Source organism: Elioraea thermophila (ex Habib et al. 2022) (genome assembly GCF_003336755.1).
GTDB lineage: Bacteria > Pseudomonadota > Alphaproteobacteria > Acetobacterales > Acetobacteraceae > Elioraea > Elioraea thermophila.
Genome location: NZ_QMDI01000005.1, coordinates 227313 through 326872 on the forward strand (window position 1 = coordinate 227313; position 99560 = coordinate 326872).

Genomic DNA, 99560 nt, shown 5'->3' on the forward strand with positions numbered 1-99560 from the left:
CGTCTATTCCGAGGTCGATCGCGACTCGCTCCACGTCACAGCGGCCGACGAGGCGCACCCGATCGGGCCCGCCCCGCCCGCCGACAGCTATCTGCGGATCGAGCGCATCGTCGAGGTGGCGCGACGGGCGGGCGCGGAGGCGATCCACCCCGGTTACGGGTTCCTCGCCGAGAATGCGGCCTTCGCCGAAGCCTGCGCCGCGGCGGGCATCGTCTTCGTCGGCCCGCCGGCGGCGGCGATCCGGGCCATGGGCGACAAGGCGCGCGCGAAGGCGCTGATGCGCGAGGCCGGTGTGCCCGTCGTGCCGGGCTACGACGGCGAGGACCAGTCGGACGCGCGCCTGGCCGAGGAGGCGATGCGGATCGGCTTCCCCGTGCTGATCAAGGCGGCAGCCGGCGGTGGCGGGCGGGGCATGCACGTCGTCGAGCGGGCGGAGGATTTCGCCGAGGCGCTCGCCGCCGCACGGCGCATCGCGCGCTCCGCCTTCGGCGACGATCGCGTGCTGCTCGAGCGCTACCTCGCCAAGCCGCGACACATCGAGGTGCAGGTGCTGGCCGATGCGCACGGCACCGTCATCGACCTCGGCACGCGCGACTGTTCGGTGCAGCGTCGCTACCAGAAGATCATCGAGGAAGCCCCCGCCCCCGCCCTGGCGGAGAGCCGCCGGCGCACGATCGCCGATGCCGCCGTTGCCGCCGCGCGCGCCGTCTCCTACCGCAACGCCGGCACGGTGGAGTTCATCGCCGAAGGTGATGCGTTCTTCTTCATGGAGATGAACACGCGCCTGCAGGTGGAACATCCCGTCACCGAGATGATCGCGGGGCTCGATCTCGTCGCCTGCCAGCTCCGCCTCGCCGCCGGCGAGCGCCTGCCTTTCGCCGCCTGCCCGCCGCTCGCCGGCCATGCGATCGAGGCGCGGCTCTGTGCCGAGGATCCGGCCGCCGATTGGCGCCCGGCGACGGGACGCATCGTTCGCCTCGCCTTCCCCGACCACGAGGGCGTGCGGATCGACAGTGGGGTGCGCGAGGGCGACACCGTGACACCGTTCTACGATTCGCTGCTCGCCAAGATCATCGCGCACGGGCCCGACCGCGCGACCGCGCTGCGCCGGCTTGCCGGCGCCCTCGAGGCGACGGTCATCGACGGAGTGGCGACCAATCTTCTCTTGCTGCGGCGTATCGTCGCGCACGAGGCCTTCCGGTGCGCCGAGCTCTCGACGCGTTTCCTCGCCGACCATGCGGAGGACCTACTCGCGGCCTCCCGCACCGCGCCCGATCGCGTGCTGATCGCTGCCGCAGCCGCGGTGCTGGTCGACGAGATCGAGCGGGCGGAGCGCACGGCCCGAACCTCGGCCGACCCCCACTCACCCTGGGTCGCCTTGCGCGGCTGGCGCCTGCACGGCACGGCGGTGTCGGAGACCGCGTTCGATCAGGACGGCCGAGTGCGGTGGGTGCGCGCGGAATGGCACGACGGGTACTGGCGGCTGCGTTTCGGCGACGAAAACGAGGCGGACACCGAGGTCGTGCTGCGCGCACGGCGCGAGGCGGAGCACGACCTGCTGCGCCTCGAGGTCGATGGCGTGGTCGGCCGGGCGCGCGTCCGTCGTTACGGCGACGAGATCGTGGTGACGCTCGCCGACGGCACCACGGGAACGGTGCGGATCCGCCACCCCCTGGGCGGAACGGGGGGGGCGGCGGCTGCGACGGGCTCCGTCACCGCACCCATCCCGGGCCGGGTGGTGCGCGTGCTCGTCTCGCCCGGCCAGGTGGTGGCACGCGGCGAGACCTTGCTCGTGCTCGAGGCGATGAAGACCGAACTCCGCCTCGCAGCACCCTGCGACGGCGTGGTGCAGCGGCTCAGCGCCTCGGTGGGCGACCTCGTGGCGGAAGGAACGGAGCTCGCCTTCGTCGCCGCCGGCGAGGGGGACTGATCGCGCCCGCGCCCGCGCCCGCTCAGTGCACCGAAACGATCCGGAAGACGAGGCTTTCGCCGTTCGTCTCGCGCACCGTCACGTACTCGCCCGGCCGGAACACATGGCCCTCGAGACGATAGAGCGGCTCGTCGTCGGCCTCGCCCGGTTCGTACGAGAAGGCCCAGCCATGCCGGCCATGGATCAGCTCGCCCACCTTGTCCGGCTCGTTCTTCCAGAACCGGCGCACCGTGCAGTCGTGCCGGCGCTGGCGCCAGGTCTCGACGTCGAGATGCCCATCCGGCGTCAGCGGGACGTGCAGCTCGTAGCCGCGCTCGTTCGACCCCTCCGGGAAGCCGGGGTTGCGGGCCAGCAGCATGCGCACCGTGTAGAGGCGGGACATCGCGGTCTCCTCCCAAGCTTGCTTGCCGCCCGGCACGCGAGCCCGTCAAGGGGACCGGGGCTCAGATCGCCACCCGCACGCCGAGTTCGACCACGCGGTCGGAGGGAATGCGGAAGAATTCGGTGGCCGGCACGGCGTTGCGCGCCATCACCAGGAACAGCCAGTGCCGCCAAAGCGGCATCTTCGGCACCTGCGCCGGCACCACCGTCTCGCGGCCGAGGAAGAAGCTCACCTGCATCGCGTCGAACGGCTCGCCGAAGGGGCGGAGTTCGGCGAGCGCGCGCGGGATGTTGGGCTGCTCCATGAAACCGTAGTGCAGGATGATGCGCAGGATCCCCGGCGCGAGTTCCGTCACCTCGGCCCGCCGCTCGGCCGGCACGGTCGGCACGTCCTCGGTGACGACGGTGATGAACAGCACCCGCTCGTGCAGCACGCGGTTGTGCTTGAGGTTGTGCAGGAGCGCGTTCGGCACGTAGTCCGGGTTGCCGGTCATGAAGGCGGCGATGCCGGGAACGCGGATGATGTGCCGGCTCTCCGGCAGGCGGGCGAGGAAGGAGGCAAGCGGCAGGCTGTCGCTGCGCCAGCGCTCGAACATCAGGTCGCGCCCGCGCTTCCACGACGTCATCAGCGCGAACAGGGCGAGCCCGAGCAGGAGCGGGAACCACGCCCCGTCGGGGATCTTGAGCAAGGTGGAGGCGAGGAAGGAGAGGTCGACGAGCAGGAACGGGCCGAACGCAGCCGCGACCAGCGGCACGGGCCAGCCCCAGAGCCGAAGCGCGACCGCAGCACCGAGCAGCGTGCCGCAGACGAAGGTCCCCGTCACCGCCAGCCCATAGGCGGCGGCGAGACGATCGGCGGAGCGGAAGGAGAGCACCAGCAGCACCACCGCGACGAACAGGGCGGCGTTCACCTGCGGCATGTAGATCTGCCCGCGCTCGTCCGACGAGGTGTGGCGGACGGTGAGGCGCGGGGAGAAGCCGAGCAGCATGGTCTGCCGCGCGATCGAGAACGCCCCCGAGATCACCGCCTGGCTCGCGATGATGGTGGCGGCGGTGGCGAGGAAGACGAGCGGCAAGCGCAGCCACTCCGGGGCCAGCAGGTAGAACGGATTGGCGATCGCCTCCGGGTCGTCGAGCAGGAGCGCGCCCTGGCCGAAGTAGTTGAGGAGAAGGGCGGGCAGCACGACCAGGAGCCAGGCGAGGCGGATCGGGCGTCGGCCGAAGTGCCCCATGTCGGCGAACAGCGCCTCCGCCCCCGTCACCACCAGCACCACCGCGCCCAGCACGGCGAAGGCGGCGAAACCGTGCTCCCAGGCGAAGCGGGCGGCATGGTGCGGGCTCAGCGCGAACAGGATGTCGGGGCGCACCGCGATCTCGACCGCACCGAGGGCGGCGATGGTGAGGAACCAGACGAGGGTGATCGGCCCGAACACCGCCCCCACCTGGCCCGTGCCGCGGCGCTGGACCCCGAACAGGGCGGCGAGCACGAGCAAGGAGAGCGGCACCACCGCCTGCTCGAAGGTCTCGTCCACCACGGCGAGTCCCTCGATCGCCGACAACACGGAAATGGCCGGGGTGATCGTGCACTCGCCGAAGAAGAGGCTCGCCCCGAAGATTCCGACCAAGGCCGCCCAGCGCTTCAGCCTGCCGTCGGGTAGGGCGCGCTGCGCGAGCGCCATCAGGGCGAGGATGCCGCCTTCGCCGCGGTTGTCGGCGCGCAGCAGCACGACGACGTACTTCAACGTGACGACCAGGATCAGCGCCCAGGTGACGAGGCTGAGCACGCCGAGGATGTCGCCGGGGACGGGGCCGACGCCGGGGGTCTGGGTCAGCGCCGCGCGCAGGGCGTAAAGCGGGCTGGTGCCGATGTCGCCGAACACCACGCCGAGGGCGGCGAGGGCGAGGGCGAACAGGGGAGAGCCCGATCCGGTCGCGGCAACGGCGGGCAGAGCCGTGCTTTGTGCGGGCGCGTTCACGGCGCGGCCCTATACACCCGGAGCCCCCCGGGGAGGAAAGTCCCTCGCCGCGGGGGCAGACCTGCGCGGGCGGCGCGAGCCTCGGTCCCCCGCCGGCGCGGAGGGTGCTACAAGCCCGCCCGACCACCCCAGGACCGGAGACGATGAGCCTCGGATTGCGCGAAGCCCGCCGGGCGGAACGGCGCCGACGTCGGCAACGCAACCTGCTGATCCTGCTGGTGCTCGGCGCCCTGATCGGCCTGGGCGCGCTCGCCTACGAGACCGGCAGTCGACTCGCCCAACTGGAGACGGATGCCCTGCGCGGCGAGATCGAGGGCTTGCGTCGCACCATCGCCGGGCTCGAGCAGGCCCGCGCCGCGACGGAGGCTCGTCTGCGCGAGACGGAGGCGCGGCTGGCCGAGCGCGAAGCGGCCTACGCGCGCGACGTGCCCTCGGGGGCGGGGCGGGAGCTCTATGCCCTGATCCAGCAGAGGCTCGGCGAGGGGCTCAGCCCCGACCGGCTCGCGCTCGTGCTGCGCAACGCCACCGCCGGCACGCGCTGCGAGCCGGAGATCGAGACCCGGCGCTTCCTGCTCGCCACCCCGATCGCGCGTGGTGGGGCCAACGCGGTGACGATGAGTGGCGGCATCGTGATCACCGGCGAGGGGGTGTCGGCCCGCGCGGCGGACGGCTCACCGCACGCTTGGTTCGACCCGGCCCAGCCGGTAACCATCGCCGCCATCCAGCCGGGCGGGGCGCGCACCGAGGCACAGGGCGTGCTGCCGGTCGCCTTCTCGGTCGTGCGCGGCGCAACCGAGCATCGCTTCGTCGTGTCGGCGAGCGACCTCAGGGGGTTCGTGCAGGTGGCGGCGGAGCGCTGCGCCTATCCCTGAGGCGCCCGCTCCGACCGTTCGCGCTGCCCCCTCACCCCGTGCCCGCCCCGCCCGCCGGCGGCTCGGGCGCGCGGCCGCGCTCTCACTCCTTGGTCTCGCCGGCGAGCTGCTGGTTCCGCCGCCGGATCGCCGCGCCGAGGATGTCGCCGAGCGAAGCCCCCGAATCGGCGGAGCCGAACTCGGCCATCGCCTGCTTCTCCTCCTCGACCTCCTTGGCCTTGATGGAGAGCTGCACGCGGCGGGCGGCACGCTCGACGGCGATGACCTTGGCATCCACCTTGTCGCCCACGCCGAAGCGGTCGGGCCGCTGGTCCTGGCGATCCTTGGCGAGATCCGCCTTGCGGATGAAGCCGGTGACGGCGTCGTCGATCTTCACTTCGATGCCGTTCGGCTGCACGGCGGTGACGACGCAGGTGACCACCTGCCCCTTCTGCAGGCGATCGAGCACGGCGGCGGCGGGGTCGTTGGTGAGCTGCTTGATGCCGAGGCTGATGCGCTCCTTCTCGACATCGACGTCGAGCACCTTCGCCTCGACGATGTCGCCCTTGGCATAGCGCTGGATCGCCACCTCGCCGGGCACGTCCCAGGCGAGGTCGGAGAGGTGCACCATGCCGTCGATGTCGCCGGGAAGCCCGATGAAGAGGCCGAACTCGGTGATGTTCTTCACCTCGCCCTTCACGGTGGAGCCGACGGGGTGCTTCTCCAGGAACTCCTCCCACGGGTTGCGCATGCACTGCTTCAGCCCGAGCGAGATGCGACGCTTGGCGGCATCCACGTCGAGGATCATCACCTCCACCTCCTGCGAGGTGGAGACGATCTTGCCCGGGTGCACGTTCTTCTTGGTCCAGGACATCTCGGAGACGTGCACCAGGCCCTCGACCCCGGGTTCGAGTTCGACGAAGGCGCCGTAGTCGGTGATGTTGGTGACCCGGCCGGTGAACTTCGCGCCCACCGGATACTTGGCGGCGACCCCGTCCCACGGATCGGCCATCAGCTGCTTCATGCCGAGGCTGATGCGCTGCGTCTCGGGGTTGAAGCGGATCACCTGCACCTTCACCGTCTGGCCGACCTGCAGCGCCTCGGAGGGATGGTTGATGCGGCGCCAGGCGATGTCGGTGACGTGCAGCAGGCCGTCCACGCCGCCCAGGTCGACGAAGGCGCCGTAGTCGGTGATGTTCTTCACCACGCCCTCGAGCACCTGGCCTTCCTTCAGCCCCTGCACGAGTTCGGCGCGCTGTTCGGCGCGGGTTTCCTCGAGCACCGCGCGGCGCGAGACGACGATGTTGCCGCGCGCGCGGTCCATCTTGAGGATCATGAACGGCTGCGGCGTGCCCATCAGCGGGCCCACGTCGCGCACGGGGCGGATGTCGACCTGGCTTCCCGGCAGGAAGGCGACCGCGCCGCCGAGATCGACCGTGAAGCCGCCCTTGACGCGGCCGAAGATCACGCCCGTCACGCGCTGCTGGTTCTGGTAGGCCTTCTCCAGCGTGGTCCAGGCCTCCTCGCGGCGGGCCTTCTCGCGCGAGAGGATGATCGAGCCGTCGCGGTCCTCGTAGCGCTCGACATAGACGTCGACGAGATCGCCCGGCTTCACCTCCGGCTTCTGGCCCGGGGCGGCGAACTCCTTCAGCGGCACCCGGCCCTCGGACTTCAGCCCGACATCGATGACGACCATGTCGCCGTCGATCCGCACCACCCGACCGGTGATGACGCTGCCGTCGAAGCCCGTGTCGCTGCCGAGGGTGGCATCGAGCAGGGCGGCGAAATCCTCGGTCTCTGCCGGGGCGGTGGCGGTACGGGCCATGCGGTGTCTGAGGTCCTTCGTCTTCGGGGTCGCGCATGCGACCGGGGTTTGCGCCCCTGCCCCCTCGGGGCAGACACGACTTCCCGGCCGTGCGTCGCGCGGGCCGGGCGGGGGTTGAGGCTCTCGGGTCGTCCGGAAACGACCAACGGCGGGCGCCCGCGGGCAGCCCGCTCGTTCCTTCCCTCTCTCGCAGCCTGAAGCCACGAAGTCAAGCGCGGCCGAGCCTGTCGCGCACGATGGCCAGGGCTCGGGCGAAGGCGGCGTCGGCGTCGAGGTCGGTGGTGTCGAGCACGATCGCGTCGGCGGCAGGGCGGAGAGGGGCGACGTCGCGGCTCGCGTCGCGGGCATCGCGGGCGCGCAGATCGGCGAGCACGGTCTCGAACGGGACCTCGACGCCTCGGCCCTTCAGTTCGAGCCAACGCCGCCGCGCCCGCTCCTCGTCCGAGGCGCTGACGAACAGCTTCAGGTCGGCGTCGGGGAAGACGACCGTGCCGATGTCCCGCCCGTCCAGCACGGCGCCGCGGGGTTCGGCGAACCGGCGCTGGAAGGCGAGCAAGGCGCGGCGCACGGCGGGGACGGCGGCGACCAGCGAAGCGGCACGATCGACCTCGGGCGCGCGCAGGTCGGCACGGCCGAGGTCCTGCGGAGCGAGCGCCTCCGCCTCCCGCGCCGCCACCGCCGGATCGGCCGGGTCCCCTCCGGCGTCGAGCACGCGCCGGCCCACAGCGCGATAGAGAAGCCCCGTGTCCAGATGGGGCAGATCGAGGGCGGCGGCGAGGCGGCGCGCCAGTGTGCCCTTGCCGGCGGCGGCCGGGCCGTCGACCGCGATCACCGGCCCACCGCGCCGGCCATCCTCGCTCATGCCGGAGCGATGGCGGCGCCGAGCGACCGCATCAGGTCGGCGAAGCCGGGAAAGGAGGTGTCGATGAAAGATCCGTCGTCGATCTCCACCGGCTCACGGGTCACCTGGCCGAGCACGAGGAAACTCATCGCGATGCGATGGTCCATCCTGGTTGCGATCCTCGCCCCGCCGGGCGGCGGGTGGCCACGGCCGCGCACGATGAGGTCATCGCCCTCGATCGCGACCTCGGCCCCGCAGGCGGCGAGCCCCTCGGCGATGGCGGCGAGCCGGTCGGACTCCTTCACCCGCAGTTCCGCCAAGCCCCGCATGCGCGTCTCGCCGGCCGCACAGGCGGCGGCGACGGCGAGGATGGGGTATTCGTCGATCATCGTCGGCGCGCGCTCGGGCGGCACCTCGACCCCGCGCAACGGCGAGGAGGAGACGGTGAGGTCGGCGACCCGCTCGCCCGCCTCCTCGCGTTCGTTCGCGATCTCGATGTCGGCCCCCATCTCGCGCAGCGTCTCGTAGAGGCCGGCGCGCAGCGGGTTCATCCCCACCCCCTCGAGCGTGACCGCGGAGCCCGGCACGAGCAGGGCGGCGACGGCGGGAAAGGCGGCCGAGGACGGATCGGCCGGAACGAGCACCGGGCGGGCCTCGAGCTCGGGCTGGCCGAGGAGACGGATCTCCCGGCCCCCGCCCGGCAGGACGGCGACGGAGACCTCGGCGCCGAAGCCCCTGAGCATGGTCTCGGTATGGTCGCGCGTGGGTTGGGGTTCCACCACCCGCGTCTCGCCGCGCGCACAGAGCCCGGCGAGCAGGATGGCAGACTTCACCTGGGCGGAGGCGACGGGGAGGGTGTAGTCGATCGGGCGGGGGTCGGCCGCACCGCGCACCGCCATCGGCAACCGCCCGCCCGAGCGGGTGTGGAAGGCGGCGCCGCACTGGGTGAGAGGCTCGATCACCCGCCGCATCGGGCGGCGGCGCAGGCTCGCATCCCCCGTCATCACCGCGAACAGGTCGTGCCCGGCGAGAATGCCGGCGATCAGCCGGGCCGAGGTGCCGGAGTTGCCGAGGTCGAGCACGTCGTCGGGTTCGGCGAGCCCGCCCACGCCGCGCCCGAACACGGACCACGCGCCCTCCCCGTGCCGCACCACCTCCGCCCCCAACGCCCGCATGGCGGCCGCGGTGCGGCGCACGTCCTCGCCCTCGAGCAGGCCCTCGATGCGCGTCTCGCCGACCGCGAGGGCGCCGACCATCAGCGCGCGATGGCTGATCGACTTGTCGCCGGGCACGCGCGCCACGCCGGAGAGGGGGCCGAGCGGGCGGGTGGCGCGAAGCGGGATCGGAGCATTCGACGTGTCGGTCATGGTCGGTCCGCGGCGGAGGGAGGCCGGGCCTGTAGCACGCCGGGCCGGGTTTGACAGGGCCGGGGCTTTGCGGGAGAAGCCCGCCTCTCGCGCCAGCGGAGCGGGGAACCATGGTCAAGCCCGAACTCGGAACGAAGCGGATCTGCGTCGCCTGCGGGGCGAAATTCTACGACCTTCGCCGCACGCCGGTGACCTGCCCGAAATGCGGCGCCGAACAGCCGGCCGAACAACCGAAGCTTCGCCGCGGCGGCGGTACGGCGGAGGACAAGGTGAAACTCAAGCGTGCCGCCGCGCTCGAGCCCGCGCTGGAGGACGCCGACCTCGAGGTGGTGGTCGAGGACGCGGACGACGCGGTGCTGGAGGACGCCGAGGACCTGGAGGGCGAGGAGGATCTCGGCGCCGAGATCGAGGTCGAACCCGGGGCGGACGACGAGGAGCGCTGAGCGCCGCTGCCACGCCGCCCGCGCCGGGTGCGCACGCGGCCGCCCTGCGCTAGGGTCTCGGGCGATAAGCCGTAGCGGGGAGCCGCCCATGTTCATCGCCACCAACCGCTTCCGCGTCATTCCCTCCGAGACGGAAGCCTTCGAACGTGCCTGGCTGACGCGCGAGAGTCACCTGAAGTCGGTTCCCGGGTTCGTCGTGTTCCACCTCCTGCGCGGGCCCGCGGCGGAGGATCACGTGCTCTATTCCTCGTTCTCCGTGTGGGAGAGCCGGGAGGCCTTCGAGGCCTGGACGCGCTCAGAGGCCTTTCGCCGCGCGCATGCCGGGGCGGGCCAGACCAAGCCGACGACGCTCGGGCCCCCGCAGTTCGAGGGTTTCGAGGTGCTGCAAACCATCCGCGCGCGCGAGGACGCGCCTCTCGCCTGACGCGGGCACGCCGCGTCCGGCGACAGGGTCACGCGGCGGCGATCAGTTCGACCTCGATCGCGCAGCGCGGATCGGCGAGCCCGGCGACGATCACCTGGGTCGAGGCGGGTGGGACGCGGCCGGCGAGCCACGCATCGCGCGCCGCCTGCCAGGGCGCGCGGGCCTCGCGCGTGGTGAGGTACGTGGTGAGCTTGACGATGTTCCCCTCGTCCATGCCGCCGTGCGCGAGCGCGGCGCGAAGATGGGCGATGACGAGCGCGGCCTGGTCGGCGAGGCTGTCGGGAACCGACCCGTCGGGCGCGACGGGCAGCTGGCCGGAGACGAACAGCCAACGCGCGGCACCCGCGACCTCGGCGGTCATCGAATAGTGGGCGGCCGGCCGCGGCAGGGCGGGCGGATCGCTGAAGCGGATCGTCGCGGTCATTCCCTCTCCGTTTCGTTGCGGATGCGCAGCCGAATCACCCCCCTCGCCTCAGTCGGCGAAATGGGCCTTCCCTTGCGCAGCACCTCGATCCGCCCCGCATCGGCGAGCCGGAAGGCCTCGCGCCGCACCGGATGCATCAGGAGGCGCCAGACCCGCTCGTCGGGCCCGGCAAGGGCACGCGCCACTTCCGAGGGGCAGATGGACTTGGCGGGGCCGCGTTCGGCGCAAAGCCGGAGGATGGTCTCGGCGATCGCGGCGGGATCGACGGCGGGGCCGCTCATGCCTCGAGATCGAGCACCGGCTGATCGACCGTCGGGCGGCGCGGCCGGCGCGCACCCACCTGCCTGAGGCCGGAGCGGCGTGAGCCGTGCCGTTCCTGGATCTCATCCGCCACCGCGCGGTAGGCGGCACCGCGGCGCACACCCCACAGGCGCTCGCGCGCACGAGCGGCGAGCGCGTTGGCGTCGCCGATGGGGGGCGGATAGCCGCGCACGCCGATGAGCCAAGGGCGGTGGATGGCGGGCGCCGCGATGTCCGCCAGTTCCGGCACCCAGCGACGGATGAACCGCCCCTCCGGATCCTGGTCCTCGCTCTGCTTGATCGGCGAGTACATGCGGATGGTGTTCACCCCCGTCGTTGCGGACTGCATCTGCACCTGGCTCCAGTGGATGCCCGGTTCGTAGTCGGCGAACAGGCGGGCCAGATGCAGCCCCACCGCGCGCCAATCGAGCCAGAGATGCATGCTGGCCACAGAGACGAGCATGGCGCGGGCGCGGAAGTTGAGCCAGCCCGTCTCGCTCAGGCAGCGCATGCAGGCATCGAGGAAGGGCCAACCGGTCTCACCCTTCGCCCAGCGCTCGAACCGTTCCGTGCCCGCACCGTCGCTGCGCAGGCCCTCGTAGGCCGGGTGCAGCGCACGATGCTCGAGCGCGGGCTCGGTCTCCAGCTTCTGGATGAAATGCGAGTGCCAGGCGAGGCGCGTGAGGAAGCTGTCGATGCCTTCGCGCAACGGCTTCGCCGCCGTGTTGCGGGCGGCCTGCGCGGCCTGCCAGGCCTCGCGGATGGAGAGGGCACCGGTGGCGAAATGCTGCGACAGGCGCGAGCAGGCCTCCCAGCCGGCGAGCGGAGAGGACATCGCGCAGCGATAGGTCTCCGCCCGGCCGGAGAGGAAGGAGGCGAGCAGCGCCAGCGCCGCCCGCCGCCCACCGCGGGTCCGCCCGGGGCAGGGGTCGGGAGCGAGGCCGAGGTCGCGTTCGTCCGGGATCGCGCCCGGCTCGAGGCCGAGGGGGGCAAGCGCGCGCGGGAGCTGCACGATGGGAGCGCGCACGAACGCCTCGAACCGCCTCGCCCAGCCATCGCGCGAGGCAAGCGCGCGGACCGCCCCGTTCTGGCGGGGTTCGGCGAAGGGAATGCCGTGCGCGCGGGCCCAGGCGCGCACGCGGCGATCGCGCGCATATCCCCAGGCCCCCGTGGTCTCCTGATGCGCCCACAGGCCCGCGATGCCGAAGCGGGCGCGGATCTCCTCCAGCACCTCCACCGCATCGCCGACCCGCACCACCAGCGGCTGGCCGAGCGCGGCGAGATCGACGCGCAACTCGGCCGCCGCCTCGGCGAAGACACGATACTGGCGCGCCGACGCGTCAGGCTGCCGCCACAGCTCGGGCTCGACGATCCAGAGCGGCAGCACGGGCCCGCGTGCCGCGGCTTCGGCCAGCGGCGCGTGGTCGGCCGGCCGCAGATCGCGCTTGAACCACACGACGTGGAAAGGCCCGTTTCGCACGTCCACTCAGGTAGGCCGCCGCGCCCGTCGGTCCAGGCCGGCGTCGGCTCAGGCGGGCGACGGCAGGACGTCGGCGGGTTCCGGACCGAACACCTCGTCGGGGGTTCCGTCGGCGACGATGCGGCCGCCATCGAGGCGAAGCACGCGGGTGCACCAGCGGCGGATCAGGGTCCGGTCGTGGCTCGCGAAGACCAGGATCTCCGCCTCGCTCACCAGCTTCTCGAGCCGGGCATTCGCGCGGGCGAGGAAGGTCTCGTCGCCGGCTGCGATCCACTCGTCCATCAGCAGGATATCGGGCTCGATCGCGGTCGCCATGGCGAAGGCGAGCCGGATCGACATGCCGGCGGAGTAGGAGTGGATGGGTACGTCGAGGAAGTCGCCGAGATCGGCGAAGGCCGCGACCTCGGCCTCGAAGGCAGCCGTTTCGGACGGGGAAAGGCCGAGGTAGAGCGCGCGCAGGCGGATGTTCTCCCGCCCCGTCGACAGGATGTCCATGCCGGCGGCGGTATCGATGAGCGTGCCGACGCGGCCTTCGACCAGCAGCGACCCCCGCACCGGCTCGTAGATGCCGGCGAGCGTGCGCAAGAGAGTCGTCTTGCCCGCCCCGTTGTGGCCGACCAGGCCGACGCGTTCGCCGCGTTCGATGGTGAACGAGAGATCCTGCAGCGCGGCGATGACGAGGCGGTTGCGCGAGTCCTGCTGCAACCGCCGGCTCACCGAGCCCAACAGGCGTTTCTTCAGGCTGCGCGACTCGTAATGATAGAGCGGGAACTCGATGCGCAGCCCGCGCGCGACGATCCGGCTCATCCCGCCCGCCCCGGTCAAACCCAGAACGCGATGCGCCGTCGCAGACGCACGAACAGCGCGAAGGCGAGCGCGGACGCCACCCCCGCGTAGCCCAAGGCAGCGAGCCAGATCGCGACGTCGGGCATGTACCCCAGCATGGGGGCCCGCACGCTCTCCAGCAAGGGAAAGACGGGGTTGAGCAGGAGCCAGTCGCGATGCTCGCCGAGCTGTTCCGCCTTCCACAGGATGGGCGTCACGAAGAAGGCAAGCTGCAGCACACTCGCCACCACGGGCGGAACGTCACGGAACCGTGCCGACACCATGCCCAGGAAGAAGGCAGCCGCGCACAGCGCGACGGCCATGACGGCGAGCCCAAGCGGCAGGAACAACGTCCCCACCCCGGGAGCCACTCCGAAGATCACTGCCACGACGACGAACACGGGCAGCGTGAGCGCAGCGTTCAGCGCGCTGCGGAAGAGGTTGCGCAGGACGTGCACCGTGTAGGGAAGTCGCACTTGGCGAATGATCGGCTCGGCGGCGATGAAGGTCTGGCAGGCATCCGTCAGCGCCTGCTGAACCCATGACCACACGATGAGCCCTGCGGCGAGATGCGGCACGTAACGTTCCGTCTGCACCCGGAACAGCAGTGGATAGAGGGTCCCCAAGGCGCCGACCGTCACGGCGAGCGAGAGCGTGATCCAGATCGGGCCCAGGACGGAACCGCGGAAGCGATTGCGCAGATCAAGCAAGGCAAGCCGAGCCGCGAGCCGCCACTGCGCGGTGCCCCGGCGCAGATCGTCGAGCGCGCGTTCGAGGTCACGGCCATCGGCCGCGTCGTAGACGTAGCGGGGAGCGGTCCTGATCGACATCGATGCCCTTGGCTGCACGCCGCAGCCTTAGGGGCAAGGTGCGGCTGAGACAAGCCCAAGCGCCGGGAGGACGGGGTCGTCAGGCGAGATCGATCGCGCAGGCCTTGAGGTCCTCGAGCCGGCAGACGGCGAGCGCGGCCTCGTGGCTTGCGGCGAGCACCACGCGCGGCGCGCAGCCGGCCTCGAACGCCTCCTGCCAGCGCGCGGCGCAGAGGCACCAGCGGTCGCCCGGCTTCAGCCCCGGGAAGCCCCACTCGGGGCGGGGCGTCACCAGGTCGTTGCCGCGGCTGCGGGAGAAGGCGAGAAACTCGGCGGTCATCACCGCGCACACCGTGTGCAGCCCGACATCCCGCGAATCCGTGTTGCAGCACCCGTCGCGAAACCAACCCGTGAGCGGGTCGTAGGAACAGGGGGCGAGCGGCCCGCCGAGCACGTTCCTCGCTCCCTTCTCGCCGCCGTCGCGTGGCATCGGCCTCTCCTTGTCTCCGCGGGAGGTGGGGCGAAGGGCGGCAGCCGCCAAGCCCCGGGGCTCACGGCTCCGTGCAGAGCAGGCGCGCGCGCGCCCTGCTAGCGCTAGGCGGCCGAAACGCTCTGGGAGAGGAACGATGTCGCTCGACCGCCGCGACCTGCTGGTCGCCTCCACCGCCGCCCTCGCCGCCCCGACCCTGGTTGCCGCCGCGGCGGCACCGGCCGCGGCCGCCGTCCCGTTCTCCGGCCGCCAGGCGCCCGGGTTCTACCGGTTCCGCCTCGGCGAATTCGAGGTCACCATCATCAACGACGGCTACAATCGCCGCCACAATCCCGGCGAGGGCTTCGTGCGCAACGCCGACCGCTCGGCGGTCGAGGCCGCCCTCGCCCGCGCCTTCCTGCCCACCGGGCATCTCGACATCACCTACAACATCCCGGTCGTGAACACCGGCCGCGAGGTGATCCTGTTCGATGCCGGCACGGGCGGGCTGCTCGCCGCGACCGCCGGCACGATGTGGGACAACCTCGCCGCCGCCGGCATCGCACCCGAGGCGGTGACCAAGATCGTGTTCACCCACTTCCACGGCGACCACGTTTCGGGGCTCGTCACGCGCGAAGGCACGGCGCGTTTTGCGAACGCCGAACTCATCGTGCCGCAGGCGGAGTGGGCCTTCTGGATGGGCGATCGCGCGCCGCAGCAGCCGGCGGCGATGGCGAAGAGCCGCTTCGCGCCGTATCCCCCGGAGCGGATCCGCCGTGTGGCTTCCGACGCCGAGGTCCTTCCCGGCGTGCGCGGCGTGCCGACGCCCGGCCACACCCCGGGCCACACCTCCTGGCTCGTCACCTCCGCCGACGCATCCCTGCTCGTGCTCGGCGACGTCACCAACCACCCGGCGATCAACGTGCGCAACCCGGGCTGGCACATCGTGTTCGACATGGACCCCGTCGCCGCCGAGGCGACGCGGCGTCGGCTGTTCGACCGCCTGGCCGCCGACCGCACGCTGATCGCCGGCTACCACTGGCCGTTCCCCGGCCTCGGTCACGTCCGCAAGGAGGGCGAGGGCTACGAGATGGTGCCGCGCGAGTGGTCGTCCGCCGTCTGAACCGGCGCGACCCGCACGGAGGTGGTGCGGGCGGTGGGAGTCGAACCCACAGCTCCCCGGAGGGACGCGGATTTTAAGTCCGCCGCGTCTGCCAGTTCCGCCACGCCCGCGTGTGGCGGGATCGGATAGCACCGGCCGCGCTCGTGCGCACGAGCCCCGCTTGACCCTGCTCGCGGCGCGGCTGACGGTCACCGCGGCACGAGAGAGAGGGGCAAGGCATGCGGGTCGGGATCGCCGGGGCGCGCGGCCGGATGGGTCGGCTGTTGGTGCGGGCCGTCGTCGAGCACCCTGAGGCCGTGTTGGCCGCGGGCAGCGTGCGGGCGGGAAGTGCCGCCGTGGGGGCGGATCTCGGCACGCTCGCCGGGCTCGGGCCGATCGGGCTTGCCGCCACCGACGACCCCGCCGCGCTCTTCGCCGCCGCCGAGGTGGTGATCGACTTCACTCAGCCCGAGGCGTTGGGGCGCCACCTCGACGAGGCGATCGCCCAGCGCAAGCGGCTGGTGATCGGTACCACCGGGCTCACCCCCGACCAGGAGCGGGCGATCGCCGAGGCGGCCCGCACCGTGCCGATCGTGTTCGCCGCCAACTTTTCCATGGGGGTGACGCTGCTCGCCGCGCTCGTGCGCCGGGCGGCGGCCACGCTCGGGCCCGAGTTCGACATCGAGATCCTGGAGATGCACCACCGACAGAAGATCGACGCTCCCTCGGGCACCGCGCTTGCCCTCGGCCGTGCGGCGGCGGCGGGGCGCGGCATCGTGCTCGAGGAGAACATGGAGGCCGCCCGGCACGGCCACACCGGGCGGCGGCGCGACGGCGCGATCGGCTTCGCGGTGCTGCGCGGCGGCCAGGTGGTGGGGGAACACACGGTGCTGTTCGCCGGCGCCTCGGAACACCTCGTGCTCGGCCATCGCAGCTTCGACCGCCGCGTCTACGCCGACGGCGCGGTGCGCGCGGCCCTGTGGCTCGCCGGCAAACCGCCCGGGCTCTACGGCATGGAGGACGTGCTCGGCTTGGCATGAGCGCGGACTTCGCCGCGCGCTTCCCGATCCTCTTCCACGCCGCCCCCGCCGCGGCGTTGCCCTCGATCCGCCGCCACGGTCTCCTCTCCGCCGAGGCGCTGTGCCGCCTGTTCGACCTCCCCGAGGCCGAGCGGAACCTCCTGCTGCGGCGGAACCGACGGACCTGGGTCGAGCTTCGCCACGCCGAGTTCGGGCGGGCCTGGCTTCGCCGCCAGCTCATGCCGGATCGCGCCCTCGCGGCGCGCCTGGTCCCTGGCCTCACGCCGGAGGCGTGGCGCGGCTTCATCAACCGGCATGTGTTCCTTTGGCGCGCCCGCCGCGACGCGGATCGCCTCGCCGCCGCCGACCCCGACATGCCCCAGGTCGTGCTCCGCCTCGCCACCGCCGTGCTGATCGGCGAGGGGCTTTCGCTCGCCGCCGCGCCGGTGAACGGCGGCGCGATCGACCGCCGGCCGGCCGGCCGCGGTCCGCACCGCGGCCCCGACCTCTACGTGCCGATCGCCCTGCTTCCGCCACGCGCCCCCATGCGCGAAGTCGTCGTGCCCGACACCATTCCGCCGGCAATCCTCGCCCGCGCCCTTCTCCCTTGACCCCGCACGGCTTTGCTGCGATTGGCCCCCGCCGCCGGCCGCGGCAATCCCCCAAGCGAGGACCACCCGACAAATGCGTGCGAAGGGCGAGTATTTATTCACCTCCGAATCGGTCTCCGAAGGCCACCCAGACAAGGTGGCCGACCGCATCTCGGACGCCGTGGTCGACGCCTACCTCACCGCCGACCCCTATGCGCGCGTCGCCTGCGAAACCCTCGTCACCACCAACCGCATCGTCATCGCGGGCGAGGTGCGCGGGCCGGAGGCGATCACCCACGAATACCTGATGCACCTCGCGCGCGTCGCGGTGCACGACATCGGCTACGACCAGGCTGGCTTCTCCTGGCGAAAGGCGCAGATTTCCTGCCATCTGCACGCCCAGTCGGCCGACATCGCGCAAGGCGTGGACGCCGCCGGCAACAAGGACGAGGGGGCGGGTGATCAGGGCATCATGTTCGGCTACGCCTGCACCGAGACCGAGGTGCTGATGCCGGCGCCGATCTACTACGCGCACCTGATCCTGCGCCGGATCAGCGAACTCCGCCGCAACAAGGATCCCCTCGTCGCCGGGCTCCTGCCCGACGCGAAGAGCCAGGTGACCTTGCTCTACGTCGACGGCAAACCGGTGAAGGCGACCTCGATCGTCGTCTCCACCCAACACGAGGAGGGGCTGGAGCAGGCGGAGATCAAGCGCATGCTGTGGCCGATCGTGGAATCCTCGCTGCCCAAGGGCTGGATGTGCCCTGAGGCCGAGTTCTACGTGAACCCCACCGGCAAGTTCGTCATCGGCGGGCCCGACGGCGACACGGGGCTGACGGGTCGCAAGATCATCGTCGACACCTATGGCGGGGCCTGCCCGCACGGCGGCGGCGCCTTCTCCGGCAAGGACCCGACCAAGGTCGACCGCTCGGCCGCCTACATGGCGCGTTACCTGGCGAAGAACGTGGTCGCGGCGGGGCTCGCCGAGCGCTGCACCATCCAGCTCGCCTACGCGATCGGCGTGTCCAAGCCGCTCTCGCTCTATGTCGACCTGCACGGCACCGGGCGCGACGTGAACGAGGAGAAGCTCTCCGAGGTGTTCCTGAAGAACGTCGACCTTTCGCCGCGTGGCATCCGCGAGCACCTGCAGCTCAATCGGCCGATCTACGTGCCGACGTCGGCCTACGGCCATTTCGGTCGCACACCGGACGAGGAGAAGGGCACCTTCACCTGGGAGAAGACCGACCTCGTGCCGATGCTGAAACAGGCCTTCGGCCGCTGAGGGTGCCCGCGACCGAGGCCTCGCCCCGCTCGCGGAAGCTCGACCGCCCGCCGGTCGAGCGTCTTTACGGGCGGCGTCGCGGCCACGCCCTGCGCCCCCGCCAGGCGCGGCTGCTCGCCCACACCTTGCCGCGCGTGCGGCTGTCCGAAACCGCCGCGCAATCGCCCTTCGCCGCCTTCCCCTGCCCCGTGCGCGAGCTCTGGCTGGAGGTCGGGTTCGGCTCGGGCGAGCACACGGCCGAACTCGTCGCGCGTCACCCGGAGGTGGGGATCATCGCCGCGGAGGTGTTCGAGAACGGGATCGTCTCGTTCCTGGCGCGTTATGTGCCGGAAGGCGAGGAGGAGACGGCTGCCCTACCGCCCAATCTCGTCCTCTGGCCCGACGATGCGCGCGCGCTGTTGCGCCTCTTGCCCGAGGCCTCGATAAGCCGCCTGTTCCTGCTGTTCCCCGACCCCTGGCCGAAGGCGCGCCATGCGCGGCGGCGCTTCGTTCACCCCGCACTCATTCCTCTGATCGCGCGCGTCATGGCGCCGCGCGGGGAATGGCGCATCGCTTCCGACGACCCGACCTACCAGGCCTGGGTGGAGGAGACGCTCGCGGGGCAGGATCGGTTCGACATCGTTTCGGTCTCCGCCATCCGGCCCGAGGGATGGCCCGGCACGCGCTACGAGGCGAAGGCGCTGCGCGAGGGGCGAACCCCGCGCTACTGGACGCTGCGTCGGCGCTGAGCCGTTTCCCGCTCGACACGGCTCTCGGGCTCGGGCAGGCTCGCGCGATGGAGGGGGAGCGAGCCGCCGGTCCGGCGTCGGCAAACGGTGCGGCCGAGGCGCATGACCGGCTCGATTCCTTGCTCGAGGCCGAGGTCGCGCCGCAGTTCGGTGCCCTTGCGCGAACGCAAACGCGGTTTCGCCTGCTGGCCGCCGCCGCCCTCGCCGCCCCCGTGTTGCTCGCGGTCCTCACGTGGCTCGCCTGGGACAGCGACGATTTCGAGACCTTCCTCGTCGCCACGGTGATCGCCGCCATGCTCGGGCCCGGGGCGGCGGTTCACCTGTCGCGATCGTTCCGCGGCCGGCTGCGCGACGCGCTCATGCCGCCCGTGTGCCGGGCGATCGGCGGCATCCGCCATCAGGTCGGAGAGGGCGCGTCGATCGATCGCCTGCCCCGCCTCGCCATGGTGGCACCGTTCAACGGGCGCGAGATCGACGACGTGTTCCAGGGCGAGCACGCCGGCATCGCCTTCACCATGGCCGAGATCGCGTTGCGCCGAATCGTCGTCCGCCAGCGCGGCCACAAGACCGAACGCAGGACGCGCAGCGTGTTCAAGGGCCTGCTGTTCGCGATCGCCACCCCGCAGCCCATCGCGGTGCCGATCCTGCTGCGCGGGCCTGACTGGTTTCTCCTCACGCCGTGGCGCAACAACAATCCTCGCAACGCCGGCCTCGTCCGGGTCACGGTGCCGGATCGGGCCTTCGCCCGCCGCTTCGGCCTGTGGACGACGGACGGGGAGGCGGCGCTCGCCGTCGTCACCCCCGATTTTGCCGCGCTGATGGTGTCGCTGTCGCGCGCGGCGGGCTGGCGCGGCATCGACGCCGGGTTCGACCGCGATCGGTTCCTGCTCCTGCTGCCTCGTGTGCGCGGCCAATTCGAGGCGGGCGGGCTGCTGCCAAGCCTGAACCGCCTGCCGCGCGACGCGCACCGATTGCTGGATCAGGTGCTGGTCGTGCACCGTCTGATCGACAGCCTGCGCGGCGCGCCCGCCTGAACCCGCCCGCCGCACCGCCCCGGCCGCTCAGGCGACGTTGTGCAGCCCGCCGTCGACATAGATCGTGTCGCCCGTCATCCCCGAGGCGGCGGGGCTGACCAGGAAGGCGACGACGCGGCCGACCTCGGCGATGTCGACCAGCCGCCCGGCCGGCGCGCGCGCCCGCGCCATCTCGATCAGCTCGTCGAACTGCGCGATGCCCGAGGCCGCGCGCGTCTTCAGGGGCCCCGGTGAGACGGCAAAGACGCGGATGCCTTTCGGGCCCAGCTCCGCCGCCGCATAGCGCACGGCGGCTTCCAGCGCCGCCTTCACCGGGCCCATGACGTTGTAGTTGTTCACCACCTTGTCGGCCCCGTAGTAGCTCATCGTCACCAGCGCCCCGCCCTGGCTCATCAGCGGCTCAGCCAAGTGGGCCATACGCAGGAAGCTCCAGCAGGAGACGTGCATCGCCTGCAGGAAGCCCGGAAGCGAGCAGTCGATCACCCGCCCGTGGAGGTCCTCCTTCGGACAGTAGGCGATGGAGTGGATGACGAAGTCGAGCCGGCCCCAGGCGTCGCGGATGCGCTCGAACACCGCCTCGAGCTGGCCTTCGACCTGCACGTCGAGCGGCATCATCAGGTCGGCCTCGAGCGCCTCGGCGAGGGGGCGGACGAACCGCTCGGCCTTCTCGTTCAGCCAAGTGACGGCGAGGTCGGCACCGAAGGCCCGCAGCTTCGCGGCACAGCCGTAGGCGATGGAGTGCTCGTTGGCGATGCCGACGACGAGGCCGCGCTTGCCCTTCAGCATCTCGCCCAGGCGGATGTTCGGGTCCCAGACCTTGGGCAGGGGGTCGATCGCGGTCGTCATCCGCACACCTCCACGGTGATGTCGGGGTCGACTGTGCCGGCCCGGTGCGGGCGGCGTCCATCGCAACGCCGCGACAGTGTGGGCCGCGAGACCGTCACTCGAGATTGGCGAAGAGCGGGGTCGCCAGGTAGCGCTCGGCATAGGAGGGGCAGATCGCGACCACGCGCCTGCCGGCGAGCCCCGGGTCGCGCGCCACCTTGAGTGCGGCCGCCACCGCCGCGCCGGAGGAGATTCCGACCGCGATGCCTTCCGTGCGCGCCACCCGGCGGGCGGTGGCGATCGCCTCCGCCTCGGCGATGCGGATCACGCCGTCGAGGCGTTCGAGGTCGAGCACGCGCGGTCGGAACCCCGCGCCGATGCCCTGGATGCCGTGCCGGCCCGGCGCGTCACCCGACAGCACCGCGCTTTCGTCCGGTTCGACGGCGAAGACGCGCAAGGTGGGCCGGCGCGGCTTCAGCGCGTGCGCGATGCCCGTGACGGTGCCGCCGGTGCCCACCCCGCCGACGATCGCATCCACCTCGCCGCCCGTGTCGGCCCAGATCTCCTCGGCGGTGGTGCGCGCGTGGATCTCCGGGTTGGCCGGGTTGTCGAACTGGCGGGGCATGAAGCTGTTCGGGGTTTCGGCGAGGATGCGCTCAGCCTCGGCGATGGCGCCGCGCATGCCCTGTTCGGCGGGGGTGAGCACGACCTCGGCGCCGAGGAGGCGGAGCATGCGCCGGCGGCTTTCCGATGCCCCCTCCGGCATGGTGACGACGAGCCGGTAGCCGCGCGCCGCGGCGACGATGGCGAGCGCGATGCCGGTGTTGCCCGAGGTCGGCTCGATCAGCGTCGCGCCGGGAGAGAGGCGGCCTTCGGCCTCCGCCGCCCGCACCATGGCGAGGCCGATGCGGTCCTTCACCGAAGCGCCCGGATTGAAGAACTCGAGCTTGAGGCAGAGTTCGGCGGCGAGCCCCTCCTCGGCGGCGAGGCGGGCGGCGCGCACGAGCGGGGTGGCACCGATGGTGTCGAGGATGCTGTCGCGGATGCGCGGCGAGGCCTGGGTCATGAGGCTGGAATATCACGCTCTCAATGCGTAGTTTAGGGGCATGGCCGATCCTTCGACGTCCGACTTGCCGCAAGCCAGCCTGCCCGAGCTCTCCCTTTCCGCCGACGGCCGCGTGGCGCTCGCCCTCGCCGTCGTGGTGGATGTGGCGCTGAACGGGGTGGCGGGGCCGGTCGGGGCGGCGGCGATCGCCGATCGGCTCGGGCAGAGCCCGCGCGGTATCGAGCCCCTGCTACAGACCCTGTCGCGCGCGGGCATCCTCGCCTCGGCCCGCGGCCGCGGCGGCGGTTATCGCCTCGCACGGGCGAGGCGCGAGATCACCGCGGGCGAGGTGGCGCGCGCGGTGCAGACGGAGGCTGCCGCTGGGGCGCCCGCGCTGATCGCGGCGGTGGTCACGCCCGCTCTTGCCGAGGCGGCGGAGGCGGCCCTCGGCCGGCTCGACGGCATCACGGTGGAGGCGCTGTGCCGGCGTGCCGTGGCGGCCGGGCTGGCACCCGAGCCGCCGGCGGCGCTGACCTGGACGATCTGACGGGCGGCGGAGCGGCGAGCAAAACTACGTCGGAAAATCGTATTGATTTTTGAAGGGCCGCGTGTTGAAGTTCTCCCGTGATCAACGCGGAGGCCCTCGCCGTGACCGCCCTTCAACCCGCCCTCCCCGCCGCCGCACCGCACCCCACCCCTGCCACCGCGAGCCGAGCTTGGCCACGCGCCGCCCTCGGCACCGCCGGCGTGCTCCTGCTCGCCCTCGGTGCCACTTGGCTCAACGCCCTGCACGGCTGGCGCATCGCCGCGCTGTGGCTGGTGGGGGCAGGGCTCGGTTTCGCGCTGCATCGCGCGGCCTTCACCTTCGCGGGCGGCTTTCGCGCCCTCCTCGTCGAGCGGCGGACGCGCGCGATGCGGGCCCAGCTGCTGCTGCTCGGCCTCGGTGCGGTGCTGTTCCTGCCCACCTTCGCGCTCGCCCCCGGCTGGGGTCTTCAGGTAGGGGGCATCATCGCACCGGCCGGCGTCGCCACCGTGGTCGGCGCGTTCCTGTTCGGCATCGGCATGCACTGGGCGGGGGCGTGCGTGTCGGGCACGCTGTTCTGCGCCGGGGCGGGCAGCCCTCCGGCTTGGCTCACCATCCCCTTCGCCGTGGTCGGTGCGACTCTCGCCGCCGCCACCGGCGCCTACTGGTCGGGCTTGCCGGCGCTGCCCACCGTCAGCCTGCAGGGGTTGTTCGGCACCATGCCCGCGCTCGGCCTGATCCTCGGAGCGCTTGCGACGGCCTGGGGCGTCCTGGTCCTGCTCGAACGCCGCCGCACCGGCGCGGTGGAGCCGCTGTTCGCCGTGCGCGAGGGCCTTGCGCCGCTCGCCTGGGGCGCTGCGGCCCTCGCCCTGCTCAATCTCGCCACCCTGCTGCTCGCCGGCCGGCCGTGGGGCATCGTCGCCGCCTTCCCGCTCTGGGGCAGCCGGCTGATCGGCGATCTCGGCCTCGATGATCCGCTGTTCTGGGCATGGTGGGCGGAGCAGGGGCGGGGGGCCCGTCTGCTCGCGCCGCTGACGGCGGACCGGTTCGGGGTGATGGCGGTGGCCGTGGTGATCGGCGCGGGGCTGTCGGCCGCGCTGACGGGGCGAATGCTGCTGGGCCGCCGGCTCACCCTGCGCGCCGCGGCCGGGGCGGCCTTCGGCGGCACGCTGCTCGGCTTCGGCGCCATCCTCGCCGGGGGCTGCAACATCTCGGCCTACGTGTCGGGCATCGCCTCGGGCAGCCTGCACGGCTGGGCGTGGATCGCGGCCGCCCTCGCCGGCTACGCCAGCGCTCTCGGCCTAGCCCGACGCCTCGGCTGAGGGGTCGGCGGAGAGGTCGGCGAGCGCCTCCTCCTCCGCCGCAAGGTGGAGGCTGAGCAAGGCCTCCAGCGCGTGCAGGGTGCGGCGGAGTTCGGGCGCCGCCGCCTCCCACGCATCTTGCCGCTCGGCGAGGTCGAGCAGGGCCGAGAGGCGTCGGGTGAGCGCTTCGATCTCGCCGTGCATGCGGATCAGGCTGCCCAGAGGGTCACGCCCGCCCAAGCGGCGCGCCGCCTCCGGATAGAGACGAGCCTCTTCCGCCGCCTGGTGCGGCAGCACCGCCTCGCGCAGTTCGCGTTCGGCCGAAGCGACGAGGGGGCGCGAACCCGGCCCGTCTCCCACCGCCTCCGCCGCCTCGCGCAGCCGGCCGGCGAGGCGACGGAAGGCGGCGTGCTCGGCCACCCGTTCGGCAAGCCCCGCGCCATCGGAGAGCGGTTCCGTCACCCCCTCCTCGCGTCCCGGCCGCAGGGCGGTGAGCGCGTAGAGGATGGCGGCGACGTCGATCCCTTCCTGCACCAGAGCCCCGGCCAGCGGGGGAAGGAAGCCGAAGGCGGCCACCGCCATCGCAACCGCCGACAGCCCCATGCCGAGCGCGATCGCCTCCAGCGCGATGCGGCGGGACCGGCGCGCGATCGCCACCGCCTCGGCCACCCGGTCCACCCGATCCACCAGCAGCACCACATCCGCCGCCTCGGCCGCCGCCGCCGTGCCGTGCGCGCCGAGCGCGATGCCGAGATCCGCCGCCGCCAAAGCGGGGGCGTCGTTCACCCCGTCGCCGACCATGGCGACCGGCCCCACCGCCCGCTCGGCCCGCAGCGCCGCAATCTTGCCCTCGGGCGAAAGTCCGGCATGGACGGCATCGAGCCTGAGCACGAGCCCGATCGGCTCCGCCGCCTCGGCGCGGTCCCCAGTCACCAGGGCAAGGCGCGCGATGCCGAGCTCCCGCAGCCGTCGCACCGTGCGCCGCGCCTCGGGGCGAAGACGGTCGGCCAGCACGAAGGCGGCGACCGCGCGGCCCTCCACCGCCAGCCAGGCGATGCTGCCGGCGACGACGAGGGCGGCGGCCAACGCGACGCGGCCCTCGACCCGCACCCCGTGCGCGGCGAGGAACCCCTCGGAGCCGAGGAGGCACGGCTTGCCTTCGACCCGCCCGGCGATGCCGCCGCCGGCGCTCTCCGCCACGCCTTCGGGCACGGCGAGTGCCACTCCCTCCTCGCGCGCGGCGGCGAGCAGGGCGGCGGAGACCGGGTGGGTCGAGGCTTGCGCCAGCGAGGCGGCGAGCCGCAGCGCCTCCTCGCGCGCGAGCGGGGGTTCGGTCTCGATCGCGGCGAGCCGCGGCCGGCCGGGGGTCAAGGTGCCGGTCTTGTCGAACAGCACGACCCGGATCCCCGCCAGTCGCTCGATCACCCCCGCCCCCTTGACCACGATTCCGCGCGACGCCGCCCGCCCGACGCCGGACACCAGGGCGACGGGGGCGGCGAGGATCAGCGGACAGGGGGTGGCGACGACGAGCACCGCAAGCGCCCGCCCCGGGTCGCCGGCGAGAAGCCAGGCCGCCCCCGCCACCACGGCGGTGACGACGAGGAACAGCACCGCGAAGCGATCGGCCAGCCGGGTGAGCGGGGCGCGGGCGGAGGCGGCCGCCTCGGCGAGCCGCACCACCGCGGCGTAGGTCGAGGCCTCGGCGGTCGCCTCGGCCCGCAGGCGGAAGGGGGGCCCGGCGTTCACCGTGCCGGAGGGAACGCGTTCGCCCGCCCGAACGCTGCGCGGCAGGGGCTCGCCGGTCAGCGCGCTCTCGTCCACCGAGCAGGGCTCGAGCGCGGTGCCGTCCGCCGCCACGGTTTCGCCTGTGCGCACCAGCAGCACGTCGCCCGGGCGGATGGCGGAGGCGGCGATCTCCTCCACCGCCTCGCCCGCCAGCCGCGCCGCCCGTCGCGGCGTACGCTCGGCGAGGGCGGTGAGCGACCGACGCGCCTTGCCCTGCGCCCAGTCCTCCAACGCTTCGCCGCCCGCCACCATCAGCGCGATCACCGCCGCCGCGGCCGCTTCGTCGAGCACGAGGGCGAACACGATGGCGGCGAGCGCGATCGCATCGACGCCGACCCGCCCGCCGAGAACGGCGCGCAGGCTCTGCGCGGCGACATGCAGCGCGACGGGGGCGGCGGCGGCCGACCAGAGGAGCCGCGCGAGGCCAGGCACCTCGGCGACCGCCGCCGCCGTGCCGGCGGCCAGCCCCGCCAGCACCCAGCCCAGCAGCACGCTCCGCCCGTGATCCTCCGCCCAGGCGGTGAGCCGCGCGGCGAGCCCCGCGCCCGCGGCACGCTCCGTTCCCATGCGCGGCACCATGGCCGGCCGCGCCCCGGCCCGCCTTGACCCGGCGCAAGCGCTGTGGCCGCCTGCCGCGGCCAACGGGGAGAACGGGATGGACGGCGGGATCACCACGATGACCGGCGCCGAGGCGCTGGTGCGCACCCTGGTCGCCTGCGGGATGGAGGCCTGTTTCGCCAACCCGGGCACCTCGGAGATGCACTTCGTCTCCGCCCTGGATCGGGTCGGGGGCTTGCGCTGCGTGCTCGGGCTCGCCGAGGGCGTGGTCAGCGGGGCGGCGGATGGCTATGCGCGCATGGCGGGCAAACCGGCGGCGATCTTGCTGCACTGCGGGCCGGGGCTGGCCAATGCGCTGTCCAACCTGCACAACGCCCGCCGCGCACGCTCGCCCGTCGTCGCCATCGTCGGCGACCACGCGACCCACCATCGGGCGTGGGACGCGCCGCTGACGGCCGACGTGGAGGGCACAGCCAGGCCGTACTCCGACTGGGTGCGCACCGCGCAGTCGGCGCGCACGGTGGCGGCGGACGGGGCGGCGGCGGTGCAGGCCGCGCGCACCCCGCCCGGGCAGATCGCCACCCTCATCCTGCCCGCCGACACGGCGTGGACCGAGGCCCCAGGCCCGGCGGAACCGCTGCCCATCCCGTCGGCGCTCCCGCCCGCGCCGGCGCAGGTGGAGACCGCCGCCCGCATCCTTCGCCGCGGCGGGGCGGAGGTGCTGCTGCTGCTCGGCGGTGCGGCGCTGTCGGAAGCCGGGCAACGCGATGCCTTCCGCATCGCCGCCGCCACCGGGGCGGGCGTGCTCGCCCAGATGTCGAACGCGCGCATCCCGCGCGGGCGCGGGCGCTTCCCGATCGAGCGCGTGCCCTATCCGGTCGATCTCGCGCTCGAGCGGCTGTCCCGCTTCCGTGCCTCGATCCTGGTCGGCGCGAAGCACCCCGTGGCCTTCTTCGCCTATCCGGGCAAACCGTCCTCGCTGTTGCCGGAAGGCTGCGCGGTGCATGTGCTCGCCCGGCCCGACCAGGACGCCGTGGCGGCCCTCGCCGCGCTCGCCGACGAGGTGGCGACGGGGGTCCCTCCGCCAGCCGCCAACGACGGCAGGCCCGCCGACCCGCCGCGCGGCGCGGTCACCTCCGAGGGGATCGCCGCCGTACTGGCCGCCCTTCTGCCGGAAGGCGCGATCGTGGTCGACGAGGGGGTGACGACGGGGCGCGGCTTCTTCCCCGCCACCCACGCGGCCGCCCCGCACGATTGGCTGCAGCTGACGGGAGGGTCGATCGGCGAAGGGATCCCGCTCGCCCTCGGCGCCGCCATCGCCTGTCCGGGGCGGCGTGTGGTCGGGCTGCAGGCGGACGGCTCTGCCCTCTACACCGTGCAGGGGCTGTGGAGCCTCGCTCGCGAGCGCGCCGATGCGACCATCATCATCTTCGCCAATCGCCGCTACGCGATCCTGCGCCACGAACTGGCGAACGTGGGGGCGAACCCGGGCCGCACAGCGCTCGACCTGCTCGACCTCGGAAACCCCGACCTCGACTGGGTGCGGATCGCCCAGGGCTTCGGCGTGGAGGCAGCCGCGGCGGCCGATCTCGCCACGCTCGCCGACCTGTTGCGCGCGTCCTTCGCGCGGCGCGGGCCCTTCCTGATCGAGCTCGCCGTGCCCTGAGCCCTGCGCGCGGTTGTCCCGCGTCACGTCCCTGCGCGCGAAACGGGAAATCCTTTGTCGGGCGGACGAAAATACGGGAAGATTAACGAGTGTGGTGTACGAGCCGCCCGCCATGACGAACCGAGAGACGCCTTCCCGTGCGACGGGGCATGCCGCTGCGGGCCGAGACCTTCTCCTGTTGGAGGACAATCCGGCGCTCGCCCGGGTGGTGGCGAGCGTGGCACAGGCCGAAGGTTGGCAGGTGCATGCCTGCGTCGACGCCGAGCAGGCGGTCGAGACGCTCGGCCAACTGCGGCCGATGGCGGCGATCGTCGACTGCATGCTGGCGGAAGGTTCGGGTTTGGACGTGCTCGGGCGTCTCGCCTCGGCGGGGCGGGAAATCCCGGTTCTCATCGTCTCCGGCTATGGAGACACGTTGCTTCGGCTCGCCGAACAGACCGCGGAACGGTGCGGTCTGACGCGCGTCGCGACCCAGTCGAAGCCGTTCTCGGCGGCGGCGCTGCGCGGCTTCCTGCAGCAGGCGGCCTCGGAGACCGGCGGGTCGTGAGCGGGTCGTGAACGGATGACCCTGCGCCCGGCGCGTCGCCTCGCCGTCCTGCTTCCTTGGGCGGCGGCGGCGCTCGGTGGTGCCATCGTCGCCGCCGTCGCCGTGGCCCTACTGCTGGAGCTGCGCGCCGCCCTGCACCGGACACAGGCCGAAGTCTCCGCCCTGGCGGAAAGCGCGGCGGAAGCGGTGTCCCGACGCCTGGAGGCCCTCGAGTACGGGCTCTCCGCCATCGCCGGGGCGGTCAGGCCGGAGCGGCTCGACGATCCGGAGCATCGCGAGCACCTCCATCGCCTGGCACGGCGGACGCTCGCGGTCAGCGACGGTGCCCTCGTCTTCTCGGTGTTCGATGCCGTCGGCACCCTGGTCGCCACCTCGCGCGTGCCGCCGGAGCGGATGGAACACGTCTCTTTCGCCGACAGCCCGGCCTTCCTGACGGTTGTGCGCGACTGGCGTCCGTCGCTCAGCGTCAGCGAGCGCTATACCGGGCGGCTGGGGCTGGCGGCCGGCCGGCCCGTGATCGCCGTCGGTCTGCCGGTCCTCGATCCGAACGGCGCCATCGGCGCCGTCGTCTCCGCGATCTTGCCGGCGGAGGGCCCGGGCTCCCTCCTGCCGGAGTTCACCGTTCCCGAGGGGGTGTCGGTGCTGCTGGTCCTGACGGACGGCACGCCCATCGGTCGCCTGCCAGTGTGGACGGAGAGGTCGTCTCCCGTCGCGAGGATCGATGCCGCACCCGACGACCTCGTCGCCGCCCGCGCTGTCCGCGGCGGCACCTCGGCCGTCGTCGTCCTCCGCTCGCACGGCGGCGTCCTGCGGGATTGGGCACGGTTGGCGGTGCCGGTCGGAGCGGCTGCCCTCTTCTTCGCCGTCGCCCTTGTCGTCCTCGCGCAGCGCCTTGCGCGAACCCTGGCCAAGCTCGATCGCGCGGCGGGAGAGCTCGCGGCACGGGAAGCCGAGATGCGGCGCGTGGCCGACAGTCTCGGCATCGGCCTTTGGGTCAGGCGAAGCCCGCAGTCACGCACGGAATATTTCGGCGACTTCGTCGAACGCCTGACCGGCAAGCCGCGCACGCTCCTCGAATCGCGACCGAACATCTGGCGCCACGAGGTCGTGGTGCCGGAGGATCGGGACGAGCTGAAACGCTCGTACCGCTCGGCCGACCTTACGCGCGGCTGGCAGATGACCTACCGCATCTTCGGCGCCGACGGCACGGTGCGCTGGGTCGAGGACAAGGCGATCCAGCTCCCCGGCCCCGACGGCAGGCCGGGGCCCGTCTATGGTGCGGTGACGGACATCACCGAAATCCGCGAAGCGCGTGAAACGATCGCCCGCCAGTCGCGGCAGCTCGAGGACGCGAAACGGCTCGCCGGCCTCTGCTTCTGGCGCCTGAAGCCCGGCGGCGACCGCTACGAGTGGGACGAGCAGTCCTATCGGCAGTTCGGCGTCGACCCCGCGACCTTCGTCCCCACCACGGCGGCGACGTGGTCGCTGGTCGAGGACGCCGACCGCCCCCGTCTGCTCGCCACCTTGGCCCGGGTGGCGGAGACGGGGGAAACCGAGAGCGTGGTGTTCCGCTTCCGCAGGGTCTCGGACGGAGCGCTCCGCGTCCGCTGGTCGCTGATCTCCGCCGAACGCGACGAGACGGGGCGCGTGGTCTATCTCAACGGCGTCAGCCAGGACATCACCGACCGCGAGGCACTGCACGAGGCGCTGATCCGGCGCGACCTGCAGATCGCGGAGGCCGGGCGCTTGGCGGGCCTCGGCTTCTGGCGCCGCCCCCTCGACGGCTCAGGCCGGCTCGAGTGGTCGCCCGAGATGTTTCGCCACGTCGGCGAGACGCCGGAGACCTTCACCCCGACCCTCGACGCGCTTCGCGACCGTGTGGTTCCGGCTGACCGGCAGGCTCTGGAACGGCTGCCTGAACGGGTGCTCGAAACGGGGGCTCCCGGCCAGATCACATACCGGGTCGTCGACCGCCAGGGGCGGGTGCGCCACCTCTGGGTCTCGATGGCGGTCGAGCGCGACGGCGACGGACAACCGATCGCGCTCTACGGGGTTGCGCTCGACATCTCGGACGAGATCGAGGCGGAACGGCGCCTCGCGCGGCAGGAGAAGCAGATCGCCGAGGTCGGCCGAGTGGCCGGTATCGGCTTCTACTCGCGGGCGCTCGACGGCTCGCGTTTCGAGACCACGGCCGTGTTCCGCCGCCAGCACGGCTTCCCGGAGGACTACGCACCGAGCTTCGCGGAGGCGCGCAGCCGCGTCCATCCCGACGACCTGTCCGCGCTGCAGGCGCTCACCGCCCGGCTCGAGGCCGGCGAGGAGACGGCCTCGCTCACCTTCCGCCTCGTCCTGCCCGGGGGCAACGTGCGCCGCATCCGGCTGCACGCGAGCCTGGAGCGCGACGAGACCGGCGCCGCCGTCGCGATCAACGGGTTGACGCAGGACGTCACCGAAGAGGTCGAGGCGCGCGAGCGGCTCGAGCGGCAGCAGGGCTTCCTGGAAGCGGCGCGCAAGGCCGGCCGCATCGGCTTCTACCGCCGCAACCTCGACACCGACCTCTACGAGTGGACGCCGGACATCTATGAGGACTACGGGGTCGACCCCACGACGTTCGTACCGACACGTGACAAGGTTTTTGCATTCATCCACCCCGACGACCGCGCCGAGGCGGAGGCCGCGCGACAGCGGCTGATGGCCATCGGGGAAAGCGGAACGTTGCGATTCAGGATCATCCGACCGGACGGAACCGTGCGCTGGCGCGAGGCCGTCGCCAAGCTGCAACGCGACGAGACCGGCCGGCCGGTCGCAGTGGTCGGCGTGACCCGCGACATCACCGAGGAGGTCGAGGCGAGGGCCCAGCTCGTCGAACAGGCGGAGCGGCTGCGCAAAGTGGAGCGTGTCGCCAAGGTCGGCTTCTACCGCCGCGCCCTCGACGGCTCGATCATGGTCGCCTCCGAGGAGAAGCTGCGCCAGTTCGGCTTCCCGCCCGACGCCGGCCCGCTCGACATCGCGGCCTTCCGTGCCCGCTTCCACCCCGACGACCTTCCGATCATGGAGGAGGCCGGCCGCAGGATCGTCGAGGAGGGGGTGACCGAGACCGCCACGGTGCGCGTCGTCCGCCCTGACGGCACCACCCGGTGGATCCGTATCGTCGCCGGTCTGGAACGCGACGCCGCGGGCCGCCCGCTCGCTGTCACCGGGCTCTCGCAGGACGTCACCGAAGAGGTCGAAGCGGAAGAGAGGCTCCGGCGCCAGGAACGGCTGCTCGCCGACGCCGGCCGGGTGGCGCGACTGGGCTTCTGGCGCCGCCGCCTCGACGAGGAGACCATGGAATGGTCGGACGAGGTGTATCGCCATTGGGGCTTCGTTCCCCGCAGCGTCACGCCCACGCTCGGCCTGATCCGTTCCCGCCTGGTCGCCGAAGATCTCTCGCGTTGGGAGGAAACACGGGCGAAGCTCGCCGCCAGCGGCGAGACGCAGATGGTCGAGTGCCGCGTGCGTCACGACGACGGCACGATCCGTTGGCTGCGCATCACCGCCGGTCTCGAGCGCGACCGCGAGGGACGACCGACGGTCTACGGCACGACGCAGGACGTGACGGAGGCCGTGACGGCGAACGAGCGGATCGCGCGCGCGCAGCTGCAACTGGCCGAGGCGGCGCGTCTCGCCGGCTTGGGCTTCTGGCGACTGCCCGTCGGTTCCGATCGCTTCGAGGTCACCGACATCATCCCGGAACAACTGGGTCGCGATCCGACCTCCTTCACCGGCTCGATCGAGACCTACCGGCGGGAGATCTGGCTGGAGGAGGACGCCGAGCTCCTGCTCGCCACCCTCGAGAAGGTGCGGCAGTCCGGCGAGCCGGCCTTCGTCACCTACCGGGTCCGCCGCCCCGACGGGGCGATCCGCGTGCGCAGCTCGACCGTCGCCCTCGAACGCGCCGCCGACGGCACCCCGCTCGCGCTTGTCGGCGTCAGCCAGGACGTCACGGAACGGATCGAGCAGCAGCAGCGCCTTGAACGTTCGCAGCGCCTCTCCGCCCTCGGCGAACTGACGGGCGGCATCGCGCATGACGTCAACAACCTCCTCTCCGTCATCGGTCTCAATCTGGAACTCGTGCGCGAACAGCTGCGCGAGGGCGAGGCGCAGGAACTCGCGACCGCCGCCCTCGCCGCGGTGGAGAAGGGCGCCAAACTGACCCGCGGCCTGCTCGCTTTCGCCCAACGTCAGCCGTTGCGTCCGACCGCCGTCCCGCTCGCGCCGCTGCTCGGTGGGCTGGAGACGCTGTTGCGTCGCGCCCTGGGCGGCAGGGTGGAACTGCGGATCTCCCTCGCTCCCGCCACCCCGCCTGCTCTCGCCGATGCCGCCCAGCTCGAGAGCGCGCTGGTCAATCTCGTCCTCAACGCACGCGATGCCATGCCGAACGGCGGCACGGTCAGCATTTCCGCCGCCGTCGCCACCGAGGCGGAACTCGCTGCCCTCGGCGTCGCCGCGCCGGCGGTGAGGATCGCCGTCGCCGACGATGGCGTCGGCATGACGGCCGAGGTGCTGGCCCGGGCCTTCGAGCCGTTCTTCACCACCAAGGGTTCGGGCAAGGGCACGGGGCTCGGGCTCGCCATGGTCTATGGCTTCGCCCGCCAATCAGGCGGGGAGGTGCGCATCGACAGTGCGCCCGGCAAGGGAACCACGGTCACGCTGTGGCTGCCCGCCGCGGCGTCGCCGCCGGAACGGCAAGACCGCGGGCAGGCCGACCTCGCCGCCCTCGCTGGCGCCACGGTGCTGATCGTCGAGGACGAACCGCCGCTGCGCGCCGCGATCGAACGCCTGTGCGCCGAGGCCGGACTGCGTACCCATGCCGTGGGCGACGGCGACGCCGCGCTCGCGTTGCTGCGCTACGGCGTGACGGTCGATCTCGTGCTGACGGATGTGCGCATGCCCGGCCGGCTCGACGGCCATGCACTCGCCGCCGAGATCCGCGCCCTCCGGCCGAACCTCCCGATCCTGCTCATGACGGGTTACGACGACACGGGACTCGCCGACACCGTCGTGCCCATCCTGCGCAAACCCTTCTCGCGCGACGACCTGCTCGACGCGCTCGCCCGCCTCCTTCGCGAGGCGCGGACACCTGCCTTCTGACCCCGTGCCTCTCGGGGGAAATCGCTCCTTGACCTTGCTCAATGCACCGGGCGTGACGTCGGGTCGACACTGCGTCCCGCCATGGTCGACGACGCCACCCTCATCGCCCGGTGGGACGGCAGGCTGCCGCGCTACACGTCCTATCCGACGGCGGTGCAGTTCCACCCCGGCATCACCGAGGCGACCGTCCGCGGTTGGCTCGCCGCCCTGCCGGCCGACGAGCCCCTCTCCCTCTACCTCCATGTGCCGTTCTGCCGGCGCATGTGCTGGTATTGCGGCTGCACGACCGTGGTGGCGAACGGCTCCGCCCCCGTCGAAACCTACGTCGAGGATCTGATCACCGAGATCGCGCTCTGGCGGGAGGCGATCGGGCGGGCGCAGCGGGTGACCCGCATTCACTGGGGCGGCGGCACGCCGTCGATTGTCGGCCCCGTGGGATGGCGCAAGGTCAACGCCGCCCTGCGCTCCGCCTTCGCCGTCGATCCGGACGCCGAGATCGCGGTCGAACTCGACCCGCGCACCCTGACCAACGCGATGATCCGCGCGCTCGCCGAGACGGGAGTGACGCGAGCCTCGCTCGGCGTGCAGGACTTCGACCCCGTGGTGCAGAAGGCGGTGAACCGGGTGCAGCCGTTCGAGCTCGTCGCCGACTGCGTCGCGCGGCTGCGCGGGGCGCGCATCGAGCGAATCAATTTCGACCTGATGTACGGCCTGCCGCACCAGACCGAGCTCTCCGTCGCGCGCACCGCCCGCCAGGCGCTGTCGCTGAACCCCAATCGGGTGGCGATTTTCGGCTACGCACATGTACCGTGGATGCGCCGCCACCAGCGTCTGATCCACGAGGAGGACCTGCCCGACGCGCCGGAGCGCCTTGCGCAGTTCCGCGCCGCGCTGGCCGTATTTACCGCCGCCGGCTACGTCGCGATCGGGCTCGATCATGCCGCCCGGCCCGACGATCCGCTCGCTGTCGCGCTCGCCGAACGTCGCCTTAGGCGCAACTTCCAGGGCTACACGGACGATACCGCCCCCACGCTGATCGGCATCGGGGCGTCGGCGATCTCCTCCTTCGCCCAGGGCCACGCGCAGAACGCGGCGAGCGTGCCGCCGTGGCGAGAGGCGATCCGATCGGGGCGGCTCGCCATCGTGCGCGGCATCGAGCCCGATGCAGACGATCGGCTGCGCGCGCTGCTGATCGAGCGGCTGATGTGTTCGCTTGCGCTCGACATCGGGGCCGCCTGCCGCGAGCACGGCGTCGATCCGCGGCGGTTCGCCGACGTGTTGCCGCGCTTCGATGCCATGGCGGCAGACGGGCTCGTCGAGCGCGAAGGGTGGCGGGTCGCCGTCACCCCGCACGGGCGGCCCTTCCTGCGCGCCGTCGCCGCGGTGTTCGATCGCCATCTGGACCCCTCCGCCGGCCGACACGCCCGCGCGGTGTGAGGCGATCCACGTCGCGCGATTGCGCGCCGGTCTGCTGCCCGGCTAGGCGTGACGCATGCGTCGCGCCGTCCTTTTCGCCCTCGGCGGCCTCCTACTCGCCCTCGCCCTCGTTGCGGCCTGGGCCTGGCAGCCCGATCGCGACCGCGCCGTGCTCGAGGCGCGCCACGCCCGCGGGCCGGAGGATTTCGTCGCCGTCGCGGGCTTGCGTCTTCACCTGCGCGACGAAGGTCCGCGCGACGCACAAGCGGTGATCCTGCTGCACGGCTTCGGCGCGTCGCTGCACACCTGGGACGGCTGGGCCGGCCTGCTCGCGGATCGATTCCGCATCATCCGCTTCGACCTGCCGGGCTTCGGGCTCACCGGCCCCGATCCGACCGGCGACTACGGCGATGCGCGCGCACATGCGGTTCTCGTTGCGGTAATGGATCGTCTCGGCATCGGCCGCGCCTCGCTGATCGGCTCCTCGATGGGTGGGCGGATCGCCTGGTCCTTCGCCGCCGCCCATCCCGAACGGGTCGATCGTCTCGTGCTTGTCGCGCCGGACGGGTTCGAGAGCCCGGGCCGCACCTATGGCGTGCCGACTCGCGTGCCCCCGTTCGCGCGGCTGCTGCCGTACTTCATGCCGGAGGCGCAGGTGCGCTGGTCGCTGGCCGGTGCGTATGGCGACGCGTCGCGCATGACCGAGGAGGTGGTGCGACGCACGCACGAGATGCTGATCGCGCCGGGCGTGCGGCGAGCGATCCTCGATCGCATCGCGGGCCATGTGCTGCATCCGCCGGAGGAGCGGCTGCGGTCGATCACCGCACCCGTGCTCGTGCTGTGGGGGGAGAAGGACCGCGCGATTCCGGCCGCGCGGGCGGAGGACTATCGCGCCAATTTGCGCGACGTCCGGGTGGTGGTGTTTCCGGGCCTCGGCCATCTGCCGTTCGAGGAAGATCCCTCAGGCACGGTCGCGCTGGTGCGGTCGTTCCTCGACGGCAACTGAGGCGCGATCCCGTCCTTGTTCCTCGCGTGCTCAGACGCGGCGGCGGCGCAGCAAGAGGTGCACAGCCCCGACATTGCCGCCCTGCGGATGCGCAAGCGCCAGGATCAGCCCGCGAAGTTCCGGTGCGTTGAGCCAGTGTGGGAGTTCGCGCCGCAGCACCCCGCCCGCCTCGCCGGCCCCCTTGCCGGTGACGATGGCGATGCAGCGCAGGCCCGCCGCGTGGGCGGCGAGCACGAAGGCGCGCACCTCGGCATGCGCTTCCGCCGCCCTCTTGCCGTGCAGGTCGAGCGTACGCTCGGGCCGAAGCCGGCCGCGGCGCAAATCCTCCCACCTGCGGCGATCGAGCCCCGCCGGCATGACGGTCGGCGAGAGGTCGGGCAGCGGCGGGGGGAGGGGCGGGACCGCCCGTTGGGGTGGCGGCGATGCAGCCGGTGCCGGTTCACCTACCCGTTCCGTGGTCGGATCGGTCGCCGCGGCCTCCTCGGGGCGGATGGGCACGATCCCCGCCCGGGCGACGAAGGCGCGCCAGAGCGCCTCCTCTTCCGCCGTCACCGCGCGGCGGCGACGCGCAGGCGGAATGCGCCCGCGCGGCGGGCGACTCATCCCTCGTCCTCGAGCAGGATCACGTGCAGGCTGCGGGGCCCGTGCGCGCCGAGCTCCAAGGTCTGCTCGATGTCGGCGGAGCGGGAAGGCCCCGTCACCAGCATCACCGTGCGCGGCATCACGCGGCGCCCCGCGGGCAGCGCCTCGTCCACCCGTCCCCGCTCAGCCCGCAGCAGGTCCCAGGCCTCCTCGAAGGCACCGACGATGCGGCTCGCGCGCAGCAGCACGAGATGCGCCTCGGGCAGCAGGTTGAGCGTCGTCGGGTGGTCGGGACCCGACGTCAGCACGAGGGTTCCGGTTTCCGCCACGGCGGCGAAACAGGCGGTGAGCGAGGCGGCATCATCGGGCTCGGCGCGGCCGAACCGGACGGCGAGCGAGGGGCGGTCGGCCCAGGGCAGCGCCAGCAGATCCGGGTGCGGGGCGGCGGCAAGCCGGGCGGGCAGATTGCGGGCGGCAAGCCAGGCGGCGACGTGGCCAGGCACCGCCGCGGCGTCGGCGAGCCGCGCCACAGTGCCGAACTCCTGCTCGAGATTGGCGACGAAACGATCGATCAGCGCCGCACGTTCGCCCTTCGCGCGTTCCGGGATCAGCCCGCGCGGGGGATTGGCGAGTCGCGCCCGCACGGCTTCGGCGCGCGCGCCATCGTCGCGATCCCGCGGCAGCCCGGCGCGAATTCGGCCGAGGATGCGCGCCCGTGCCTCGGCAGCGGTGCTCATCGCCCTCAAACCTGCCCGCCGCGGCGTGCGTAGCGCGCCTGGAACGTTTCGCCCTCGGGGGCGGGAAAGTCCCGCCCCCCCGTCCAGCCGCCGGCGAGCGGAAGAGCGGCGAAACGTCCCTTCCGCCGGCCGAAGGCACCAAGCACGCCGACCGCAAGCCGGGTGGCGAGGCGATAGAGGGCGGGGCGGCGAGCAAAGAACGCCCAGGCGGCGAGCCCGGCCCGTTCCGCACGCGGAGGGAGGTGGCGTTCGAAGGCGCGTTCGCGCCAATGCCGCATCATCTTGGTCAGCGGGATCTTCATCGGACAGACGGTTTCGCAGCGCCCGCAGAAGGTGGAGGCGTTGGGCAGATGGCGGGCCTGATCGACCCCGATCAGCGACGGCGTCAGCACCGCGCCCATCGGTCCGGGATAGACCCACCCGTAGGCGTGGCCGCCGACCGAACCGTAGACCGGGCAGTGGTTCATGCAGGCCGCGCAACGGATGCAGCGGAGCATGTCCTGGAACTCGGTGCCGATCATGGCGGACCGCCCGTTGTCGAGCAGCACGACGTGATACTCGGCCGGTCCGTCGGCGTCCTCCGCCCGCCGCGGGCCGGTGGAGAACGTGGTGTACACCGACATGTCCTGACCGGTGGCGGAGCGGGCGAGCAGGCGGAGAATGGTGCAGGCGTCCTCCAGCGTGGGGACGAGCTTCTCGATCGAGGCAAGCACGACGTGCACGCGGGGCAAGGTTTGCGTCAGGTCGCCGTTGCCCTCGTTCGTCACGATGACGGAACTGCCGGTCTCGGCGATCAGCAGGTTCGCCCCCGTGATGCCGACATCGGCGGCGAGGAAGCGGCCGCGCAACACGGTGCGCGCCTCGGCGAGCAGGTCGCGCCGTTCGGCAAGCGGGCGATCCGCCGGCAGGCCGGCGTGCTTCTCGCGGAAGGCCGCGATCCAGTCCTCGCGATTGAGATGGAAGGCAGGCGCGATGATGTGCGAAGGGGGTTCCCGCCGCAGCTGGATGATGTATTCGCCGAGATCGGTCTCGACGGGGGTGATGCCATTCGCTTCGAGGTGATCGTTCAGCGCGATCTCCTCGGCGATCATCGACTTGCCCTTGGTCACCGTGCGCGCGCCGACGCGGCGGCAAATCTCGAGCACGATCCGCCGTGCGTCCTCCGCCGTCTCGGCCCAGTGCACCTGCCCTCCTTGCGCCTCGACCGCCTGGGCGTAGGCCTCGAGGTAAAGGTCGAGATGGGCCAAGGTATGGTTCTTGATGTCGCGGGCGGCGTCGCGCAGCGCCTCGAACTCGGGCAGGCCCGCATAGGCCTTGGCCCGCTTGCCCTGAAAGCGCGGGCGCGTGGCGGCAAGCGCCTTCTGCAGCCCGGCATCGGCCAGCGCGCGGGCGGCGTTTTCCGTGAAGGCGGGGCTGGTGGCGAGCATGCCGGCGAACCTCCCTCGACGCCCGCAATGTAGCCGTTCGCGCGGGAAATGCAGCCCCACCGCCGGGCGCGACCGTCCGTCGCGTGCCCGCCGAACGCGCTCAGCTCTCCAGCATGCGGCGCAGCAGCTCGACGTCCTCGGCGAGCGAGGGGTCCTTCTGCATCAGCTCGGCAATCCGCGCACAGGCATGCATCACCGTGGTGTGGTCGCGATTGCCGAACTTGCGCCCGATTTCGGGCAGGGAGCGCGCGGTGAGCTGCTTGGCGAGATACATCGCGATCTGCCGCGGCCGGGCGACCGCGCGCGCCCGACGGGCGGAGAACATGTCGGTGAGGCGGATGTTGTAGTGCTCCGCCACCCGCTTCTGGATCTCCTCGATGGTCACGCGCCTCTCATGCGCGCGCAGGAGGTCGCGCAGCACCTCCTGCGTGCTTTCGAGGGTGATGGGGCGGCCCACCAGTTGCGCGTGCGCAACGACGCGGTTCAGCGCGCCCTCGAGGTCGCGCACGTTGGTGGTGATCTTGTGCGCCATGAACTCCATCACCTTCTGCGGCACGGCAACCCCCTGCAGGGCGGCCTTCGCCTGCAGGATGCCGATGCGGAGTTCGTAGGTGGTGGCGTGGATGTCGGCGACCATGCCGCAGCCGAGACGGGTGCGCAGTCGCTCCTCGATCCCCGACAGGTCGGAGGGCGACTTGTCGGCCGAGACGACGATCTGCTTGCCGGCATCGACCAGCGCGTTGAAGGTGTGGAAGAACTCCTCCTGCGTGGAATCCTTGCCGATCAGGAACTGCAGATCGTCCACCATCAGCACGTCGACCGCGCGCAGGGTTTCCTTGAACTCGACCGAGGATTGGCTGCGGATGGCGGCGATGAAGCGGTACATGAACTTCTCGGCCGACATGTAGGCGACGGCGCGCTGCGGGGTGCGTTCGCGGATCGCCCAGGCGATGGCGTGCATCAGGTGAGTCTTGCCGAGGCCCACGCCGCCATAGAGGAAAAGCGGATTGAACCCTGGCGTGGGCCCGCTCTCCGCCACCCGGCGCGCGCAGGCATAGGCGAACTCGTTCGGCTTGCCGACGACGAAGGTGCCGAAGGTGAAGCGCGGGTCGAGCGGACCGGAAAGGTCGCTGCGCGCATCGCTGCGCAGGTCGTTGCGCACCGTCTCGGCCGTCGTATAGGGGGCTGAGGGCTCGGCCGAGGGAGGCGGGGCAAGCGCTTCGGCGAGCCCGGCCTGGGGTTGGCCGATGCGCAGTTCGACGCGGCGGATGCGGGCGTTCTCCGCGTTCCACAGCGCGCGAATGCGATCGCCGTAATGCGCCCGCACCCAATCGCGCAGGAAGCGTGTCGGCAGGACGATGGTGACCTCGTCGTCGCTGACGGCGGCGAGGGTCATCTGGCGAAGCCAGGTGCGGTACTGCACCTCGCCGACCTCTTCGCGCAGCCGGCCGCGCACGCGCGCCCACTGGCCGCCGATTTCAGGGTCGATCGGAGACACGCCGAGCCCGCCCTCTTCCACGGTCCCTTCCGTTGCGCGCAAGTGGATCGCACCCTGCGCCCGGCTGCTGCCGAGCGCACGGCGCAGACCCTCGTGTTTTAGGAAAGCCGCCGCACCGGAGGCAAATCAATATTTGCGCTGATGTTACGTTTCAAAGACTACGCCTAAGTACTTGTTGGTTGTGTTACGAGAAACGACGAAGACACATAGGCGCCAACCAGTTCATGGCAGGCGCGCTGACACTGACCAGACTGCGCGGTTACTGGTGCCGAGGCGGCCGCAATGTAGCGGCCGCTTCCGCAGGATCAAGCCGACGGTGCGACGTCCAGTGCCTTCACGCGGCGCGACAGGCGCGCGAGCTTGCGGGCGACAGCATTGCGATGGATCACGCCCTTCGACGCCGCACGCATCAGTTCCGGCGTCAGGGCGTGCAAGGCCGCCCGCGCCTCCTGTGCCGAACCGGCCGCGATGGCCTTCTCGACCTTCTTGGCGAAGGTTCGAAGCCGCGACCGCCGCGCGCGGTTGCGCACCGTGCGCTTCTCAATCTGTCGGATGCGCTTCTTCGCCGAAGCCGTATTCGCCATGACGCTGCTCGATCAGGATGCCGATGGGCAGCGGATCACCCCGCCGCCGAAGGCCGCGCTGCTTACACCCCGACTCCCATGCCGTCAAGGCGGCCCACTCAGCGATGGCGAAACGCGGGCGCACGCTTCTCGGCAAACGCCGCCATGCCTTCCTTCTGGTCCTCGAGCGCGAAGCAGGATTGGAAGAGACGACGCTCGAACCGCACGCCTTCCGACAGCGTCGTCTCGAAGGCGCGGTTCACCGCCTCCTTCGCCATCGCCACCGCCGGGCGCGACAGGGAGGCGATCTTCTCCGCCACCCGCACCGCCTCGTCGATCAGTTCCGCCGCCGGCACGACGCGCGCGACGAGCCCGGCACGCTCGGCCTCCTCGGCGCCCATCATCCGCCCCGTGAGGATCATCTCCATCGCCTTCGACTTGCCCACCGCCCGGGTCAGCCGCTGCGTGCCGCCCGCGCCGGGGATCACGCCGAGGTTGATCTCCGGCTGGCCGAACTTCGCCGTGTCGGCGGCGAGGATGAAGTCGCACATCATGGCGAGCTCGCAACCGCCACCCAAGGCGAAGCCCGCCACGGCGGCGATCACCGGCTTGCGGACGGAAAGGATCGTCTCCCAGCGGTTGCCGATGAAATCGTCGTTGACGACGTCGATGAAGGAGCGGTCCTTCATCTCCTTGATGTCGGCACCGGCGGCGAAGGCCTTCTCGTTCCCGGTCAGCACGATGGCGCCGATCGCGTCATCGGCATCGAACGCGCGCAAAGCCTGGCCGAGCTCGATCATCAGCTGGTCGCACAGCGCGTTCAGCGCCTTCGGCCGATTCAGCGTGATCAGGCCGACCGGCCCGCGCGTTTCGGTGAGGATCATCTCGTAGGCCACGGGTTCGTCCCCCTCGCTGGCTGCGACGGGCCCTCGCCTACTCAACGCTGCGTGCGGGGGCAATAGAACGTGGTGCGCCCCTGCTGCACCATGGTCGCGATGCCGCGGCAGGCGGGAGGCCCCGGGCAACGCTCGCAGGGCTCACCGGCCCGGCCATAGACCTTCCAGGCATGCTGGAAGTAGCCGAGTTCGCCGTTCGTCTGCCGCCAATCGCGCAAGGACGAACCGCCGGCGGCGATGGCCTCCTCGAGCGTGGCCTTGATCGCGGCGACGAGGCGGGCGGCGCGCTCGCCGCGCACCGTGCGCGCCTCGCGCTTCGGCGAGATGCCGGCGCGGAACAACGCTTCGCAGGCATAGATGTTGCCCAAGCCCGCCACCACGGCCTGATCCATCAGCGCCGCCTTGATCGCGCAGCGCCGTCCCGCCAAGGCGGCCTCGAGCACGGCCGGGGTGAAGGCCGCATCGAGCGGTTCGGGGCCGAGGCCCGCGAGGCGGGGGTGGTCCGCCTCGTGCGCGGTCGGCACGAGATCGAGGCTGCCGAAGCGGCGCGGATCGACGAACCCCACCCGCCAGCCATCCTCGGTCTCGATGACCACGTGTTCGTGCGGCACGGGGGACGCCGCCTCATCGGGGGCGGAGAGGCGAAGCCGGCCCGACATGCCCAAGTGCCACAGCACGGTAAGCCCGCCTTCGAGACGCATCAGGATGGTCTTGCCGCGGCGGCCGAAACCGAGGATGCGCCGGCCCTGCAGCGCCTCGGCAAAGCCCGGCGGGATCGGCCAGCGCAGATCGCCGCGGGCAAGACCGATGCGGGCGATCCGGCTTCCCGTGAGCCGTGCCGCCAGGCCGCGCCGTACCGTTTCCACCTCGGGCAGTTCCGGCATGCCCCCTCCCTCGCCTCCGCGCGGGTTCGAGGCTACGCTCGCGCGCCATGAGCGACAACGCACCCGTCACCCATTTCGGCTATCGCACCGTGCCCGTGCCCGAGAAGAAGGGGTTGGTGCGCGGCGTGTTCGACTCGGTCGCGCAACGCTACGACCTGATGAACGACCTGATGAGCCTCGGCATCCATCGGGTCTGGAAGCGCATCTTCGTCAACACACTCGCGCCCCACCCGCGGATGCGCTTGCTTGATCTCGCCGCCGGCACCGGCGACATCGCCTTTCTTGCCCTCGAACGCGGCGCGGGAGCCGTCGTGCTCGCCGATCTCACCGAGGCGATGCTGAGGGTGGCGGAGGAGCGCGCAGTGGCGAAGGGGCTGATCGGGCGCTGCGAGTTCCTGGTGGCGGATGCCGAGGCGCTGCCTTTGCCCGACGCCTCGTTCGATGCAGTAACGATCGCCTTCGGCCTGCGCAACTGCACCGACATCGATGCCGTGCTGCGCGAGAGCCACCGCGTGCTGCGCCCCGGCGGGCGCTTCCTCTGTCTCGAGTTTTCGCAGGTTTCGGTCGCCGCCCTGCGTCCCCTCTACGACGCCTATTCGTTCACGGTGCTGCCGATGCTCGGCCGCCTGGTTGCGCGCGGCGAGGGAGCCTATCGCTATCTCGCCGAAAGCATCCGCCGCTTCCCGGCGCAGGCCGAGCTTGCCGAGCGCATGCGGCAGGCCGGCTTCGAGCGCGTGACCTGGCGCGACCTCTCCGCCGGCATCGCTGCCATCCACTCCGGCTGGCGTCTCTGAGCCTCCGCCGTTCCTCTCCTCTCGTCCCGAAAGCGGGGTTTCGTCCGTGAAGGTGCTGTCGATCCAGTCCTGGGTCAGCCACGGCCATGCCGGCAATGCGGCGGCGATCTTTCCGCTGCAGCGCCTCGGCGTCGAGGTGGTCGCGGTCCATACCGTGCTGTTCTCCAACCATACCGGTTACGGATCGTGGCGCGGGCGCATCGTCGACGCCGAGCTCGTGCGCGAGATCGTGCATGGGGTGGCGGAGCGCGGGGCGCTCGCCGAGACGGATGCACTGCTCACCGGCTACATGGGCGAGGCAGGCATCGGCGAGGCGATCCTCGACGCGCATGCACGACTGAAGGCGGCAAATGCCCGCGCGCTCTGGTGCTGCGACCCGGTGATCGGCGACGACGGCCGCGGCGTCTTCGTCCGCCCCGGGATCCCCGAGTTCTTCCGCGACCGTTGCGTGCCGGCGGCCGACATCCTCACCCCGAACCAGTTCGAGCTCGCCTGGCTGACGGGTGCGGAGGCGCGCACGCGCGCGACTTTGCTTGCCGCGGCGCGGGCGCTGATCGCGCGCGGACCGCGGATCGTGTTCGTCACCTCGCTCGCGGTGGAGGACACGCCCGAGGACGCGATCGATGTGGTCGCGGTCGATGCGTCGCGCGCGGTGCGGGTGCGGGTGCCGAAACTGCCGATCATCGGGCGCGGCACGGGCGATGCCATCGCCGCCCTGTTCCTCGCTCACGTGCTGGCCGGGCGCGATCTCGCCGAGGCCGCCGCGCGCGCCGCCTCCTCCTTGCACGGCGTGCTGCGCGCCACGGTGGCGGCGGGGCGGCAGGAGATGGCGCTGATCCCGGCGCAGGAGCAGCTCGTCGCCCCGGATCCCCTGTTTCCCGCCGAACCGTTCGCCTGACGCCCTGCTGCGATGACGATCGCCCGCGCAGCGTGCTAGCACCGCCCGGTCAGCGTGCAGGGGCAACGAGCATGAGCCATCCGATCGCCCGCCGGCTCGCCGAGGCGGGAAGCGTCCTCATCGTCCGCGAAGCGACGCCGCAAGCCGCGCGCGCGCGCATCGCAGAGGGCCGGGCGGCAGGCCTCGTCGCGTTCGAGATCGCACTCTCGACGCCGTCGGCGATCGAGCTGATCCGCGACTTCGCCGCCGACCCCGCGCTCGTCATCGGCGCCGGCACGGTGCGCACGGCGGCCGAGGCCTATGCCTGCGGCGAGGCCGGGGCGCGCTTCCTGGTCTGCCCCTGGAACGAGCCGGAGATCGTTCCTGCCGGGAAACGCTTCGGCGCCTGCGTCATGCTCGGCGCCCTCACCCCCGACGAGGTGGTCGAGGCGCTCGAGGGTTTCGCCGACGCGGTCTCGGTCTTCCCCGCCCCCTCCCTCGGCGGCGCAGCGCACATTCGTGCCCTGCGCACGGTGTTTCCGGAGGTCGCGTTCTACCCCTCGGGCGGCATCGCCGCCGCCGAAGCCATGGCCTATCGCGACGGCGGGGCGGCCTTCGTCGGCATCGACCGCATCGAGGCCTGAGCGCGCTCAGCCAAAATACCACGACTCCGGATTGTCGATCGGCCGGTCCTCGTTCAGCCGCAGGAAACCCTTGATGGTGCGGCCGAGGGTGAGAATGAAGCCCCAGGCGAGGAAGGCCAGGCCCACCACCAGCCAAGCCGAGACGAAGCCGACCACGCCCCACAGGATGGACAGCCAGAAGGTGCGGATCTGGAACGTGAAATGGGTGGCGAGCCAGGGCGGGGCGCCGTCGCGGGCGTAATAGGCAAGCACGACGCCGACGAGGAAGGTGATGCCGACGAAGAAGCCCGCGCCGTAGAGGAGGTAAACCGCCAGCGCGTAATTGCGCGCCCGCCGCTCGCGCGGGTCTTCCGGCGGACGGCGGGGGACATATGGGACCGAGCCGTCGCTCACGGCCGCAGCGCAAGCCCGGGGCGGAGGTTGCGGAAAGGCAACGACGCCGGCTCGGCGACCACGGGCCCCGGGGCGGCGACGATCAGCACCTCCTTGGCGATCGGCTGGAAGTCGGCGCGGAAATGCACCGAGGACTTCAAGGCAAGCACGGGCGCGCGTTCCGGGGTGAGACCGAGATGGCGGAACATGGCGCGATCGTAGGCCTGCATCTTGCGCGAGGCCACCGCGATCCGCACCCCGCCGGTCTCGAGCAGCGCCATCGGCCCGAGATCCGCACGGTTGCCGCGCGTCATCGGCCCCTCGCAGGTGAAGCGGCCCGAAGCCAGCGCGAGCACCCGGAAGCGCGCCGTGAAGGGCATGCCGTCGCTCTTGCCGCCGAGTGCGAGGTCGATCGTCGCTCCCGTCCCCGCCTCGTGCGCCGCCTGCGCGGCCTCGGGGTCGTTCAGCACGCCGACCACCGCGCCCGTCACCCCGCCCTCGACGAGGGCGCGCAACAGCCCGGTGGTGTCGCCGTGCCCGCCGCCACCCGGGTTGTCCTGCGTGTCGGCGAGGATGATCGGCGGTCCCTCAGGGGAGGCGTGGGCAAGGCAGTGCGCCACCGCCTCTTCGGGCGAGAGGATCGGCTGGCGCATCTCGGACCGGCGCGCCACGAACGCTGAGGCGAGGCGCGCAGCCGCCTCCTCCGCCGCCTCCGCCGTCTCCGCATAGGCCGTCACCGCCGGCCCGCAGCCGGGAAAATCGCAGTAGGGGAAGCCGAGGGAGAGCGAGAGGTCGATCGCCCCCGTTTCGCGCTCGATCCGCTCGCGCAGCCCGTAGAGCTCGCGCATCGGCGAAACGAGCGTGCACTGGGCGGTGATGGGGACGAGGAAGTCGATCGGCCGATGCGCGCGCGCCCAAGGGCGGCCGTGCGCGATGCGCCGCAGCAGGAGGGCTGCGGCGCGGGCGCCGGTTTCCTTCATGTCGACGTGCGGGTAAGTGCGGTACGCGGTGAGAACGTCGGCGAGCTCCGCCATCGCCGGCGTGACGTTGGCGTGCAGGTCGAGGCTCACCGCGATCGGAAGCTCGCCCAGGCGGTCGCGCAGGCGGCGCAGCAGTTCGCCTTCGCCGTCCGGCACGTGCTCGGCCATCATCGCCCCGTGCAGGTCGAGATAGACGCCGTCGAGCGGGCCGGCCCGCGCGGCATCCTCGACGATCCAACCGGCGATCGTTTCGTAGGCGTCGCGCGTGAGGGGGGCGGACGGCATCGCCATGGCGTAGACGAGCGGCACCACCTCCGCACCCGCCTCGCGCAGGTGCTCCGCCGCACCGGCGATCGGGATCCGTGTCCCGACGATTGCGGCGAGGACCACCTCGCCGCGGGAGAGCGGGGGGAAGCCGCCAGGGGCGCGGAAGGCGTCGAGATCGGCCGGGAAGGGCGCGAAGGAGTGGCTCTCGTGCTGGAAGCCGGCGATGGCGATGCGCATCAGGCCCGGCCCGCCGCGGCCAGCACGGCATCCGCCAGCACCCGAAGCCCCGCCTCCGCCCACTCCGGCGTGATGCTTTCCGCCTCGTTGTGGCTCAAGCCGCCGTGGCAGGGGACGAAGATCATCGCCGTCGGCACCGCGCGCGCGACATAGACGGCGTCATGCCCGATCGGGGTCGGCATCTCGCGCCAGGGGTAGCCGCGCGCTTCGGCCGCCGTGCGCACGAGGCCCACGAGCCGGGCATCGAACGGCGTCTCGGGGGCGGTCCAGAACGGGTCGATGCGCACCGCCACCCGCCGCGCCGCGGCGATCGCGCTCAGGCGTTCCTGCAACAGCGCCACCTGGCGGGCGAGCCCCTCGGCGGAGGCGTTGCGCAGATCGACGGTGAACCACACGCGCCCAGGCACGACGTTGCGCGAGGCGGGCGAAACCTCGAGCCGCCCGACCGTGCCCACCCCGCCCGTCTCGAGCGCGATGCCCTCGATCGCCTCCACCATGCGCGCCGCGGCGACGAGCGCATCACGGCGCATGCCCATCGGGTTGCCGCCATGCGCCTCCGCGCCGTCCACCGTCACCTCGAACCAGGCTTGGCCCGATGCGCCGGTGACGACGCCGATCACCTTCCCTTCCGCCTCCAGAACGGGGCCCTGTTCGATGTGCAGCTCGAAATACCCGCCCAAGCGTTTCGCCCAGGATGGGTCGGCGTCGCCCTTCCAGCCGATGCGCGCGAGCTCCTCGCCGAACACACGGCCCTCCGGGTCGCGCTTGGCGAGGATCTCCTCCTCGCTGAACACGCCGACCGCGACCCCCGAACCCATCATCGGCGGCGAGAAGCGCGCCCCTTCCTCGTTCGTCCAGTTCACCAGCACCACGGGCGCCTTCGTGCGCACGCCCGCCTCGTGCATGGCGCGCAGCACCTCGAGCCCCGCCAGCACGCCGAGCACGCCGTCGAACTTGCCGCCCGTCGGTTGCGTATCCAGGTGGCTGCCCATCGCGATCGGGGGCAGGGAGGGGTCTTCGCCCTCGCGCCGCAGCACCATGTTGCCGACGCGATCGACGGCAAGCGTCAGGCCGAGCTCCGCGCCCCAGCGCGCCAGTAGCCGGCGGCCTTCCCCGTCGGCGTCGGTGAGGGTCTGGCGGTTGCACCCGCCTTTCGCGGTCGCACCGATGCGCGCCATCTCCATCAGACTCGCCCAGAGGCGCGCCCCGCTTACGGGAAGGTTGTCCATGCCTCGCTCTTCTCCAGGTCGATCCCACATCGTGTTGGCGCCCGCACCATCGGAAGCCAGCATCAAGCGTGCGCGCGAAAGACGTACTCGTCGCAGCCCGAGCCGAACAGGCCGAGCCCCGGCGGGCGACAGAAGCGGCGAACAGGCTCGAGGCCGCAGGCCTCGGCGAGCCGGAGGGTCTCCGCCTCGCTGATCGATTCGTAAGGGTAGCCGCCGAGCCAGTCCTTCACGTCGGTGCGGAACGACATGCCCCGGTTGCGCTCCGGATATCGCGCCACGTATTCGGCGAAGGATCGCCCCCGAATGGCGAGGGCGAGACGGAAGGCGGCGACGTAGAGGGCTTCGAACCCGCGCCGGATCGGCTGCGGGGCCGCCGTGTAGAGGCGCTTCTCAAGTCGCCAGAACCCGCAGAGCGGGGTGCGCCGATAGAGCGCGACGGCGAGGGAGCCGCCGGGCTCAACCTTGGCGGCGGCTGCCCGAAAGGCGCGGTCGAGATCGCCGGTGTGATGCAGCACCCCCCAGGAGTAGACGATGTCGAAGCGAGGAAGCCGGTCGAGGTCGAACACGCTTCGGCGTTCGACTTGGCAAGCTTTGCCGGCGGCATGGAGGCCCAGAACCCGGCGCGTGGTCTCCACACTGTCCGCATCGAGGTCGATCGCGTGCACCGAAGCGGCGCCGAGGCGAAGGAAGGCCAAGGCGGAGAGGCCCGAACCGCACCCGACGTCCAGCACCGAACGGCCCTCGACCTCCTCGCGCGGCAGCAAACGTTCGAGCCCGCGCACCGCCTCGGCGATCGCCTCCTCGTTCAGGCGTGCGGCGAATTCGGCCCAGTTCCGGCCGAACTCGTAGTGCGGCAACCGGTCGGGGGATGACTGGTCAGGCATGCGTCTTCGACCTTCCATCAGTCCGGCACCGGGCCGATCCATACCGTTTCGCCATCCACCCGCGACGGCACCGGCGTCAGGCTCGCCCCGGCGCAGGGGCCCTTCAGGCAGAACCCGTCCTCGATGCGGAACTCCGCCCCGTGCGTCTGGCAGCGGATGCGCTGGCCGCCCGGGGCGAGGAAGCGGTCGGGCACGATGTCGAGCGAGACGCCGAGATGCGGGCAGGCGTTGAGATAGACGAACACGCGCTCGCCCCGTCGGACGGCGAAGATGCCGGTGAAGCGGCCGGGGTCGGGCGGGAACCCTTTCGCCCCGCCGGGCGGGATCGCGGCGAGCGGGCACAGCGCGCGCCAGCCCGGCTCCGCCCCGGCCACACCCACCGTCTCGCTCACGTCTTGAAGCCCCCCATGGCGCAGATCGTCCGCCAGTGCTCGGGCGAGACGGGCATGACGGAGAGGCGGGACTGGCGCAGCAAAGCGAGGCCCTCGAGCCGAGGCGAGACCTTCATCTCGGCGAGCGTGACGGGGCGGGGGAAGGGGCCCACGGTCTTCACGTCCACCGCCACCCAGGGCGAACCGGGCTCGGCCGTGGGGTCGGGGTAGGCCTCGCGCACCACCTCGACCACGCCGACCACCGCCTTGCCGACGTTGGAGTGGTAGAAGAGGGCGAGATCACCGACCCGCATCGCCATCAGGTGCCGCTTGGCGAGGTGGTTGCGCACCCCCGTCCACGGCTCCACCCCCGCCGCCACCTGCTGGTCCCAGGAGAAGGCGTCGGGTTCTGATTTGACCAGCCAGTAGGCCATGCCCCTCGGTCCCCGCCCGCGCGTCGCTCAGCCGGCGACCTGCGCCCCGTCCTTGAACACCACCCGCACGGGGTCGATCTCCACCCGCGCGAACAGCCCCGCCTTGGCATAGGGGTCCTCGGCCGCGAGCCGCTCGGCCTCCGCCCGGTCCGCCACCTCGACGACGTAGAACGACCCTTTCGGCCTTCCCTCCTCGTCCAGCACCGGCCCGACGAGCACGAGTTTCTCGACGTTCCGCTGCAGATAGGCGAGATGGTCCGGGCGGGTGGCGAGGCGGAGATCGAGGCTTCCGGGCTTGTCGGTGCAGCGGATGGTGAAGTGCATCGCGTCTCCTCTCGGCCTGCCCACGCCGGCTTGTGCTTCAAACCCGGGCAAAGCGCCCATATCATCGGCGGCAATGGTTGGAAACGTCGCCCCGCCCGGCCGGTCGCTGCACCGCTTCGCCAATCCCGGGCGCTTCATGCGCCTCTCGGGCGCCCTGCTGCCGTGGCTGGCGGCGGCCGCCGTGCTTGTCTGCGCCGTCGGCGTCGTGTGGGGCCTCGTCTTCGCGCCGCGCGACTGGCAGCAGGGCGACACGGTGCGCATCATGTACGTGCACGTGCCGGCGGCGTGGTGGGCGATGGGCGGCTACTTGGGCCTCGCCGTCGCTTCCTTCGTCTCGCTCGTCTGGCGCCATCCGCTCGCCGACGTGGCGGCGGTGGCGATCGCCCCCGTGGGGGCGGTGTTCACCGCGATCTGTCTCGCCACGGGCAGTCTCTGGGGCAAGCCGATGTGGGGCGCGTGGTGGGTGTGGGACGCCCGCCTCACCTCCGTCCTCGTCCTCTTCTTCCTCTATCTCGGCCACATCGCGCTGACCAACGCCTTCGACGAGCCCGAGCGGGCGGCACGTCCGGCCGCCATCCTCGCGCTGATCGGCGCGATCAACCTGCCGATCATCAAGTTTTCGGTCGACTGGTGGAACACGCTGCACCAGCCGGCTTCCGTCACCCGCTTCGACGCGCCGGCGGTGCATGTCGACATCCTCTGGCCGCTCCTGATCTCGGGCCTCGGCTTCGGTCTCGCTTTCGCCGCCATCGTGCTGCTGCGCATGCGCACGGTGCTGATCGAACGCCGCGTGCGCGCCATCCTCGCCGCGCGGGGGATGGAAGGGGCGGGCGTGTCGCGCCCGGTGCCGGCGGCATGAGCGAGTTCCTGGCCATGGGCGGCTATGCCGCCTTCGTTTGGCCGTCCTACGTGATCGGCATCGGCGGCCTCGCCGTGCTCGCCCTCGTTTCGCTCCGCCAGTGGCGGGCGGCGAAGGCGGAGCTCGGCCGGCTCGAGGCGGCGGGGTTGAGCCGTCGCGGCCGCCGGGAGGACAGGTGATGACACGCAAGAAGCGCCGCCTCGCGATCGTCCTGCTCGCGGGCCTCGGTCTCGGCACGGCCACCGCGCTGACGCTGACCGCCTTCCAGGACAACCTCGTCTTCTTCTTCTCGCCCTCCGATCTCGCGGCGAAGCCGATGCCGCCGGATCGGCCGTTCCGCATCGGCGGGCTCGTCGAGGTCGGGTCGGTCGAGCGCAGCACGAACGCGGCCGGCAAGCTGGAGACCGCCTTTCGGGTGACGGACGGCGCGCGCGCTATCCGCGTCACCTACACCGGGATTCTGCCCGACCTGTTCCGCGAGGGGCAGGGCGTGGTGGCGGAAGGGCGGCTCGCGCCCGACGGCACCTTCGTCGCCACCTCCGTACTCGCCCGCCACGACGAGACCTACATGCCGCCCGAGGTGGCGGACGCGCTCAAACGCGCGGGGCACTGGCAGCCGGGCGAACCGCCGCCGCCGGCGCGGCTGTGGAACACGAAGGAGGTCGATCGTTCCGCCGCCGCACCCGGGCCGTTGACGAACTGACGCGGGGCGCACGGTTGAACGGACGGGTCCGGCGGACGGTGTGACGTTTTTCAGGCAAAACGGATCGAGGCACCACGCATGATCCCGGAACTCGGCCACTACGCCCTCGTGCTCGCGCTGATGCTCGCCGGCGTGCAGGCGATCGTCACCTTCCTCGGCGCACGGCTCGGCGAGGTGCGGGGCGCGATGCTGATGGCGGCCGGCCCCTCCACCGCCATCGCCCAGGCCGGCTTCGTCGCCCTCGCCTTCCTCTGCCTGATGTGGTCCTACGCGGTGAGCGACTTCTCGGTCGCCAACGTGGTGCAGAACAGCCATAGCCTGAAGCCGATGCTCTACAAGCTCACCGGCACCTGGGGGAACCACGAAGGCTCGATGGTGCTGTGGGTGTTCATCCTCGCCCTCTGCGGCGCCCTGGTCGCCGTGTTCGGCAGCAACCTCCCCGCCACCTTGCGCGCGCGCGTGCTCGGCGTGCTCGCCCTCGTCTCCGTCGGTTTCCTTCTGTTCATCCTCTTCACCTCGAACCCGTTCGAGCGCGTCTGGCCGATCCCCGAGGACGGGCAGGACCTCAACCCGCTGCTGCAGGACCCCGGCCTCGCCTTCCACCCGCCGTTCCTCTATCTCGGCTATGTCGGCACGGCGGTGGCGTTCGCCTTCGCCTGCGCCGCCCTTCTGGAAGGTCGGGTCGATGCCGCCTGGGGGCGTTGGGTGCGGCCGTGGACCCTGTTCGCCTGGTGCGCCCTCACCGTCGGCATCGGGCTCGGTTCGTGGTGGGCCTATTACGAGCTCGGCTGGGGCGGGTTCTGGTTCTGGGATCCGGTGGAGAACGCCTCGCTGATGCCGTGGTTCCTCGCCACCGCCCTCCTGCATTCGGCCATCGTGGTGGAGAAGCGCGAGGCGCTGAAGGTGTGGACCATCCTGCTCGCCATCCTCACCTTCTCCCTTTCCCTGCTGGGTACGTTCCTGGTGCGGTCGGGCATCCTCAACTCCGTGCACGCCTTCGCCAACGACCCAGACCGCGGCGTGTTCATCCTCGCCCTGCTGTTCGTCACGGTCGGCGCCTCGCTCGCCCTTTACGCCTGGCGCGCGCCCGCCCTCGTGCCCCAGGGCGTGTTCGCGCCGATCTCCCGCGAAGGAAGCCTGATCCTCAACAACCTCCTGCTCGCCACCCTCTGTGCGGTGGTGTTCGTCGGTACGCTCTACCCGCTGTTCGCCGACCTCATGTGGGGGGCGAAGATCACGGTCGGGCCGCCGTTCTTCAACGCCGCCACCTTCCCCCTCTTCTTCGCCCTCCTCTTCGCCATGGGGGTGGGCCCGCTTCTGCCCTGGAAGCGCGGCGACCTGTGGGCCGCGCTCGCGCGGCTGAAGCTCGCTTTCGGCGTGGTCGCCGTCTTCGTCGTCGTCTACCTGGCGGCGATCGACCGCACGCTCCTGCCGCTTCTCGGTTTCGCGCTCGCGCTCTGGCTGGTGCTCGCCGCCGCGACCGACTTCGCCGATCGCATCCGGCTCGGCTCCGTATCGTTCGCCGAGTCCTGGCGCCGCGCGCGCGGCCTGCCGCGCGGCATCGTCGGCGGTATCATCGCTCATGCGGCGGTCGGCATCACCGTCGCAGGCATCGCGGGCAAGGGCATCGCGCCCGAACGCATCACCCTGCTGCAGCCGGGCGAGACGACGTCGATCGCCGGCTACGTCATCCGCTTCGAGGGCACGCGCCCCGTTTCGGGCCCGAACTGGACCGGCGTCGAGGGCCGCCTCGTCGCCCTCTCGGGCGATCGCGAAGTCGCCGTGCTGACCCCGCAGCGGCGTCACTACCCCGTCGCGCGCATGGGCACGACCGAGGCCGCCATCCGCACCACCGGCTTCGCCGACCTCTACGCCGTGATCGGCGAGACGGCGGAGAACGGCGCGACGGTGGTGCGCCTTCACTTCAACCCGCTGGCACCCTGGATCTGGGCCGGAACGATCCTGATGAGCCTGGGCGGGGTGGTGAGCCTCACCGATCGGCGGCTTCGCGTCGGCGTGCCGGCGCGCAGGCGCGCCCCTGCCGCGGCGGCGGTGGCGGCGGAATGAGACGCCGATGACCTCGCGCCGGCTCCTCTACCTTCTCCCGCTCGTGCTGCTGGCCGCCGCCGGAGCGGGCTTCTGGGCCATGCTGACCGGGATGCAGCGCGGCAGTTTCGACCCGCGCGGCGTGCCCTCCGCCCTCATCGGCCGCTCCGCCCCGACCTTCACCCTTCCCGCCCTCGAGGGCTCCGGCAAGCCCGGCTTCTCGTCTGAGGATCTCCGCGCCGCGGCGCGCGAAGGCCCGGTGCTGGTGAACTTCTTCGCCTCCTGGTGCATCCCGTGCCTCGTGGAGCACCCGCACCTGATGCGGCTCGCCGCCGAGGGCGTACCGGTGTTCGGCATCAACTACCGCGCGGGCGGGCGCGACGACCCGGGAGCGGTCGATTGGCTTCGCCGCCACGGCGACCCCTATCGCCGCATCGGGGTCGATCACGGCGGGCGCGTCGCCATCGACTTCGGCACCTACGGCGTGCCGGAGACCTATCTGATCGACCGCGAGGGCATCATCCGTTGGCGCATGGCCGGCCCGATCACCGACCAGGTGCTGGCGGACGAACTCCGCCCTCTGTTGAGGCGGTATCGATGAGGCTAGGAAGGCTCAGGCGAGGGGCCGATCGGCCCCTCGCGCACCCCATGAGCCCGGCCCTCCCGATGGTCGGGCCTGACCGCGCCGCGACCATCGGGAGCGGCGCACTCTGCTGGGGGCGCGGGGGACGCGCGCGTCCCCCGGTCCGCTTTATCGCAGCGATTCTTGCCCTTGTGATTTCGTCATCCGCCCACGCTGTGCTGGATCCGCGCGAAATGCTGCCCGACCCCGCGCAGGAGGCGCGCGCGCGCGAGATCGGGCGGGGGCTGCGCTGCCTCGTCTGCCAGAACCAGTCGATCGACGATTCGAACGCGGAACTGGCGCGCGACCTCAGGCGGATCGTGCGCGAACGGGTCGCGGCGGGCGACACGGACGAGGAGGTCGTGCGCTTCGTCGTCGACCGCTACGGCGAGTTCGTCCTGCTCAAGCCGCCCGTGAACGCGATGACGATCGCGCTCTGGGCCTCGCCCGCCGTCCTGTTCGGGCTCGGCGCCCTGTCCGCCTGGCTCTACCTGCGCCGCCGCCGTCCCGCACCCGGCGCGCCCGCCGAGCTCAGCGCCGAGGAGAGGGCGCGGCTGAAAGGTCTGCTCACGGAATGATCTGGGTCTGGATCGTCCTCGGCGTCGCCACGCTCCTCGCCGTGCTTGCGGTGCTCTGGCCCGCCATCCGCGGTGTGCGGCCGCCTGCCCCGCGCGCCGAGCACGACGCCGCCCTCTACCGCGCGCAGCTCGCCGAACTCGAGCGCGACCGGGCGGAAGGGCGCCTTTCCGAAGCCGAATACCGCGACGCCGTCCTCGAGGTGCAGCGGCGCCTGCTCGCGGCCGTCCCGTCCGCGCCCACCTCTGCGCCGGCCCCCGCCACGCCGGGCTACGCGCGCTGGCTGCTCGCCGGGTCGGCCTTGGCCCTGCCGGCCGCGGCGCTCGCTCTCTATCTCCCTCGCGGCACCCCCGGCATGCCCGCCTTCCCCTTCGCCGAGGTACAGGCCGTGCGCCAGGCCGAACGCGCCGAAGCCGACCGCCTGCTCGGCCAAGTGCTGGCGCGCATCGCGGAACTGCCGCCGCAGAGCGAGGAGGCGCGCCGCGGCTGGGTGCTGGTGGCGCAGGTGGAACGCCGCCGCGGCAACTACGCCGCCGCGGCCGAGGCCGCGCGCCGCGCACTCGCCATCCGGTTCGACCCCGTCCTCGCCACCGACCTCGTCGAGACCCTCGCTCTCGCCGCCGACGGGCGCATCACACCCGAAGGCCGACGCTGGCTCGAGCGCGCCCGGCTCGCCGCCCCCGACGATCTCCGCGCCCGTTACTACCTTGCGCTCGCCGACCTGCAGGCGGGGGACGCCGCCGCCGCGCTCGAGGGCTTCCGGGCCGTGGAGCGCGCGGCCCCGGCGGACGCCGAATGGCTGCCGATGCTGCGCGAGCGCATCGCCGAGGCGGAGACGCGGCTTCGCGTCGCCGCCGCCCCCGGGCCGACGGCGGACCAGATGGCCGCCGCCCAGGCGCTACCGCCGGCGGAACGCGCGGCGATGATCGAAGGCATGGTGCAGCGGCTCGCCGAACGGATGCGCGAAACCCCGGACGACGCGGAAGGGTGGCTCAGCCTCGCGCGCGCCTACCGGGTGCTCGGCCGGGCGGCGGAGGCGCGCGAGGCACTCCGACGCGCCGCCGAACTCCGCCCCGACGACCCACAAGTGGTGGCCGAGAAGATCGCGCAAGGCCTCGGCGGCTGAAGCGTCCTGCATCCCATTGCCTTCCCTCGGGCTTCTCCCGCCTCTCTTCCTCCCCTCGTCCTCGACCCGAGGTCTGTCGCCGACAGGGTGACATGCACCGCCCCGTCCGGCTGCGGCCGTCTCCCTCGCATACGCGCGTCTGTTGCGGAGGGAGAGGATGGCCGAGACGGAGGGCGCCACGGGTGAGGGGCTCTCCGAAGCCGAGCCGGAACGGGCCCTGGCCGCGCGCCGTACCCTTCTCGCCCGGTTCGCCACCCTGGCGTCCCGCCTGGTGGGCGGCGATGAGCAAGCCACCTCGGCCGCCGGCGACGAAACCGAAGCCGAGACCGACGAGGCGTTCGGCGAAACCTCTCCGCTCGAGGATCGCCTGATTGCGGCGAGCCTCGCGGCCGAGAGTGCCGAGGAGGCGGCCGCACTGATCGGGGGCGGGATCGTCGTCGCCCTCGCCCCGCTGCCGCCGCCTGTGCGCGCGGTCGTCTCGCGCGCTTCGCGCACCACCCTCGCCACTCCCCGTGCGCTCGCCTGCGCGCTCGCCCGCCAAGCCGTGCGTCGCCGCTGCCCCGCCGCAGTCGGCACTCCCGCCCCCTGAACCGGAAAGGACGAGGACCGATGAGCACGGACATCCTGAGCGAACTCGAGAGCGAATTCGAGTTCGAGGGCGAACTGCAGCCGGAAGGCGCCGATCCCTTCCTTGGCGGTATCCGGGGCGCGATCGGCAACGCGCTCGGCGGCCTCTTCGGCGAGGGCGAAACCGGCCGCGACCTCGAGTTCGAGCTGATGCCGGAGCTGGAGACGCCGGTCTCGGCCCAACTCGAGGCCCCGCCTGCCCCAGCCGGAGGCCGAGGCGCCGCCAACCCCGCGCGAGGTCGCGGCCTGGCTTCGCTCGCAGGCCACGAACGGCGCGCGCCGGGCGATGCTGGTCCGCCCCCTCACCGCAGCCGATGCGGGAGGTGGGGCGGCGCCCCCCGGCGCGGCGCAACGTCTCGCCGTCGAAGCCCTGCTCGCGCGCCTGCCCTCGTCACCCACTCGGCGGAGCGCCTCGCCGCCGCCGGGTCCGGCCCGGCCACCTCGCCCCGGCTTGCCGTGGTGCAAAGGCTGAAGGCGGAGAACACCGCCAGCATCGCCGAAGCCGAGCGTGTGCGGCAGTTCTTCCGGGGCGATCCTGAGCCGACGCCTGACCTTCGTCGCACCGATGCCGCTTTCCGCCGTCCGCATCGCGCTCGACTGCTACCGGTGGGTCTGGCAGGGTCTGGGGCGCGCCCGCTCGGTCCCGACCCCGCCCCCTTTTCCGTCCTGGAAAGCGGCATCGGCCCGGCCACCTACCGCCGCGGCGTGACCATGGCCCGCATCGGCCGGCTGCCGAACCCGTCTCCCCTGGCGAAGCTGCCGTATCGCCGTAGCACCGTATGGTCACACCCTGGACCGTGGGTGCGGTGCCGCACGAGGTCGGCCACACCCTGCAGGTCGATCTCCGCTTGTCGTTGGCGCTGCCGCGCGCGCTCCGGCGCCGCTTCGCGCGCGAAGGCCTGCCGCCGGCGGCAACGCGTATCCGGGTGCGCTGGACGAAGGAAATCTGAGCCGATCTCGTCTCCATCCCGCTGATCGGTCCCGCCCACATCGGCTCTTCGAAGGACGTGGTCGGGCGATCGCCGGAGGAGGCCACGTTCTTCGCCCCCACCGCGGTTCACCCGGTGCCGTGGCTGAGGGTGCTGATCAATCTGCACCTGCTCGGCCGGATCGGTTTCGCGGCCGAGGCCGCCGCCCATCGCCTCGCCCCGCTCGCCTTTCTCGGCGATGAGGTCGCGGACGATCTCGAGGATCTCCGCGCGCGCATCGGCCCCTCAGTTCCGGACCAGGGGCAGACGGATGTCGACGATCTCGGCGAGGCCGCGGACCGTGCCGCGATCACGGCCGCGACGGCGACGCTGCGGGCGCTGCCTGGGGCCGCGGACGGGTGGACCAAGGAGTTCGGCGGAGCGCTCCGGCTCGACGCCGTCTTCCACGAGGTGGAACGCGCCGCGCCGATGGTGGGCGAGGCGGCGGAGGAGGTGCGTCGGTTCTTCGCCGCCATCGGGGTGGCGGAAGCGGAGTTGACCAGCTGCGCGATCGACGCGGGCTCGCTGGGGACCCTGTCCGGACCTCCTCCGGGCCACAGCCGAGGAGCCTCGGCTCTGGCCCGCCCTTGCCCGCACGGGCTCGGGCCAGCATCGCGACCGCATCGCGCACGGCGCCTGCGCCATCCTGTAGGGCCTGACCGTCCTCTCCGGCCGGCTCGACAGCGAGGCCGAAGAGACGGTTTTCCTCGACCGCTTCGGCCTGGCCGGCGAGGAGTGCTGCAACGACGGCCGGGTGTTGCCCGGTGCCGATGGAACGGCTCTGCCGGCTCGGTATCGCGCTTCCTCGTCCGCTCTGCGCCCAAGCCGGTCAGCGGCCGTCCCCGCCGCGCCTGACGCGGCTGATCCTGCGGCCGACCATCTCGCACCGCACGACGGTCGCGGCGTCATGCGCCCCTGCGGCGGACGCCCCGTCCCCGAGCTCGGCTCGGTGCCGACGCCTCGCGCCGGATGGGCGAAGTGCCCGCCCCGGTCAGGGTCGCCGCCTCAGACGAGCAGGTCGCCTCCGAACGCCTGCCGTCGGTGGGCGATCTCTCCTGCTGCTGCCACGACCGGCTCGGCGTCTGGCGCGCCAGCCATGCCCTGCAGGAGCAGTTCGGCACCGACGACGCCTGGGACACGCTGGAAGAGGTGCTGTTGCGGGTGCGCGGCGAGCAGGTGAGTGCCAGCCTGCGCAGCCGGATGGCGGTGGCGGGGCGAGAGGTGCTGCACCGGCTCGCCCATCCGCACATCCTGATCGCCGACCGGCCGGACTTCGAGACGCGCCTGCAGCGGATCGCCGAGTACGCCGAGGAGTGGCTCACCTCGGCGCGCTCGCTCGGCCTCGCCCAGGGCAGGCCGGCATCGGAGCGGGGGGCGCGCCCTCGCCGGCAACGCGGTGCCGTTCCGGCGTGCCGGCGCTTCGCCGTGAGGCGGCACCGCGCCCGGCCCGGGGCATGGCGGGGCCGATGCCCCGAGTCACTGCAGGGCCGCCACCGATCCTGATTGTCGCATGGTACCATCTGCCCCGTCGGGCCGCGAGCGCGCCATCTGCGAACTCGTGCCGACGCGGCTTTCCTGCAAGGAAATCGGCCGCGCGCTCGGCATCACCGAGAGCACGGTGAAGACCAACATGCGGCGCATTCTGCCGAAGACCGGAATGCGCAACCGCTACGCCCCGATCGCGGCGCTGTATGCCGCGGGCTATGCGCCCCCCGCGGACAAACCGGGATCCTCTCCGCGCTGAGGGCAACCGCCGCGAGAGGGGCCGGTCCCCCGGTATCGACCGGCCCCGACGTCGACCCCCTCAGGCACCGAGGGCGGGCGGCATCCGCTCCTCGCGCGGCGGCAGGAAGCGATCCGTGTAGATCGTCTCCGGCGCCGGCGTCGAACCGAGGTTGTAGACCTCGACCACGACGTCGATCGACGCCTTCATTCGCGCCATGTCGACGGAAGAAAGCCCGTTCGCCTTCACGTGGTCGGTCAGCGTCAGTTCGCGGTGCGCGAGCATCAGCCGCTCGAGCTCGATCTCGGCGTTGATCAGGTTGTCGCGCGCGCGGAGCGCGGCGATGGAGGCGCGCGGGTCGGCGATCGCGTCGCGGATGCCGCGCGTCATCGCCCGGGCGAAGGCGCGCACGGTGTTCGGGTTACGCTGCGCATACTCGGCGCGGCAGTAGATCGCGCTGCCGTAGTTCGGCACGCCCGCCTCGCGATAGCGCATGATGACGATGTCCTGTTCGGCGACACCGATGCCCTTCAGGCTCAGCACGCCGGAGGTGATGAAGCCGGTGATCGCGTCCACCTCACCGCGCGCCAGCATCGGCTCGCGCAGCTGCGGCGTCATCGTCACCCAGGTGATCTTGCCGAGATCGATGCCGGCGAACTTGGCGAAGGCCGGGAACATCTGCCGTCCGCCATCCGTCACCGGCGCGCCGAGCCGGCGCCCCTCGAGATCCTTCGGCTTCGCGATGCCGGTGCGGCGCAGCGTCATCACCGCGAGCGGGGAGGCGTCGAACAGGACGAAGAAGGCGATCAACTCCTTGCCGCGGTTCGCGGGGTCGGCATTGAACTGGATCATCGCGTTGATGTCGCCGAAGCCGATGTCGTAGGCCCCGGAGGCGACGCGGCTCACCGTGTCGGCCGAGCCCGCGCCGCGGTCGATGGTCACGTTCAGCCCGGCCTCGCGGAAGTGGCCGCGCTGTTCGGCGAGCAGGAACACCGATTGCGGGCCCTGGAAGGCCCAATCGAGCGAGAAGCGAACGTTCGCCACCTCCGGTGCGCTCGCCCGCGCGATGAACGGCGCGGCGAGGGGCGAGAGGGCGAGGCCGGCGGAGCCGGCGAGAGCCAAGCGTCGCGTGATCATCCGTGAGGTCTCCCTGTTCTCGGGGCTGCGGCGGCGGCCGACGGCCGGACGACGGCCCAGAGAGAAGCAAACACCATGCTAAAGACGCCGGGGATCAACCGCGCGTGTGGCGCGGGCGCGATCAGTAGGCCCAGCCGGAGGCCGGCAGGTCGGCCGCCCCACCTTCCGCCCCCGCCACCTCATCGACGCCCGCGATCTTGCCGGGGTTGAGCAAGGAGAACGGGTCGGTCTCGCGGCGGAAAGCGATCTGCGCCTCGTCGATGCGCTTCATCCCGCCGTTCTGCAGGAAGTAGGTGTGGCCGTTGGCGACCTTGCAGCCGAGCCGCTCCAGTGCGGCGGTGAGGCGGGCGAGCTGCTCCCGCCCCTCGTAGAGCAGGACGGGAACGCCCTGCGCCGTGGGGCGGCCGGCGAAGCGCACGCACTCGAGATGCATCCAGAGCTCCTCACCGAGTTCGGCCTCGACGCGCGTGATGGTTTCCAGCGTCTCATGCGAGGGAAAGATGCAGATCAGGTAGGTGTGGCGGCGATCGGCCTTGATCGCCTGGAAGTGGGTGTGACCCCAGGCGTACTCGTAGAGGGGAACCTGGTCGGGCCCCTCGCCCTCTGCCGCTTCCAGCGTCACCGTGCCGCCCATTTCGGCGGCAAGGTCGCGCAGGGCGGCGAGCGAGGGTTCGGCGACCATGGCGAGCACGATGGCCGTTCCCTCCGGGCAGGCGGGGCGGAGGGGCCCGAAGAAGCGGGTGAGGGGGGCGGCGATCGGCGAGACGAGCTTCTTGACGATGCCATCGGCGGAGGCGAAGGCGAGGCCGAAGCGGGGGGCGTCGGCGAAGGTGGCGAAGGCGACCACGCACTCCACCCATGCTTCGGCGCGCGCGAGCGGCATCTCCACCTCGATGATGATCCCGTTGCCGCCGTAGGCATGGTGCACGGTCTCGATGGCGGGGCCGGTGATCTCGCGCACGCGCGGCTCCTCCTCGGCGGTGAGGATGCGGATGGCGAGGATGTTGCCGGGATCGCGCAGGATGCCCCAGGTGACCGAGCCCACCTCCGCGTGGCCGCCGGCGATGAAGCCGCCCAAGGTGGCGGTACGCCGGGTCGAGGGATGGATGCGGAGTTCCGCCCGCGCCTCGGCTTGGGCGGGCGGTCGAGCCCGAGCAGCGTCTCGCCGGCGGCGGCGCGAAGGCGGGAGGGATCGAGCGCGCGGATGCCCTTGAGGTCGGAGAGGTCGAGCACAGCCCCACCCTTCAGCGGCACCGCTTGGCCGAAATTGCCCGTCCCGGCCCCGCGGCAGGTGAGCGGGACGCGGTGCCGCGCGGCGGCGCGGGCGACGTCGATCACCTCGGCCTCGCTGCGCGGCGCGACCACCGCCTCCGCCACCCGCCCGCGCAACGCCGCGCGCAGGATCGGGCTGAACCAATGGAAGTCCCGGCTCCTCTGCGCGCAAAGGGCAGGGTCGGTGCTGTGCGGGATGTCGCCGATGGCGGCGAGGAAGGACGAAAGGCCAGGCGTCGTCATGGCGTGCACGAGGCAAGAAATGCGCCGACCCGTGTTCGCCGCGCGCTCAGGCCTCGGGTGTCGCCGGCGCGCGGGGCTCCGCATCCAGGGCGTCGCGCAGGCGTCGTTCGTAGTGGCGGTAGTACTTGTCGGTGACGAGGTCGGTCTTCACCACCACGCAGACATCGGTGGTGTTGAACTGCTCGTCGATCACCGCCCCGTCGCCCACGAAGCCGCCGAGCCGCAGGTAGCCCTTGATCAGCGGAGGGAGGTCGTTGAGCACGGCGCGCACGTCGATCCCGCCCGGGTCCATCCGCCGCATCTCGACGAAGCGATGCGGCAGCGCCCGCGGGCGCAGCGCGGGCGGGGCGAGGTGGTTGTGCCAGAGCCAGGTCAGCGGCGCGGCGAGCGCATCGGGGTCGGTGCCGTGCAGGGAGGCGCAACCGAACATCAGGTCGATGCGGTGGCGGAACACATAGGCCGCAATCCCCTGCCACAGGAGCTGCAGGGTGGGGCGCGTGCGGTAGCCCGCATCGACGCAGGAGCGGCCCAATTCCAGGATCTCGCCCGGGAAGGCCTCGATGCAGGCGATGTCGTATTCGCCGGCCGAGTAGAAGCCGCCGGCCTTGGCGGCAGCCGGGCGGCGGATCAGGCGATAGGTGCCGACCACGCTCTCCGGCCCCTCGCCGAGCGAATGGTCGATGACGAGAAGATGGTCGGCGACCGCGTCGAAGCGGTCCTCGTCCCGACGGGTGGCGGCCATCTCGGCGGTCGGCTTCGCTCCCATCTCCTCGTAGAAGACGCGATAGCGCAGCGCCTGCGCCGCCTCGAGCTCCCAGGGCGCTTCGGCGAGGCGCACGCCGAGCGGGCCGGCCCGAAGTTCGCCGAAGCCTGCGCCCTCCGGCAGGGGGCTCTCGGCGGGAGGGCGGGGGGCGTGCTTGGTCATGCGCGGGCCGGCCCCGTCGGACCGTTGCGGTGCCGGGCGCGCGGTCGTGGCACAGGCCGGCTGCCCGCTTCGCCGGGGCGGCGCACGACGCCGGCGGGACGGGGGGCCGGAGCCTCGGGCGAAGCGGTACGACGGCCGAACAGCTCCAGCCGTTGGCTCACCAGCGTGTAGCCGAGGCGTTCCGCGATGGCCCGCGCCACCGCCTCGAACGCCTCGTCGGAGAACTCGATCACCTTGCCGGTGTCGACGTCGATCAGGTGGTGATGATGGCCGCGATCGGCGGGGTCGTAGCGGGCCCGGCCTTCGCCGAAGTCGCGTCGTTCCAGGATGCCCTTCTCCTCGAGCAGCCGCACGGTGCGATAGACCGTGGCGATGGAGACGTTGGGGTCGATCGCCGAGGCGCGGCGATAGAGTTCCTCGACATCCGGGTGGTCGGTCGCCTCGGAGAGCACGCGCGCGATCACGCGGCGTTGCCCGGTCATCTTCAGGCCGGCCTCGATGCACATCCGCTCGATGCGGCTCTCCATCCGCCCGTCCTTCCTCACGGCCGTCGGCGCGCGGCACCCAGCGGGCGCCGCTGATTTACCTATAGCAGAGGCGGGGGCGGCGGTCGCGCCCCCCGTCCCGGCCCAGCGACGGCAGGCGCCTCAGTCGCCGCTCTTGGCGGATTCGGCGGCGCGTGGCTTGGTGCCGAGCCCGATCTTCTTGGCGAGCTCGGAGCGACGCTGAGCGTAATTCGGCGCCACCATCGGGTAGTCGGGCGGAAGACCCCAGCGCTCCCGATACTGCTCGGGCGTCATGTTGTAGGCAGTCTTCAGATGCCTCTTCAGCATTTTCAGCTTCTTCCCGTCCTCGAGACAGATGATGTAGTCGGGGAAGACGGATTTCTTGATCGGAACCGCCGGCTGCGGCTTGTCGGGCGCGGGCGCGCCGCGGCCCACCGCAGACAGCGTCTTGTAGACTTCCTGGATCAGGCCAGGAAGTTCCGACAGCGGCACGCTGTTGTTGCTCACATGGGCGGAGACGATCTCCGCCGTGAGCTCAAGGATGTTGGCATCAGCCTGCTGGTCCTGCATCGACCCTGTCTCGCCTTTCGGTAACGCTTGGCGCTCGATATAATGATTGGGCGTCCGTCGTGCAACGATCGCTCGGCGTGCGACGGCATCTCGGCATCAACGGCGAAGCGCGAATGAGCGAGCAAAAAGAGGGCGAGCGCTACTTTCTCGACATCACGGGTGAAACTTGCCCGATGACATTCGTGCGTACCCGCCTGATGCTGGATCGCATCCCCGCCGGCGCCCTCCTCACCGTCCGGCTCAAGGGCCGGGAGCCGCTCAACGGCGTGCCCCGCAGCGCCGCCGCGTTGGGACACGCCGTGCTCGCGCGCGAACCGGAAAGCCCGGACCACGCCATGCCGAGCGACGTCTGGCTCGTCACCTTGCGCAAGACGGGGTGAGCGGGCGCGCGAGCACCAGCGCATCGCGGCCGGGCCCGTAGTAGTCGCGACGACAGCCCACCGGCTGAAAGCCCGCCGCGCCATAGAGACCGCGCGCAGCGGCGTTGTCCGCCGCCACCTCGAGGAAGACCCGGCCGACACGCGCCCGCGCCAGCGCGGCAAGACAGTCCTCGACCAGGCGGCGCCCCACCCCCTGCCTGCGCCAGGCGGGGACGACGGCGAGGGTGAGGAACTCGGCCTCATCCGCCGCCTGTCGTGCCAGCACGAAGCCGAGCGGTTCGTCGCCCTCGGCCGCCAGCAGGCCCGCCGCACCCGGCAGGGCGAGCAGGCGCGCGAACGCCGCTTCGCCCCAGGCCTCCGCCGGCGGGAAGGACACCGCATGCAGGGCGGCGAGCAGAGGGGCGTCGGACGGGGTGAGGGGGCGGATCAGCACACGATCGCCGCACCGGCCGGGGGGCGCACGGCGGGCGGATCGACGTAGAGCGGGGCGAACGGCCGGGCTGCGATCGCGCCGGCGAGCCGGGCGGCGGCAACGGCCGCGACCATGGAGGCGCGCGGCCAGGACGCCGTCGCGGCTGGGTCGAGCAGAGCCGCCGCGTCGCCGACGAGCACGCTCCAAGGGCCGCCCGGCAGGGGCTCGCCCGGGCGCCAGACGTGAGGGGGCAGGATCTCCTCGGGAATGCCCGCTCGCACCAGGAAGCCGGCCAGGAAGGCATGGCCGCGCCGCGAGTCGATCGCCACCAAGATCCGCCCCTCCCCCGCCTCCGCCGCCAACACCTCGGCGGTGGAGACGGCGACCGCCGGCACGCCGAACCCGATCGCCAGCCCCTGCGCGAGGGCGAGGGCGGCGCGGATGCCGGTGAAGGAGCCGGGGCCGACCGTCGCCGCCACCGCCGCCGGCCGCCCGCCCGCCAGCACCGCGGCGGCAAGGCGGACGAGGGTGGCCGCCTGGTCGCGCTCGCCCGCCTCTTCCGCCACGCGCTCGCCGAAGGCCGCCGAGACGCGGGCAAGCGAGGCATCGAGGGCGAGGATGGCGCGGGGATCGATCACCCCCGGCGAGGGAACGCCCGTCACAGCACGCGGCAGGCCTCGTCGAAGGCAAGCCTCGGGTCGCGCGGGCGGATGCGGTCGAACGCCCCGTAGCCCAAGGCGGCGAGCAGGTTGGCGCGAATGGTTGTGCCGGCGAAGAATTCGCGGTCGACCGCCGCGGCGTCGAACCCGCTCATCGGCGCGCAATCCAGGCCCAACGCGCGCGCGGCGAGGATCAGGTAGGCGGCCTGCAGCGTGCCGTTGCGGAACGCCGTCTCCTCGCGCAGCTGCGGGTCGGCCTCGTACCAGGAGCGAACGTCACCCCGCGGCCACAGCCGCGGCAGGAGGTCGTGGAAGGCGGTGTCGTAGCCGAGGATGGCGGTGATTGGTGCGCCCATCACCTTCGCCACGTTGCCCGGCGAGAGGGCGGGGCGCAGCCGCTCCTTCGCCGCCGCCGAACGGAGGAACAAGATCCTCGCCGGCTGGCAGTTGCCCGAGGTCGGCCCCCAACGCATCAGCTCCCAGAGTTCGCGCAGGAGCTCGTCGGAAACCGGGTCGGGGCGGAAGGCGGGTGGCGTGCGGGCCGTGCGGAACAGCCGATCCAGCGCGAAGGGGTCGAGCCGCAAGCCTCACTCCACGGCCTGCACGGCCACCACCTCGGGCACGTAGTGCTTCAGCATGTTCTCGATGCCGTGCTTCAGCGTCGCGCGCGACGAGGGGCAGCCCGAGCAGGAGCCCTGCAGGCGCAGCTTGACGATGCCGTCGCGGAAGCCGCGAAAGACGATATCGCCGCCGTCCATCGCCACCGCCGGCCGCACCCGGGTGTCGATGAGTTCGCGGATCTGGGCGACGATCTCGGCGTCCTCGGGGTCGACGTCGAGCGTCTCCTCCTCCGCCTCGCCCTCGCCCTCGATCACCGGCAGCCCAGAGAGGAAATGGTCCATCAGCACGCCGAGCACGCGCGGCTTGAGCAAGGACCAATCCGCATCGTGGCTCTTCGTCACGGTGACGAAATCCGCGCCGAGGAAGACGCGCGTCACCTCGGGCAGGTCGAACAGGGCGCGGGCGAGCGGCGAGCTCGCCGCCGCCTCCGCCGAGGCGAAGTCGGCCGTCCCCGAGGGCATGACGGTGCGCCCGGGCAGGAACTTCAGTGTGGCCGGGTTGGGGGTGGCTTCGGTCTCGATGAACATGTTTGAATCGTTAAGCGGGACGCCATCCACGCTCAAGAGAGAATGCGACCCCCCCACCACAAACACATGGGTTTGATGCGTCGATAATTCAGCGCCTATCGAATCGCCTTAATGGCCTTTCCCGCATAAGATTGGATAAAGATTGCAATCAACCCACCGAATATATACTGGTCGATGGACTTGATTTGATCCTCTACAAGAAAATGCCAGCCAAGGGGCGCGAATAGGTGAAAACCGCGGATTATTATACCGGAAGCAACTAGAAAGAAAATTATCCAGACTAAAAGGAGGAGAGAATGCGAAAAATGATCCCTAAACTTCTCATTTCTCCTGTGTTCTGATTCTCTGGCTTGCCTTTCTAAATCGCCTGCCGCAAGTGCTTTCGCCTCCTGTTCAGCGCTCGCACGACCGTCCTGATCACCATAGAGACCTTCGAAAATCCGTGGTGGAGGGACCTGGTTATCAACACTCATTCTGTTTTAGCTAAACACAGACCAAAGACCCAATTAATCAAGACTGTATGTCTGCTCATTTACCAGCTTCTCTGAGACAGCCTCCGTCCCTTTCCTCCTGAACCTGTCTAACATATTCTTGAAAGAGGCGACCAAAGTAGTCCTCTATAATATCGTTTGAAATTCGGATATTACGCTTTCCATCTTCGTAACACTGATCCCAGGGCGAGCCCTTCTTATGAGTAAGCATCGATAGCTGTATCCCGGAAAGCTTTCCATATTTTTTGTAAACGTCTTCAATGAGTTTTTTTTCGCGTTCGCCTAGGCTTTCTACCTGTTGCCCACTGCTAAGCGCGCTTCTATCAACAGGCTGATCACGAAATTTTTTAACTTTATGATAGAGATCTGGGATAACAGGTCCATATCTCCAAGCCTCTATTGATTCTCTGATAAGTGGGACACCGTAAATCCCAAGCATCCAACCGTGCGCCAAGTATACCAACTTTAACAGCTGCATTGGCGTAAGTGTGTCGTTAGACTTGCTGGCAAGCTGAAGAAGCTCGTCAGCTACGATAGTTGACTCATACCCAGCGTTCATCGGGGTGCCTCCAAGCACTGGCTTCCTAGCGTCAGTGCCCACGTTCATTCCACAAGCCTATACATATAGTCGAAGTGCTTTTCACCCGGTAAGAGCCTGCGCATCGTCACCCAATGGCGCCTCCTCCTCGAGGAGCCGGCGCAGATAGGCGCCATAGGCGGATCGCCCCAGGCGGTCCGCCGCACGCGCCAGCGCATCGGAGCCGATGTAGCCCATGCGCCAGGCGATCTCCTCCGGGCAGGCGACCTTCAGCCCCTGGCGGAGTTCGAGCGAGCGGATGAACTCGGCCGCGTCCATCAGGCTCTCCGGCGTGCCGGTGTCGAGCCAAGCGTAGCCGCGGCCGAGGCGTTCGACGGAGAGCGCACCGCGCTCGAGATAGACGCGGTTGACGTCGGTGATCTCGCGCTCGCCACGGGCGGAGGGACGGACGGAGGCGGCGACCTCGCAGACGTCGGCGTCGTAGAAATAGAGCCCGGTCACCGCCCAGTTCGACTTCGGTGCGGGGGGCTTCTCCTCGATCGCCACCGGCCGCCAGGAGGGGTCGAACGTGACGACGCCGTAGCGTTCCGGATCGCGCACGTGATAGGCGAACACAACCGCCCCCGAGGAGGCGGCGGCGCGCTGCATCAGCGCCTGCAGGCCGTCGCCGTGGAAGATGTTGTCGCCGAGGATGAGGGCGACGCGCGAGGAGCCGACGAAATCCCGCCCGATGATGAAGGCCTCGGCAAGCCCCCCCGGTGTGGGCTGCACGGCGTAAGCGAGGCTGATGCCCCACTGCGCGCCGTCGCCGAGCTGCGCCTGGAACAGCGCGCGGTGTTCGGGCGTGGTGATGATCAGGATGTCGCGGATGCCGCCCAGCATCAGCACGCTGAGCGGGTAGTAGATCATCGGCTTGTCGTAGACCGGCAACAGCTGCTTCGAGAGCACGCTGGTCATCGGATGGAGCCGCGTGCCCGCGCCCCCGGCGAGGATGATGCCCTTCATCGGGCCGCCGCGCCGAGGCCGAGGCGGGCGCCGTCGTAGCGGCTGCGCATGCCCTCCTCCCACCACGGCCGGTGCGCGATGTACCAGGCGACGGTCTCGCGCAGGCCGTCCGCGAAGGAACGCCGGGCGGCGCGCCAGCCGAGCTCGCGCGCGATCTTGCCGCAGTCGATGGCGTAGCGGTGGTCGTGGCCGGGCCGGTCGGGCACGAAGGTGATCAGACGGCGTCGCGGCCCGGCGGGATCGGGGCCGGCGAGCTCATCGACCAAGTCGCAGATCAGGCGCACGGTGTCGATGTTGCGGCTCTCCTCCCCGCCACCGACGAGATAGGTCTCGCCCGGCCTGCCGCGCGTGAGGATCGTCCACAGCGCCTCGGCGTGGTCCTCCACGTGCAGCCAATCGCGCACCTGCAGGCCCTGGCCGTAGACGGGGAGCGCCTCACCCCGGAGCGCCTTGATGGTCATCAGCGGGATCAGCTTCTCCCAGAACTGCCAGGGCCCGTAGTTGTTCGAGCAGTTGGAGACGAGCACGGGCAAGCCGTAGGTGCGGTGGAAGGCGCGGGCGAGGTGGTCCGCCCCGGCCTTGGAGGCGGCGTAGGGCGAATTCGGCCGATACGGGCTTTCCTCGGTGAAGGCGCCCTCCTCGCCCAGCGCGCCGAAGACCTCGTCGGTGGAGACGTGCAGGAAGCGAAACCGCGCGCGCGCCTCCGCCTCCAGCGAGCGCCAGTAGCCGAGCGCCTCGTGCAGGAGGGTCGCGGTGCCGAGCACGTTGGTGCGCACGAAAGCGAGCGGGTCGTCGATCGAGCGGTCGACATGGGTCTCGGCGGCGAGGTTCATCACCGCCTCGGGCCGGAACTCGGCGAAGGCGCGGCGCACCGCCTCGCGATCGGCGATGTCGGCCTTCAGGAACGCATAGTGAGGGGAGAAGACGGCGTTCTCCACCGCAGCAAGGTTGGCGGCGTAAGTGAGCGCGTCGAGGTTGAGCACGCGCACGCGGCCCTCGCGGATCAGCCGCCGCACCACGGCCGAGCCGATGAAGCCCGCGCCCCCGGTGACGAGAACGCGCGAGGGAGAGAGGGTGGGGGTCAGTGCAGCGTCTCCATCAGACCGAGGAGAAGGCGGCAGCGCGGGGCGAGCGCGCGCCAGAGGATGTGCTCGTGATCGGCATGCGCCCCCGCCCCGGGGCAGCCGAGCCCGTCCAGGGTGGGGATGCCCATCACGGCGGTGAAGTTGCCGTCGGAGCCACCACCGCGCGCTTGCTTCGGCAACGTGAACCCGAGCCCCTCGGCGATCGCCCTCGCCCGGGCGTAGAGGGCGAGGGTGGCCTCGGTCTCCGGGAAGGGCGGGCGGTTCATCCCCCCCGTCACGGTGACGGTGCAGCGCGGGTCGTGCGGGCGAAGACCGAGGATCGCCGCCGTCAGCCGCGCACCGTCTTCCACCGTGCGCACCCGGAGGTCGATCTCGGCGCGGGCTTCGGCGGCGACCACGTTCGGCCGCGTGCCGCCCGAAATCGGGGCGACGTTGACGGTGACCCCGCGCGGGGGATCGACCATGGCGTGCAGGTCGAGGATCTGGCGGGCGAGCTCCACCACCGCCGAGGCGCCGTCCTCGAAATTGCCGCCCGCGTGCGACGCCACCCCGCGCACGACGAGGTCGAACCGGCCCACCCCCTTGCGCGCGGTCACCACCGCGCCGTCCGCGGAGGCGGGTTCGGGGATCAGCACGAACGCAGCCTCGCGCGCCTCGGCCTCGATCAGCGCGCGCGAGGTGGGCGACCCCACCTCCTCGTCGGAGGTGAGCAGCAGGGTGACGGGAAGCCGGGTCGCCGTGCCCTGGCGCAGGATGGACAGCATGGCGTGCCAGGCGAGGAAGGAACCAGCCTTCATGTCGTAGATGCCCGGCCCGTACGCCCGGTCGCCCTCGACGCGGAAGGGCATGCGGGCGAGCGTGCCGGCGGGCCACACCGTGTCGAGGTGCCCGGCGATCAGGATCCCCTTGCCCTCGGGCGACCCGATGCGGGCGCGCAGGCAATCGCCGAAGCCGTCGCGGCCGGGAATGCGCGTCACCGCCGCCCCCGCCGCCCGCAGCGGCGCCTCGGCGCGGTCGATCAGCGCGTTGACGCGGGCGGGCTCGTCGGTCGGGGTCTCGCATTCGACCCATGCGCGAAGCCCCGCAAGCAGCGCCTCGGCGGGGCCCGGGTCGGTGACAGGGACGGATGTCATGCCGTGTGCGCAGTCGTGCGTTTCGGCTCAAAGGAGCGCGTTACAAAAGTTGTGGCATGTTGCGCAGGCCGCGACATCTTGTCCAGTCGTCAACGATCGCGTAGCGTGTCCAACATGCTGCACCGCCGAACAAATAACGGAGGGCAGCATCCGTGGGGAAAGGGCTGTCCATGGCGGTGAGCGGAGCCAACGGCTTCATCTGTTTCGAGGACCTGCGCGAGGGAATGAGCGCCTCCTTCTCGCGCACCGTGACCGAATCGGACATCGTGCTGTTCGCCGGCGTCTCGGGGGACATGAACCCCGTCCATCTGGACGCCGAATACGCCGAAAAGACGGTGTTCAAGGGGCGCATCGCGCACGGCATGCTGTCGGCCGCCTTCATCTCCACCGTGCTCGGCACCAAGCTGCCAGGCCCGGGCACCGTCTATCTGGCGCAGAGCCTGAAGTTCAAGGCGCCGGTGCGCATCGGCGACACCGTCACCGCCACCTGCGAGGTGGTGGCGCTGGATCCCGTGAAGAAGCGCGCCACCCTGCGCACCGTGTGCACGGTGGGCGGGAAGCCGGTGGTCGAGGGCGAGGCGCTGGTGATGGTGCCCTCGCGCGCCGAGGCCGAGGCGAAGGACGCCCCACCGGCAGCCTCCGCCGCCTGACCCCGCCGCGCGTTTGACCGCGGCGCCCGGCCGGGGCATCTCGGCTGGCGCATGCGCGTCTTCCGCCACCTCGCCTCCCTCCCCGCCGATGCCCGCGGTGCGGCGATCGCGCTCGGCAACTTCGACGGCGTGCATCGCGGCCATGCCGCGGTGATCGCGGCCGCCGCGGATGCCGCCCGCGCGCACGGCCTCCCCCTCGCCGCCCTCACCTTCGAGCCCCACCCGCGCGAGGTGTTCCGCCCGCACGACCCGCCCTTCCGCCTCACCCTCGCCGAAGCGAAGGCCGAGGCGCTTGCCGCCCTCGGCGTCGATCTCCTCTACGAACTGCCCTTCGACGAGGCGTTCAGCCGGATTTCGGCCGAAACCTTCATCGCCGAGGTGCTGGCCGGGCAGCTCGGCGCCCAGCACGTCGCCTGCGGGCCCGACTTCCACTTCGGCCATAGGCGCACCGGCACCCCCGCCCTGCTCGCCACCCTCGGCCCCGCCCACGGCATCGGGGTGACCGTGGTGCCGGAGGCGACCGACGAGGCGGGAGGAGAACTCTCCTCCACCGCGGTGCGCGACGCCCTGCGCGCCGGCGACCTCGCCCGCGCCGAGGCGATCCTGGGCCGGCCGTGGGAGATCCGCGGCCGGGTCGAGCGGGGTGCTGCACTCGGGCGAACCCTCGGCTTTCCGACCGCCAACGTGCCGCTCGGGCGGCACCTGGTGCCGCGCCTCGGGATCTACGCCGTCGAGGCCGGAACGGACGGGCGGAGCTGGCTGCCCGGTGTGGCTTCGCTCGGCGTGCGCCCCACGGTCAACACCCTCGCCGCGCCCTTGCTTGAGGTCCACCTGTTCGACGTCGCGCCCGACCTCTACGATCGCGAGCTCCGGGTTCGCCTGCGCGCCTTTCTGCGCGACGAGGCGCAATTTCCCGACCTCGAGGCGCTGGTTCGCCAGATGCGGCGCGACGCCCAGGCGGCACGCGCCGTGCTCGGTGCCGCGGCGCGATGAGCGCGCCTCTCCTCTCCTGGCTCTATCTCGTCCTCGCCGGCCTGCTCGAGGTCGCCTGGGCGGTCGGGCTCAAGCTGTCGCGCGGGCTCGACCTCACCGCGAGGCCCGTGCACACCGTGCTGACGGTCTCGGCGATGGCGGCGAGCGTGATCCTGCTCGGCCTCGCCGCGCGGCACCTGCCGATCGGCACGGCCTACGCGATCTGGGTCGGCATCGGCGCGGCGGGGACGGCGATCGCGGGCATGATGCTGTTCGACGAGCCCGCCACCCTCGCTCGCATCGCCGCCATCGCCGTCATCGTCGTCGGCGTGGTCGGGCTGAAACTCGCCTCCTGACCCGCCCGTTCATTGACCCGTCGGGTCGGCGCCGGTATCCGACCCCATCCCCGCGCGAGCCCCGGGCCCGAACGATGAGCGACACCAGGCGCGACTACCGCGACACGGTCTTCCTCCCCACCACAACCTTCCCGATGCGGGGGGAACTGCCCAAGCGCGAACCCGCCTTGCTCGAGCGGTGGGAGCGCATCGACCTCTGGCGTCGGCTGCGCGAGGCCTCGGCCGGCCGTCCCAAGTTCGTCCTGCACGATGGGCCGCCCTATGCCAACGGCCACATCCACATCGGCACCGCGCTGAACAAGATCCTGAAGGACGTCATCAACCGCGCCAAGCAGATGGCCGGGTACGACGCCAACTACGTGCCCGGCTGGGACTGCCACGGCCTTCCCATCGAGTGGCGGATCGAGGAGCAGTACCGGGCGGCGGGGCGCGACAAGGACGCCGTCGACGTGCTCGCCTTCCGCGCCGAGTGCCGCGCCTACGCCGAGCACTGGATGGGCGTGCAGGCGGCGGAGTTCCGCCGCCTCGGTGTGGCCGGCGACTGGGCCGGCCGCTACGCCACCATGGACTTCCGCTCCGAGGCGATCATCGCCGGCGAGATCGGCCGCTTCCTGCTCAACGGCGCGCTCTACCGCGGCGCCAAGCCCGTGCTGTGGAGCCCCGTCGAGAAGACCGCCCTCGCCGACGCCGAGGTCGAGTACCACGACCACACCTCGACCACCGTCCGCGTCCGCTTCCCCATCCTCTCCGCCCCGGCCGAGGATCTGCGCGAGGCGGCGGTCGTGATCTGGACCACCACGCCGTGGACGCTCCCCGGCAACCGCGCCGTCGCCTATGGCGAGGACATCGACTACGCGCTGATCGTGGTCGAAACGGTCTCCGAAGGCTCGCTTGCCCGCCCCGGCGAGCACCTTCTCGTCGCCTTGCCCTTGCTTCCCGACACGCTCAAGGAAGCCGGCATCGGCCAGCACGTCGTCCGCCGCGTGCTGAAGGGGCGGGAGCTCGCCGGCACGATCTGCGCCCACCCCTTGCGCGGCCGCGGCTATGAGTTCGACGTGCCGCTGCTGCCCGCCGCGTTCGTCACCACCGACCAGGGCACGGGCTTCGTGCACATCGCCCCCGGCCACGGCGAGGACGACTGGGAACTGGGGCGCCGCCACGGCCTGCCGGTGCCGGAGACGGTGGGCCCCGACGGTACCTTCCTTCCCCACGTCGCCGGGTTCGCCGGCGTGCACGTCTACAAGGCGGCCGACCCGGTCTGTGCGGCGCTGACGCAAGCGGGAACGTTGCTGTCGCGGTCCAAGCTGGTCCACGCCTACCCGCATTCCTGGCGCTCCAAGGCACCGCTCATCTTCCGCACCACGCCGCAGTGGTTCATCCGCATCGATGGGGCGACCGCGATCCGCACCAAGGCGCTCGCCGCCATCGAGGCGACCCGCTTCGTCCCGCCGCAGGGCCAGAACCGCCTGCGCGCGATGATCGCCTCCCGCCCCGACTGGTGCATCTCGCGCCAACGCGCCTGGGGCGTGCCGATCGCCATCTTCGTCGACCGCCGCACCGGCGAACCGCTGCGCGACCCCGCGGTGGTGCAGCGCATCGTCGCGATCTTCGCACAGGAAGGCTCAGACGCCTGGTGGACCCGGCCGGCTTCCGACTTCCTCGGCCCCGGGCGCGATCCCGCCGACTATGAGCAGGTGTTCGACATCGTCGACGTCTGGTTCGAATCGGGCTCGACCCACGCCTTCGTCCTCGAAGGCAACCCCGCACTTGCCTGGCCCGCCGACCTCTACCTCGAAGGCTCCGACCAGCACCGCGGCTGGTTCCACTCAAGCTTGCTCGAAGCCTGCGGCACGCGCGGGCGAGCGCCCTACCGTGCGGTGCTCACCCACGGCTTCGTCGTCGACGAACAGGGGCGGAAGATGTCGAAATCCCTCGGCAACACCGTCTCGCCGCAGGAGGTGATCGCCGAATACGGCGCCGACATCCTAAGGCTGTGGGTGATGGCCTCCGACTACACGGAGGACCTGCGCATCGGCCCCGAGATCCTCAAGCAGCAGGCCGAACTCTACCGCCGCATCCGCAACACGCTGCGCTGGATCCTGGGCGGGCTCGACGGCTTCGCGGAGGCCGAGCGCGTACCCCTCGCCGACATGCCCGATCTCGAGCGCTGGGTGCTGCACCGCCTGGCCGAACTCGACGCGCGGGTGCGCGAGGCGGCAGAGAGCTTCGCCTGGACGGGCGTGTTCGCCGAACTGCACGCCTTCTGTGCGGCCGACCTCTCCGCCTTCTACTTCGACATCCGCAAGGACGCGCTCTACTGCGACCGGGCAGACTCGCTGCGTCGGCGTGCCTGCCGCACGGTGCTCGACCACCTCCATCGCTGCCTCACCACCTGGCTCGCGCCTCTACTCGTCTTCACCGCCGAGGAAGCTTGGCTCGCCCGCTTCCCCTCCGAGGACGGGTCGGTGCATCTCGAGACCTTCCCAGCGATCCCGCCAGAGTGGCGGAACGAGACGATTGCGCAACGGATGGCGCGCATCCGTGAGATCCGGCGCGTCGTCACCGGCGCGCTGGAGCGCGAACGCGCCGCCGGCGCCATCGGCGCCTCCCTGCAGGCCGCCCCGATCCTCGTCCTTCCCGCGGCGGATCGTTCCCTTCTCGATGCGGACGGCTGGGCCGAGATCTGCATCACCTCGGGCATCACGTTCGCCGACACCCCGCCCGACGCCGACGTCGCCCCCTTCACGCTCGACGACGTGCCGGGCGTGACGGTGATCCCCCGCCGTGCCGCGGGCGAGAAATGCCTGCGCTGCTGGAAAGTGCTGCCCGAAGTCGGCACCCACGCCGATCACCCGGGGCTCTGCGACCGCTGCCACGACGCCGTGACCTCCGGCGTGCTCGCCCGCCGCGCCGCGGCATGACGGCGCGCGAGGAAAACGAAGGATAGGGTGGGGGACACGCGTGTCCCCCACACCCCCTGCGCAACACGCCGGTCACGGCGCGCGCCTGCGGCTGGGCCTCGCTCTCGCCGCCGCCGTGCTCGCCCTCGATCAGGCGACGAAGTGGTGGATCCTCGAAATCATCCGCCTGCCCGAAGTTGGGCGTGTCCACGTCCTGCCGTTCATGAATCTCACCATGGTCTGGAACCGCGGCGTCACCTTCGGCCTGCTCGCGGGCGACGCCTGGTGGCACGCCTATGCGCTGGCCGCCGTCGCCCTCGCGGTGGCGGGCTTCCTCATCGCTTGGCTCGCCCGCGCCGAAGACCGCTGGACCGTGATTGCGCTCGGGCTCGTGCTCGGCGGTGCCATCGGCAACGTCATCGACCGTCTGCGCTTCGGCGCCGTGGTCGACTTCGTCGACCTGCACGCCTTCGGCTGGCACTGGTACGTGTTCAACGTCGCCGACAGTGCGATCGTCTGCGGGGTGGGTCTGCTCCTGGCGCACGCCTTGATGCGGCCAAAACCCGAGCGTAAGGGGGAGGGATGACGCCCCGCCACGGCCTCGCCCTGGTGCTTTGCCTGCCGCTCGTTGCCGCCTGCGGCAGCGACGTGGGCCGCACCTTCGGCCTCACACGCGAGCCGCCGGACGAGTTCCTGGTCACCACCCGCGCCCCCCTCTCGCTGCCGCCCGACTACGCGCTGCGCCCGCCGCGGCCGGGTGCTGCGCGCCCGCAGGAGCCGCCCGCCCGCGAGGCCGCCGCGGCCCTGCTCGCCGCCCGCACCGTGACGCAACCGGTGCTGGCCGACATCCCGCAAGGCGCCTCCGCCGGTGAGGCCGCCCTGCTCGCCGCCGCCGGCCCGCCCGTGCCGAGCGATCTGCGCCGCCAGATCGAGCAGGAGAGCGCGCTTCTCGCCGAACGCGAGCGCTCCTTCGTCGATCGCCTGCTGTTCTGGCGCCGGCCGGAAGCGGACGGCGTGGTCCTCGACCCCCAGGCCGAGGCCGCCCGGCTGCGCGAGGCGGCCGCGCTCGGGCGCGAGCCCACCGCGGGCGAAACCCCCATCATCCAGCGCCGCCGGCGCGGGCTTCTCGAAGGCTTGTTCTGACGCCGCCCCGCCGCCCTGGACGGATGGCGGGTGAAGCCTCACCTTGAGGCCATGACCGAGATCGACCGTCGCACGCTGCTGGCCGGCCTGCCCGCCGCCGCGGCCCTCGCCGCCGCCCCCGCCATCGCTGCCACCGCCGCGCCCAAGCCCGTCTACGGGGCGGAAACCTTCCGACTGGCCAACGGACTCACCGGCGTCGTCATCCCGATGCGCCGCGCCCCCGTCGTCGCCCACATGGTCTGGTATCGCGTGGGCGGGGCGGATGAGCCGCCGGGCCTCTCCGGCATGGCCCACTTCCTCGAACACCTGATGTTCAAGGGCACGCCGAACATCGGCCCCGGCCAGTTCAGCCGCCGGGTGGCGCGCGAGGGCGGACGCGACAACGCCTTCACCGGCCACGACTACACCGCCTACTTCCAGCAGGTCGCCGCCGACCGGTTGGAACTCGTCATGGGGATGGAGGCCGACCGCATGGCCAACATCCTGCTCGACCCGAAGGACATCGAGCCGGAACGCCAGGTCATCCTCGAGGAGCGGCTGCAGATCGTCGAGAACAACCCGCGCTCCCGCTTCCGCGAACGCCTCGCCGCCTCCTTCTACCTCAACCACCCCTATGGCCGGCCGATCATCGGCTGGGAGCACGAGATCCGCGCCATCCCGCGCGAGGCGCTGCTCGACTTCCATCGCCGCCACTACGGCCCGGGCAACGCCATCCTGGTCGTGCAGGGCGACGTGACGACGGAGCGGGTGGCGCGGCTCGCCGAACGCACCTACGGCGCCGTGCCGGCCTCCACCCGCGTCGAGCGCCGCCGCCCGCAGGAGCCCCCGCATGACGGCGAGCGCCGCCTGATCCTGCGCGACGCGCGGGTGCGCGAACCCTCCTTCGCGCGTCTTTATCCCGCGCCGCACGCTCACGCCTCGGTCGAGACCTCGGATGCGCTCGAGGTCCTCTCGCACCTGCTCGGCTCGGGCCCCGCCAGCCTGATGTGGAAGGCGTTGGTCGACACCGGGCTCGCGGCCTCCGTCTCCGCCGCCTACGGCGGCGACAGTGTGGATCCGTCCGAGTTCGGCCTCTATGCGAGCCCCCGCCCCGGGGTGGCGCCGGAGAAGCTGGAAGGCGCGCTGGATGACCTGATCGGCCGCGTCCTGCAGGAGGGTGTTTTGGAGGCGGAGGTGGCACGCGCCGTGCGCGAGATCATCGCCCAGTCGGCCTTCGCGCGCGACAGCCTGATGGGCGGGGCGCGCACCATCGGGGCGGCTTTGGCGGTCGATCTGCCGCTCGACTACGTCGAGTACTGGCCCACCCGCATCGCGCAGGTGACGGCCGAGCGCGTGACCGAGGCCGCCCGCGCCGTCCTTCGCCGCGACGCCTCCCTCACCGGCTGGCTCGTTCCGGCAGAGGCGCGGGCATGACCGCGCCCCGCACCGAAGCCGAGGGTCAGGCGGGCTGGTCGGTCCCGGTCCAGGTCGTCCGCTCGCCGGCCGGGATCGAGGCCTGGCTGATCGAGGACCACACCGTCCCCGTCGTCGCCCTCGCCTTCGCTTTCGCCGGCGGCGCGGCCCTCGATCCGCCCGGGCAGGAGGGGCGGGCCACCCTGCTCGCCGCCCTGCTCACGCAAGGGGCAGGGCCGCACGACACGGCCGCCTTCGCCAGCTTGCTGCGCGAGCGCGGGGTATGGCTCTCCTTCGAGGCGGAGCGCGACGGGCTGAAGGGCAGCCTGCGCACGCTCGCCGAGGAGGCGGGCTTCGCCGCCGACATGCTCGCCCTCGCCCTCGCCGAGCCTCGCTTCGACGAGGCGGCGGTGGAGCGCGCCAAGGCGCAGCGGCTGATCACGCTGCGCCGCGAGGCCGAACAGCCGCCGACCATCGCCGCCCGCCGCTGGTGGGCCGAGGCCTATGCCGGCCACCCCTTCGCCCGTCCGACGGGCGGGACGGAGGAAGGCGTGAAGGCCGTCGATCGCGAGGCCCTGCGCGCCGCGCGCGAGGCGCAGATGCGTCGCGGCAGCGTGGTGGTGGCGGCGGCCGGCGCGATCGACGCCGAGGGGCTGGGGCGCCTCGTCGACCGCGCCTTCGCCTCTTCCCTCGCCGACGGTGCCGCGCCGGCCATGCCGCCGGTGCCAGCCCCGCGACGCTTCGGCCTCGCCGTGGTCGACCGCGACGCCCCGCAGGCCGCCGGGGTGTTCGGCCACGGGGCGATCGCGCCCGAGGATCCGGCCTGGGAGGCGGCGCAGATCGCGAACTGGATCCTCGGCGGTGGTGGCTTCTCCGCCCGGCTCATGACCGAGATCCGCGAAAAGCGCGGTCTCACCTACGGCATCGGCACCTCGCTCGTGTCCTTCCGGGGCAGGGGCCTCGTGCTCGGCTCCGTCTCCACCGACAACGCCCGCTTCGGCGAGACGCTCGCCGTGCTGCGCGAGGAGTGGCGCAAGATGGCCGCCGAGGGTCCGACCGCCGACGAGGTCGAGGCCGGCAAGGCTTTCCTCACCGGCTCCTTTCCCTTGGGCTTCACCTCGACCGCGCAGATCGCGGGCACGCTGGTCGGGCTTCGCCAACTCGGCCGCGCACCCGACTGGCTCGCCGGCCGGCTCGCTCGGCTTGCCGCCGTCACGGTGGAGGAGGTGCGGGAGGTCGCGCGCCGGCTGTTCGATCCGGACGCGCTCTCCATCGTGGTCGCCGGCCGCCCGGCCCTTTAGGCGGGCGGTTCAGCCGGCGAGGAGTGGCGGCGAGGGAAGCGGCCCGCGTGCGATCTCGTAGGCGTGGGCGGCGCGCAGCACCAGCGCGTCCTCCCCCGGCCGCCCGGCGAGCTGGATCGCCACCGGCAGCCCCCCCACGCCCAAGCCCGCCGCGACGCTGATTGCCGGTTGACCGGTGAGGTTGAACGGCAGCAGGAGGTTGGGCAGGCGGAAGCCGGTCCAGCGATCGACCGCCTCGATCAAGGGTGCTTCGCCCACCGCGGCGGCGGTGAGGATCAGGTCGACCTCGCGCATCGCCTCGGCGATCGCCGCCGCCAGCGCCCGGCGTCGGCGCTGCGCGGCGAGGTAGTCCTCGGCCGAGACGAGGGCGCCGAGCAGGAGGCGCTCGCGCAGGATCTCCCCATACTCGTCCCGCCGCGCGCGCAGCCACGGCGCGTGGATGGCGAAGGCCTCGCCGAGCAGGATCACCATCCCGGCATCCGTCAGGTCCTGCAGGGGCGGGAGGGTGATGACGCGCGGCAGGGCGCCCAGGTCACGGAAGATGGCGGCCGCACGGTCGATCGCCGCGCGGGTGGCGGGGGTGAGCGGCAGCACCCCCTCGTGCCACGCCTGCGGGATGCCGATGCGCAGGCCGCGCACCCCGTCGCCGAGCCCGCCGAGGAGGTCCGGCGCAGGGCGTCGGTCGGACGCGGGGTCGGCGGGGTCGTGCCCGGCGCAGGCGGAGAGCAGGATCGCGCAATCCTCCGCCGTGCGCGCGAGCGGCCCCAGGTGGTCGAGCGACCAGGCGAGCGGAAAGGCGCCCGTGCGGGGGACGAGGCCGTAGCTCGGTTTGATGCCGGCAAGCCCGCAGAGCGCGGCCGGGCCGCGGATCGACCCGCCCGTATCGGAGCCTGAGCCGCCGAGGATCATGCCTGAGGCGATCGCCGCCGCCGTGCCCGAGGAGGAGCCGGCGGTGAAGTGGGCGGGGTTCCACGGATTGCGCGCGGGCGGGGTGGGCAGATCGAAGGAGGGCCCGCCCCAGGCGAATTCGTGCGTGGTGAGCTTGCCGAGGCAGACCGCGCCGGCGGCCCGCCAGCGGGCGGCGATCGGCGCATCCGCCGCCGCCGGTTTCTGCCCCGCGAGCACGCGCGAACAGGCGGTGGTCGGAAAGCCCGCGACGTCGATGATGTCCTTGTGCGCGATCGGGATGCCGTCGAGCGGTCCCTTCGCCTCACCACGCATCCATCGGGCTTCCGCGCCCCGCGCCGCGGCAAGCGCGCCCTCGCAGTCGAGCGCGACGAAGGCATGCAAGGAGGGCTCGAACCGCTCGACGCGGTCGAGACAGGCGTGCGTGAGTTCGACCGGTGAGAGGCTGCGCGCGGCGAAGGCCCGCGCCGCCTCGGCGATGGTCGGAATCACGCCCATGGCTTGGGCGGAGGAAAGAGGGTCGCGGGTTCCTCGGTCGCGGCGGCGGCGCGAAGCCGTGCGCGCATCGCTTCGAGAAGCCGGATCGGTTCGGCGAGCCGCGCCCGCTCGGCCGCCGAAAGGGTGAGGCCAGCGCGGGCGAAGGGATCCGCGCTCCCCTCGCCCGCCGGACCGGTCCTCACTTCGGTCCCGCGCTGTTCGCTCACGTCACCTCGATATTGGCCGCCCGCGCCACCGCCCGCCATTGTTCGAGCTGCTGGCGGATGATGGCGACGAAGGTGTCCCTGGTCGGGATGGGGTCGCGCGGCAAGGTCTGCACGTCCTCGAGCCGCGCGCGCAGATCGGGCCGCGCCAGCAGGCTTGGCACCAAGCCGACCAGCCGCTCGACGATCGGCTCCGGCAGGCCTTTCGGCGCGGACAGCCCGAGCCACTGCGCGGCGGTGAGACTCGGGAAGCCGAGTTCGGCGAAGGTCGGCACGTCCGGGAAGGCAGGCAGCCGTTTCTCCGAGGAGACGGCGAGCGCGCGCAGAAGCGTGCGACGGTTCATTGGTGAAGCTCCCTCTCACTCATCGGCCCGGCTGCCGAGCGGCCGGACGCGGAACGAAACGACCGATGGCGGAAGCTAGCAAACCCCGCGCCGGAGCGGCCACACTCCGTTGACCCAGGCCGATCGGCCGCTAGCCTCGCGCGCGCCAACACCAGGAGGCGAACGAGGGACGATGGCGAAGGAGATCCTCTGCGCATTCAGTGTGCACTGTGACGCCGTGGCGGGCTGGCTCGGCTCCTATGGCGGAGAGGACAGCCCCTCCGACATCAGCCGCGGCGTGTTCGCCGCCGAAGTCGGCATGCCGCGCCTCGTCGAGCTCTTTCGCCGCTTCGGACTGAAGCAGTCCTTCTTCATCCCCGGCCATACCATCGAGAGCTTCCCCCGCCAGACCGACCTCGTGGTCGAGGCCGGGCACGAGATCGGCCTGCATGGCTACTCGCACGAGAACCCGCTGGCGCTGACGCGGGAGCAGGAGGAGGCGATTTTCGACCGCTCGATCGCGCTGATCGAGAAGCACTGGGGGCGGCGGCCGGTGGGTTACGTCGCGCCGTGGTGGGAGGTGTCCGCCACCTCGATCGAGATCCTGCTCGCGCGCGGCATCGCCTACGACCACTCGCTGATGCACCACGACTGCATCCCGTACTACGTGCGGACGGGGGATTCCTGGACCAAGATCGACTACTCCCAGCCGGCCGAGACCTGGATGAAGCCCTTCAGCAAGGGGCGGGTGACGGACTTGGTCGAGATCCCCGCCTCGTGGTGGCTGGATGACCTGCCGCCGATGATGTTCATCAAGAAGTTCCCCAACAGCCACGGCTACGTGAATCCGCGCCACCTCGAGGAGCTGTGGCGGGATCATTTCGATTTCATTTACCGCGAATACGACTATGCCGTGGTGCCGATGACCATTCACCCTGACGTGTCGGGGCGGCCGCAGGTGCTGATGATGCTCGAGCGGCTGATCGGCTACATGCTGCGCCACCCCGGCGTGCGCTTCGTCACCCTGGAGGAGATGGCGGCCGATTTCCGCCGCCGCGTGCCGAAGCCGGCCGAGTGACGCGCGCACGCCGCCGGGCGCGGCCACGGGTCAGGCGGGGCGGAGGATCGCGTCGATCGCGCGTGCGAGTGCGAGGTCGCGCTCGGACAGCCCTCCTGCGTCATGGGTGGTGAGCACGATCTCCACCCGGTTCCACACGTTCGACCACTCCGGGTGGTGGTCGTGCTTCTCGGCCAAGAGCGCGACCCGGCTCATGAAGCCCCAAGCCTCGGCGAAGTCCCTGAAGCGGAACGACCGCGCGATCGCATCCCGCCCCTCGACCAGCCGCCACTCGGGCAGTTCCGTCCCAAGCCGCGCCCGCTCCGCATCCGTCAGCCGCTGCACCATTCTTGCCTCCGTCGCGACCCACCCCTCATCTAGGGCTCGTGCGGTCCTTCACCACACCCCCGACGACGGAGGAGATCGTCGCGCTTGCCGACGAGGCTCTGGCTTGGGCGCAGGCGCGCTTCCCGCGCGACCTCGCCCGTCTTCTCTCCGGCGTGTCCATCGTCGTCGACGACTTCCCCGATGACGAGACGGTGGCGGAGATGGGGCTGGAGAGCGGGTGGGACCTGACGGGCCTCTGGCGCGGCGTGCCGCTGACCCAGCGCAGTGTCGCCGACGTGGCGCGCGCGCCCGAGATGATCCACCTCTATCGTCTCCCCATCCTCGCCGAGTGGATCGAGACCGAGGTCGATCTGCGCGATCTCGTGCGCAACGTGCTGATCCACGAGATCGCCCACCATTTCGGCTACTCGGATGAGGAGATCGCGCGGCTCGAGGCGGGGGAGGGATGACGCGACGGGGAGGTGGCCCATGTCCTCTGCGATGGACCCGATGCGCATCGTGCGCGCGGCCTCCGCCGCCGCCGGCCTGTTCCTGAGCGCGGCCTGCTCGGTGGTCGGCGCGCGTTCGACCGAGGAACCGGCCTTCACCGTGATCGCCCGCGGCGAGGGCTTCGAGGTGCGCCGCTACGGCCCGCGGCTTGCCGCCGAGGTGGTGGTGGCGGGAGATCCCGTCTCGGCGCGCAACGCCGGCTTCCGCCCGCTCGCCGACTACATCTTCGGCGCCAACCGCGCGCGCGAGCGCATCGGCATGACCGCCCCCGTCGCGCAAGGCGCGGGCGAGCGCATCGGCATGACCGCCCCGGTGGCGCAGACGACCGGGCAGGGCGGCTGGGCGATCCGCTTCTTCATGCCCGCCCGCTATACGCGGGAGACCCTGCCCGAACCGCTCGATGCGCGCGTGCGCATCGTCGAACTCCCCGAGGCGCTGTTCGCCGTGCGTCGCTTCGCCGGCACCACCGGTGCGCGCGAGGTCGAGGCGGAGACGCAACGGCTCTTCGAGGCGCTGCGCGGCTCAGCCTGGCGGCCGGCGGGCGAGCCGGAAGCGTGGTTCTTCGACCCGCCCTGGACCATTCCGGCGCTGAGGCGAAACGAGGTCGCCATCCCCGTCGCGCCCGCTCAGGGCTGAGCGAGGATCTCCCGCACGAGCGTGCGCAGGCGGGGGATCGTCTCGGTCTCGAACCAGGGGTTGCGCTTCACCCACACCCGCGTCCGCCAGGACGGATGCGGCAGCGGAAAGTGCCGGGGCAGGAACGACTCGGCCCGCCGCACCGCCTCCTCGAGCGCGACCTCGGGCCCGAGCACGAGCCGCACCGCATGGCCGCCGACGAGCAGGCGAAGCCGCACCTTCGGCAAGGTCGGCAGCACGCGCGGGTGCCAGTGCGGCGCGCATTCGGGGCGCGGCGGCGCATCGCCGCCCTTCGGCAGCCGCCCGGGGTAGCACATCCCCGTCGGCAGGATCGCGATCAGCGAGGGGTCGTAGAAGGTCGCGCGGTCGATCCCCAGCCAATCCCGCAGCCGATCGCCGGAGGGGTCGTCGAACGGCCGGCCCGAGGCGTGCGCCTTCGTCCCCGGCGCCTGGCTGGTGATGAGCAGCCGCGCGCGGGGGTCGAGCTGGAAGATCGGCTTCGGCCCGAGCGGCAGGTGAGCCTCGCACAGCCGACAGGCGCGGATCTCGTCCACGGGGGGAAGAGACTCAGTCCCGGCTGGCATGACCATCCAGCAGGCCGAGCCTCTCGACTCGTCGTGCCGCGGCGCGGATGTCGGCGGCGAGCGCTGCCCGGGCCCGCTTCGGATCGCGTGCCGCGAGGGCGGAGACCAGGCGCGCATGCGCCCGCACGGCGGTGCCGCTGCGCAGTCTGCGCGGATCCAGACGCATGTCTAGGTTGAGGACGGGACCGATGCGAAGCCACAGCCCCTCGATGATCGCGGTGAGGCTGGGCATGCGTGCCGCGCGATAGAGTGTGAAGTGAAGCAGGCGGTTCAGTTGCACGGCTCGGTCGCAATCGGGCCGGTCGGCTTCGTACTCCCGACGGAACGCCAGCTCGGCGCGCGTGATAGCCTGCAACTCCGTCCTGGTGATCAATTCCGCCGCGCGCTCCGCCGCATAGCCCTCGAGAAGAAGGCGAAGGGTGGTGATTTCGCGAAACGTCTCCGCCGACAACACGGGCACGCGCACCGCGCGGTTTGGCAGGACGATGAGGGCTCCCTCAGCGGCGAGCCGGTTCACCGCCGAGCGTACGGGTGTGACCGAGAGCCCGAGAGCGCGAGCGAGAGTGCGCAGCGAGACCGCCTCTCCGGGAGCGACGCGCCCGCCGATCAGCATCTCGCGCAGGTGGGCGAGCGCGCGCTCGGCCGCGCCGGCGGACGATGCCGCCTGCTCGCTGCGCCTCGCCCCGGACTCGACAGCAGGCGTCATCGCTGCCATGATGACTGTGATCACAGTTTTCACAAGAGGGCGCGGTGTCGCCCCCGCCGCTAGGGAGGAACAGGTCGATGACAGGTCCGACTCGAGTCACCCGTCGCAAGGTCCTGGCCGCTGGCGCCGCGCTCGGCCTTGCTGCCCCTGCAATCGTGCGCGGCCAGTCCGATGCGATCCGCATCGGCCATCTGACGCCGCGGACCGGGTTCCTTGGCCCCTTGGGCGAGTTTGCCGTCCAGGCCGCCGACCTCGCGGTTGACGAGATCAACGCCGCCGGCGGGGTTCTTGGTCGCCGCATCGAACTGCTGAAAGAGGATTCGGTAAATCCGCAGACTGCGGCGACCAAGGCCGAGCGCCTCATCGAACGCGACCGGGTGGTATGCATCGTCGGAGAGATCTCCTCCGCCTCGGCTCTTGCCATCGCGCAGGTAACGACGCGGACGGGGACGCTGTTCATCAACACCGGTGCCAATTCCGACGCGCTGCGGGGCTCGAATTGCGCCCGATCCATGTTTCATGTCGAGAGCCAGAACTCGATGTACGTCAAGACGGCCGGCCGTGCCCTGCTCGCACAAGGGCTGGTCCGCGGCAAGCGCTGGTTCTCGCTGACCGCCGACTACGCCTTCGGCCACGACCTGCTGCGCGTCGCCCGCCGCTTCATGGAGCAGAACGGCGGCCAGTTCGCCGCCGACCGCCTGGTGCCGACCGACCTCGCCGACTTCTCGGCCCTGCTTCTGGAGATCCGCGCCGCGAGGCCCGACCTCGTCATCTCCAACCTCGCCGGCAATCAGATCACCAACTTCCTCAAGCAGTACGCCGAGTTCGGGCTCACCTTCCCGGTGGCCGGGTTCGGCTTCGACACGGCGCTCGCCTGGGCGGCGGGTCGCGACGCGTTCATCGGAACCTGGCCCGTGGTGTGGCATCACATGATCGACACGCCGGCGTCGCGTGCCTTTGTCGATTCGTTCCGTCGCCGCTACCGCCGTCCGCCCGAGAACCAGGCCTGGGGCGACTATGTGGCGATGCGCATTATCGCACAAAGCATGACCGAGTTGCGCAGCACCGATCCTCAGCGTCTGATCGAGCACTGGCGCAAAGGCGCGAAGTTCGACCTGATGAAGACGCGCGAGGGGTATTTCCGCGCCTCCGACCATCAGCTGATGCACGAGATGTACGCGGTCGAGGGGCTCGGTTCGCGCGCACCGAACCAGTGGGACATCTTTCGCTCCTCCGGCCCGATTCCGGGACCCGGGGAGCCGCTGGAGGCGATCGCCGCGACCGAAGAGGAGAATCAGTGCCGCATGGCCTGACGGTGCGGCGGTCGGGCCTCGCGCGGGGCGTTTCGGCATGACGATCGCCCTGTTGGCGTAACGGGGATCGGGCGTGTCGACGGTGTTCCTGCAGCAGGTCGTGAACGGCCTACTGGATGGGGTGTACTACCTCCTCATCGCGCTCGGGCTGTCACTGATCTTCGCCTTGGGCGGCATCGTCAACCTCGCGCACGGCGCGTTCTACGCGATCGGCGCCTATCTCACGGTCGTGCTCGCGCCCTGGATCGGGTTCGGTGCGACGCTGGTGGTGTCACCTGTCGCCGTGGCACTGCTCGGCGTTCTGATCGAGCGCACGCTTTTCGTCCGCTTCTATCGCGAGGATCCAATCCTGTCGCTGCTGCTTACCTTCGGCCTCGCCATGGTGGCGGAGCAGGCCTTGCGCATGATTTTCGGCGCCGCCCCCCTCTCCTTCTCGATCCCGAGTTGGTTGCGAGGACAGATCGTTCTCGGCGACTTCATCTACTCGCGCTACCGCGCACTTCTGCTGCTCCTCGCCGTCGTCTCCGTGGCACTGCTGTGGCTGCTGCTGAACCGCACTGCCTTCGGCCGCGTGGTGCGCGCCGGCGTTCAGGATCCCGACATGGTCGGCGCGCTCGGCATTCCGCTTCGCCCCTACCTGATGTGGCTGGCCGCGATCGCGATCGGGCTTGCGGGCCTCGCGGGCGTGCTGCTTGCCCCGATCTACTCGATCCATCCCGCGATGGGTCACGACATCCTGACGCCGGCCTTCGTCGTCGTGGTCATCGGCGGCCTTGGTTCATTCTGGGGCGTCGTCGTCGCCGCCATTCTGGTCGGCCTCACCAAGGGCGTGACGATCGGGTTCGGCTACTCGCAGTGGGCGACGGCAGTCATCTACCTGATGATGCTGCTCGTCCTGCTGCTTCGCCCGCGCGGGCTGTTCGGCGAGCGGATCAAGCGCTTCGAGTAGCATGCGCGCGCTCGCCCGGCTTCGCGACCCGCTGATCGCCGGCGTCGCCCTTCTCGCCCTGCCCGCGGTGCTCGGCGCCTTGGGCCTCGGCATGACCTCGGCCGTCGAGGTGGTCGTCTTCGCCATCGCCTGCCTCGGGCTGAACGTTCTGGTCGGCCACACGGGGCTCGTCTCCTTTGGGCACGGCGCGTGGTTCGGATTGGCCGCCTATGCCGCCGGCATCCTGCATCGCGAGGTCATGCCGGGCAGCTTCTTCATGCCGCTCCTCGCCGCCGTCGCCTTCGTCGGACTGGTCGCACTCGCGTTCGGCGCGCTCGTGCTGCGCCGCCGCGGCGTCTACTTCTCCCTGCTCACCCTCGCGCTCTCGGCGATGCTCTACGCGGTCGCCTTCCGCTGGACGGAGGTCACGGGCGGCGAGGACGGCCTCGGCGGAATCCTGCGCCCGAAACTGCTTGGCCTCGACCTTGACGATGCGACGACCTTTTACGCCGTGGTCGCGGCGATCGGCTTCGCCGTCGTCTACCTGCTCGCCCGCTTCCACGCCTCGCCGATCGGCACCGTCCTCGTTGCGATCCGCGAGAACGAACAGCGCGCGCGCTTCATCGGCTACGCGACCTATCGGTACAAGCTGATTGCCTTCGTGGTCTCCGCCTCCCTCACCGGGCTTGCGGGGGTGCTGCTGCTGTTCACCCATCGCATGACCTCGGCGGAGGTGATCTCGGTGGTGTTCTCGGGCGAGCTCCTTGCCATGGTGGTGATCGGCGGCATGCGTTCCTTCCTCGGCCCGGCGCTCGGTGCCTTCTTCTTTGTCATTTTCCGCGACCTGCTGTCGCAGGTGACCGAGAACTGGCTGCTCTGGTTCGGGCTCCTCTTTGTCGGCTTCGTCGTGTTCTCGCCCACCGGCCTTGTCGGCGTGGCGGGCCGGATCCTCCGTCTCGTCCGACCTCCTGCTCCGGTCGCGGCCGCGATGAGCGCGCGCCGCGGGGGCGCGCGTAGCGCCGCCTTCCTTCGTCGCGACGGCTGGAGCGACGGCCCGGTCCTCGTCGTGCGCGGCGCGGTCAAGCGCTTCGGCGGGCTCTACGCCGTCGATCGCGTCGACCTTGAGGTCGCCAACACCTCGCTGCACGCCCTGATCGGTCCGAACGGCGCCGGCAAGACCACGCTCTTCAACATCGTTTCGGGCCTGCACGCGCCCGATTCGGGACGCGTCCTGCTCGACGGCGAGGAGGTGCAGGGACTGCCGCCGGAGCAGCTTGCGCGCAAGGGAATCGGCCGGTCGTTCCAGATCACGAACCTCTTTCCCTCGCTCAGCGTAGCCGAGAACGTCCGCCTCGCCGTGCAGGCCCGCTCGGCCTACGCCTATGACCCCTGGCGGCCTGCCGACGCGATCGCGGAGATCATCGCGGAGACCGAGCAGGTGCTGGAGACGGCGGGACTTGCCGGCATCGAGGACGCGGAGGCCGGCTCGCTCTCCTACGGCGGCCAGCGCCTGCTCGATCTCGCGCTTGCGCTCGCGACTCGGCCTCGGGTTCTGCTGCTCGACGAGCCACTGGCCGGCCTCGCCGCGGCGGAACGCGAGCGCGTCTCCGCCCTGATCCGTGCCATCGCCGCGGATCTTCCGGTTCTCCTCGTCGAGCACGACATCGACCGCGTCTTCCGCCTCGCCGACCGGGTGACGGTGATGAACGAAGGTCGGGTTCTGGCCGAGGGCTCCGCCGAGGAGGTGCGTGCGAGCCCGCGCGTGCAGGAGGTTTACATCGGTGCCGGACACGCCGCCCTCGCCGCCGCCTGCATCGCACCGCGCGCGCCGGGCAAGCCGCTGCTTGAGCTGGAGGCGGTGTCGGTCTTCTACAGCAAGAGTCGGATCCTCTCCGGTGTCGGCTTCGAGGTACGCGAGCGCGAGATCGTCGCGCTGCTGGGGCGCAACGGCGCCGGCAAGTCGACGGCCCTGAAGTCCATCATCGGCATCGCGCCGCTGCGCGAGGGCCGGATCGTCCTCGACGGCGTGACGATCTCCGGGCTGCCGCCAGCCGACATCGCTCGTGCCGGCATCGCCTACGTGCCGCAAGGGCGGGGACTGTTCGCCGGGATGTCGGTGAAGGAGAACCTCGAGCTCGGTCGGCTCTGGCGCAGCGAAGGCCCAGGCATTCGCTGGGACGAGCAGCGCGTCCTCGCCCAGTTCCCTCGCCTGCGCGAACGCTGGACCACACCGGCGGACTATCTCTCCGGTGGAGAACAGCAGATGGCCGCGGTGGCACGCGCGCTGATCGGCAACACGCGACTCCTTCTCCTGGACGAGCCCTTCGAGGGTCTCGCGCCGTCCGTCGTGGAGGAGCTGTTCTCCGTCTTCGATCGCTTGCGCGAGGAGATCGCGATCGTCATCGTCGACCATCATCTCGACTTGGCACTCGCGCTTGCCGACCGTGTGGTAGTTCTCGAGCGCGGCGAGCTAGCCTACAGCGGCGAGGCGCGCGACCTCGCCCACGATCTCGAGCTCAGGAGGAAGGTGCTGTGGCTCTGACGCGGGAGCCGGACCGAACGGTCGGCGTGATCGGGGCGGGATTGATTGGCCGCTCCTGGGCGGTGGTGTTCGCCCGCGCCGGTTGGACCGTCCGGTTGTTCGATCCCGACGCGTCGCAGCTCGCGCGCGCACGCGCGTCGATCGAGGCGTGGGCGCGGGAGCTCACCGCCGCTTCACTCGTGCCGACACCGCATGCGGTCACGGAGCGAATCGTGCCGACGGAGACGGTCCCAGAAGCCGTCTCGGACGCCGCGCTCGTGCAGGAGTGCGGACCGGAGGATGAGGAAGCCAAGCGCGCGATGTTCGCCGAACTCGACCGGCTTTCCGACGCGCGGGCCGTGCTGGCATCCTCCACCTCCTCGATTGTCGCCTCGCGTTTCACCGCGGAGCTCGCGGGGCGCAGCCGCTGCCTGGTCGCACACCCGGTCAATCCCCCGCATCTCGTTCCCGTGGTGGAACTGTGCCCCGCCCCGTGGACCGATGCCGCGACCATCGACCGGGCCGAGGCGATCTACCGCGAGGTCGGCCAGGTGCCGGTGCGCGTACGCAAGGAATACGAGGGCTTCGTGCTCAATCGCTTGCAGGGCGCGCTGTTGAGCGAGGCGTTCCGCCTTGTCGCCGAAGGGGTGATCAGTCCCCTGGATCTGGACGCGACCGTCTGCCACGGTCTCGGCCTGCGCTGGTCTTTGCTCGGCCCCTTCGCCACCATCGCCCTCAACGCGCCCGGCGGCACGGCGGACTACTGCGCGCGCTACGGCGGCTTCTACCGAAGACTCGCCGCCGATCCGCCACCTCCCGAGGTGTGGCAGGGGGAACCGCTCGCCCGCGTCCTCGCGGCCTGCGGCCCGGTGCCGGACGCAGCGGAACGCGAGCGGTGGGAACGCGCGCGCGACCGCTGGCTGATCGCGCTGAAGGCGCTGAAGAAGAGCATGCCGGCACCGGACGGCGAGGAGCGATGAGGATGGCAGCACGCAAAGTGATCATCACCTGCGCGGTGACAGGATCCATCCACACCCCTTCGATGTCGCCCCACCTGCCCGTCACGCCGGAGGAGATCGCGGACGCCGCCATCGGTGCGGCGGAGGCGGGGGCGGCGATCGTGCACTTGCACGCGCGCGACCCGAAGACCGGCAAGCCCGACCAGTCGCCGGAGGCCTTCCTGCCCTTCCTGCGCGTCATCAAGCAGCGCTCCGACGTGGTGATCAACATCACCACCGGCGGGGCGCCGACGATGACGGTGGAGGAACGCGTTCTGCCGGCGCAACGCTTCGCGCCCGAAATCGCCTCCCTCAACATGGGGACGATGAATTTCGGCCTCTTCCCAATGCTCGAGCGCTACCGCGACTTCAAGCACGACTGGGAACGGCCGTATCTGGAAGCCTCGCGGGCGGGCTTCTTCAGGAACACCTTCGCCGACATCGAGCACATCCTGCGCACCTGTGCCGCCAACGGTACGCGCTTCGAGATCGAGTGCTACGACATCGGCCACCTCTACACGCTTGCCCATTTCGTCGATCGGCGCGTGATCGAACCGCCCCTCTTCATCCAGTCCGTGTTCGGCATCCTGGGCGGCATCGGCACGCATCCGGAGGACGTCGCGCACATGAAACGGACGGCCGATCGGCTGTTCGGCGATGCCTATCGCTGGTCCGTGCTCGGAGCCGGCAAGGCGCAATTCGCGATCGCCACCCAGGCGCTGCTGATGGGGGGCAACGTGCGCGTCGGGCTCGAGGATTCGCTCTGGCTTGGTCCTGGGCGTCTTGCGCGGTCGAATGCCGAACAGGTGACTCGCATGCGGCAGATCATCGAAGCCCTCGGCCTCGAAGTCGCCACCCCGGCGGAAGCACGCGAGATGCTCGCGCTGAAGGGCGCGGATGCGGTGAATTTCTGACCGCGGCGCGGCGGGCGTCAGGCGGGGCCGAGCAGGCGCGCGACGAAGGCCGGCACGAGCACCGTCGCCGGGCCGTGGATCGCCTCGTCGAACAGCTGGCTCCCTTTCGAGGGTTCGAGGTTGAGTTCGAGCGTACGCGCGCGGCCGCGCACCTCGGCGACGAAGCCGGCTGCCGGATAGACCGCGCCCGAGGTGCCGATGGAGACGAACAGGGCGCAGGCGTCGAGTGCTGCGTAGATCCTGTCCATCGCGAGGGGCATCTCGCCGAACCAGACGACGTGCGGGCGGAGCGTGCCGGTCGCACCGCAAGCGGGACAGCGGGTGTCGAGGGAAAGGTCTTCGAGCCACGGCATCACCGCGCCACAGGCCGTGCACCGCGCTTTCGTCAGCTCGCCGTGCATGTGGATGAGGTTCGCGGTGCCGGCGCGATCGTGCAGGTCATCGACGTTCTGAGTGACGACCGTCACGCCCCCCGGCCATTCCTGCGACAGGCGGGCGAGTGCCAGATGCGCCGCGTTCGGTTGCACGGCGGGGTCGCGCAACTGACGCCGGCGCGCATTGTAGAACGCGTGCACGCGCGCGGGGTCGCGGGCGAAGGCTTCCGGCGTGGCGACGTCCTCCAGCCGGACCTTGGCCCAGATCCCGTCCTTGTCGCGGAAGGTGGCAAGGCCCGATTCGCGGGAGATGCCCGCCCCCGTCAGCACGACGATCGGGGCGTCGCGGGCGATCACTCGCAGGAAAGGCCGAAGGCGGCCAGGCCCTCCTCGAGATAGTCGGCGAGCAGCGGCATCCCCAGGAGGTAGTCGTCGGCGTTGCGCAGGTTGCGCTCCTTGGCGAGCCGGATCGCCTCGTTCCACTCGCTGATGTCGAACTCGCCGCGGCCCACCCAGGCGAGCGCGATCAGCGCCGCCTGTTCGTCCTCGTTCAGCTCGGCGATCGCCTCCCGCATCTCCTCTTCGATGGTGTCGGCCTCCTCGTCGAGCAGGTGCGCCTCGACATCGTCCTCGTCGGCGTCGGTGTCACCATCCCCCGCCTCCTTGGCATCGAAGGCTCGGGCGCGTTCGATCAGCCAGCACACCGTGTCGAGCGAGATGCCGAGTTCCGGGAGCTCTTCGTCCTCTGCCATGCCTGCAACCCCAAGCCTTTCCTCCCCCCGCGCCGGCCCCTGCGGCCGGCGCGGGCGCAGGATACGCGCGGCGGCCGGCGGCGAGATAGCCCGCTGTCCCATCCGCGCCAAGGGCGAGGGTCACGGTGGCATCGGCGCCACCGACGTGCTGAGGTGCGGCTCCGTTCGCGACGTGGAGCCGCCGCCCGTGTCAGCCTTCGCAACCCACCTGTTCGCTTGGCTTCTCCTGGTCGCCGCGACGCACGGCGCGTCCGCCCAGCCGGCGCCGCCGGTCGGCGTGGTGCCGGTCGAGCGCCGCGTACTCACCGACAGCGCGACCTTCGTCGGCCGCATCACCGCCGTCGACACGGTGCAGATCGTCGCGCGCGTGACGGGCTTCCTGCGCGAGCGCACCTTCATCGAGGGCCAGGAGGTGAAGCGCGGCGACCTCCTGTTCATGCTCGAGCGCGAGCCGTTCGAGGCGGCCGTGGCGGCGCGCATGGCCGATCTCGCCTCTGCCAAGGCGGCTCTGCTCAACGCCGAGCTGCAACTCGCGCGGGCGGAGGAACTGCTGAAGACGAACAACATTCCCCTCGCCACGCGCGACCAGCGCCGGGCGGAGGCCGAGATGGCGAAGGCCCGCGTGCAGGAGGCGGAAGCCGCGCTCCGCATCGCCGAGATCGACCTCGGCTACACCCTGATTTCCGCCCCGTTCGCCGGGCGGATCGGCCGCTCGGCGGTTTCGGTCGGCGCGGTCGTTTCGCCGCAATCCGGCCCGCTCGCCACCCTCACCTCGGTCGATCCGATGCACGTGACCTTCCGTGTCAGCCAACGCCAGGTGATCGAATTCCAGCGGCGTCGTGCCGAGAACGGAGAGACGGGGCCGGCGGCGCAGGCGCTCACCGTGCGCGTCCGGCTGGCCGACGGCTCGCCCTATCCGCACGAGGGCACGATCGACTTCATCGATCCGCAGATCGACCGCGGCACCGACACCCAAGCCGTGCGGGCCACGCTGCCAAACCCGGAGCGCATCCTGTTCGACGGGGCGACGGTGACGGTCGAGGTCACGGCGCGCGCGCCGCGCCAGGCGATCCTCATCCCCCGCGCCGCGCTGCTCGCCGACCGCCAGGGGCAATACGTCTTCGTCGTCGACCGCGAGGGCCGCGCGGCCGTGCGTCGCGTGCGCGTCGGCGAGACCACGCCGGCCACCGCCGAGATCGTGGAGGGGCTCAACGAAGGCGAGAACCTGATCGTCGAGGGGATCCAACGCATCCGCCCGGGCATCCCGGTGCAGGCGGGCCCGGCGACGGCACCGCCGCCGACCGTACCGCCGGCGGCATCGACGCGCTGAGCCGCCTTCGTGTTCTCGGCCCTCTTCGTCGATCGCCCACGCCTCGCGGTCGTCATCGCGCTGGTGATGACCATCGCGGGCCTGCTCGCGCTCGCGCGCATTCCCATCGCACAGCTGCCCGACATCGTGCCGCCGCAGGTGAAGGTGACCACCGCCTATCCCGGTGCGTCGGCCGCGGTGGTGGAGGAGACGGTCGCGCAGGCGATCGAATCCGCCGTCAACGGCGTGCAGGACATGATTTCCATGCGCTCGGTGAGCGCGAATGACGGCTCCTACCAGCTCACCGTCAGTTTCAGCCTCGGCAGCGACCCAGAGCTCAACGCGGTGAACGTCAACAACCGCGTGCAGGCCGCACTGGCCAAGTTGCCGCCGGAGGTGCAACGCAACGGCGTGACGGTGGCGAAGGTCTCCTCCGCCATCCTGCAGTTCGTCGCCTTCCACTCGCCCGACGGTTCGCTCGATCCGCTCGCCATCTCCAACTTCGTCTCCATCAGCGTGCTCGATCGGCTCAAGCGCGTGCCGGGCATCGGCGAGGCCACGCTGTTCGGCGCCAAGGACTACGCGATGCGGATCTGGTTCGAGACCGACCGCTTGGTCGGGCTCGGCCTCACCCCTGCCGACGTCATCGCCGCCATCCAGGCGCAGAACATCCAGGCCCCGGTGGGGCGGATCGGGGCGCGCCCGATCGCCGACGACCAGCAGGTGCAGCTCAACGTCCAGGCCAAGGGGCGGCTCGTCACGCCGGAGGAGTTCGGTGCGATCGTGGTGCGCGTGGGCGAGGACGGGCAGCTGCTTCGGCTGCGCGACATCGCGCGCATCGAGCTCGGCGCGAAGTCGGAGGACATCGCCGTCGCCTTCAACGGCGAACCGGCGGTGGCGGTCGGCACCTATCTCTCGCCGGGGGCGAATGCGGTGCGGGCGGCGGCTGAGCTGCGCGCGGCGCTCGAGGACCTGCGGCGGCTCTTTCCGCCGGGCCTCGACTACACCGTGATGTACGACAGCACGACCTTCGTGAATGCGACCATCGAGAGCGTGCAGCAGACCCTGATCGAAGCCTTCGTGCTGGTCGTGCTGGTCGTCTTCGTCTTCCTCGGCAACCTGCGCGCCACCCTCATCCCCATGGTCGCGGTGCCGGTGAGCCTGATCGCCACCGTAGCCGTGCTGCTCGGCCTCGGCTACTCGCTCAACACCGTCTCGCTGCTCGCCATGGTGCTGGCGATCGGCATCGTGGTCGACGATGCGATCGTGGTGGTGGAGAACGTCGAGCGGATCCTGCACGAGCGGCCAGACCTCTCGCCGGCGGAGGCGACCAAGGTGGCGATGGCGGAGATCACCGCACCGATCGTCGCCATCACGCTGGTGCTCCTTTCCGTCTTCGTCCCCGTCGCCTTCATTCCCGGCATCTCCGGCGAGCTCTTCCGCCAGTTCGCCGTGACCATTTCGGTGGCGATGCTGTTCTCGGCGGTGAATGCGCTCACCCTCTCGCCCGCCCTCTGCGCGCTGATCCTTCGCCACGGCGGTCCGCGGCGCGGCCTCATCGGGGCGATGCAGCGCGCGATCGACGGGATGGCGCAGGGCTACGCCGCGGTGGTGCGCCGGCTGGTGCGGGTTTCGCTCCTCTCGCTGATCGTGATCGGGGCGATGGCGATCGGCGTCGTCGGCGCGGCGCGCCTGACGCCGACCGGCTTCCTGCCGGAGGAGGACCAGGGCGCCTTCTTCGTCCACGTCCAGCTGCCCGAGGGTGCCGCCGTCGCCCGCACCGAGGCGGTGGTGCGCACGCTCGAGGGCATCACCGGGCGGCTGGCGGTGACGGAGAACCGGCTTTCCGTCATCGGCTTCTCGCTGCTCGACGGCACGGCGCAATCGAACACCGCCTTCCACGTCGTCACGCTGAAGCCGTTTGCGGAACGGAAGGACCCGGCCGCCTCCGTGCAGGCGACGATCGCACGCGTCGCGCGCGACGCCTTCGCCATCCGCGAGGCGATCGTCTTCCCCTTCAACCTCCCGCCCATCATCGGGCTCGGCACCGGGGGCGGCTTCGAACTGCAGGTGCTCAACCTCGAAGGCAGTCCGTTCCCGGAGCAGAACGCCGCGGTGCAGGGGCTGATCGTCGCCGCCAACCAGGATCCGCGCCTCGCGCGCGTCTTTTCCACCTTCTCCGCCGCCAACCCCTCGATCCTGCTCGACATCGACCGCGACCGCGCGCAGAGCCTCGGCGTGCGCATCGCCGACATCTTCGCCGCCCTGCAGACCACGCTGGGCGGGTTCTACGTCAACGACTTCACCCTGTTCGGGCGGAACTGGCAGGTGCAGCTGCAGGCCGAGGCCGAAGACCGGCGCGACATCGACGACATCCTGCGCGTGCACGTGCGCAACGCCGCGGGCGAGATGGTGCCGATGCGAAGCCTCGCCTCGGTGCGCGTCGAGGTCGGCCCGCAGACCATCGTCCGCTTCAACAACCTCCGCGCCGTGACGGTCCAGGGCAGCCCAGCGCCGGGCGTGTCGTCCGGAGCCGCCCTGGTCGCGATGGAGGAGATCGCGGATCGCACCCTGCCGAGGGGCTTCGACCGCGCCTGGAGCGGCACCTCGTTGCAGGAGCGCGCGGCGGCGGGACAGGAGGCTGCCATCCTGGCGCTTGCCGTCCTGTTCGCCTACCTCTTCCTCGTCGCCCTCTACGAGTCCTGGACCGTCCCCGTCTCGGTGATGCTCTCCGTCGTGGTCGCCGTGCTCGGCGCCTTCGCGGGGCTGATGCTCGCCCGCATCCCGCTCGACCTCTACGGGCAGATCGGCATCGTGGTGCTGATCGCGCTCGCGGCGAAGAACGGCATCCTGATTGTCGAATTCGCCAAGGAGCGGAGGGCGCAAGGCGTGCCCCTGCTCGAAGCGGCGACGGAAGGGGCACGGCTTCGCTTCCGCCCCGTCATGATGACCTCCTTCGCCTTCATCCTCGGCCTCGTGCCGCTGGTCACCGCGCAAGGAGCCGCCGAGCTCGCCCGCCATGCGGTGTCGATCCCGGTGTTCGCCGGCATGCTCGCCGCCTCGCTGGTCGGCATCTTCCTGATCCCGATGCTCTACGTGGTGGTGCAGGGTGGGCGCGAGTGGGTGAAGGGGCGGCTGTCGCCTCCGGCCGGCCCGGTCAGCCGCGGCGACAGCGACGGGGACGCGGGCCGGGCACCGGCGCGAGCGGGCTGAACCGGCGGCGATCGCCCCGAAGCACGGCGGCTTGTCTGCCGTGACGACGCAGCCACCTCATTCGCGTGAGCGAACGGATGGTAGCCGCGAACGAAAGCAGCCCTGCCACAGTCAGGGGTGTCGGGGCTCCGGGCGGGCGGGTGGTCGCGCTGCTGAGCCTCGGCCTCGCCCTGCCGGCGCTTGCCCTCGGGCTCGATGCGCTGCGCCACGGCCTCGGGCCCGACCCTTGGGCCGAAGCGAGCCGACGCTCCGGCTCCTGGGCGCTCGTCTTCCTGCTCGCCTCGCTCGCCGTCACCCCGGCGCGGCAGACGCTCAGGCTGCCAGCCCTCGCGCCGCTCCGACGCGTCATCGGCCTCACCGCCTTCGCCTATGCCGTGCTGCACCTGGGCGTCCATCTCGGCAGCATCGGCGGCGATGTCCCGCGTCTGCTGGCCGAAATGGTCAGCCAGCGCAACCTGCTGTTCGGTGCGGTGGCGATCGCCCTGCTGATCCCGCTCGCCGCCACCTCCTTCGATCGCGCGATCCGCGCCTTGGGCGGCGTCGCTTGGCGGCGGCTGCACCGGTTGGTCTTTCCGGCCGCGGCGCTGGCCATCGTGCACTTCGCGGTGTCCTGGCCGCAGAAGGTCGACGTGACCGAACCCGCCGTGGCGGCGGGCCTGTTCGCCTGGCTGGTCGGCTACCGGCTGGTCGCACCGCGCGGTGGGGCGCCCGGGCCTGCCGCCTACGCGGGGCTGGCGGTAGCGGCGGGGGGTGTGACCGCCGCGCTCGAATTCGCTTGGTTCGCGCTGCGCACCCAGGTCGACCCATGGCTGGTGCTGGCGGCCAATCTCGATCCTGAGCTCGCGCCGCGCCCGGCGGCCTGGGTGCTGGCGGCAGGGCTCGGCGCCCTGGCGCTACGCCTTGTCGGACGCTCGGCCCGTTCCTCGCGGCACGGCAGCCCGTCGCGACGCGTACCCGCCGCCTGAGCCCGGGCCTCCCAGCACACTGCGAAGATCGTCAGACCTTCTCGACCTGGCCGTACTCGAGTTCCACCGGCGTGGCGCGGCCGAAGATGGAGACCGACACCTTCACCCGGCCCTTCTCCTCGTCCACCTCCTCCACCGTGCCGTTGAAGCTGGTGAAGGGGCCGTCGATGACGCGCACCTGTTCGCCGACCTCGAAGGTGATGGACGGCCTGGGCTTCTCCACCCCCTCCGCCACCGCCTTGACGATGCGCTCGGCCTCGGCGTCCGAGATCGGCTGCGGGCGCCCCTTGCCGCCGAGGAAGTTCGTCACTTTCGGCGTGTTCTTTACCAGGTGCCAGGTGTCGTCCGTCATCTCCATGCGCACCAGCACGTAGCCCGGGAAGAATTTGCGCTCCGATTGCACCTTCTGGCCGCGCTTGACCTCGACCACCTCCTCGGCCGGTACCAGGATCTCGTCGAACTTGTCGGCGAGGCCTTTCTGTGCGGCCTGTTCGCGGATCGCGTCGCGAACCTTCTTCTCGAAGCCCGAATAGACGTGGACCACGTACCAGCGCTTCTTGCCCGCCTGGGACGGCGGGGCCACTGGCCGGACGGGGGCGAGACCGTCCTTCGTCTCCGCTGCCGCCATGCTCACCCTCTCCTCACGCGCCGAAGCCGAAGATCAACCGCACGGCGAAGCCGATCACCTGATCGACCAGGAAGAAGAAGGTGGCCGCCAGCACCGAGAGCACGAACACGAGCCCGGTGGTGATCAGCGTCTCCTTCCGCGTCGGCCAAGTGACCTTCGCCAGTTCCTGCCGCACCTGGCGGACGAAGGTCGCTGGATTGATCCTCGCCATGACGTCCGTTCCGTCTGCGGCGCCGATGTCGCCGCTCGGCCGCCGCTCGGGCCGGCCGAAGTCTCAGAGATAGGGAGAAGCGTGGCAGGGGTGGAGGGTCTCGAACCCCCAACCTCCGGTTTTGGAGACCGGCGCTCTAGCCAATTGAGCTACACCCCTGCGGGTCCGGGGCCCGCCGCTCACCGGTTGATAGCCCAGCGGCGGCCGCCCCGGCAACGAACCTCGCCCCGTTACTGCAGGATTTTGGTGACGACGCCGGCGCCGACGGTCTTGCCGCCTTCGCGGATGGCGAAGCGCAGGCCTTCGTCCAT

At 71.3% G+C, this 99560-nt stretch carries 104 protein-coding genes, 2 tRNA genes and 1 pseudogene (1 of these 107 only partly in view); 52 read left to right on the forward strand and 55 right to left on the reverse strand.

The window, feature by feature from the left end:
• Positions 1-1930, forward strand: partial view of an ATP-binding protein gene (locus tag DWB05_RS09220; RefSeq protein ID WP_114377010.1) — the 3' portion only. It extends 89 nt beyond the left edge of the window; only the last 1930 of its 2019 coding nucleotides appear in the window; its start codon lies off the left edge, out of view; the stop codon is at positions 1928-1930.
• A gap of 22 nt (positions 1931-1952) precedes the next feature.
• Here the strand turns inward: DWB05_RS09220 and DWB05_RS09225 are convergent, their stop codons facing one another.
• Both DWB05_RS09225 and DWB05_RS09230 read right to left on the reverse strand, forming a co-directional pair.
• A complete protein-coding gene (locus DWB05_RS09225) occupies positions 1953-2312 on the reverse strand; it encodes a hypothetical protein (protein WP_232818481.1) in 360 nt (119 codons plus the stop codon).
• Positions 2313-2373: 61 nt separating this feature from the next.
• Positions 2374-4260, reverse strand: a complete 1887-nt coding sequence (locus DWB05_RS09230; RefSeq protein WP_198669128.1) for a potassium transporter Kup — start codon at positions 4258-4260, stop codon at positions 2374-2376.
• 170 nt (positions 4261-4430) lie between these two features.
• On the opposite strand from DWB05_RS09230, the gene DWB05_RS09235 reads away from it, so the two are divergent.
• A complete protein-coding gene (locus DWB05_RS09235) occupies positions 4431-5159 on the forward strand; it encodes a hypothetical protein (protein WP_114376906.1) in 729 nt (242 codons plus the stop codon).
• 82 nt (positions 5160-5241) lie between these two features.
• Here DWB05_RS09235 and rpsA read toward each other — a convergent pair whose 3' ends face one another.
• The 3 genes from rpsA to aroA form a co-directional block, all read right to left on the reverse strand.
• Positions 5242-6963, reverse strand: a complete 1722-nt coding sequence (gene rpsA, locus DWB05_RS09240) for a 30S ribosomal protein S1 (RefSeq protein WP_114376907.1) — start codon at positions 6961-6963, stop codon at positions 5242-5244.
• Between the two features lie 208 nt (positions 6964-7171).
• Positions 7172-7825 (reverse strand): (d)CMP kinase, encoded by a 654-nt coding sequence (cmk, locus tag DWB05_RS09245; RefSeq protein ID WP_114376908.1) that lies wholly within the window; start codon positions 7823-7825, stop codon positions 7172-7174.
• Positions 7822-9171 (reverse strand): 3-phosphoshikimate 1-carboxyvinyltransferase, encoded by a 1350-nt coding sequence (aroA, locus tag DWB05_RS09250; RefSeq protein WP_114376909.1) that lies wholly within the window; start codon positions 9169-9171, stop codon positions 7822-7824. The genes cmk and aroA overlap by 4 nt, the downstream gene beginning before the upstream one ends.
• Positions 9172-9281: 110 nt before the next feature.
• On the opposite strand from aroA, the gene DWB05_RS09255 reads away from it, so the two are divergent.
• Together DWB05_RS09255 and DWB05_RS09260 are read left to right on the forward strand one after the other, a co-directional pair.
• Positions 9282-9614, forward strand: a complete 333-nt coding sequence (locus DWB05_RS09255; protein ID WP_114376910.1) for a TIGR02300 family protein — start codon at positions 9282-9284, stop codon at positions 9612-9614.
• Between the two features lie 88 nt (positions 9615-9702).
• A complete protein-coding gene (locus DWB05_RS09260; RefSeq protein ID WP_114376911.1) occupies positions 9703-10038 on the forward strand; it encodes a heme-degrading protein HmuQ in 336 nt (111 codons plus the stop codon).
• A 28-nt stretch (positions 10039-10066) separates the two neighbouring features.
• On the opposite strand, the gene DWB05_RS09265 is transcribed toward DWB05_RS09260, so the two are convergent.
• From DWB05_RS09265 to DWB05_RS09290, 6 genes are all read right to left on the reverse strand, one after another.
• On the reverse strand, positions 10067-10462 hold the full coding sequence (locus DWB05_RS09265) for a RidA family protein (RefSeq protein ID WP_114376912.1): 396 nt from the start codon (positions 10460-10462) through the stop codon (positions 10067-10069).
• Positions 10459-10743: a DUF3253 domain-containing protein gene (locus DWB05_RS09270; protein WP_114376913.1), complete on the reverse strand. Its 285-nt coding sequence runs from the start codon at positions 10741-10743 to the stop codon at positions 10459-10461. The genes DWB05_RS09265 and DWB05_RS09270 overlap by 4 nt, the downstream gene beginning before the upstream one ends.
• Positions 10740-12248, reverse strand: a complete 1509-nt coding sequence (locus DWB05_RS09275; RefSeq protein ID WP_232818482.1) for an FAD-binding domain-containing protein — start codon at positions 12246-12248, stop codon at positions 10740-10742. Before DWB05_RS09275 ends, DWB05_RS09270 begins: the two co-directional genes overlap by 4 nt.
• A gap of 42 nt (positions 12249-12290) precedes the next feature.
• Positions 12291-13049 (reverse strand): ABC transporter ATP-binding protein, encoded by a 759-nt coding sequence (locus DWB05_RS09280; protein ID WP_114376914.1) that lies wholly within the window; start codon positions 13047-13049, stop codon positions 12291-12293.
• 14 nt (positions 13050-13063) lie between these two features.
• Positions 13064-13897 carry an ABC transporter permease gene (locus tag DWB05_RS09285; RefSeq protein ID WP_114376915.1) on the reverse strand — a complete coding sequence of 278 codons (834 nt, stop codon included), beginning with the start codon at positions 13895-13897 and terminating at the stop codon, positions 13064-13066.
• A gap of 79 nt (positions 13898-13976) precedes the next feature.
• Positions 13977-14366 carry a DUF2237 family protein gene (locus DWB05_RS09290; protein ID WP_114376916.1) on the reverse strand — a complete coding sequence of 130 codons (390 nt, stop codon included), beginning with the start codon at positions 14364-14366 and terminating at the stop codon, positions 13977-13979.
• A gap of 136 nt (positions 14367-14502) precedes the next feature.
• On the opposite strand from DWB05_RS09290, the gene DWB05_RS09295 reads away from it, so the two are divergent.
• Positions 14503-15468, forward strand: a complete 966-nt coding sequence (locus DWB05_RS09295; RefSeq protein ID WP_114376917.1) for an MBL fold metallo-hydrolase — start codon at positions 14503-14505, stop codon at positions 15466-15468.
• A 22-nt stretch (positions 15469-15490) separates the two neighbouring features.
• Here DWB05_RS09295 and DWB05_RS09300 read toward each other — a convergent pair.
• Positions 15491-15578: transfer RNA gene (locus DWB05_RS09300), tRNA-Leu, on the reverse strand.
• 108 nt (positions 15579-15686) lie between these two features.
• Here DWB05_RS09300 and dapB point away from each other — a divergent pair.
• The 5 genes from dapB (at position 15687) to DWB05_RS09325 (ending at position 20100) form a co-directional block, all read left to right on the forward strand.
• Positions 15687-16487, forward strand: a complete 801-nt coding sequence (dapB, locus tag DWB05_RS09305; protein WP_114376918.1) for a 4-hydroxy-tetrahydrodipicolinate reductase — start codon at positions 15687-15689, stop codon at positions 16485-16487.
• Positions 16484-17077 (forward strand): DUF7002 family protein, encoded by a 594-nt coding sequence (locus DWB05_RS09310; protein WP_114376919.1) that lies wholly within the window; start codon positions 16484-16486, stop codon positions 17075-17077. The genes dapB and DWB05_RS09310 overlap by 4 nt, the downstream gene beginning before the upstream one ends.
• Before the next feature lie 73 nt (positions 17078-17150).
• Positions 17151-18338 (forward strand): methionine adenosyltransferase, encoded by a 1188-nt coding sequence (metK, locus tag DWB05_RS09315; protein ID WP_114376920.1) that lies wholly within the window; start codon positions 17151-17153, stop codon positions 18336-18338.
• Positions 18339-18340: 2 nt separating this feature from the next.
• Complete coding sequence (trmB, locus tag DWB05_RS09320; RefSeq protein ID WP_114376921.1) at positions 18341-19066, forward strand: tRNA (guanine(46)-N(7))-methyltransferase TrmB; 726 nt, start codon at positions 18341-18343, stop codon at positions 19064-19066.
• Positions 19067-19113: 47 nt separating this feature from the next.
• Positions 19114-20100, forward strand: a complete 987-nt coding sequence (locus DWB05_RS09325) for a DUF3137 domain-containing protein (protein WP_114376922.1) — start codon at positions 19114-19116, stop codon at positions 20098-20100.
• Between the two features lie 27 nt (positions 20101-20127).
• On the opposite strand, the gene fabI is transcribed toward DWB05_RS09325, so the two are convergent.
• The gene (gene fabI / locus DWB05_RS09330; RefSeq protein ID WP_456298229.1) at positions 20128-20946 is read right to left on the reverse strand and encodes an enoyl-ACP reductase FabI; all 819 of its coding nucleotides are present in this window, start codon (positions 20944-20946) and stop codon (positions 20128-20130) included.
• Positions 20947-21040: 94 nt separating this feature from the next.
• Positions 21041-21991: a cysteine synthase A gene (cysK, locus tag DWB05_RS09335; protein WP_114376923.1), complete on the reverse strand. Its 951-nt coding sequence runs from the start codon at positions 21989-21991 to the stop codon at positions 21041-21043.
• Positions 21992-22031: 40 nt separating this feature from the next.
• Here cysK and DWB05_RS09340 point away from each other — a divergent pair, with 40 nt between their 5' ends.
• Together DWB05_RS09340 and DWB05_RS09345 are read left to right on the forward strand one after the other, a co-directional pair.
• Positions 22032-22517, forward strand: a complete 486-nt coding sequence (locus tag DWB05_RS09340) for an RrF2 family transcriptional regulator (protein ID WP_114376924.1) — start codon at positions 22032-22034, stop codon at positions 22515-22517.
• 101 nt (positions 22518-22618) lie between these two features.
• Positions 22619-23815, forward strand: a complete 1197-nt coding sequence (locus DWB05_RS09345; protein ID WP_157967146.1) for a YeeE/YedE thiosulfate transporter family protein — start codon at positions 22619-22621, stop codon at positions 23813-23815.
• Here the strand turns inward: DWB05_RS09345 and DWB05_RS09350 are convergent.
• A complete protein-coding gene (locus DWB05_RS09350) occupies positions 23795-26146 on the reverse strand; it encodes a heavy metal translocating P-type ATPase (RefSeq protein WP_114376926.1) in 2352 nt (783 codons plus the stop codon). The two genes, DWB05_RS09345 and DWB05_RS09350, sit on opposite strands and share 21 nt — an antisense overlap.
• 88 nt (positions 26147-26234) lie before the next feature.
• On the opposite strand from DWB05_RS09350, the gene DWB05_RS09355 reads away from it, so the two are divergent.
• The 5 genes from DWB05_RS09355 (at position 26235) to DWB05_RS09375 (ending at position 35905) form a co-directional block, all read left to right on the forward strand.
• Entirely contained in the window at positions 26235-27803 is a 1569-nt protein-coding gene (locus DWB05_RS09355; protein ID WP_332871718.1) for an acetolactate synthase large subunit, read from the forward strand.
• Between the two features lie 112 nt (positions 27804-27915).
• On the forward strand, positions 27916-28350 hold the full coding sequence (locus DWB05_RS09360; RefSeq protein WP_114376927.1) for a response regulator transcription factor: 435 nt from the start codon (positions 27916-27918) through the stop codon (positions 28348-28350).
• A 15-nt stretch (positions 28351-28365) separates the two neighbouring features.
• Positions 28366-33483, forward strand: coding sequence for a PAS domain-containing protein (locus tag DWB05_RS09365; RefSeq protein ID WP_114376928.1), 5118 nt, complete (start codon positions 28366-28368; stop codon positions 33481-33483).
• An 81-nt stretch (positions 33484-33564) separates the two neighbouring features.
• Positions 33565-34920: an oxygen-independent coproporphyrinogen III oxidase gene (hemN, locus tag DWB05_RS09370; protein ID WP_114376929.1), complete on the forward strand. Its 1356-nt coding sequence runs from the start codon at positions 33565-33567 to the stop codon at positions 34918-34920.
• Between the two features lie 55 nt (positions 34921-34975).
• A complete protein-coding gene (locus DWB05_RS09375; protein WP_114376930.1) occupies positions 34976-35905 on the forward strand; it encodes an alpha/beta fold hydrolase in 930 nt (309 codons plus the stop codon).
• 30 nt (positions 35906-35935) lie between these two features.
• Here DWB05_RS09375 and DWB05_RS09380 read toward each other — a convergent pair whose 3' ends face one another.
• The 7 genes from DWB05_RS09380 to mutM form a co-directional block, all read right to left on the reverse strand.
• Complete coding sequence (locus DWB05_RS09380) at positions 35936-36508, reverse strand: Smr/MutS family protein (RefSeq protein ID WP_114376931.1); 573 nt, start codon at positions 36506-36508, stop codon at positions 35936-35938.
• On the reverse strand, positions 36505-37224 hold the full coding sequence (locus DWB05_RS09385) for a LutC/YkgG family protein (protein ID WP_114376932.1): 720 nt from the start codon (positions 37222-37224) through the stop codon (positions 36505-36507). Before DWB05_RS09385 ends, DWB05_RS09380 begins: the two co-directional genes overlap by 4 nt.
• Before the next feature lie 5 nt (positions 37225-37229).
• Positions 37230-38651 carry a LutB/LldF family L-lactate oxidation iron-sulfur protein gene (locus tag DWB05_RS09390; protein ID WP_114376933.1) on the reverse strand — a complete coding sequence of 474 codons (1422 nt, stop codon included), beginning with the start codon at positions 38649-38651 and terminating at the stop codon, positions 37230-37232.
• Between the two features lie 100 nt (positions 38652-38751).
• Positions 38752-40170, reverse strand: coding sequence for a chromosomal replication initiator protein DnaA (gene dnaA, locus DWB05_RS09395; RefSeq protein WP_114376934.1), 1419 nt, complete (start codon positions 40168-40170; stop codon positions 38752-38754).
• A gap of 284 nt (positions 40171-40454) precedes the next feature.
• Complete coding sequence (rpsT, locus tag DWB05_RS09400) at positions 40455-40733, reverse strand: 30S ribosomal protein S20 (protein ID WP_114376935.1); 279 nt, start codon at positions 40731-40733, stop codon at positions 40455-40457.
• A gap of 98 nt (positions 40734-40831) precedes the next feature.
• Positions 40832-41608, reverse strand: coding sequence for an enoyl-CoA hydratase (locus DWB05_RS09405; RefSeq protein WP_114376936.1), 777 nt, complete (start codon positions 41606-41608; stop codon positions 40832-40834).
• A 41-nt stretch (positions 41609-41649) separates the two neighbouring features.
• Positions 41650-42492, reverse strand: coding sequence for a bifunctional DNA-formamidopyrimidine glycosylase/DNA-(apurinic or apyrimidinic site) lyase (mutM, locus tag DWB05_RS09410; RefSeq protein WP_114376937.1), 843 nt, complete (start codon positions 42490-42492; stop codon positions 41650-41652).
• A gap of 47 nt (positions 42493-42539) precedes the next feature.
• Here mutM and ubiE point away from each other — a divergent pair, with 47 nt between their 5' ends.
• The 3 genes from ubiE (at position 42540) to DWB05_RS09425 (ending at position 44807) form a co-directional block, all read left to right on the forward strand.
• Positions 42540-43286, forward strand: coding sequence for a bifunctional demethylmenaquinone methyltransferase/2-methoxy-6-polyprenyl-1,4-benzoquinol methylase UbiE (gene ubiE, locus DWB05_RS09415; protein WP_114376938.1), 747 nt, complete (start codon positions 42540-42542; stop codon positions 43284-43286).
• A 46-nt stretch (positions 43287-43332) separates the two neighbouring features.
• On the forward strand, positions 43333-44184 hold the full coding sequence (gene pdxY / locus DWB05_RS09420; protein WP_114376939.1) for a pyridoxal kinase PdxY: 852 nt from the start codon (positions 43333-43335) through the stop codon (positions 44182-44184).
• A gap of 71 nt (positions 44185-44255) precedes the next feature.
• Positions 44256-44807, forward strand: coding sequence for a bifunctional 4-hydroxy-2-oxoglutarate aldolase/2-dehydro-3-deoxy-phosphogluconate aldolase (locus DWB05_RS09425; protein ID WP_114376940.1), 552 nt, complete (start codon positions 44256-44258; stop codon positions 44805-44807).
• A gap of 6 nt (positions 44808-44813) precedes the next feature.
• Here the strand turns inward: DWB05_RS09425 and DWB05_RS09430 are convergent, their stop codons facing one another.
• The 7 genes from DWB05_RS09430 to DWB05_RS09460 form a co-directional block, all read right to left on the reverse strand.
• Entirely contained in the window at positions 44814-45200 is a 387-nt protein-coding gene (locus DWB05_RS09430) for a DUF4870 family protein (RefSeq protein ID WP_114376941.1), read from the reverse strand.
• Positions 45197-46663 (reverse strand): M81 family metallopeptidase, encoded by a 1467-nt coding sequence (locus DWB05_RS09435; protein ID WP_114376942.1) that lies wholly within the window; start codon positions 46661-46663, stop codon positions 45197-45199. Before DWB05_RS09435 ends, DWB05_RS09430 begins: the two co-directional genes overlap by 4 nt.
• On the reverse strand, positions 46663-47892 hold the full coding sequence (locus tag DWB05_RS09440; RefSeq protein WP_114376943.1) for a Zn-dependent hydrolase: 1230 nt from the start codon (positions 47890-47892) through the stop codon (positions 46663-46665). The genes DWB05_RS09435 and DWB05_RS09440 overlap by 1 nt, the downstream gene beginning before the upstream one ends.
• Positions 47893-47954: 62 nt before the next feature.
• Positions 47955-48776 (reverse strand): class I SAM-dependent methyltransferase, encoded by an 822-nt coding sequence (locus DWB05_RS09445; RefSeq protein ID WP_157967147.1) that lies wholly within the window; start codon positions 48774-48776, stop codon positions 47955-47957.
• Between the two features lie 17 nt (positions 48777-48793).
• On the reverse strand, positions 48794-49168 hold the full coding sequence (locus tag DWB05_RS09450) for a Rieske (2Fe-2S) protein (RefSeq protein ID WP_232818483.1): 375 nt from the start codon (positions 49166-49168) through the stop codon (positions 48794-48796).
• Positions 49165-49581 carry an EVE domain-containing protein gene (locus tag DWB05_RS09455; RefSeq protein ID WP_114376946.1) on the reverse strand — a complete coding sequence of 139 codons (417 nt, stop codon included), beginning with the start codon at positions 49579-49581 and terminating at the stop codon, positions 49165-49167. Before DWB05_RS09455 ends, DWB05_RS09450 begins: the two co-directional genes overlap by 4 nt.
• 27 nt (positions 49582-49608) lie before the next feature.
• Entirely contained in the window at positions 49609-49905 is a 297-nt protein-coding gene (locus DWB05_RS09460; protein ID WP_114376947.1) for a YciI family protein, read from the reverse strand.
• Between the two features lie 73 nt (positions 49906-49978).
• On the opposite strand from DWB05_RS09460, the gene DWB05_RS09465 reads away from it, so the two are divergent.
• The 12 genes from DWB05_RS09465 to DWB05_RS09515 all read left to right on the forward strand — a co-directional run bounded on the left by DWB05_RS09465 (position 49979) and on the right by DWB05_RS09515 (position 59176).
• On the forward strand, positions 49979-50764 hold the full coding sequence (locus DWB05_RS09465; RefSeq protein ID WP_114376948.1) for a heme ABC transporter permease: 786 nt from the start codon (positions 49979-49981) through the stop codon (positions 50762-50764).
• A complete protein-coding gene (gene ccmD / locus DWB05_RS09470; protein WP_114376949.1) occupies positions 50761-50943 on the forward strand; it encodes a heme exporter protein CcmD in 183 nt (60 codons plus the stop codon). The genes DWB05_RS09465 and ccmD overlap by 4 nt, the downstream gene beginning before the upstream one ends.
• Complete coding sequence (ccmE, locus tag DWB05_RS09475) at positions 50943-51467, forward strand: cytochrome c maturation protein CcmE (RefSeq protein WP_114376950.1); 525 nt, start codon at positions 50943-50945, stop codon at positions 51465-51467. The genes ccmD and ccmE overlap by 1 nt, the downstream gene beginning before the upstream one ends.
• 78 nt (positions 51468-51545) lie before the next feature.
• Entirely contained in the window at positions 51546-53534 is a 1989-nt protein-coding gene (locus DWB05_RS09480; RefSeq protein WP_114376951.1) for a heme lyase CcmF/NrfE family subunit, read from the forward strand.
• Positions 53535-53541: 7 nt separating this feature from the next.
• The gene (locus tag DWB05_RS09485) at positions 53542-54114 is read left to right on the forward strand and encodes a DsbE family thiol:disulfide interchange protein (RefSeq protein ID WP_114376952.1); all 573 of its coding nucleotides are present in this window, start codon (positions 53542-53544) and stop codon (positions 54112-54114) included.
• Positions 54115-54287: 173 nt separating this feature from the next.
• On the forward strand, positions 54288-54713 hold the full coding sequence (locus DWB05_RS09490) for a cytochrome c-type biogenesis protein (RefSeq protein ID WP_332871719.1): 426 nt from the start codon (positions 54288-54290) through the stop codon (positions 54711-54713).
• On the forward strand, positions 54710-55837 hold the full coding sequence (gene ccmI / locus DWB05_RS09495; RefSeq protein WP_114376953.1) for a c-type cytochrome biogenesis protein CcmI: 1128 nt from the start codon (positions 54710-54712) through the stop codon (positions 55835-55837). The genes DWB05_RS09490 and ccmI overlap by 4 nt, the downstream gene beginning before the upstream one ends.
• 157 nt (positions 55838-55994) lie before the next feature.
• A complete protein-coding gene (locus DWB05_RS09500) occupies positions 55995-56426 on the forward strand; it encodes a hypothetical protein (protein ID WP_114376954.1) in 432 nt (143 codons plus the stop codon).
• Between the two features lie 817 nt (positions 56427-57243).
• A complete protein-coding gene (locus tag DWB05_RS14675; protein WP_157967148.1) occupies positions 57244-57414 on the forward strand; it encodes a hypothetical protein in 171 nt (56 codons plus the stop codon).
• Positions 57415-57528: 114 nt separating this feature from the next.
• Entirely contained in the window at positions 57529-58287 is a 759-nt protein-coding gene (locus DWB05_RS09505; RefSeq protein ID WP_157967149.1) for a hypothetical protein, read from the forward strand.
• Positions 58288-58401: 114 nt separating this feature from the next.
• Positions 58402-58935 (forward strand): hypothetical protein, encoded by a 534-nt coding sequence (locus DWB05_RS09510; RefSeq protein WP_114376956.1) that lies wholly within the window; start codon positions 58402-58404, stop codon positions 58933-58935.
• A 7-nt stretch (positions 58936-58942) separates the two neighbouring features.
• On the forward strand, positions 58943-59176 hold the full coding sequence (locus tag DWB05_RS09515; RefSeq protein WP_114376957.1) for a helix-turn-helix domain-containing protein: 234 nt from the start codon (positions 58943-58945) through the stop codon (positions 59174-59176).
• A 60-nt stretch (positions 59177-59236) separates the two neighbouring features.
• On the opposite strand, the gene DWB05_RS09520 is transcribed toward DWB05_RS09515, so the two are convergent.
• From DWB05_RS09520 to DWB05_RS09540, 6 genes and pseudogenes are all read right to left on the reverse strand, one after another.
• The gene (locus tag DWB05_RS09520) at positions 59237-60292 is read right to left on the reverse strand and encodes an ABC transporter substrate-binding protein (RefSeq protein WP_114376958.1); all 1056 of its coding nucleotides are present in this window, start codon (positions 60290-60292) and stop codon (positions 59237-59239) included.
• Between the two features lie 121 nt (positions 60293-60413).
• Positions 60414-61370 carry an FAD-binding oxidoreductase gene (locus DWB05_RS15095; RefSeq protein ID WP_232818484.1) on the reverse strand — a complete coding sequence of 319 codons (957 nt, stop codon included), beginning with the start codon at positions 61368-61370 and terminating at the stop codon, positions 60414-60416.
• A 74-nt stretch (positions 61371-61444) separates the two neighbouring features.
• Positions 61445-61891 (reverse strand): annotated as a pseudogene (locus DWB05_RS15370) (FAD-binding oxidoreductase); the annotation flags it as partial.
• Complete coding sequence (locus tag DWB05_RS09530; RefSeq protein WP_114376959.1) at positions 61854-62732, reverse strand: GNAT family N-acetyltransferase; 879 nt, start codon at positions 62730-62732, stop codon at positions 61854-61856. The gene DWB05_RS09530 and the pseudogene DWB05_RS15370, both read right to left, overlap by 38 nt.
• Positions 62729-63259, reverse strand: a complete 531-nt coding sequence (locus tag DWB05_RS09535) for a Fur family transcriptional regulator (RefSeq protein WP_114376960.1) — start codon at positions 63257-63259, stop codon at positions 62729-62731. The genes DWB05_RS09530 and DWB05_RS09535 overlap by 4 nt, the downstream gene beginning before the upstream one ends.
• Positions 63260-63379: 120 nt before the next feature.
• Positions 63380-63808 carry a Ros/MucR family transcriptional regulator gene (locus tag DWB05_RS09540; protein ID WP_114376961.1) on the reverse strand — a complete coding sequence of 143 codons (429 nt, stop codon included), beginning with the start codon at positions 63806-63808 and terminating at the stop codon, positions 63380-63382.
• A 113-nt stretch (positions 63809-63921) separates the two neighbouring features.
• Here DWB05_RS09540 and DWB05_RS09545 point away from each other — a divergent pair, with 113 nt between their 5' ends.
• Positions 63922-64188 carry a sulfurtransferase TusA family protein gene (locus DWB05_RS09545; RefSeq protein ID WP_114377017.1) on the forward strand — a complete coding sequence of 89 codons (267 nt, stop codon included), beginning with the start codon at positions 63922-63924 and terminating at the stop codon, positions 64186-64188.
• Here the strand turns inward: DWB05_RS09545 and DWB05_RS09550 are convergent.
• From DWB05_RS09550 to DWB05_RS09585, 8 genes are all read right to left on the reverse strand, one after another.
• Positions 64166-64621 (reverse strand): GNAT family N-acetyltransferase, encoded by a 456-nt coding sequence (locus DWB05_RS09550; protein WP_114376962.1) that lies wholly within the window; start codon positions 64619-64621, stop codon positions 64166-64168. The genes DWB05_RS09545 and DWB05_RS09550 overlap by 23 nt on opposite strands.
• Positions 64615-65262 (reverse strand): tRNA (adenosine(37)-N6)-threonylcarbamoyltransferase complex dimerization subunit type 1 TsaB, encoded by a 648-nt coding sequence (gene tsaB / locus DWB05_RS09555; protein ID WP_198669123.1) that lies wholly within the window; start codon positions 65260-65262, stop codon positions 64615-64617. Before tsaB ends, DWB05_RS09550 begins: the two co-directional genes overlap by 7 nt.
• A complete protein-coding gene (locus DWB05_RS09560; protein WP_114376963.1) occupies positions 65259-65843 on the reverse strand; it encodes a malonic semialdehyde reductase in 585 nt (194 codons plus the stop codon). The genes tsaB and DWB05_RS09560 overlap by 4 nt, the downstream gene beginning before the upstream one ends.
• Positions 65844-65846: 3 nt before the next feature.
• Positions 65847-66407 (reverse strand): NifU family protein, encoded by a 561-nt coding sequence (locus DWB05_RS09565; protein WP_114376964.1) that lies wholly within the window; start codon positions 66405-66407, stop codon positions 65847-65849.
• A gap of 528 nt (positions 66408-66935) precedes the next feature.
• The gene (locus tag DWB05_RS09570) at positions 66936-67505 is read right to left on the reverse strand and encodes a Panacea domain-containing protein (RefSeq protein ID WP_114376965.1); all 570 of its coding nucleotides are present in this window, start codon (positions 67503-67505) and stop codon (positions 66936-66938) included.
• A 33-nt stretch (positions 67506-67538) separates the two neighbouring features.
• Positions 67539-68441: a glucose-1-phosphate thymidylyltransferase RfbA gene (gene rfbA / locus DWB05_RS09575; protein WP_114376966.1), complete on the reverse strand. Its 903-nt coding sequence runs from the start codon at positions 68439-68441 to the stop codon at positions 67539-67541.
• Positions 68438-69526, reverse strand: a complete 1089-nt coding sequence (gene rfbB, locus DWB05_RS09580) for a dTDP-glucose 4,6-dehydratase (protein ID WP_114377019.1) — start codon at positions 69524-69526, stop codon at positions 68438-68440. The genes rfbA and rfbB overlap by 4 nt, the downstream gene beginning before the upstream one ends.
• Entirely contained in the window at positions 69523-70659 is a 1137-nt protein-coding gene (locus DWB05_RS09585; RefSeq protein WP_114376967.1) for a M20 family metallopeptidase, read from the reverse strand. The genes rfbB and DWB05_RS09585 overlap by 4 nt, the downstream gene beginning before the upstream one ends.
• A 170-nt stretch (positions 70660-70829) precedes the next feature.
• Between DWB05_RS09585 and DWB05_RS09590 the strand changes: the two genes are divergently transcribed.
• From DWB05_RS09590 to DWB05_RS09625, 8 genes are all read left to right on the forward strand, one after another.
• Positions 70830-71309, forward strand: coding sequence for a MaoC family dehydratase (locus DWB05_RS09590; protein ID WP_114376968.1), 480 nt, complete (start codon positions 70830-70832; stop codon positions 71307-71309).
• 51 nt (positions 71310-71360) lie between these two features.
• On the forward strand, positions 71361-72302 hold the full coding sequence (locus DWB05_RS09595) for a bifunctional riboflavin kinase/FAD synthetase (protein ID WP_114376969.1): 942 nt from the start codon (positions 71361-71363) through the stop codon (positions 72300-72302).
• On the forward strand, positions 72299-72637 hold the full coding sequence (locus tag DWB05_RS09600; protein ID WP_114376970.1) for a DMT family transporter: 339 nt from the start codon (positions 72299-72301) through the stop codon (positions 72635-72637). Before DWB05_RS09595 ends, DWB05_RS09600 begins: the two co-directional genes overlap by 4 nt.
• A gap of 74 nt (positions 72638-72711) precedes the next feature.
• Entirely contained in the window at positions 72712-75558 is a 2847-nt protein-coding gene (ileS, locus tag DWB05_RS09605; protein WP_114376971.1) for an isoleucine--tRNA ligase, read from the forward strand.
• 40 nt (positions 75559-75598) lie between these two features.
• Positions 75599-76123, forward strand: a complete 525-nt coding sequence (gene lspA / locus DWB05_RS09610) for a signal peptidase II (RefSeq protein WP_232818486.1) — start codon at positions 75599-75601, stop codon at positions 76121-76123.
• Positions 76120-76680, forward strand: coding sequence for a DUF3035 domain-containing protein (locus DWB05_RS09615; RefSeq protein WP_114376972.1), 561 nt, complete (start codon positions 76120-76122; stop codon positions 76678-76680). The genes lspA and DWB05_RS09615 overlap by 4 nt, the downstream gene beginning before the upstream one ends.
• A gap of 51 nt (positions 76681-76731) precedes the next feature.
• Positions 76732-78093, forward strand: coding sequence for a M16 family metallopeptidase (locus DWB05_RS09620; protein WP_114376973.1), 1362 nt, complete (start codon positions 76732-76734; stop codon positions 78091-78093).
• Positions 78090-79373: a M16 family metallopeptidase gene (locus DWB05_RS09625; protein WP_114376974.1), complete on the forward strand. Its 1284-nt coding sequence runs from the start codon at positions 78090-78092 to the stop codon at positions 79371-79373. Before DWB05_RS09620 ends, DWB05_RS09625 begins: the two co-directional genes overlap by 4 nt.
• A gap of 9 nt (positions 79374-79382) precedes the next feature.
• Here the strand turns inward: DWB05_RS09625 and DWB05_RS09630 are convergent, their stop codons facing one another.
• Genes DWB05_RS09630 through DWB05_RS09640 form a run of 3 tightly spaced genes read right to left on the reverse strand, consistent with a single transcriptional unit; the run spans position 79383 to position 81324 of the window.
• Positions 79383-80771, reverse strand: a complete 1389-nt coding sequence (locus DWB05_RS09630; protein WP_157967151.1) for an amidase — start codon at positions 80769-80771, stop codon at positions 79383-79385.
• Positions 80768-80983: a hypothetical protein gene (locus tag DWB05_RS09635; RefSeq protein ID WP_114376976.1), complete on the reverse strand. Its 216-nt coding sequence runs from the start codon at positions 80981-80983 to the stop codon at positions 80768-80770. Before DWB05_RS09635 ends, DWB05_RS09630 begins: the two co-directional genes overlap by 4 nt.
• Positions 80980-81324 carry a Bug family tripartite tricarboxylate transporter substrate binding protein gene (locus tag DWB05_RS09640; RefSeq protein WP_114376977.1) on the reverse strand — a complete coding sequence of 115 codons (345 nt, stop codon included), beginning with the start codon at positions 81322-81324 and terminating at the stop codon, positions 80980-80982. Before DWB05_RS09640 ends, DWB05_RS09635 begins: the two co-directional genes overlap by 4 nt.
• 172 nt (positions 81325-81496) lie before the next feature.
• Here DWB05_RS09640 and DWB05_RS09645 point away from each other — a divergent pair, with 172 nt between their 5' ends.
• A complete protein-coding gene (locus DWB05_RS09645; RefSeq protein ID WP_114376978.1) occupies positions 81497-82381 on the forward strand; it encodes a polysaccharide deacetylase family protein in 885 nt (294 codons plus the stop codon).
• Between the two features lie 30 nt (positions 82382-82411).
• Here the strand turns inward: DWB05_RS09645 and DWB05_RS09650 are convergent, their stop codons facing one another.
• Positions 82412-82708: a 4a-hydroxytetrahydrobiopterin dehydratase gene (locus DWB05_RS09650; protein ID WP_114376979.1), complete on the reverse strand. Its 297-nt coding sequence runs from the start codon at positions 82706-82708 to the stop codon at positions 82412-82414.
• Between the two features lie 38 nt (positions 82709-82746).
• Between DWB05_RS09650 and DWB05_RS09655 the strand changes: the two genes are divergently transcribed.
• Entirely contained in the window at positions 82747-83157 is a 411-nt protein-coding gene (locus DWB05_RS09655) for a metallopeptidase family protein (protein ID WP_114376980.1), read from the forward strand.
• A 19-nt stretch (positions 83158-83176) separates the two neighbouring features.
• A complete protein-coding gene (locus DWB05_RS09660) occupies positions 83177-83833 on the forward strand; it encodes an SOUL family heme-binding protein (protein ID WP_232818487.1) in 657 nt (218 codons plus the stop codon).
• Here the strand turns inward: DWB05_RS09660 and DWB05_RS09665 are convergent.
• Positions 83824-84417: a uracil-DNA glycosylase family protein gene (locus DWB05_RS09665; RefSeq protein WP_114377022.1), complete on the reverse strand. Its 594-nt coding sequence runs from the start codon at positions 84415-84417 to the stop codon at positions 83824-83826. The two genes, DWB05_RS09660 and DWB05_RS09665, sit on opposite strands and share 10 nt — an antisense overlap.
• Positions 84401-85123, reverse strand: a complete 723-nt coding sequence (locus DWB05_RS09670) for a GntR family transcriptional regulator (RefSeq protein WP_114376981.1) — start codon at positions 85121-85123, stop codon at positions 84401-84403. Before DWB05_RS09670 ends, DWB05_RS09665 begins: the two co-directional genes overlap by 17 nt.
• A 44-nt stretch (positions 85124-85167) precedes the next feature.
• On the opposite strand from DWB05_RS09670, the gene DWB05_RS09675 reads away from it, so the two are divergent.
• The 5 genes from DWB05_RS09675 to DWB05_RS09695 all read left to right on the forward strand — a co-directional run bounded on the left by DWB05_RS09675 (position 85168) and on the right by DWB05_RS09695 (position 91797).
• Positions 85168-86436 (forward strand): ABC transporter substrate-binding protein, encoded by a 1269-nt coding sequence (locus DWB05_RS09675; RefSeq protein ID WP_232818488.1) that lies wholly within the window; start codon positions 85168-85170, stop codon positions 86434-86436.
• A 73-nt stretch (positions 86437-86509) separates the two neighbouring features.
• On the forward strand, positions 86510-87385 hold the full coding sequence (locus DWB05_RS09680; RefSeq protein WP_114376983.1) for a branched-chain amino acid ABC transporter permease: 876 nt from the start codon (positions 86510-86512) through the stop codon (positions 87383-87385).
• A 1-nt stretch (position 87386) separates the two neighbouring features.
• A complete protein-coding gene (locus tag DWB05_RS09685) occupies positions 87387-89906 on the forward strand; it encodes a branched-chain amino acid ABC transporter ATP-binding protein/permease (RefSeq protein WP_114376984.1) in 2520 nt (839 codons plus the stop codon).
• Complete coding sequence (locus DWB05_RS09690) at positions 89897-90865, forward strand: 3-hydroxyacyl-CoA dehydrogenase (RefSeq protein ID WP_232818489.1); 969 nt, start codon at positions 89897-89899, stop codon at positions 90863-90865. Before DWB05_RS09685 ends, DWB05_RS09690 begins: the two co-directional genes overlap by 10 nt.
• A gap of 2 nt (positions 90866-90867) precedes the next feature.
• Positions 90868-91797: a 3,5-dioxohexanoate:acetyl-CoA acetone transferase gene (locus tag DWB05_RS09695; RefSeq protein WP_114376985.1), complete on the forward strand. Its 930-nt coding sequence runs from the start codon at positions 90868-90870 to the stop codon at positions 91795-91797.
• A 17-nt stretch (positions 91798-91814) separates the two neighbouring features.
• On the opposite strand, the gene cobB is transcribed toward DWB05_RS09695, so the two are convergent.
• Positions 91815-92534 carry a Sir2 family NAD+-dependent deacetylase gene (cobB, locus tag DWB05_RS09700; protein ID WP_114377024.1) on the reverse strand — a complete coding sequence of 240 codons (720 nt, stop codon included), beginning with the start codon at positions 92532-92534 and terminating at the stop codon, positions 91815-91817.
• The gene (locus tag DWB05_RS09705) at positions 92525-92923 is read right to left on the reverse strand and encodes a DUF3775 domain-containing protein (protein ID WP_114376986.1); all 399 of its coding nucleotides are present in this window, start codon (positions 92921-92923) and stop codon (positions 92525-92527) included. The genes cobB and DWB05_RS09705 overlap by 10 nt, the downstream gene beginning before the upstream one ends.
• 187 nt (positions 92924-93110) lie before the next feature.
• Here DWB05_RS09705 and DWB05_RS09710 point away from each other — a divergent pair, with 187 nt between their 5' ends.
• From DWB05_RS09710 to DWB05_RS09720, 3 genes are all read left to right on the forward strand, one after another.
• Positions 93111-94253: an efflux RND transporter periplasmic adaptor subunit gene (locus DWB05_RS09710; protein ID WP_232818490.1), complete on the forward strand. Its 1143-nt coding sequence runs from the start codon at positions 93111-93113 to the stop codon at positions 94251-94253.
• Between the two features lie 9 nt (positions 94254-94262).
• Positions 94263-97445, forward strand: coding sequence for an efflux RND transporter permease subunit (locus tag DWB05_RS09715; protein ID WP_114376988.1), 3183 nt, complete (start codon positions 94263-94265; stop codon positions 97443-97445).
• A 140-nt stretch (positions 97446-97585) separates the two neighbouring features.
• Complete coding sequence (locus tag DWB05_RS09720; RefSeq protein ID WP_157967152.1) at positions 97586-98410, forward strand: protein-methionine-sulfoxide reductase heme-binding subunit MsrQ; 825 nt, start codon at positions 97586-97588, stop codon at positions 98408-98410.
• A gap of 31 nt (positions 98411-98441) precedes the next feature.
• Here the strand turns inward: DWB05_RS09720 and nusG are convergent, their stop codons facing one another.
• From nusG to DWB05_RS09740, 4 genes are all read right to left on the reverse strand, one after another.
• Entirely contained in the window at positions 98442-99038 is a 597-nt protein-coding gene (gene nusG, locus DWB05_RS09725) for a transcription termination/antitermination protein NusG (protein ID WP_232818491.1), read from the reverse strand.
• Positions 99039-99051: 13 nt separating this feature from the next.
• On the reverse strand, positions 99052-99249 hold the full coding sequence (gene secE / locus DWB05_RS09730) for a preprotein translocase subunit SecE (RefSeq protein WP_114376990.1): 198 nt from the start codon (positions 99247-99249) through the stop codon (positions 99052-99054).
• Positions 99250-99331: 82 nt separating this feature from the next.
• Positions 99332-99408: transfer RNA gene (locus DWB05_RS09735), tRNA-Trp, on the reverse strand.
• 71 nt (positions 99409-99479) lie between these two features.
• A partial coding sequence (locus DWB05_RS09740; RefSeq protein ID WP_157967124.1) for an EF-Tu C-terminal domain-related protein occupies positions 99480-99560 on the reverse strand: 81 nt, incomplete at its 5' end.

What these genes read in the sequence shown, in the direction of transcription:
- DWB05_RS09225 (WP_232818481.1), bottom strand. Translation starts at nt 2,312, where the DNA reads ATGTCCCGCCTCTACACGGTGCGCATGCTGCTGGCCCGCAACCCCGGC.
- DWB05_RS09235 (WP_114376906.1), top strand. Translation starts at nt 4,431, where the DNA reads ATGAGCCTCGGATTGCGCGAAGCCCGCCGGGCGGAACGGCGCCGACGT.
- rpsA (WP_114376907.1), bottom strand. Translation starts at nt 6,963, where the DNA reads ATGGCCCGTACCGCCACCGCCCCGGCAGAGACCGAGGATTTCGCCGCC.
- cmk (WP_114376908.1), bottom strand. Translation starts at nt 7,825, where the DNA reads ATGAGCGAGGATGGCCGGCGCGGTGGGCCGGTGATCGCGGTCGACGGC.
- aroA (WP_114376909.1), bottom strand. Translation starts at nt 9,171, where the DNA reads ATGACCGACACGTCGAATGCTCCGATCCCGCTTCGCGCCACCCGCCCG.
- DWB05_RS09255 (WP_114376910.1), top strand. Translation starts at nt 9,282, where the DNA reads ATGGTCAAGCCCGAACTCGGAACGAAGCGGATCTGCGTCGCCTGCGGG.
- DWB05_RS09260 (WP_114376911.1), top strand. Translation starts at nt 9,703, where the DNA reads ATGTTCATCGCCACCAACCGCTTCCGCGTCATTCCCTCCGAGACGGAA.
- DWB05_RS09265 (WP_114376912.1), bottom strand. Translation starts at nt 10,462, where the DNA reads ATGACCGCGACGATCCGCTTCAGCGATCCGCCCGCCCTGCCGCGGCCG.
- DWB05_RS09270 (WP_114376913.1), bottom strand. Translation starts at nt 10,743, where the DNA reads ATGAGCGGCCCCGCCGTCGATCCCGCCGCGATCGCCGAGACCATCCTC.
- DWB05_RS09280 (WP_114376914.1), bottom strand. Translation starts at nt 13,049, where the DNA reads ATGAGCCGGATCGTCGCGCGCGGGCTGCGCATCGAGTTCCCGCTCTAT.
- DWB05_RS09285 (WP_114376915.1), bottom strand. Translation starts at nt 13,897, where the DNA reads ATGTCGATCAGGACCGCTCCCCGCTACGTCTACGACGCGGCCGATGGC.
- DWB05_RS09290 (WP_114376916.1), bottom strand. Translation starts at nt 14,366, where the DNA reads ATGCCACGCGACGGCGGCGAGAAGGGAGCGAGGAACGTGCTCGGCGGG.
- DWB05_RS09295 (WP_114376917.1), top strand. Translation starts at nt 14,503, where the DNA reads ATGTCGCTCGACCGCCGCGACCTGCTGGTCGCCTCCACCGCCGCCCTC.
- dapB (WP_114376918.1), top strand. Translation starts at nt 15,687, where the DNA reads ATGCGGGTCGGGATCGCCGGGGCGCGCGGCCGGATGGGTCGGCTGTTG.
- DWB05_RS09310 (WP_114376919.1), top strand. Translation starts at nt 16,484, where the DNA reads ATGAGCGCGGACTTCGCCGCGCGCTTCCCGATCCTCTTCCACGCCGCC.
- metK (WP_114376920.1), top strand. Translation starts at nt 17,151, where the DNA reads ATGCGTGCGAAGGGCGAGTATTTATTCACCTCCGAATCGGTCTCCGAA.
- DWB05_RS09325 (WP_114376922.1), top strand. Translation starts at nt 19,114, where the DNA reads ATGGAGGGGGAGCGAGCCGCCGGTCCGGCGTCGGCAAACGGTGCGGCC.
- fabI (WP_456298229.1), bottom strand. Translation starts at nt 20,946, where the DNA reads ATGACGACCGCGATCGACCCCCTGCCCAAGGTCTGGGACCCGAACATC.
- cysK (WP_114376923.1), bottom strand. Translation starts at nt 21,991, where the DNA reads ATGACCCAGGCCTCGCCGCGCATCCGCGACAGCATCCTCGACACCATC.
- DWB05_RS09340 (WP_114376924.1), top strand. Translation starts at nt 22,032, where the DNA reads ATGGCCGATCCTTCGACGTCCGACTTGCCGCAAGCCAGCCTGCCCGAG.
- DWB05_RS09350 (WP_114376926.1), bottom strand. Translation starts at nt 26,146, where the DNA reads ATGGGAACGGAGCGTGCCGCGGGCGCGGGGCTCGCCGCGCGGCTCACC.
- DWB05_RS09355 (WP_332871718.1), top strand. Translation starts at nt 26,235, where the DNA reads ATGGACGGCGGGATCACCACGATGACCGGCGCCGAGGCGCTGGTGCGC.
- DWB05_RS09360 (WP_114376927.1), top strand. Translation starts at nt 27,916, where the DNA reads ATGACGAACCGAGAGACGCCTTCCCGTGCGACGGGGCATGCCGCTGCG.
- DWB05_RS09365 (WP_114376928.1), top strand. Translation starts at nt 28,366, where the DNA reads ATGACCCTGCGCCCGGCGCGTCGCCTCGCCGTCCTGCTTCCTTGGGCG.
- hemN (WP_114376929.1), top strand. Translation starts at nt 33,565, where the DNA reads ATGGTCGACGACGCCACCCTCATCGCCCGGTGGGACGGCAGGCTGCCG.
- DWB05_RS09375 (WP_114376930.1), top strand. Translation starts at nt 34,976, where the DNA reads ATGCGTCGCGCCGTCCTTTTCGCCCTCGGCGGCCTCCTACTCGCCCTC.
- DWB05_RS09380 (WP_114376931.1), bottom strand. Translation starts at nt 36,508, where the DNA reads ATGAGTCGCCCGCCGCGCGGGCGCATTCCGCCTGCGCGTCGCCGCCGC.
- DWB05_RS09385 (WP_114376932.1), bottom strand. Translation starts at nt 37,224, where the DNA reads ATGAGCACCGCTGCCGAGGCACGGGCGCGCATCCTCGGCCGAATTCGC.
- DWB05_RS09390 (WP_114376933.1), bottom strand. Translation starts at nt 38,651, where the DNA reads ATGCTCGCCACCAGCCCCGCCTTCACGGAAAACGCCGCCCGCGCGCTG.
- rpsT (WP_114376935.1), bottom strand. Translation starts at nt 40,733, where the DNA reads ATGGCGAATACGGCTTCGGCGAAGAAGCGCATCCGACAGATTGAGAAG.
- mutM (WP_114376937.1), bottom strand. Translation starts at nt 42,492, where the DNA reads ATGCCGGAACTGCCCGAGGTGGAAACGGTACGGCGCGGCCTGGCGGCA.
- ubiE (WP_114376938.1), top strand. Translation starts at nt 42,540, where the DNA reads ATGAGCGACAACGCACCCGTCACCCATTTCGGCTATCGCACCGTGCCC.
- DWB05_RS09425 (WP_114376940.1), top strand. Translation starts at nt 44,256, where the DNA reads ATGAGCCATCCGATCGCCCGCCGGCTCGCCGAGGCGGGAAGCGTCCTC.
- DWB05_RS09435 (WP_114376942.1), bottom strand. Translation starts at nt 46,663, where the DNA reads ATGCGCATCGCCATCGCCGGCTTCCAGCACGAGAGCCACTCCTTCGCG.
- DWB05_RS09440 (WP_114376943.1), bottom strand. Translation starts at nt 47,892, where the DNA reads ATGGACAACCTTCCCGTAAGCGGGGCGCGCCTCTGGGCGAGTCTGATG.
- DWB05_RS09445 (WP_157967147.1), bottom strand. Translation starts at nt 48,776, where the DNA reads ATGCCTGACCAGTCATCCCCCGACCGGTTGCCGCACTACGAGTTCGGC.
- DWB05_RS09455 (WP_114376946.1), bottom strand. Translation starts at nt 49,581, where the DNA reads ATGGCCTACTGGCTGGTCAAATCAGAACCCGACGCCTTCTCCTGGGAC.
- DWB05_RS09460 (WP_114376947.1), bottom strand. Translation starts at nt 49,905, where the DNA reads ATGCACTTCACCATCCGCTGCACCGACAAGCCCGGAAGCCTCGATCTC.
- DWB05_RS09465 (WP_114376948.1), top strand. Translation starts at nt 49,979, where the DNA reads ATGGTTGGAAACGTCGCCCCGCCCGGCCGGTCGCTGCACCGCTTCGCC.
- ccmD (WP_114376949.1), top strand. Translation starts at nt 50,761, where the DNA reads ATGAGCGAGTTCCTGGCCATGGGCGGCTATGCCGCCTTCGTTTGGCCG.
- ccmE (WP_114376950.1), top strand. Translation starts at nt 50,943, where the DNA reads ATGACACGCAAGAAGCGCCGCCTCGCGATCGTCCTGCTCGCGGGCCTC.
- DWB05_RS09480 (WP_114376951.1), top strand. Translation starts at nt 51,546, where the DNA reads ATGATCCCGGAACTCGGCCACTACGCCCTCGTGCTCGCGCTGATGCTC.
- DWB05_RS09485 (WP_114376952.1), top strand. Translation starts at nt 53,542, where the DNA reads ATGACCTCGCGCCGGCTCCTCTACCTTCTCCCGCTCGTGCTGCTGGCC.
- ccmI (WP_114376953.1), top strand. Translation starts at nt 54,710, where the DNA reads ATGATCTGGGTCTGGATCGTCCTCGGCGTCGCCACGCTCCTCGCCGTG.
- DWB05_RS09500 (WP_114376954.1), top strand. Translation starts at nt 55,995, where the DNA reads ATGGCCGAGACGGAGGGCGCCACGGGTGAGGGGCTCTCCGAAGCCGAG.
- DWB05_RS14675 (WP_157967148.1), top strand. Translation starts at nt 57,244, where the DNA reads ATGGTCACACCCTGGACCGTGGGTGCGGTGCCGCACGAGGTCGGCCAC.
- DWB05_RS09510 (WP_114376956.1), top strand. Translation starts at nt 58,402, where the DNA reads ATGGGCGAAGTGCCCGCCCCGGTCAGGGTCGCCGCCTCAGACGAGCAG.
- DWB05_RS09515 (WP_114376957.1), top strand. Translation starts at nt 58,943, where the DNA reads ATGGTACCATCTGCCCCGTCGGGCCGCGAGCGCGCCATCTGCGAACTC.
- DWB05_RS09520 (WP_114376958.1), bottom strand. Translation starts at nt 60,292, where the DNA reads ATGATCACGCGACGCTTGGCTCTCGCCGGCTCCGCCGGCCTCGCCCTC.
- DWB05_RS09530 (WP_114376959.1), bottom strand. Translation starts at nt 62,732, where the DNA reads ATGACCAAGCACGCCCCCCGCCCTCCCGCCGAGAGCCCCCTGCCGGAG.
- DWB05_RS09535 (WP_114376960.1), bottom strand. Translation starts at nt 63,259, where the DNA reads ATGGAGAGCCGCATCGAGCGGATGTGCATCGAGGCCGGCCTGAAGATG.
- DWB05_RS09540 (WP_114376961.1), bottom strand. Translation starts at nt 63,808, where the DNA reads ATGCAGGACCAGCAGGCTGATGCCAACATCCTTGAGCTCACGGCGGAG.
- DWB05_RS09545 (WP_114377017.1), top strand. Translation starts at nt 63,922, where the DNA reads ATGAGCGAGCAAAAAGAGGGCGAGCGCTACTTTCTCGACATCACGGGT.
- DWB05_RS09565 (WP_114376964.1), bottom strand. Translation starts at nt 66,407, where the DNA reads ATGTTCATCGAGACCGAAGCCACCCCCAACCCGGCCACACTGAAGTTC.
- DWB05_RS09570 (WP_114376965.1), bottom strand. Translation starts at nt 67,505, where the DNA reads ATGAACGTGGGCACTGACGCTAGGAAGCCAGTGCTTGGAGGCACCCCG.
- rfbA (WP_114376966.1), bottom strand. Translation starts at nt 68,441, where the DNA reads ATGAAGGGCATCATCCTCGCCGGGGGCGCGGGCACGCGGCTCCATCCG.
- DWB05_RS09585 (WP_114376967.1), bottom strand. Translation starts at nt 70,659, where the DNA reads ATGACATCCGTCCCTGTCACCGACCCGGGCCCCGCCGAGGCGCTGCTT.
- DWB05_RS09590 (WP_114376968.1), top strand. Translation starts at nt 70,830, where the DNA reads ATGGCGGTGAGCGGAGCCAACGGCTTCATCTGTTTCGAGGACCTGCGC.
- DWB05_RS09595 (WP_114376969.1), top strand. Translation starts at nt 71,361, where the DNA reads ATGCGCGTCTTCCGCCACCTCGCCTCCCTCCCCGCCGATGCCCGCGGT.
- DWB05_RS09600 (WP_114376970.1), top strand. Translation starts at nt 72,299, where the DNA reads ATGAGCGCGCCTCTCCTCTCCTGGCTCTATCTCGTCCTCGCCGGCCTG.
- ileS (WP_114376971.1), top strand. Translation starts at nt 72,712, where the DNA reads ATGAGCGACACCAGGCGCGACTACCGCGACACGGTCTTCCTCCCCACC.
- DWB05_RS09615 (WP_114376972.1), top strand. Translation starts at nt 76,120, where the DNA reads ATGACGCCCCGCCACGGCCTCGCCCTGGTGCTTTGCCTGCCGCTCGTT.
- DWB05_RS09620 (WP_114376973.1), top strand. Translation starts at nt 76,732, where the DNA reads ATGACCGAGATCGACCGTCGCACGCTGCTGGCCGGCCTGCCCGCCGCC.
- DWB05_RS09625 (WP_114376974.1), top strand. Translation starts at nt 78,090, where the DNA reads ATGACCGCGCCCCGCACCGAAGCCGAGGGTCAGGCGGGCTGGTCGGTC.
- DWB05_RS09640 (WP_114376977.1), bottom strand. Translation starts at nt 81,324, where the DNA reads ATGAACCGTCGCACGCTTCTGCGCGCGCTCGCCGTCTCCTCGGAGAAA.
- DWB05_RS09645 (WP_114376978.1), top strand. Translation starts at nt 81,497, where the DNA reads ATGGCGAAGGAGATCCTCTGCGCATTCAGTGTGCACTGTGACGCCGTG.
- DWB05_RS09650 (WP_114376979.1), bottom strand. Translation starts at nt 82,708, where the DNA reads ATGGTGCAGCGGCTGACGGATGCGGAGCGGGCGCGGCTTGGGACGGAA.
- DWB05_RS09660 (WP_232818487.1), top strand. Translation starts at nt 83,177, where the DNA reads ATGTCCTCTGCGATGGACCCGATGCGCATCGTGCGCGCGGCCTCCGCC.
- DWB05_RS09665 (WP_114377022.1), bottom strand. Translation starts at nt 84,417, where the DNA reads ATGCCAGCCGGGACTGAGTCTCTTCCCCCCGTGGACGAGATCCGCGCC.
- DWB05_RS09670 (WP_114376981.1), bottom strand. Translation starts at nt 85,123, where the DNA reads ATGACGCCTGCTGTCGAGTCCGGGGCGAGGCGCAGCGAGCAGGCGGCA.
- DWB05_RS09685 (WP_114376984.1), top strand. Translation starts at nt 87,387, where the DNA reads ATGCGCGCGCTCGCCCGGCTTCGCGACCCGCTGATCGCCGGCGTCGCC.
- DWB05_RS09695 (WP_114376985.1), top strand. Translation starts at nt 90,868, where the DNA reads ATGGCAGCACGCAAAGTGATCATCACCTGCGCGGTGACAGGATCCATC.
- DWB05_RS09705 (WP_114376986.1), bottom strand. Translation starts at nt 92,923, where the DNA reads ATGGCAGAGGACGAAGAGCTCCCGGAACTCGGCATCTCGCTCGACACG.
- nusG (WP_232818491.1), bottom strand. Translation starts at nt 99,038, where the DNA reads ATGGCGGCAGCGGAGACGAAGGACGGTCTCGCCCCCGTCCGGCCAGTG.
- secE (WP_114376990.1), bottom strand. Translation starts at nt 99,249, where the DNA reads ATGGCGAGGATCAATCCAGCGACCTTCGTCCGCCAGGTGCGGCAGGAA.